Here is a 114,679-nt window from a genome sequence, read left to right as displayed (position 1 = left end):
CAGGTATAAATTATGCGGCATTACGGTAGCACCAATGATACCAATTGCCAGGTATAACGATTGATTATTAAGCTTGGTAGGTATAAACCCTTTGGCAATATCAAGCACATCGGGTTTTACAATAAACATCTGCGCCAAAAAGGCAAGCCCTACAATAAATATCAGCGATATTATAAAGCCTTCCAATTTGCGCATGCCTTTGTTAAGCAGGAATAATAACAGTAAGGTATCTAACAAGGTAATAGATACACCCCATATTAAAGGCAGGCCAAACAATAGGTTAAGGCCTATGGCCATGCCGATAATCTCGGCCAGATCGCAGGCTATAATGGCTATTTGGGCCAGTATATATAGGCAAAAGTTAACAAATGGCGGGTAGGTGTTTTTTGATGCCTGTGCCAAATCTAAGCCACGCACAATGCCTAACCTTACGGCAAGGTTTTGCAGTAACAGTGCTATCATGTTTGATAGCAACAGCACCCATATTAACCGGTAGCCAAACTGACTACCAGCGGCAAGGTCGGTTGCCCAGTTGCCGGGGTCCATATAACCTACACTTACTAAATAGGCCGGGCCTAAAAAAGACAATAGCTTACGCCAGCCGGTTTTATTCTCGGTTTCTACAGTATTATGTACATTCCCTAACGAATGGTTGTCGTGTGCGTGTATTTGTGCTTTCATAAGGCGATGAGTAGGTTGTTAGCCACGTCGCGGCTGATGTGTATGTCTTTTTTATCCATGTGTAGTACTACAGTATTATCGTATGCGATGATCTCTTTTATAATTATTTTTTTGCCGATGGTTAGGTTTTGCTTTTCCAGGTATTGTAAAAAAGCCGAGGAATGATCCCTAACCCCCGATATGATACCCCCGCTATGAACAGCTATTGCCGAAATTGGTTTAAGCTCCATGGTTTTAAAATTGCCATCACAATCGGGTATCGGGTCGCCATGCGGGTCGCGGGTGGGGTGGCCCATAAATTCATCAAGCCTGTTAATTAGCTCGGTTGATGAGATATGTTCCATTTCTTCGGCCATCTCATGTACTTCGTCCCATTTAAAGTTTAGCTTTTCTACCAAAAAATATTCCCAAAGTCGATGCTTGCGTATAATGCTAAGGGCTGCCTTTTCGCCGGCCGCGGTTAAACTTACACCCTGGTAACGTGTATAGTTTATTAGCTCCTTATCTGCCAGTTTACGCAGCATATCCGTTACCGACGATGCCTTGGTAGCTAATTCGGCCGCGATTTGGTTGGTGCTAACACTTTGGTTTTGAAGTGCCAGTTTGTATATAGCTTTTAAATAATTCTCTTCGGCTAAAGTGTTCATTTAAACAAATCTAATAATATTTTTAGACTTGTCTAAATTTTTTGAAAAAAAGAAATATGTTCGGTTAAAATTGTTTTTAAAAAAATTATATTTGGTGAGATATAGAATAGTATATATTTGCATGTACCATGGCTGCAGAATTAGATAAAATAGACCTACAGATACTCAAGATATTACAAGAAAACGGCAGGATAACCAACCTGCAGCTTTCTAATGAAATTGGCTTATCCCCGGCGCCTACTTTAGAGCGCGTGCGCAAATTGGAGAACGCTGAATACATAAAAAGTTACCATGCGCTGGTAGACGAGGAAAAACTTGGACTAGGCATCAAAACGTTTATTCAGATATCGCTTGATTTTCATCAGAAAAATACCATCCAAACTTTTTTAGACGAGATACAAACCATTAAAGAAGTTACCGAGTGCCACCACGTTACCGGCCAGTGCGACTTTTTGTTAAAGGTGTATGTACGCGACATAAAATCGTATGAGCAATTGATTATGGAAAAGATAAGCCGCATAACTGTGGTTAAAACCTTCCAGACGATGATGATCATGAGCACCAGCAAAAAAGAGCCAATAGTGCCTTTGGAATATTAAGTTTGAATGTGCAGATTTCAGATGTGCAAATATGCAAATGAAGCTCAGTCATCTGCATATCTGAAATTTACACATCTGAAATCACATCTAATCTATCTGCCAATCAATAGGCTGTTTACCCTGTTTTATTAAAAACTCGTTTGTTTTGGAGAATGGCCTTGATCCAAAAAAACCACCGTGGCTTACCGCCAGGGGCGAAGGGTGGGTTGATTTGATGATAAGGTGATTGTTGTTGGGATTGATCAGTATGGCTTTCGATTGCGCGTAGGCACCCCACAGGATAAAAACTAACCCTGTTTTTTCATCTGATAATGTTTTGATGGCAGCATCAGTGAATTTTTCCCAACCCTTTTTTTGATGCGAACCTGCTGTTGCGGCCCTAACCGTTAACGTGGCGTTTAACAATAGTACACCTTGTTGTGCCCATTTGGTTAGGTCACCGGTTTTGGGGATGGTAAATCCTGGGATGTCGGTTGATAGTTCCTTGTAGATGTTTCGTAACGATGGGGGCACAGCAACGCCCTTTTGCACCGAAAAAGATAAGCCATGTGCCTGATGCGGGCCGTGGTAAGGGTCTTGCCCCAATATCACCACTTTAACGTCATCAAACGAGGTTATGTTAAAGGCGTTGAAAATATCAGCATTTTTTGGGTAAATAGTATGGCCTGTTTCCTTCTCTGTTTTTAGGAAGGATTTAAGTTGATGCATGTAAGGTTTTTCAAATTCTGCGCTTAAATGATTTTTCCACGATGGTTCTAATTCTCCTGCCATAAATATTAAATACTGGTGTTTATTTAGCTTACAAATAACGATATTTGCACACTGTTTTTATAGTATTACAAATTATGTCGAATATAGTTAGGTTAATTATTGCTTGTGTTATAATGGGCGCCGGAGTTACACTTTGTGGATTCGGTTTTTGGGGATGGGGCATATTGGTGTTTTTGTTAGGCGGTATTGTACTGCTAACCTTCTTTTTTAACGAATATATGCTGCTTACCCAGTATTATCTGCGTAAAGAGAATTCTGACAAAGCCGAGCAATCATTATTAAAGATAACCGATTACGAAAAGCAACTATACAAAGGCCAGCATGGTTACTATAACCTTTTAATAGGGTTAATAGAATCGCGCAAGGCGCCTTTAAAGTCTGAAAAATACTTTAAGAAAGCCCTGCAATTAGGCATGGGTATGTCGCACAACATTGCATTGGCTAAATTAAGCCTTGCAGGTATATCAATGGCAAAACGTAACAAGCGTGAGGCTGAAATGTATTTAAAAGAAGCGGCTAAAGACGATAAAAACAAATTACTTGCCGAGCAAATAAAAATGATGAAGGCGCAAATGGCCCAAATGGATAAGCAACAAGTAGTGCGTGGCGGTTTCCGTCAAAAATTCTAAACAAGCAATAAACGCTTATTTTTCGTCGAGATTGCTATAATAATCGGGCTCGCTTGAGTGGTTTTGGCTCGGCTCTATGTGCCTGTCTACTATTTGCAGATCTATACCGTCTTCCAGGTCATCATGGTCCTGTGTTTTGCTTGCCGGTTTAACCGGCTCAGATACCTCAACAATTTTTAACAGGCTGCGAATGAATGATAGATCGAAATTGCGCCTGTTTAACTTTATAAGATATTCGTTTTCAGTTATTTCTAAAATTGAGTTAGTCATAGTACTTTAGTTTACGGAGTGTTCATTGTAAAATTAAACAAGTTATGCCTACCTAAAGTTTTGTGTGGAATATGATTTTGTTAAGAAATTGTAACTGAAACACAATTTTTACAAATTATTTAACGCATTACTACGATACTTACCCGCCCTACAAGGTTATTATTTATATTTACGTACCAATAATAATCTACCCTTCTTATATTATATGAAAGCTTTACTTTTTATTATTTCGGCATTTTTTATTGCACCGGCCGGCTATGCGCAACTAAGCACTTCTAAGTTATTTGCCGATCATATGGTATTGCAGCGTAACCAGGGCATCCCTGTATGGGGTAAGGCCAGAAAAGGGGCAAAGGTTACTATAACGCTTAATGGAAAAGCAATTACCACCAAGGCAAATGCACAAGGCGATTGGAAAGCAACGCTACCTGCTATGAAAGAAGGGGGGCCTTACAGCATGCAGATAGCTACGGGGAAAGAAACCATTACTTACACCGACGTAATGTTAGGTGAGGTGTGGCTATGCTCGGGCCAATCTAATATGGAGTTTCAACTTAAAAATGCTTATGGTTACAAAGCCGAGCAAAAGAACGCCGATAAGGTGGCCGTTCGCCAGTTTTATGTGCCCCGTAAAGTAACGCTTAGCCCACAAAAGGATATTTCATCAGGCGAATGGAAACTTGCAGATGCGACCACCGCGGGCGATTTTACAGCTGTGGGCTATTATTACGCTAAACAATTAGCCGAAAACCTGCATGTTACCGTGGGTATTATAAACAGCAGTTGGGGCGGCACGGAGGCCGAAGACTGGATAAGCCGTGATGCTATGGCTGCCTCACCTGAATTTAGCGCGATAGTACCTGCTTTACCACAAGATGAAGCTGCGTTGAACAAACGCGCCGATGGTCGCTTAAAAGCATACGCTTACCAACACATGCCTATTGCTAATTATACTGCCGAAGAACTGGCCAACAAAACCGCTGCTTTTTTTCGAAACTGGCAGCAAGGCAGCGTGCCCGGCTCATGGGAGTGGACGGGTAAACTTTACTCTTACAGGGGCGAAGGCTTTATGCAGCGTACTATAAGCCTTGATAGTACTTATCAATCAGCCAGATCGGTGCTTGCATTGGGCAATTCCAACGCTAATATGGCGGTATATGTAAACGGTAAGCTACTGGGTAAAAGCGAATCGCCGGATTTTTATAAGGCCAGTTTACCTGCCGGTACCTGGAAACCTGGCATGAATAGCCTGCTGATAGATTTTTTGGATCAAAAGAATACATCCTGGTTTGACCTGGGATTGAATGGCACTGTAAACGACCTGAATGTTAGGTTTGCTGATACCACTATCGCACTCAATGATAACAAATGGCACGTAATGCCCGACCTAAGCAAACCCTATCATTTTGATTTTTTACCCAATAATACGGCATCAGCCTTGTATAATGGCATGATAAACCCACTTGTGCCTTATGCCATTGCAGGGGTTATATGGTATCAAGGCGAGTCGAACGCAGACAGGGCCTATCAATATCGCACCGTTTTCCCGATGCTTATTACCGACTGGCGTAATAAGTGGAAACAGCAGTTGCCGTTTTTGTTTGTGCAGCTATCCTCGTTTGGTAAGGCGCAAAGCAGCAACACAGGCAGCAATTGGGCCGAATTGCGCGAAGCGCAGAACATGACCCTAAAACTGCCAAATACAGCCCTTGCTGTAACTACAGATATAGGCGACTCTACCAATATTCACCCTAAAAACAAAGCCGATGTAGGTTACAGGTTAGCAGGGGCCGCTTTTAATACGGTTTACCATGTGCCGGGTTTTTATGAAAGCCCGCTGTTTGCATCTGCCGATTTTACGGATAACTACGCCTTGGTAAACTTTACAAATGCCGAACAGGGCTTAATGGTTAAAGACAAGTATGGCTATATAAGAGGCTTTGAAGTAGCCGGTGCCGACCATAAATTCTATTACGCACAGGCGGTAATAACCGATAAAAGCAAGGTGAAAGTGTGGAGCAGCAATGTGCCGCACCCGGTGGCCGTGCGTTATGGCTGGATGGATGCGCCTGTAGAAGCTAATTTGTTTAATATACAAGGCCTGCCCGTTAGTGCTTTCCGATCAGATAGCTGGGGTAGCTTAACAGAAGGAAAAAATTTTGAATAAACATCATAAACCAGCTTATTATGAAAAAGAAAGAACTACTAAAAGGTTACTGTTTTTTACTGCTGTTTGTATTATTTACAAGTAATATTTGCCTTGGCGGGCAGGTTGTTACTATAAGCGGTACGGTAAGCGATGATAAAGGCCCATTACCGGGTGCTACGGTATTTTTAACCAACACCACCTTTATGACGGCTACCGACTTATCGGGTAATTTTAAATTTAGCAATGTGCCCGTTGGAAATTATTCCCTTATAGTTAAAATGATGGGATTTAGTCCATTTTTAAAATCGTTAATGGTTGGGGATAAGGATGTTAGTTTAAATATTGTATTGAAAACCAATACTCAGCAATTGAGTGAGGTAGTTATAAAACCTGATAAAGAATGGTTTAAAAACCTTGAAATATTTAAAACGCAGTTTTTGGGCCAAACGGCAAATGCTAAGCAATGCAGAATACTTAACGCCGAGATTTTGACACTCGATTATGATAAAGACCGGCACCTTTTAAAAGCAAATAGTAGTGAATTGTTAAAGATCGAGAACAAGGCCCTGGGTTATAAAATAACCTACTTATTAACTGATTTTGAGTACGATAGCAAAAAGAATACAGTTGTTTACAGCGGATACCCGTCATTTGAAATGATGAAGGGAACTGAGGAGGAAGAAGCGACGTGGAAAGAGAGGAGGGATAAGGCCTATAGTGGATCCATTCAGCATTTTATAACATCGTTATATAACAATACCTATAAGCAGCAGGGCTTTTTGGTTTTCGAATTAAACCAATGGACCAGAGGAGGTTACGCTTATCATAACACTAAAGATTCGCTGTACCGTAAAAAACGAATAGAGCCGGATACCCTTATAACCGCACTTAATACCAATTACAAAAAGCTTGACTTTAAGCGACCGCTGTTTGTTTTATACCAACGCAAACACGAAGAACCACAGTACCAGGCAGATGGCTACAGCCTTAGTCAGCTATTTGATGATAAACGCCTTGTTGACGGCCAAAGTTCTATTATAAACCTGTTGGCTTCATCGGTTACTATTGATAGTAAGGGGGCGTTTTACAAGCCGCAAGATTTGTTTTTTGAGGGATATATGGGCTGGCAAAAAGTAGCGGATCTTACACCTTTTGGTTTTGCCAATTAATTTGGTTTAAAAAAATGAAACGTTTTATATTACACCGTTACCTATAAACAATTTGCTTTTTTTGCAGGTGCCGCTGTAAATTATTCCACTTTTTTCGAAACCTCGTTAGCACTAATATAACATTTAATTCCAATAAAAAAAGGCCATAGATCGCTTTTAGCAATTTATGGCCTTTTTTGATATTGTAATTTTATGCTGGCGGGTGGTTACTCAAACCAGGCCATCACCACTTCTTTCGTTGGCATGGTAATGTCTAATTTTAGTTTTTTGCGCATTCCGCCCAAGTCGTTAAATACCTTGTTGGGGTTGCCGGCCTTTAACTCTTCAACCGTGTTAAAGCCCATCTTGTTTAATACTGGTACCCACTCGGCGGGGATACCTATGTTGATGAAGTCTTCGGCGGTTGCTACTCTGGCTTTTTTCTCGGGGCGCATCTGCGGGAAGAACAGTACTTCCTGTATAGTGCTTTGGTTGGTCATCAGCATCACCAAACGGTCTATACCAATGCCCAGGCCAGATGTTGGCGGCATACCGTATTCCAGAGCGCGTAAAAAGTCATCGTCCATAGCCATTGCCTCTTCATCGCCACGGCCTGCCAGTACCAATTGCTCCTCTAAACGCTCGCGTTGGTCTATGGGGTCGTTTAATTCCGAGTAGGCGTTGGCTATCTCCTTGCCATTCACAAACAGCTCGAAGCGCTCTACAAGCCCATCTTTGCTGCGGTGCTTTTTGGCAAGCGGTGTCATTTCAATAGGGTAGTCGGTAATATAAGTAGGCTGTATCAGGTTATGCTCAACCTTAGCGCTAAATATCTCGTCTATCAGTTTGCCTTTACCCATGCTGGCATCTACCTCAATGGCTAAGTCGGCGCATACCTTACGCAGGCCCGCTTCGTCCATTTCAGATACATTGATACCCGTATATTTCAATATAGAGTCGTACATAGATAATTTCTCGTACGGCCCGGCAAAGTTTATCTCGTTTTTACCTACTTGCACTACAGGTATGCCATGCACCGCTTTGGCAACGGTCTCTAAACATTCCTCAACCATCGCCATCATCCATATATAGTCTTTATAGGCCACATATATTTCCATAGCTGTAAACTCGGGGTTATGCGTGCGGTCCATGCCCTCGTTACGGAACATTTTGCCAAACTCATATACGCCGTCAAATCCGGCTACTATCAGTCGTTTAAGGTAAAGCTCGTTGGCTATGCGTAAAAACAGGGGCATATCCAGCGTATTGTGGTGCGTAGCAAATGGGCGTGCCGCAGCGCCGCCATGCACCGGCTGTAGTATTGGGGTTTCTACCTCCATCCAGCCTTGTTGGTTAAAGTAACCACGCATAGCGCTGATCACTTTTGAGCGGTTGATGAATATCTGCTTAAACTCCGGGTTAACCGTCAGATCCACATAGCGCTGGCGATAACGCATTTCGGGGTCAGTAAAGCCATCGTGTATGGTGCCATCGTCCTCGCGTTTAACAACTGGTAGCGGTTTTAAGGATTTAGACAGTACAATAAGTTCTTGCACGTGTACAGATATTTCGCCGGTTTGGGTTAAAAACACATAGCCTTTAACACCTACGTAGTCGCCAATATCCAGCAGTTTTTTAAATACGGTATTGTATAAGGTTTTATCTTCGCCGGGGCAAATATCATCGCGTTTAAGGTATATCTGCACGCGGCCGGTGCAATCCTGTATCTCAGCAAAGCTTGCGCTGCCCATAATACGGCGCGTCATGATGCGGCCCGCTATTACAACCTGTTTATATTTATCGGGGTTAGCTTCAAAATTAGCAGTAATATCCTGTGCCCAGGCGTTTACATCAAAAGCTTCAGCGGGGTATGGGTTAATGCCTAAGGCACGTAGTTGCTGTAACGATTCGCGGCGTATAAGTTCCTGTTCGGATAGCGCAATACTCATAGTGGTATAAGGTATTTATTAAGGCTGCAAAAATAGGTTTTTTTGCTTAGATATAAGAGCTTGTATAAGAGATTAGGACATAGAACGTTGTATATAGTGGTACACATTTATTATATTTGTTTATGGAAACAAAAGAATTAATACCTGATTCTTTAAATCAACAGCAATTGCTCATGTTGCGTTTGTTGAAGACGCCGTTACCTGAAGCCTCATTTACCCAAATAAGGCAGCTTGCAGTAAAACTATTGTCCGGTCAATTAGATATTGCTATTGAAGACTGGGAGGCTCAAAATAATCTTGCCGAGCAGGACTACGAGGAACTTAGCCAAATACACTTTAGAAGCCGGACTAAGTAGTTGTTATGAGGATCGTTTTAGATTCAAATATATTACTGGTATCGATAGGTAAAAAAAGCCCCTACAGGCCTATATGGAGTGCTTTTATAGAAGAAGCCTATGAAATGATAGTTTCCGAACAAGTGCTGTATGAGTATGAAGAAATATTGCAGCGACTTTCTGCCCCGGGCGTTGCCGACATAGTAATGAATATATTTACAGAGGCGCCTAACGTTATAACTCAACAAGTTTATTACAATTGGAACGCAATCAAAAAAGACCCAGACGACAACAAGTTTTTTGATATAGCAGTTGCAGCTAATGCCGATTATTTAGTTACCAACGATGCCCATTTTAATGTTTTAAAGCAATTGTCCTTCCCGCAAATTAATGTGATAACAGCAAATGAATTTTTAGTTTTGCTGGATAAGCAATAGCTTTAAAATACCTTTGCCACATGAATATTAAAGTAATTGCTTTTGACGCCGATGATACCCTTTGGGTAAACGAACCCTACTTTAGGCAAACAGAAGAGCAGTTTTGCCGCTTACTGGCGGATTATGCATCGCAGCACGAACTGGAGCGCGAGCTGTTGAAAATTGAGCTTGCCAACCTGCCTTTATATGGCTATGGCATAAAAGGTTTTATCTTATCGATGATAGAGGCGGCGTTAAAAATTAGCGGCGGAACCATCAGTATTGGCGTTATAGAGCAAATTACCAACCTGGGCAAGCAAATGCTTAACCAGCCTATTGAGCTGCTGGATGGGGTAGAGCATGTGCTGCAATCCTTGAAAGGCAAATACCGCCTGGTGGTAGCCACCAAAGGCGACCTGCTTGATCAGGAACGTAAACTTAAAAAATCGGGATTGAGCCATTACTTTCATCATATCGAAATAATGAGCGAGAAGGACGACGCCAATTACCAAAAACTCATCAGGCATTTAGATATACAGCCACCCGAACTGTTAATGGTAGGCAATTCGCTAAAAAGCGATGTGTTGCCGGTGCTTAATATTGGCGGCTACGCGGTACATGTGCCTTACCACATTACATGGGCGCACGAAACCATTGAGGATAGCATTGATAACGAACGTTTTAAAAGCGCAGAAGTAATAACTCAAATACTGGACTTTTTGTAGTATGAAAACTAAAATAGACCTAAGTAACTGGCCCCGCCGGGATCATTTTAACTTTTTTAACAGTTTTGAGGAACCCTTTTTTAGCGTTACCGTAAATGTAGATTGCACCAACGCTTATCATAAAGCAAAGCAGCAAGGGGTATCATTCTTTTTGTACTACCTGCATTGTTCGCTCACGGCCGCTAACCAAACCGAAGCCTTTAAATACCGCATCATTGATAACGAGGTATTTGTTTACGACGAGGTGCATGCCTCGGCCACTATTAATCGCCCTAATGGCACTTTTGGGTTCTCGTATATCAACTATCAACCTGCCTTTACCGAGTTTGCAGAAGGGGCCAAACAGGAGATAGAGCGTGTGCAGGCCACTACCGGGCTGGAGCCATCTAACCAGGGCGAAAACGTGATACACTACTCGGCTATGCCATGGATAAATTTTACGGCGCTTACCCATGCCCGCAGCTTTTCGTTTAAAGATAGTATCCCCAAAATATCATTTGGTATGGTAACCGAAGCGGGGGGTAAACGCAGCATGCCGGTTTCTATTACGGTGCACCACGGTTTAATGGATGGCCTGCATGTGGGCCAATATATTGATGCCTTTCAAAAATTGTTGAACGGGTAAACCACTAGCCTTTTTTGTCGTATTATTATTGGTAAATAAGCTATATTTATTCTTCTTCCCAATAAACCAATATGCTATTAAAAAAATGTGGCCTGCTGCTGGTGCTGGCGTTATCTTTTACATCCTGTAAAAAGGAACCATTTGTGCCTAATAGCGAAAATGCCTTACCAGGTTTGTGGACGCAACTTGGCGATTTCCCGGGCATGGGGCGTGTGCGCTCGTTTGGCTTTAGCATTGGCAGCAAAGGGTATATTTTGGGCGGTAACGTAGGTGATGGCTTTACCACCATATTAGTGAACGATTTTTGGGAGTATGACCCTACTACCGATAAGTGGACGCGAAAAGCCGATTACCCCGGGCAGGCGGGCGAATATATACGTGGGTTTACCATTAATGGTAAGGCTTATGTGGGTACCGGCTATGGCCAGCGGGTTGAAACGCCCGGCGATACTGAACCCCAAAACACCGATTTTTGGGAGTATAACCCTGCCACTAACAAATGGACACGCAAGGCTGATTTTATTGGTGTAGAGCGCGAGAATGTTATAGCCTTTTCCATAAATGGCGTAGGTTATATGGGCTTGGGTACCGACAATAACTACGATAAAAACTTTAAGGATTTTTATAAATATGATGCAACGGCCAACAGGTGGACCCGCGTTGCCGATTACCCCGGTACAGGTAGCTTTGGGGTAGCCGCTTTTGTAATTGGCAACAAAGGCTACGCGGGTATAGGGGGCAAAACACCAGATATTACCCCAAAAGATTTTTGGCAGTATGACGCTGCTGCAGATAAGTGGACTAAGGTAGCCGATTTTCCGGCAGATGGCAGGGCTTTTAGCGGGCAGTTTGCCATAGGTACTAATGGCTATGTAGGTTTTGGGTCTACCGTTACCGAAACAGCCGACGACTGGTATAAGTATGATAGTTTAAAAGATAGCTGGATAAAGATCACCAATTTCCCAGGTGTGCAGCGTTACGATATGATAACCTTTGCTATTGACGGTATTGGCTATATAGGCACCGGCAACCCCGGCCAGCTAAACGATTTTTGGAAGTATGTACCCAAGGAATCGTTTTTGAAATGATGGGTCGCATCTGATTTTTCAGGCCATTGTTGGTATTGTCATTACCACTGTTCGGAAGGCTTTTTAAATTCCCTCCTCGTGGAGGGGTGCGGTTGTAAATGAGCATAAAGGCAGGGAGGGGTTTATGAACAATGAGTCATAAATGAGTTGAACACCTGATTAATCCCTACCTCCTCCTTCCCCAAGGAGGGAATCGCGCATTCCCGGCACTATCTAATCTTCCCAACACCGATGGTATGATCACCACAAAATCGGTATCATCTTTTATTTGATGCTCAAGTGCAGCAGGGTAGATACGCTATTGATAATAACGTGTAGTGCCACTCCCCAAAAAAAACCGCTTTTAAACCGGGTATAAGTTAATGCCCAGCCCATTAACAGCTGTGGTATTACAAACAGCGGGTACATAAATATGATAGGCCATTGCAGGGGCACAAAATTAGTAATGTGTACCAGGCCAAACAGCAGTATCGAGGTAATAATAATGCGGGTATGCAGGGTGTTATTAATAAGCACTTGCTTTGGTAAACTGTTTATTAGTACCAAATACCCGGCTATCAATAACAATAAGCGTACGCCGGTACTTATCCAAATGTTTAGGGCCTTAAAGCCCGGCACCAAACTCACAAACAAGAATAAAGCCGTCGCAACAGCTATGGCAATGTGTTGCCTTTTTAAGGATAGCACCAGGCGAAAAACTGTCTCTTCTAACAGAGGGCCAAGCAGGCATATATAAAGGGCGGCTTTTAAATAACCATACTTGCGAAAAAAGCCATCCATCGAAGTTTTGTATTGCTGGTTAATGCTTTTGTAATGTAAAACATGGGTAACCACATAATCGCCCATGGAGGATAACGGCGCGCTCAATATCATCACCGCGAAAAGGATGCCGTATACCTGTAACAGCAATAACAGCTTTTTGATAAAGGCCTGGTTATTATCAAGCGCAGGGTAATGGCTAACCTCGAAAATTTCTTTCAGCATGTTTTTTATATCCGCACTTAATCCGCGTCTGCTTCTTGTAAATATAGCTCGTCTATATCTTCGGCGTATTTTTTCTCTATCACCTTGCGTTTGGCCTTAAGGGTGGGGGTTATCTCGCCCGCTTCCATGCTAAAAGGCAGGCGTTTTACCTTAAAGTTTTTAATCCGTTCAAATTTGGCCAACTCGTTTGATAGGCGCTTAACCTCCTGTCCAATCCAGTCTACAATTTCTTTATCTTCTATAAACAGTTCGGGTTTTTCAAAAAAGTCGTCGCTTAGCTTAAAGGTTTCCTGCAACAGTTCGCGGCCGGGTACCAATATGGCGGTAATGTATTCGCGTTTATCGCCAATTAAAAATACCTGCTCAATACGCGGGCTTTTAAGGTAGGTGTTCTCTACCGGGGTAGGGTACACGTTTTTACCGTAGGCGTTAACGATCATGTTTTTCAGCCGGTCGGTTATTTGCAGGTTACCCCTGTAAAAACGGCCAATATCGCCGGTATGGAACCAGCCATCGGGGTCTATCACCGCGGCGGTCTCTTCGGGCTTTTTCCAGTAACCCTTCATCACGCAATGCCCGCGAACGATGATCTCACCTTCTTCCGATTCGTAATTAGGGTTAAAGTTATCATGCGTTTGTTTGGTGTATATCTGTTTGGTATCTACGTTTTGTATACCTACCTCAATACCGGGTATAATGCGCCCTACAGTGCCATAAATAATGCGGTCATCCTCAGTTACCGACATTACCGGCGAGGTCTCTGTAAGCCCGAAACCCTCTAATAATTTAATGCCGATATCGCCAAAAAACTCACCGATGTTTTTAGGTAAAGCACCTCCGCCGGATAGCAGTACTTTTAGCCTGCCGCCTGTTTTTTCTTTAATCTTACTGAATACCAGTTTATCGGCCAGTTTAAGCTCGGCGCTTAATATAAGGCCGGTTTTTTTACCTGCCTCACTTAATAACCGTGCTTCGCGGCCGGTTTTAAGCGCCCATTTAAATATTTTAGTTTTAACACCACCTGCAGCCAGGCCGTTTTTCATGGCCTTATCGTGTATACGCTCCAGCAGGCGCGGTACACAGCACATTACCGTTGGTTTTACCTCGGCCATGTTTTTGGCCAACAGATCAAGGCTTTGCGCGAATGCTATGGCGCAGCCCTTGTTCATGCAGATATAATAGGTGGCTGTACGCTCAAACACATGCGATAAAGGCAAGAACGACAAAAACATATCCGAGCTTTCGATAATGGGTATCTGGTAAAGGCTTACTTTACAATTCTCGGTTAGGTTGTGGTGCGTAAGCATTACCCCCTTTGGCGTACCCGTAGTACCCGATGTATAAATAAGGCAGGATAGGTCGCTTGGTAGTATGGCTTCGCGTGCGGCGTTAATGGCCTGTGCATACTGGTTTATCAGCGTGCGGCCCTCGTCTATCACCTGTTTAAAGCTGCAAACGCCGGCGTTTAATTTTAGCTTTTCGGTAAACTTCTCAAAGTCATCAAAGGCCGGTATAATGCGTATTAGCGAAGGGCAGTCGTTGGCAATTTTCAGTACTTTACGAAACAGGAAAGGGTTGCCGGCAATAATGGTACGCGCTTCCGAATCGTTGATGATGTACTCCATCTCCGCCTCAGATAGGGTGGGGTAAATAGAAGTGTTAACCGCGCCAATTTGCTGCAGGGCCTGGTCGTAATATATATAATCGGGGCCGTTATCCATTATCAGGGCCAGGCGATCGCCTTTTTTAATACCGATGCTAAGGAACCAGGCCGATATAGCGTCAATTTTTTCTAAAGCTTCCCGGTATGATATTTCTACCCAGGTATCTTTTACCTTATGTATTAAAAAGGTGTGGGTATCAGGGTGTATGTTCGCGACAATATTGCGGATAAGTTCCGGGATAGTTGATTGCTCAGCTACAATGTTCATGAAGTTTATATTGGTTTTATACTATAACAAACTTATGTTTTTTAGCAGTCAAATCAAACATCTAAAAGGGGTTATTATTGTTTAGCTTTTGTTAGTGGGGAAGTAAGTACAGCCCTTATAGTTTAGGCCTAAGTAGGCCGATGTGTGCTTAAACGGCGTTTCAAAGCCCTCGGGGATGGCAGGGTCGGCACCTACGGCTATCATGTAAGCTGTTTTACCGCGCAATTGCCTGCCGGTATCTTTTTTTATGGTGATAAGATCCGTCAGCCGGTCAAAAAATACCTTCATAACGCCGCTCATGCTGTACCAGTACACTGGGGTGGCAAATACAATGTTTTGATAGGGTAGTGCCTTGCTTATAATGGCTTCAAATTCATCGTCGGCAGGGTAGTTGCCATCGTAATTGTAGTGGGCTATTTTGTGGTCGAGCAGATCGATAAGGTCGAAATCTGTTTGCTGCAAAGCCTTGCGGGTAATGGCTTCGGTAAGGCTGTTTTTGCGGTTGCTGCCTAAAATAACCAGCGATTTATTTTCCATAATAAATGCGAAAAGGTTGACTATCTAAATATAATCAACCTTTTTTACATTTTATGTTATTACAATATTATTATACCGAAAAACTTTCGCCGCAGCCGCAGGTGCGGGTAGCGTTGGGGTTATGAAAGTTAAAGCCTTTGCCGTTAAGCCCGTCGCTAAAATCAAGCTCGGTGCCGGCCAGGTATAAAAACGATTTCATATCGAGGGCGAAGCGTACGCCGCGATCTTCAAAAAACTGGTCGCCTTTTTTCTCCTCGTTATCAAAATCGAGGTTGTATGACAAACCCGAGCAGCCGCCGCCCTGTACAGATACACGCAGAAAATAAGAGGCATCCAGACCGCTATCCTGCATTAGTGCATCTATTTTAGCTTTTGCTTTATCAGTTACAGTTACCATTGTTCTTTAGATTCAAGATATTAGAATCAAGATTCAAGATAAAGATTTAAACTCCGTCCTGGCTCTTGCGTCTTGGTTCTTACTTCTATTTATTAGTGATGTGATTTTTCAAGCGCTATCGGCTCCATGCCGTTTTTAACGCGGAAATCGTTGATGGCTGCTTTTATAGCATCTTCTGCTAAAACCGAGCAGTGTATCTTCACCGGCGGAAGCGCAAGTTCTTCTACAATGTCCATATTATCTATTTTCATGGCATCGTCAACGCTTTTACCTTTTAACCACTCGGTAGCTAAAGATGAGGACGCGATTGCCGAACCGCAGCCAAATGTTTTAAATTTAGCATCGGTGATGATGTTGTTTTCATCAACCTGTATTTGCAGGCGCATAACGTCGCCGCACTCAGGCGCACCAACAAGGCCGGTACCAACCTTGTGGCTGCTTTTATCTAACGTGCCCACATTGCGGGGGTTAGTATAATGATCGATTACTTTATCTGAATAAGCCATAGCTTTTATAATTTTGAATTAGTGAGTTATTGAATTATTGATTTAACCCTTTATTGTTTAATCAAGCATCTGCAAAATTGCGCATCCGCTAATTTGTACATTTATTAGTGTTCTGCCCACTCAATCGAGTCAAGGTCTATGCCTTCTTTAAACATTTCCCAAAGTGGTGATAGTTCGCGCAGGTGAGTAACCGCTTTTTTGGTTACTTCAACAGCGTAATCAACTTCTTCTTCGGTAGTAAAGCGGCCCAAACCAAAACGGATAGACGAGTGCGCCAGGTCATCAGATAATCCTAAGCTTTTTAATACATAAGATGGCTCTAATGATGCCGATGTACAAGCCGAGCCCGATGATACTGCCAGATCTTTCATGGCCATCATCAAACCTTCGCCCTCAACATATTTAAACGAGATATTGGCTACATGCGGTAAGCGGTGTTCTACATTACCATTTACATAGCTTTCTTCTAATACGGTTAGTGCTTTTTCTAATTTATCGCGCAAGCCCGAAAGACGGATCGCTTCGCTTTCCATTTCCTGGCTGCAAATTTCACATGCTTTACCCAAGCCAACAATACCCGGTACGTTTAACGTGCCCGAACGCATACCGCGCTCGTGGCCGCCACCATCCATTTGTGCGGTTACCTTAACACGCGGGCCTTTACGGCGTACGTATAAAGCGCCAACACCCTTAGGGCCGTACATTTTATGTGCCGATAAAGCCAAAAGGTCTATACCGTCTTCAATTACATTAACAGGTATTTTACCAACAGCCTGTACCGCATCTGTCATAAACAAAGCGCCATGCTTGTGGGCAATAGCCGATATTTGTTTTATAGGTTGTATAACACCAATTTCGTTGTTACCGTACATGATAGATACCAGTATGGTTTGCGGTGTCATGGCGGTTTCTAAAACCTCTAAATCAACCAGGCCGTCTTCTTTAACAGGCAGGTAAGTAACCTTGCCGCCAAGTTTTTCAACGTGCTTGCAGGCATCTAAAACAGCCTTGTGCTCGGTAACGGTGGTAATGATATGGTTACCTTTATCTTTATACATTTCAAACACACCCTTAATAGCCAGGTTGTCAGATTCGGTAGCGCCCGATGTAAAGATGATCTCTTTTTCGGTAGCGCCTATCAGTTTGGCTACCTGCTCGCGTGCATAATCAACGCCTTCTTCGGCTACCCAGCCAAAAGGGTGGTTGCGGCTGGCCGCGTTACCAAACTTTTGGGTAAAGTAAGGCAGCATGGCTTCCAGCACCCTTGGGTCCATAGGAGTCGTAGCGTTATTATCTAAATAAATTGGGATGTTCATGTGTCAAAAATTAACAAAGCAAATATACGTAAACTTTTACTTTAATACCCTTTAGCCCCTATAAATTGCATTTTGATGCTAATAATTTACAATATTTGGACATGAATAAGATAGAGCATATAGGTATAGCGGTAAACAGTATCAGCATTACGGGCAATATCTACCAAAGGTTGCTAAATACCACGGTTTATAAAACCGAAGAGGTAGCATCCGAAGGGGTAATTACCGCCTTTTTACAAAGCGGCCCCAATAAAATTGAGTTACTGGAAAGCACCGACCCCGAAGGACCTATAGCCAAATTTATAGCTAAAAAAGGCGAAGGTATACACCACATAGCTTTTGATGTGACCGATATTGAAGCCGAAATGGCCCGCCTTAAAGCCGAAGGCTTTATTTTATTGAACGACAAACCAAAAATGGGCGCCGATAATAAACTGGTTTGCTTTGTGCACCCTAAGAGCGCAGGAGGGGTATTGGTGGAATTGTGCCAGGAGGTTAGCGTTAGCAGTAAATAGTTTGCAGTAAGCACCGAGAGCCCTTATCACAACTATTTTTTGTATCTTTCTGTTCAAAAATTCGTATACTATTTATAAATGAAAATTAAAAGCTACTTGATGCGTGGGATATTAGCTGTGCTGGTTTTAACATCGTTTGTGATGTGCGCCAAAAAAGCGACTGTGATTAAAGACCCTGACCCTGAAAAACCGCCAATTGATACCGGTATAACAGTTACATCATGCACCTATACCGTACAGCCATCCGAGTGGTTTGTTGATGGTGCCGCTATACCTGCCGGGTCGGTTATATGCATACCAGCCGGTAGCCGCGGGGCTTTATTGCTTAAAAATTTTAAGGGTACCGCTAATAAGCCTATCACTATTATTAATAAGGGAGGGCAGGTTACCTTTGATGTAGCCCCCACGGCATCGTATGCGTTTAAAACACAAAACAGCCAGTACTTTAAAATATTGGGCAATGGCGATGCGTCTGTTAAATATGGTTTTTTGGTAAGCGGCGGTAACATCAGCATGACCATGGACGACCTAAGCTCGGATTTTGAGATAGCCAACGTAGAGGTAAAAAACAGTGCCTTTGCAGGCATTATGGCCAAAACCGACCCAGGCTGCGATGTAGCCACTCAGCGCGGCCATTTTACCATGAAAAATGTGACCATACACGATAACTACGTGCACCAAACCGGCGGCGAAGGTTTTTATATAGGAAACTCTTTTTATAAAGACGGCGTTGCTGCAGCCTGCGGTACCGTTTTACCGCACAATGTGGTAAACCTGAAGCTATATAACAATACTACCGAACAAACCGGTGCCGAAGGCATACAGGTAGGCAGCGCCACCCAAAATTGCCAGGTTTACAACAATACGGTGAAGTCGCCGGGGGTGAGCCCTTTTGCAGCTGCCCAAAATAATGGTATTCAAATAGGCGAGGGTACCGGTGGCAAGTGCTACAATAACCTGGTTAAAGACGCGCCCGGCAACGGCATAATTGTATTAGGGCTGGGCGATAACCTGGTGTTTAACAATATCATCCTAAACTCGGGTGAGCATGGCATTTTTGCCGATTCGAGGTACACGCCGGGGCCAAACTTCCAGTTTATTAATAACACCATTATTAAAACTATCAGAGATGGGATAAGGTTAAATTCTGAAACTATCCCCATGAATACGGTGATCAACAATGCTATTATCGGCGCGGGGTCGGGTGCAGCCATTCATAAAAACAATAGCAACGTTAAGCTAACGGCTTCAAATAATTACGAGGGAAATGATGTTAATGCCCTTCAGTTTAAAAACTACAGCGGCGATGATTTTCATTTGCTGTCTGCCTCGCCATTGATCAATACAGGCGCAAATGTATCTGCTAAAGGTATTACGTTTGATTATTTTGGCACGGCACGGCCACAAGGTGGTGGGTTTGATGTAGGGGCGGTAGAGTATAAGTAGGCTGCGAAAAAAATGTCTATCCACCTTGTCGCGACAGTGAAGATAATAATTCTTCTTTCAATTCGTCTGCGTCAAAGCCTTTTAAGTCAAACCCCAAAGCAACTTCTTTTTCTTTATAAAAAAAAGAAATAATCTTATCTTGAGTATCTGTGACTTTGCCGGAAAAAAGCCATTTGGTCTTTACTTGCTCGGCTTCAATATCCATCATCTCGTTTACAAAGTAACTTTTACTCTGCTTAAATAGTCCCGTTGTAACTATTAGTTTACCATCGTCAATTTTAAACTCGGACTTACCGAAGAGTAGCGATAGTAGTTTGAAAGTAGATAATAACAAGAGCGTCAAATAACAGATATCTTCCGTAGGGGTTTTAAAATTGCCACTATAGATATCGTAAAAACAATCGTTTAATTTAATAAGAGAAATTAAAATAAGGCCTGAGGGGACGATAATTTCTTTGAAATCTATTCTATATCTAAAGGTAGAAACGTACCTTGAATGGAAATTTTTTGATCGCATTTGCCGCTATAGAGCTATTAATATTCAACTAATTTAAATATTAAAACTGAACTTGCGCCACTGTTAATTTTTATTTTGCGTTAAGGATAGGAGCGGATACCGGCCCAGCGCCTAAGGCCTGTGCGCGTATGAGCGGAGAGCCCGGCCGCAGGCAACGCCCAAAAAAATGTCATCCCGAGCGAGCGTAGCGACGAGAGATCTTCTGCGAGCTACATTAATCGCAAAGTATGGCCACTATCCATGCCGAAGAAGATTTCTCACACTCCCCATCTCACGAGCCCCGCCCACCCCGGTTCGAATAAACAATTTTTATAATTTCTATCCACCAAGTAAAACCTCTCCACAAGCTGTTAAAAACTTTTTACTTTTGCCTTTTTACTTTTAAATTATTTCGTTACATTTGCACCTCTTTTATAAGAAGTATACGATAATGAAAAAAGACCTGCATCCATCAAATTATAGATTAGTAGTATTTAAAGATATGTCTAACGACTATTCTTTCATCACTAAATCATGCATCGATAGCCGCGAAACCGTAAAATGGGAAGATGGCAACGAGTATCCATTGATCAAATTAGAAATTTCACACACTTCACACCCGTTCTACACAGGTAAAATGAAGTTAGTTGATACAGCCGGACGTATTGATAAGTTCCGTACCCGTTACAACAAATAATATTGTTTTTTCAATAAAATATTGATTAGTCCCCCGTATACCGGGGGACTTTTTTTATTTTTGGCCTATGGCAATTATCCTTTTTGACGATAACGCTCACAATACACTTCTGCCTTTAACGTACACCCGCCCGGTTGCCGACCTGCGCATAGGTATATTAACCATTGCCGAAAAGTGGGGAAAATATTTAAACAGCGATTTTTCTTTTCATACACAGCCCTACCTGCAAGGTAAGTTTCCGGTTAATATTCAAGCCGATAACTTATTCATCAATGGCTCGGTTTGCCCCGATGAGTATTTGCTTGAGACTATTGCAGGGCTGCAAACCGGCCAGGCGCTAATGTATAAGGATATAATGATCTTAGCGGTAAAGCTAAACGCTGCCGATGCCGCGGGTTTTACAGCCGCTACTATACCAGCTAATACGGTTACTTACAACAAAGTGCCGGTTATGGTGCGCTACCCCGAAGAGCTGTTCCGCAAAAATGATATTGAGCTGCGCCGCGATTTTAAATTGCTTACCAAAGGTCGTACAAGCGCGGTTTTAAGCAGCACCAATACCATTATAGGCGACGCTTTTTTTGCAGAAGAAGGCGCACAAGCCGAATGCTGCACGTTTAGCACTATAAACGGCCCCATATATTTAGCCGCTAATACCGAGGTATGGGAAGGTACTAATATACGTGGCCCGTTTGCCTTGTGCGAGCATTCGCAAATAAAAATGGGCACCAAAATATACGGTGCTACTACCATTGGGCCTTATTGCCGCATAGGCGGCGAGGTAAACAATGCCATTGTTTGGGGTTACTCTAACAAAGGGCACGAAGGTTACCTGGGTAATGCGGTAATAGGCGAGTGGTGTAACCTTGGTGCCGATACCAATAACTCTAACCTTAAAAATAATTACTCGGAAGTAAAACTGTGGGACTACCCATCGCAAAGCTACCGTAACACTACGCTGCAGTTTTGTGGCTTAATAATGGCCGACCATGCTAAAAGCGGCATTAACACCATGTTTAACACCGGCACAGTGGTAGGGGTAAATGCCAATGTTTTTGGCGGCGGTTACCCGCCAACCCATATCCCCGATTTTGTGTGGGGAGGGGCGGATGGTTTTGAAGAATACACATTTGACAAAATGATGGAAACCACGCAGCGTGTATTTGACCGCCGCGAACACCGCAGCTTTGATGACAACGAAAAAAGCATTATGGGCAAGGTGTATGAATTAACAAGGCCTTATAGGGAGAGGGTTGTGAGTGGTGGATAGTGAATGGAGAATAGTGAATAGTTAAGCTATCGGTGTAATCACATTCAAAAATCGGTGTAATCATACATTAAAATCGGTGTAATCGCACTAAAAATTGGTGTAATCATATTAAAATAGTAAAATCAATAAAATATAAAATGAGAAAGAAAATTGTAGCCGGAAACTGGAAAATGAACCTGGATTACCAGGAAGGTTTAACCTTGTTTTCTGAAGTGATCAACATGGTTAAAGACGAAGCGACTGGTAACCAGCAAGTGGTTGTATGCAGCCCTTTTATTCACCTGCATAGCCTTGCGGCTTTGGCTAATGGCTACAACAATATAGCTGTTGGCGCACAAAATGCCCACCAGGCCGAAAGTGGCGCCTACACCGGCGAAATATCTGCCAAGCAAATAAAATCTGTTGGTGCAACATACGTGATATTGGGCCACTCGGAGCGCCGCCAGTATTTTGGCGAAACCAACGAGTTGTTAGCTAAAAAAACGGATACTGTATTAGGCCACGGCTTAACCCCTATATTTTGCATTGGCGAAACTTTGCAGCAACGCGAGGCTAACGAGCACTTTGGTATCATAAAAAGCCAGTTAGAAGAGGGTGTTTTCCATTTAGATGCCGAAACCTTTGGTAAACTGGTAATAGCATACGAGCCTGTTTGGGCCATAGGTACAGGCGTTACGGCAACATCAGACCAGGCGCAGGAGATACATGCCTTTATCCGTACCGAATTAGCTGCCAAATACGGCCAGCAGGTAGCAGATGATACTACTATTTTATACGGCGGCAGCTGTAACGCCAAAAACGCGGCCGAGCTATTTGCCTGTGCCGATATTGATGGCGGCTTAATAGGCGGCGCATCCCTAAAATCGCGCGACTTTACAGATATTGTTAAAGCGTTTAATTAAGGTTAGTTAATAGAGACTGGTGGTTGGAGGTTAGGTTTTTAGCCTCTAACCACTTTGCATTAGCTAATCTCTGATCGTCAATCTCTATTCTCTACAAATGAACTACTACGAACTCCTTTTCACTACCATTATCACCGAAGATTACCAGCAGGACCTTTTGATAGGCGCTTTGGGCGAAATTGGTTTTGATACTTTTGAGGAAGTTGATCTGGGCTTTAAGGCCTATATACCGGTTGATGATTTTGACCAGGCCAAACTGGACGAAACATTAGAGGTCTACCGCGAAATGTTCACCTTTAGCTATGATATTACCCTTATCCCTCAAAAAAACTGGAACGAGGTATGGGAAAGTAACTTTGAACCCATCCAAATAGGCGACCAGGTGTTTGTACGCGCTACTTTTCATGAGCCTAAGCCTGAGTTTAAGTATGAGATAGTTATCGATCCTAAAATGGCATTTGGTACCGGCCATCACCAAACCACCGCCATGATGATGGCCTTAATGCTGGAAAATGACTTTGCCGGCAAAAAGGTACTGGATATGGGTTGTGGTACCGGCATATTGGCTATACTCGCTGCCAAGTTGGGCGCTAAAGATATTACCGCGATAGATTATGATATGGTATGCTACGAAAGCACTATCGAAAATTCGGCATTGAATAATATTACTAATATTAAGGCCCTTTGCGGCTCAAAGGAGGCCATACCTAACGAGCAGTATGATATTATACTGGCCAATATTAACCGTAACATCCTGATAGACCAAATGGCGCGGTATGCCGAAGCCTTAAAACCCGGCGGCGAGATATATTTTAGCGGCTTTTATGAATCACCAGACCTGGATATTATTACCGACGAGGCCCGAAAGTATAACCTTAAATACATTATCCATAAAAAGGATAAGGACTGGGTAGCTGCTAAGTTTGTATTGTAAGAATTACACAGATTTTTATTGGATTGCACAGTTATTGTAGGGATTACACAGATTTTGATAGATGATTTCACCGAATGGGAAGTCCAATCGGTGAAATCAAATTTAATCTGTGAAATCAGTTATTAATATCCTAAAGTAAACCGCGCTTTAATAAACTGGTTGTTTTCTAATTCATTGATTACGGCTACGGCAAGGTCGGCAACAGATATATCGTTTTTACCTTCATCATTAAACACCGGGCTTTCGGTACCTAAACGGAAGGTGCCTGTACGCTCGCCGGGATGCAGGTTAATGGCGGGGCTTAAAAAGGTCCAATCTAATTCTTCTTCTTTATGCAGTTGGGCAAGGTAATCGCGTGCTGCACTTGCACCTGCATAATACTCTTTAGGGAACTGCGGCGAATCTACCAATTGCTTGCCATCAATAAATAAACTACCCGCGCCGCCTATGGTTAAGTAGCGTTTAACACCTGCTTTTTTAACGGCAGCCTGTATATCGGCCGATCCTTTTAAAAAGTCGTTATACAGGTTAGGGTTGGCCCAGCCAGCGTTAAAAGAATTGATCACTGCATCGTGGCCGGCTATAATTGCTGCCAATGCATCTGCATCGTTTATATCTGCCGCTACTGCTATTACACCTGCTTGTTTGGCAACTTTATCGGTATTGCGGGCAATGGCCGTAACCTGGTACCCACGCGATACTGCTTCTTTCAATATTTCGGTACCTACAAAACCTGTTGCGCCTATTAATGCTACTTTCATATACTTGTTGTTTGTTTAATTGTAATTAAATATGTTACAGTTTGTTTTAAATTTTTTTTAATTGAATTTATTGGTAAAATCTGCCAGGGTGGTGTTCCCTAATTTTTGCATTACAGATTGGTCTACCTGTTTATTTATTTCGTCTAAATGCTGGTTTATTTGCTTGCCTACAGGGCATTTGGGGTTAGGTTCGTTTTTAGCGTTTCCTAAAATAGCAGTGCTTTTTACCGCGGTATAGATATTTGCCAGGGTTATTTGCATAGCAGGCTTTGACAGTGTATAACCACCGCTTTTGCCTGCCTTGCTATAAACCAGTTGGTGCTTTATTAAATTGCTCAGCTCTTTACGCACCAACACGGGGTTTACATTAATGCTGCCCGCCAAAAATTCCGACGATAGCTGCTCATCTGCACTGCAAAGCAATGTCATAATATGTAATGCTGTGGGGAATCTTCCGTTCATTTTTATATGTAATAAAAATTATTACAATACAAAAGTATTCAAATTATTTTCAAAAACAATAACTAAATTCATGTATTGTAAATATGAAGTACTGTTGACAATGCACCGCTCATTCCTGTTTAAATTTGCGGTGTATTAACCTTTATACCAATATGGTCAGGTTATTTAAACCCTTCCTGTATGAAAACATATCTTGTACCCGTTGATTTCTCGGACGCAGGTTTTAACGCCGCCGATTATGCCGCGCAATTGAGCCATCAAACCAATGTAGAAACCATTATTTTGATGAACGCTTATTTTACATCGGTGTACGAAACCATGCTGCCCGACCCTAACATGGTAATGCTTACCGAAGACCAGATAGAAGATAACGCGGCAGAGCGGATAAACCATTTAGAAAAGCTAAGAGATAAGCTGAAGGATAAGGTGCGCGAAGGGGTAGAGATACGGATAAGCTTAAGGCGATCCCATTTATTGCGTGCAGTAGTAGATACAGTAAACGAAGATAATGCAGACCTGGTGATATTAGGCACCATAGGCAATAGCACCTTGCGCGAGAACAACCAAGGCATAGGCAGCCACGTTATCCGGATATCAAAAGCCAGCCCGACACCGGTTATAGTAGTGCCGCCAAATTATAAGTACCAGCCAGTTGATGAAGCAGTAATAGCCTGCGATTTTAAAAAGGTGAAAGAAAATGTGCCTTTAGATGCCCTGCACAAACTATTAGGTAAACAAGCCATAAAACTATTAGTAGTAAATATTGATACCACAGGTAAACATGCCGGGTGGGACCCGGAACTGTTAGCCGAAAAAACCGCGCTGCATGGCATGCTTAAGCATTTTAAGCCAAGGTATTACTATGTAAATGACGCGAATATTATTAGCGGCATACTCGATTTTGCTACCTACCATAAGGCACAAATGGTCATTGCTTTGCCACATAACTATAGTTTTTTACAATCTATTTTACATAACAGTATTTCGCAGCAAATAGCCAAAAGCTCCACTGTGCCGGTATTACTTTTAAAATAAAATACATGCTATAGGTTATTTTAATTAACTATTGGCAAAACAGGGCTTTTTATGTTAATTTGCTGTGTTTATATGCCCCTGTTATAATACATGAGAGTACATTTTATAGCTATTGGCGGTAGTGCTATGCACAACCTGGCCATAGCTCTTCATAAAAAAGGATTTGATGTTACCGGGTCAGACGATGTATTGTTTGAACCATCTGTAAGCCGCCTGGCTAAGTATGGCATTTTGCCTGAGCAGGAGGGATGGTACCCCGAAAAGATAAATGCCGGGCTGGATGCCGTTATATTAGGTATGCATGCCCGTATTGATAACCCCGAGCTGCTTAAGGCACAGGAGTTAGGCATTAAAATATACTCGTACCCCGATTATATTTACGAACAATCAAAAGATAAAAAGCGTGTGGTAATAGGCGGCAGCCATGGTAAAACTACCATTACCAGTATGATACTGCATGTATTGCAGCATGCCGGTAAAAAGTTTGATTACCTGGTAGGCGCCCAATTAGAAGGCTTTGAAACCATGGTAGGGCTTAGCCATGATGCCCCGGTTATTATTATTGAGGGCGACGAATACCTTGCGTCGCCGATTGACAGGCGGCCAAAGTTTCATATTTACAAAGCCGATATTGGTGTTATAAGCGGCATCGCCTGGGATCATATCAACGTATTCCCCACATTTGATAATTACATAGATCAGTTTAAGATTTTTGGCCAAACCATACAACCGGGTGGTAAGCTAATTTACAGCGAAACCGACGACGTTTTAAATAAAATGGTATCGGGTGTAACCATTGATGGCCAAAAGCTGCCTTATGGCTTACCCCAATTTACGATACAAAACGGAGTAACCAGCATAATTGCCGACGGTAAAAGTTACGCCTTACAGGTTTTTGGCCAGCATAATTTGCTTAACATGGAAGCCGCGCGTTTGGTTTGCGAAGCTTTAGCTATAAGCAAGGCCGATTTTTATGAATATATTAGTACCTTTAAGGGAGCAGCACGCAGGCTGGAGCTGGTTGGAAAGAATGATAATGCGACAATTTTTAAAGATTTTGCGCATTCGCCATCTAAATTAACGGCTACTATACAGGCGGTTAAGGCGCAGTTTCCGCAGCGAAAGCTAATAGCTTGCATAGAATTGCATACTTTTAGCAGCTTGAATAAAGATTTTTTAAATGAATATGCCGGCACAATGGACGGCGCCGATAAAGCGATTGTATTTATTGACCGCAAAACATTTGAACAAAAAAAGATAACACCCTATGCAATTGAAGCAGTAAAAAGCGCGTTTGCAAAGGACGATCTGCTGTTTTTTAATGATCCGGACGCTTTATTACAGCATCTGGAAAGATTAGATATTAGTAATAGTAACTTATTAATGATGAGTTCGGGCAACTTTGGCGGTATTAACCTGATCGGATTAAAAGAAAAATTGTTATAATTTTATTGATTATTAGTTTGTTGTTTAAAAAAGTTGTAACTTTATTAACTATTGAGAAACCTTATCCTAATTAACACACATATATGAAGACACTCGGAAAAAAGATCCGGTTACTACGTCACCAAAAGGGCTGGAGCCAGGAGGAAGTAGCTAAAAGGTTAGACATTTCTATACCTGCTTTTTCTAAAATTGAAACGGGAATCACTGATATCAATTTGTCTCGATTAGAACAGATAGCCGTATTGTTTGAAATGTCGGTAGTGCAGCTACTAACCTTTAACGAAACTGAGCAAGATCAAAAAATTGCAAGTGAGTTAGAGAACGTTAACAAAAAGTTGATGGATCGCGAAACAGAAGTTATCGATCTGCAGAAAAAAGTTATCGAGCTTTTTGAAGAGCTAAGACACAAAAAAGTTATTACAGCATAATACTAAATAAGCCCGGAATTTTTTTCGGGCTTATTTAAATTTATACCTCATTGTAAGATGCCTTTTGCCAAATGTAGCGCCCACCGCTGCGTGTATGGCGAGCATTTTCTCATTAAAATCGCCCACCCACGATAATTCAAGCTCATCGTATTGTTTAAGTGGCAGTACATATTCCTTTAATTTTATAAACAGGCACGATTCTAGCCCGTGTTTTTGATACTTTTGTTTGGTACCCATAACAACAGCCCTCATACGCGATACCCCCCTCCAGCGGCGATAAACAAACGTTAGTTTACCCCATAAGTTAAGTTTGCCGTTTAATGGTTTTATCATTTGGTTGGCATCAGGTAATATTACTATAAAGGATGCCGGCTCGTTATCTACATAGGCAAACCATATCAGCTTTTCGTCCATTATGGCTTTCATTTTTTCGAAACTTTCTAAAATTGTAGCATGGGTTATGGGCACAAAATTTTCAAAATCTTGCCAGCCATCGTTATATATCTCAATAAAATCAGCCGCGAATTTTTCTATTTGCGCTGTTTTAAAATGCTCAAAGGTGTACCCAGGCTTGTTCATTACCCAGTTAGCAATTTTTGTAAACCGCTCCGAAAAGGGTTTGTGCACATCCAGGTGATTGGTTATTTGCTCGTATTGGGTCTCAAATCCATAGGCCTCAAAAAAATCATGATAGTAGGGTGGGTTATAATTCATGCCATAGGATGGCGGCGTAAAACCCTCTACCAATAAACCCCAAAAGTTATCGTTCTCGCCAAAGTTTATGGGGCCATCCATAGCCTGCATACCCAAGCCCTTTAACCAGGCCTGCGCGGTATCAAACAGTAAAAACGCGGCAACTTTATTATTAATGCACTCAAAAAAGCCAGAGCCGCCGGTAGGTTGCTCGTAGTTGTAGGCCTTGTTATCGTTTATAAAAGCGGCTATACGGCCTATTAGCTGTCCGCTATCGTCTGTTAATATCCACCGGGTAGCTTTACCATGCTGATGAAAATTGTTCTTAACAGGATCAAACACCGCTTCTATATCGGTATCTAAAGGGCATACCCAGTTAGCATCGCCCTTGTATAACAGGCGCGCTACATCCAAAAATGCTTTTTTATCTGCTTTGCTTTTAACTTCAGTAATGATCATCCAATAGTGCTGAAATTGCCGTTTATAAAAAAAGCATCCAGCCTGCCGACTGAATGCTTCGAATATATTTTTATAGTATGATTAATCGTCGTCTTCGTCATCATAAGGGTCGAAAGAATCGAACCCGGCCAGGTCATCATCCAATGGAATATCTTCATCAAAGTCATCATCGTCATCCGCTACATTCTTACCCGGCTTTGGGTCATCATCAAAGTCGTCATCTTCCTCGTCACTGGCTTTTTTGGTAGATGTATTTAAAGGTTTTTTGGGAGCTGCCATTTTAATAAATTTATTATTCGTTAAAACTTATAATCTGTTAACCTAATTGTTTTGTCTGTTAGCTTTTTTCGTACTGCTATAATCAGCATTATTTATCAGTAAAAATAATTAAAATCATTTTCAATAAAAATATCTTTTAAATTTATTCTGATTGCTCGCCAATGCTGCTGCTGTTGTCTGTAATTTCTTTAAGCTGTGGTAGTTCTGTTATATCATTAATGCCAAAATAGTCCATAAAAAGGCTGCTGGTGCCATAAAGTATAGGCTTACCCACCGTTTCCGACTTGCCTGTGATGGCAATTAGTTCCTTTTCTAATAGTTTTTGTATAGAGTAGTCGCAATTTACGCCGCGTATTTGCTCAACATCTGTTTTGGTTACAGGTTGTTTATAGGCAATTATAGCCAGGGTTTCTAACGCGGCCTGGCTTAACTTTTTCTTGGAGCGCTGTAGTTGCAGCAGGCTTATAACCTGGTGATAGTCTTTTTTTGTTAGAAACTGGTAAGCGTTATTAAGTTTTACTACCTCAATGGCAAAGCTATCGTCCTGGTACTTATTGCGGATGGTTTGTACATGCTTATCTATATCTTCGGCTGTATAGTCGTGTTCAAAAGCGGCCTGCAGGCAGTAAATAATTTCTTCTGTACGAATGCCCTGTTCAGATGCAAAAATAAGTGCCTCTATATATTGCTCAACATTGTTCATGTGTTGCAAATATATAATTTTTCTGCACCCGTACTTACAATGACGCTTGGTCTTATAGGTTGGGCCTAATAGTCTATCACCTGTTCTTCAATTTCGGCCGGTATATCGCGCCAATCGTATTTTTGGGTGCGTAGCTGTGGTTCAAAACCCGCTTCTTTAATAGAATCCTGTATACCCTTTGCGGTAAAGCGGTGTGGTGCACCTGCGGCAGATACTACGTTCTCTTCTATCATTATCGACCCAAAATCGTTAGCGCCGGCGTGCAGGCATAGCTGTGCAACCTGCTTGCCCACGGTTAACCATGATGCCTGTATGTTTTTAATATTTGGCAGCATAATACGGCTAAGGGCAATCATGCGGATGTATTCGTCGCCGGTAACATTATTGGTAATGCCGCGTACTTTGCGCAATAGTGTGCCATCGTCCTGGAAAGGCCATGGTATAAAGGCAACAAAGCCGTGGTGCCCTTCGGGTTTTTCTGATTGCACCTCGCGTATCCAAACCAGGTGCTCAAAGCGCTCTTCAATGGTTTCGATATGGCCAAACATCATAGTAGCTGATGTAGGCAGGTTTAGCTGATGTGCCGCACGCATTACATCTAACCACTCTTTACCGCCGCACTTACCCTTTGATATCAGGCGGCGCACACGGTCGTTTAATATTTCGGCACCGGCACCGGGCAATGAGTCGAGGCCGGATTCTTTCATCGCTCTAAGTACATCGTAATGGCTCATATTTTCCAGCTTTGCAACGTGGGCTATCTCTGGTGGGCCTAAAGAATGTAATTTTAGTTTTGGATACAGCTGTTTTAACTCGCGGAAAAGGTCGGTATAAAATTGAAGGCCCAGATCGGGGTGGTGGCCGCCCTGTAATAAAAGCTGGTCGCCGCCATATTTAAAGGTCTCTTCAATTTTTCGCTTATATGTTTCAATATCGGTAATGTAACTATCCTCGTGCCCCGGGCGACGGAAGAAGTTACAGAATTTACAGTTGGCTATGCAAACGTTGGTTGTGTTTACATTCCGGTCTATCTGCCAGGTTACTTTGCCATGCGGTACCTGTATTTTACGTAGCTCGTTAGCCACATACATCAGGTCGGCAGTTGAGGCATTGTTGTACAGGTAAACACCTTCTTCAATGCTCAAAAAATCAAAAGCTAAGGCACGCTGTAACAGATCGGCTGTATTCATACACAAATATACGTAGTTGCGGTTGAAAGCTGAAAGGCGAAAGGTAAAAGGTGTTGTTGGGTTGACAAAGATCCCTTATTGCCCAATATGCTAACTGCAAACCGCCTACTGCTAACGACCCACTACCATTCCCTTATCCAACTTTAAAACCTTATCTACGCTATCCGGTATCTCGTGCTGGTAATGGGTAACATAAATAAGCGTTACATTGCTAATACTGCATATAGCATCTACAACGCTTTTAAAATGCTGTTGCTGGTGGTCGTCAAGCCCCTGGCAGGGTTCGTCGAATATGAGTAAAGCCGGATTTTTTATCAATGCTCTTGCCAGTAAACATAATCGCTGGGCACTGGCGGGGATATTTTTTAACAAAAGGCGGGCATATTGGTCAATTTCCAGGGCTTTCATCCAGCTAAGGGCAAGGTCGGCTTTAGCCTTGCTGCTTGGCCTAAAAAGGCCCAGCGTATCATAAAACCCGCTTTCTATAACTTGCAGGCAACTATTATCAGTAGGGAAATACTGATAAAGCTCGGGCGATACAAAGCCGATTTTGCTTTTAATATCCCAAATGCTTTCGCCGGTACCGCGCTTTTTATCAAATAAAACAATATCATTAGCATAAGCCTGCGGGTTATCGCCGTTAATTAAACTCAGCAGGGTAGATTTTCCCGCCCCGTTTGGCCCCAGCAAAGCCCAGCGCTCACCAGGATTTACCTGCCAGTTTACTTCATTTAAAACAACCTTATCGCCATATTTAATATGGACGTTGGTCATGTTTACTATATGCCGGTAGGTGTGCTGTTGGCTGGTATTAAAAAGTTGTTTAAGGGCGGTAATATCTACAGTTGCTTTATTTTCAGTAGTAGGTGCAATGGCTTCAAACTCTTTTTTAGTTAATGTTTGGCTTATGGCGCCATCATCCAGTATAGCCACATGGCTTATTACTTCGGGTAGTTCGTGAGCTGAAGATGTGGCTATAATAATATGTATGCCTGAAGCCTTTACTTCGTTTAGTAATAGGTTAAAATAAGCACGGTTTTGAACATCGAGCCCGGTAAGCGGATTATCGAGCAGTAATAAAACCGGGTTTTTTAGCAAAGCTGCGGCTATCATCAGGCGCTTAGTCTCTCCGTTTGATAGTTTAATGATAGCCTTATCTGCTAAGCGCATTAAGTTAAGTGCGGTTATAACTTTGTCAAATGTCCAGTAGGGGGTGGTATGCTCATTGATCTTTACAACCTGTAAATATTCACTAACGGTAAGCGCGTCTTCCGAGTCGGACGAGTTATAACGCTGCTGATAATAAAGATCGGATGTGTTTGATAGATTTTTGAAGTGATGCCGGGCACCTGCAATGGCGATATACTGGTGAAAATTTTGAATGCTGTGGTGGTTAAAATTGTAGGTGATACTACCGCCGCTTACAGCCACATTACCGGCAATTACTTGTAGCAAAACAGTTTTACCCGAGCCGCTTTTACCTGTTATAGCCCAGTTTTGGCCATTATTTACGGCAAAAAATAAATTATCGAACAATAACTTATTTAAAAATTTAACGTTTACATGGTTTAAAGAAAGCAGCAGGTCAGGGTTTGTCATAACGCCGCACAAAATACATATCATTTTTATTTAGCAGGCTAAATAAGTTTTTTTATGATGGCAATAAAACCTTAATCGATAGCTTATTTTTTTAATTAAAAATAGTTATCAACATTATTTTTTTTTATTAAAACCTTATATAAATTGCACCATCCCCCATGAGTAAATTTCCATTTGAGCAGGTAAAGAAATTTAAACAATTATAAACTGTTACATTAAAAATTACCCCTAATGAAGCTCATCTTAATTTTAGAAGAACTTATACCACTAAGTTTGCTTCCGATGTTGATTGTATTAATTGCTGTACAATTTTTGCCAAACAGAAACATAGAAACCGAAGAATCTGATACTAATTTACTGCTCTAAAAAAGGGTATAATTATTGCATTTATTTTTTTATCGTAAATATTATAATCTAACCGATGAAAAAATTAAATTTATTAGTATTAGTAATGGCTGTTGTAGCCCTTAGCGGATGTTCTGTTATTGGTGGCATATTTAAAGCCGGGGCCGCTGTCGGCATCATTTCAGTAATTGTAGTAATACTACTTATTATATGGCTTATTTCTGCTTTCAGAGGGAGGCAATAATGGCAACATCCGTATAAAAAATTGAAGATCGTTTTAAACCAAACGATCTTTTTTTATTTGCTTTGTTTTTCCAGGCTTATATTAACTAATTTCCAACTGCTTTTATCGGCCCAGTCGCCACCGGTGTAGGCAAGTTTAACCTGCCAGGGAGTTTTAACAAACTTACCGCTGCTATCCTGCTGATTTACAGTAGACGAAATATTGTAGGAGTTGTTGGCAGTATCAATAATTGATCGAAAATTGTTTTTTGGAAACGCAGCCGACCCTGGTTGTCTCACCTTATCTTTTACAAATGCCTTTGCGATAGCAAAAGCCTCTTTTGCGTTTGGCTTGCGGTTTACATGTATCCTTCGGTTTTGAAGCACCCGCAGCATAATAACCGCAAAAGCTATGGCAAACAGTACCGAGAATATAGTAGCTATTCGTATACGCGGATGATGCCTCCAATGCAGGTTTTTCTTTTCATCTTCATTTAGGTTATTCCAGTCGGCGTATTTCATTGTATTAGTTTCAGCAATAAACAAACAGATGTGAAAATGTTTTTATAGCGATTTTTAAGCAAAAAAAAAGCCCCCGGTAAACCAGGGGCCTTTTTTAAAAAAAGTAAGATTACATTTTTTTAGCGGTGTCCATTTTAGCTGTATCCATTTTAGCTGTGTCCATTTTAGCAGCGGTATCCATCTTTGCAGATGTATCCATCTTTGCTGAATCAGCAGCAGCTGAATCAGTAGCTGAACCAGAACCAGAACCTTTACAAGCAGCAGCAGAAACTGCGATAGCTAATGCTAAAAAAGCAATTTTGAAAGAATTTTTCATTTGTGTTTTTTTTAAGTGATTTAATAGTTTTCAGGTATTAATACCAAAAACAAAAAAAGGTAACCCAATTTTTTTAAAAAAATTCAGGTTACCCTTTAAAATTAAAAAACTTAAAAAATTAACGATGTAATCTTTAAAATTAACCGGTTAGGTTAAATTATTTTTTAACTGTGTCTTTTTTAGTTGTGTCAACTACAGCAGTAGTATCTTTCTTAGCAGTATCAACTACAACAGTAGTATCTTTTTGAGTTGAATCTGCAGCAGCTGAATCAGCAGCAGCACCAGAACCAGAACCTTTACAAGCAGCAGCAGAAACCGCGATAGCTAAAGCTAAAAAAGCAACTTTGAATGAATTTTTCATGTTTTTGTGTTTTATTAATTTGTGATTGATTTATTTCTCTTTGTTGTTAATACGTATATCGTTAAAAGGTAACCCATGTGTTTTTAAAAAACTTTCTTGATGTTAAATTTTAACCTGTTTTTTGCTTGATCAGCTACACGATAATAGATATATAACCAATTGGCTACTAATATGATAAGTTTAATTGAGGTTTTTATATATTTTTAAATAAAATATTATCTTTTTTTTATTTAAAACGGCCTGTTTAAGTGTAATTCATAAAAAAAGCCCCGGTTACGGGGCTTTTTTTAACGCGGCGGTCTTTTAGTACTAGCCGTACCACCCGAGCCTGAATGGTCGGGTCCGCTATCTGCAGGCATTGCCGAGCCATTTGCGCCAGCTACCCCGGCTGTAGTGTCTAACTTTGACGAGTTTGGTGTTGCAGATTCGTCTTTCGCGCTATCAGGAGCCGCATTTGAACCGTGACCTGAGCACGCAGCAAACGACACGGTGATTGCCGCCCCTATAATTAATGTTTTAAATAAGTTTTTCATGGTTGAAATATTAAAGTATTAATAACACTATTAACAAAATCAATGCCGCTGTAATCTCTCAATTAATTGCACGATATTGCAGCCCTCATAATAGGCTGTTAACCTACATTTGGTAAGCATGCTTATTGGGGCAAAAAAATAATTTATATTATTGGGTTACAATTCGGTATAAAAAGTATTAAGTAGTGAATAATCAGTTAAACGTGGAAATACCGGCAGATAGTGAAGTGATCATTGGGATACTTAACAACTCTGACAGTGTTTTAAAGAAGTTATATCTGGCTTATTTCCCAATGGTATTGCAGTTGGTTATTAACAACAACGGCGACGAGGATGAAGCAAAAGATATTTATCAGGAAGCGATTATAGTTCTTTATAATAAGATAAAACGGGGCGATTTTGAGTTAAGCAGTAAACTTAAAACCTATATATACTCGGTTTGCAGGCGTTTGTGGCTAAAAAGGCTTAAGCAAATGAACCGCTACGGGGGCGATATAAAGGATTTTCAGGAGTTTTTACTTGTTGAGGATGAAGTAGAAGCACATCATGACAGGGATATACAGCTAAACAAAATGGCAGACGCGCTTAAATTATTAGGCGAACCCTGTAAAACTATTATGGAAGATTTTTATATGCACAGCAAATCTATGCAGGATATATGCGAGCGGTTTGGCTATACCAATGCTGATAACGCAAAGACGCAGAAATACAAATGTTTGCAAAGGCTGAAAAAACTATTTTTTCAGCAGTAAATTAGGAAGGGTATTTATATGAGAGACGAATTTTTAGAAACAATAGAGCGTTACCTGGATGGTGAAATGACCGCCGGTGAGCGCGAGCAATTTGAAGCATTGCGTAAAAAGGATGCTACTATTGATGCTAAAATAACCGAGCACAAACATTTTACAGGCCTGTTAAAGCAATACGGCGAACGCTTATCGCTTGAAACAAGGCTAAACGAGATACATGACGAAATTGATGTACACACATTAAAAGACAACCTGATGGTGCATCCATCATGGGTGGTACAATTGTGGCGTAATCATCACTCAAAAATATCGGTGGCGGCATCTATAGCTATATTTGCCACTTTACTTACGCTTTATTTTACCGGCGACCTGAGTAACCGCGACCCGCGCTACCAGCAGTTAAAGCAGGAAGTTGCCAATATCGGTAAAAAACAAGACGAACTTGGCAATAAAATTAAGTCAACTAAAACTACCGGCCCTGTAATTACTGCGAAATTTAGGGGGACAGGCTTTGCCCTTACCGGTAACGGCTATATTGTTACCAACTTGCATGTGGTTAATGGTGCAGATTCGGTGTACGTACAAAACAGCGATGGCGAATCATTCCACACCAAAGTAATTTACACCGAGCCGGAGTATGATGTAGCTATCCTGCAAATTAACGACCCTGAATTTAAAAACCTTGGCCCGGTACCATACAGTTTCAGGAAAACTAAAGGCGACCTTGGTGAAGATGTTTACACTTTAGGCTATCCCGGCGACGTGATCAAATTTGGCCCCGGCGCGCTTACTTCGTCAATTGGTTTCCATAACGATACTACCGAATACGAGGTGTCTGTACCGGTTAACCCGGGCAATAGCGGCGGCCCTTTGTTAGATGCTAAGGGTAATATTATTGGTATTATAAGCGGTAAACAAACCCAGGCATCAAGCGCGGCCTTTGCTGTAAAATCAAACTACCTGCTAAAAGCTATTGAAAATATCCCTACCGATTCTTTAACCAAAACGTTAAGCATCAATAGTAAAAACACCCTTGCCAACTTAAGCCGTACGCAGCAAATTAAAAAGCTTAGCAATTACGTGTTTATGGTAAAAGTATATAATCAGTAAAATCACAATTACTTTATAATGAAAAGAGACGCAAGTAATTGCGTCTCTTTTTTTGTTATAGGGTTTAACTATCTATCCACCTCGCCCAACACAAAGTCGATAGAGCCAATTATTGCTATTAGGTCGGCTATCATAACGCCTTTAGATATTTCGGGCAGTACAGACAGGTTATTAAAGCTTGGCCCCCGTGCTTTAGCACGAAAGGGTACTTCGGTACGGCCATCGGCTACAAAGTAAAAGCCTAGCTCGCCTTTGGCGCCTTCGCAGCGGGCATAGTAATCTTGCGCCTTGGGGGTTATTTTGCGCGGCAGTTTGGCACGCGGGTCAAAATCAGGGGTACGTTTTAACTCTTTTTGCAGGCGGTCAAGGCATTGCTCAACCATTCTTAACGATTGGTCAATCTCATCAACCCTAACCTTATAACGGTCCCAGCAATCGCCGGTGGTGCCCATAGCGCCTGTACCTATCGGTACATCAAATTCAAGTTCTGGGTAAACCGAATAGTTATCAATACGTCGCAAATCGTACTTTAAGCCCGAACCACGCAGCACCGGGCCGCTGCAGCCGCAGTTAATGGCTACATCTAATGGCAATACGCCTACATTAGCCGTACGATTGATAAATATCTGGTTATCGGTAAGCAATTGGTTAAGCTCAACCATTTTTGGTTTAAAGTATTCTACAAACTCGCGACAGCGTTCTTCAAAACCAACCGGCAAATCGTAAAACAAACCGCCCACCCATATATAATTATATAGCATGCGCGAGCCTGAGGCCCATTCCAACATACCCATTACATGTTCGCGATCTCTAAAACACCACAAAAAAGGGGTAAAGGCGCCTATATCAATACCGTAAGTGCCAATAGCTATCAGGTGCGATGCGATACGGTTAAGTTCGCAAACCAATACGCGTATATACTCTACACGTTTTGGGATATCCTTATCAATACCCAGCATTTTTTCGACGCCCATTACCCAGGCGTGGCTGTTGTTCATTGATGCCAGGTAGTCTAACCTATCGGTAAAGGGGATGGTTTGCTGATAAGTAAGCGATTCGGCATGTTTTTCAAAACAGCGATGAAGGTAACCAACATGGGGGATAACCTCTTTTACTATCTCGCCATCGGTTATCAACTCCAGCCGCAAAACACCATGCGTTGATGGGTGCTGCGGACCCATGTTCAGCACCATATCTTCCACAGATGCTTCGGCTATCTTTTTGTGATAACTTTGTAAGGCTTCGTTGTATTTAGAAGTTGTTTCCAATCTATTTTTCTTTCCGTCATTGCGAGGTACTAAGCAATGACGCTTCATGATTATATCTTAATCAATTTTTATTCCTTTATAATATTCTGCAGCCTGGTAATCTTTACGTAATGGGTATCCTTCCCAATCATCAGGCAATAAAATTCTGCGTAGATCGGGGTGGCCTTCAAAAAATATCCCTACCAGGTCATAAGCTTCGCGCTCGTGCCAATCAGCCGTGCGGTAAACACCCGAAACACTGGGGAACGAAGGTAAATTATCCTCATTGCGGTCATTCAGCCTGCTTACTTTTAATGTTAGCTGTAAATGGTAAGGTATAGATGCCAAGTGATAAACTACGCCGAAGCGGCCATCATCCACACCATAATCCATACCGGTTAGGCACGATAAAAAATCGAAATATGTTTTGGGGTTATTGCGTAGTTCCAGGCACACATCGGCTATCCTATCCGGAGCGATGAGTAGGGCAGGTTGCATGCCGGTGCGTTCTTCGCCCAGCACAACAGCCTCGCCAAATTTATCCGTAAGCAATAATTTAATATCGTCAAAACTCATGGCGCCAGGCGTACAATTTTCCAGTTTTTATTATCGGTTTTCTTATAAACTATCCTATCGTGCAGGCGGCTGCCGCGTCCCTGCCAAAATTCTATCATGCGTGGGCGCAACACATAGCCACCCCAAAAAGATGGTTTAGGAACATCCGTATCTGCATACTCTAACTCTAATGCAGCCATACGTTGTTCTAAGGCTTCGCGGCCGGGTATTTCCTGGCTTTGCGGCGATGCCATGGCACCTATCTGGCTAAGCTTAGGGCGCGAGTGGAAATACTTCTCCGAATAATCTTTATCCAATTTATCAATGGTGCCTTCAATACGTATCTGGCGTTCCATATCGCCCCAGTAAAAAATAAGGGCGCCTAATGGGTTCTTGCTTATCTCTTTACCTTTGCGGCTTAAATAGTTGGTGTAAAACTTAAAGCCATCGTCGCTAAAGCCCTTTAGCAGCACTATCCTGGCCGATGGCCTGCCATCGTGTGTTGCCGTTGCCAGGGTCATGGCGTTAGGCTCGTGCACCTTGTAATTAATGGCTTCGTTGAACCATTTATCAAACTGGCGTATAGGGTTGGCATCTACATCGGTTTCGCTAAGCGAGGCTGCGGTGTAGTCCTGTCGTAAATTTTCAATATCTTTCTGGTCCATCAACGCAAACTTACAAATTTATTATACCGTATATATTGTTACAAGCTTCATTTTAAGTGATAATGAACATATTTTTACATTTGGCGTTATTTAAGTAAATTACAACTGTATGTTAAGTCAAATTTCGGCTGCCGCGGGGCGCTTGCTTATATCAGAACCATTTATGCCCGATCCTAATTTTAAAAGGTCGGTAATACTGCTAACAGAGTATTCTGAGGCAGGTGCTATGGGTTTTATACTCAACCATCAAACCGAATATTTACTGGGTGATATTTTACCTGATGTATCTTATTCCGAAATTCCGGTTTACGAAGGGGGGCCGGTTGCACCCAATACCCTGCACTATATACACCGCTGCCCCGAAAAAATTGCCGACGGTATAGAAATTTGGGATGGCATTTACTGGGGCGGAAATTTTGAGCAGATAAAGGAACTGATAACCAACTACCAGTTGAAAGAGGATGAAATTAAATTTTTTACCGGCTACAGCGGCTGGACACCGGGCCAGTTAGACGACGAATTGCGCGAAGACGCCTGGATAGTAGCCAATAAGTTTGATATAGATACCGTATTTAGCAACAACGAGCACAATTTGTGGAAAGAGGCAGTGATAAACCTTGGCCAGCGGTATGCCCACATTGCCAACTTCCCCGAAAACCCGATGTTAAATTGATTTACGATTGTAGACTTACGATTTTAGATTTGCCCTGGGATTAAGACTCCATATCCTTAGCCGATTGCTCAACCACTTGTTTTAGCTTTTCTTTAAACGCGATCAAATTAGCTACTAATGCCTCATCAGCTGTTGACAGTATTTGAGCGGCTAAAATACCCGCGTTTTTTGCGGCATTTAGGGCAACGGTTGCTACAGGTATGCCGTTAGGCATTTGTAATATAGATAGGATAGAATCCCAGCCATCAATAGAATTGCTTGATTTAACAGGGACGCCAATAACGGGCAAATGCGTTAACGAGGCCACCATACCCGGTAAATGCGCTGCGCCACCGGCACCAGCAATAATTACCTTTATGCCACGGCCGGCAGCGGCACGGGCGTAAGTAAACATCCTGTCGGGAGTGCGGTGGGCCGATACAACGGTGATCTCGTAATCAACGCCCAGTTCTTTCAAAACATCCGCAGCATCCTGCATAATGTTTAAATCCGACTTGCTGCCCATTATAATGGCGATCTTTGGTTGGGGTTGGTTCATAGTTTTGTATTTTGTATCAAGTTTATTTTTTTTGACAAATCGCTAGCTAGCATTGCTTTGATAAAGTCATTCAAATTGTTTTCGTTAACGTTAAGAGTAAGTAATGGTATGCAAAAATCACCTAAATTATAGAACTTTGAAACAGCATTTTGCTTTGAATATTTGTTGTTAGTCTTTTTAGCAGTCTCTGTGAGTTTTATACAGATATATTTATGGGTTCCGGTGGTAAATCTCCAACCGACAGGCTGCTTTACAATATATGTATCTTTAATCTCCTGCCATTCAACAAATCCTCTGTTTGGCTTTTTTTCAAACAAACCGTAAGAGGATCGACTGAAAAGTCCTCTTTCATCGATTATAATTTCCGGTCGTTGATCTAGTAGCATAAATAAGCTGATGGGAATTGCTAAACCAAAAAAGCATACAGCTAACCAAGCCATAATCGGGTTGGTTCCACCATGTTCATAGAGTATTTCATATAAACCAAATGCGATAAATGGTGATGCCAAAAAGAGCAATTTAATAGCCTTCCAACGCGATTTATAAAGCTTAAGTTCAGCCATCACTTACGCTATCACCCTAAGCGTCTCCTGCACATATCTTGCCTTCTCAATCGCTTTTTCCCTGTCGTTATCTACAATGGTTACATGGCCCATTTTACGGAAGGGCTTGGTTAGGGCCTTGCCGTAAAGGTGTACATACACCCCATCACATTTTAATATTTTTTCTATCCCCTGGTAAATGGCGGGGCCCTCATAGCCGGCTTCGCCTAAAACGTTTACCATTATGGCATTGCTTCGGCAGGTAGTGTCGCCCAGTGGTTGGTTAAATATGGCCCTTAAATGCTGCTCAAATTGCGATACAACGTTACCCTCAATACTTTGGTGGCCGCTGTTATGCGGGCGCGGGGCAAGTTCGTTTACCAGTATCTTACCGCTTTTATCTAAAAATAGCTCTACGGCTAACAAGCCTACTATATTTAAAGTTTCTGCTATTTTTTTGGCTATGCTTTCAGCTTCCTGTTGTATCTCAAAGGGTAGGGTAGATGGCGATATTAAAAACTCAACCAAATTGGCTTCGGGGTTAAACTCCATCTCAACCAGCGGGAAGGTTTTTACCTCGCCGTTTTCGTTACGGGCTACTATTACACCAATCTCTTTTTCAAAATCTATCATCCGCTCAATCAGGCTGGGTTCGGTAAAGGCATTTTTTAAATAGCTTTCATCTAATACCTTGTACACACCTTTGCCATCATAGCCGTCGCGGCGAAGTTTTTGTATGTAGGGGAACGGTATATGGCTCTCTTTTAACTGCTGTGCGGATGATATCACCTGAAACTCGGCAGTAGGTATCTCATTCTCTTTAAAAAACTGTTTTTGCAGGCCTTTATCCTGTATCAGCCTTATTATGCGCGATTGCGGGTAAACCACCACACCTTCTTTTTCAAGCTGCTCCAGTGCATCCACATTTACCTTTTCTATTTCAATGGTAAGCAGGTCTACCTTTTTACCAAAGTTGTAAACAGTCTCGTAATCGCTTAAACTCCCCACAACAAATTCGTTGCAAAGGCGGCGGCAGGGCGCCTCGCGGTCGGGGTCAAGTACCTTAACGGTAACATTATAATTAATTGCCTGTTGTATAAGCATACGGCCCAACTGGCCGCCGCCTAAAATTCCTAATCGTAAATCGCCGTAAAATGCTTTCATTGTAGTGCTGCAAATTTAACCTAAATCTTTTAAAAAGCCCATTGCGAATTCCATCTTATAAAACGGGCAAAATATTTGCTGTAAACAATGCATTTAAATGTCAAAAAGCTCAGCTAATTAGCATTTAAGGGTGTAAAAAGAGGCTTAAAAACCCTACCTTTGCACCGTTTTTTACCTACCACAACTATTTATATGAAAACAAAGATAGCAGTTGCCAAAGGCGACGGTATAGGGCCCGAGATAATGGCCGCCGTCCTTCGCATATTTGAAGCCGCAAATGTACAGCTCGATTATGAGTATGTAGAAATGGGGAAATCTTACTTTGATGCAGGCCACTCCACCGGCATGACCGCGCAGGCAAAAGAAACCATCGAACGCCTTGGCCTATTATTTAAGGGCCCTATGGAAACCCCGAAAGGCAAGGGTGTAAAAAGTATAAATGTAACCGCACGTAAAGTTTGGAACACCTATGCTAACCAACGCGATTTTAGGTCGTTAAATGGGGTTGATACTGTTTTTTCAAAAGCAGGTATACCTATTAACTTAACCATCGTTCGCGAAAATATTGAAGATACTTACGGCGGCATCGAGCACTTGCTAACCAACGATGTTGCTGTTGGCCGCCGTATTATTACCCGGCCGGGCAGCGCGCAGGTAATACGCTACGCTTTTGAAATGGCACGCCGCAAGGGCTACACCAAGCTGGCTTGCGGGCATAAAGCCAACATCATGAAACTAACCGATGGTTTGTTTTTAGAGACTTTTAAAGAGATAGCCAAAGAATACCCGGATATCGAATCATCAGATATTATTGTAGATGATTTGTGCATGAAGCTGGTATCGAGGCCCGAAATGTTCCAGGCTATTGTATTAACCAACCTGCAGGGCGATATCGTATCTGACCTTTGTGCCGGTTTAGTAGGCGGCCTGGGCTTTGCACCATCGGCCAACATTGGCGATAACATATCCATATTTGAAGCCGTACATGGTACCGCGCCTGATATTGCAGGCCGTGGTATTGCTAACCCTACCGCTTTATTGCTATCGGGTATATTAATGCTGCGCTATTTAGGTTTTACTACTGCCGCTGCCAATATCGAGAACGCTTTACTTTACACCTTAGAGCAAGGCATACACACAGGCGATTTCGGCGATAAAGCTACAGCAGCCGCCAATACCGAAGGTTTTGCTGATGCGGTGATAGGCAACTTAGGCCGCATACCTGCTAAAGGCGCGGTTATTGGCCAGCCGGACATGGAAGTTAAAGCTAACCACGACCATCCGCTTAAAAATAAACTAACCGTTACCAGCACTACTACTACCGAAGAAATGGTAGGGGTGGATGTGTTTGTAGAATCGAGCAAACAGCCAAACGAATTGGCCGAACTTGCACAACGCAAACAAACCGATAACTTTCAGTTGGTGATGATATCAAACCGTGGTACGCAGGTGTGGCCAACCGGATCGATATTTACCGAATTGGTGAACGAATACCGCATTCGTTTTGAGAAAAAGGACGGCACTACCATTACCCAAAAAGAAATATTGCACATAGCTGCCGACCTGTCGGAGGATTTTAAAGTGTGCTCGGTTGAGTTCCTGATGAAGTTTGACGGCAAAATTGGTTATACCCTGGCGCAAGGGCAGTAATTAAGTCGAAAGTATAAAGTAAAAGCCTGTCGCCCGACAGGCTTTTTTTATTTGTGGTTATTGGTATATTTATACAACAATTATAACCGGCCGCTTTATGCGCAAAAAATCCTTATTGTTATTTGTTTGGTTATTACCCATAACTATTGCTATTGCGCAATCAGATACCTCAGCTATAAAAGCAAACACCCCCATATTTAAGGCACTGCTTAACCTGCCTGCAACGGAAAAAGCATATCTGCATTTTGATAAACCTTATTATGCAGCCAGCGATACCATATACTTTAAAGCCTATGTTACCATGGGCGAACGTCACCAACCGTCTACAATAAGCGGGGTGCTGCATGTCGATCTTATAAATCCGCTTAATAAAATAGATAAGTCGATAAAACTACAGCTGATCAATGGCGTAGCCTGGGGTGATTTTGATTTACCTGACACCGTATATATGGGTAACTACCGCATAAGGGCCTATACCCAGTGGATGCGTAATGATGCTGACCCGACCTTTTTTGAGCGAATTATACCCATAGGAGGAAACCGGACGATACCAAACAGCAATATGCAGCGGGCAGGACAAGCCGATATCACTTTCTTTCCCGAAGGTGGTAATTTAGTGGCTGGCGTTAACTCTTTTGTAGCTTTTAAGGCAATTGGCGGCAATGGTTTGGGGTTGGATGTAAAGGGTGTAATAACCGATGATGATAACAGGCAGGTGGCCAAATTTACATCGTCGCACTTAGGCATGGGCGGCTTTTATTTTACCCCCGCCGAACATAAAACCTACCGCGCTATTTTAACTTACGCCAATGGGCAGCATAGCCTGGTTGATATGCCTGCTATACAATCAAGCGGATTGGTGCTATCTGTAAACAACGATTCGATAGCGCAGGCAACGGTAAGCATAAAGGCCAACGCTGCTTATTTAGCCGCTAATCGCAATAAAGACTATACACTTGTAATATACTCCGGTGGCAAAGCTACATCAGTTAAATACAGTTTGGATAGCGCTGTTACAAACCTTTACATCATGAAAAGGCGCTTAAATACTGGTATAGCAACCATCACGCTGTTTTCGGCTGATAACGAGCCATTGGGCGAGCGGTTGATATTTGTGCAGAAATACGACCAGTTAAGTCTAAAAGTTAACAGCGATAAGTTAGTTTACAATCCGCAGGAAAAGATAGATATTAATTTAAACGCTACTACCCGCGCAGGGCTACCGGCAAAGGGCAGCTTTTCGGTATCGGTTATGGATGAAGATAAGATACCCGTAAACAAAAGCAGCGAGCATACTATTTTAACGGAGTTATTGCTCACAGCTGACTTGAAAGGCTACATTGAGCAACCTAATTATTATTTTACTAACGCTACAGAGCTTGTTAAACATGACCTGGACCTGGTGATGCTTACCCACGGTTACAGGAGATTTGAATGGAAACAAATCTTGAACAATGAACCCGCTGCAATAGCTTACCAGCCCGAAAAAGCTTTGCAAGTAAACGGAAACGCACGCAACTTATATGATAAACCACTTGATAAAGGCACTATATCCCTTATACCCCAAAAAGGCGGCATGTTAAGCGAGACAACAAACAACAAAGGCGACTTTAAATTTACCAACCTGATATTTACCGATACGGCTAAATTTATACTGCAAGCGGTTAGCAGTAAAGGCAAAAACGGTACCAAGCTAAGTTATAACAAAGATGAAGGCATGCCTGCTATTAACCCACTTATACTGCAGGATACCACGGCAAATGTTTTAGTACAAACCTATGCGCAAAATAACAACAAACAGCTAAGCGCACTTGGCCACTTAAAAGGGCGCGTGCTTAAAGAAGTAACTATAAAAAGCAGCAAAAGGTACACCCCAAAAGTAACCAGCAGATATGGTCCCGCCGATCAAACTATACCCGCGGAAGAGATAGGTGAAAACGGGCTGTTAATTTTTAAATTAATGCCTTTATTACGAGGAATGAGGCTTGTACCAACTCGTGAACCTAACCTGTATATTCCGGAATTAACTCAACCAGGTTTGCCTGGGGTAAAAGTCAAAATTATTGTCAATGATATAGAAATGGAGTTAGGGTTTAATATAAATTCAATCAACCCCGATCAGGTAGAGAGTGTTGATATTATAAGGAATCCACTTGCGCCTGCCATTATATTCACTATAAAATACGGAGTGAATCCACGTTACATCACCTCCACTGGTATTTTACCCATCACCGTAAGTGGCTTTTACAGGGCCCGGGAGTTTTACTCTCCCAAATATGAGCACCCACAGGATAATCCTGTGGATATACGCTCAACCATTTACTGGAAGCCTGACCTGCTTACTGATGATAAGGGCAATGCATCTTTTACTTATTATAACGCCGGTAAAGGTAATTATCGCGTGGTGGTAGAGGGGATGGACGATAAAGGCAATATTGGCAGGCAGGTATACCACTACACTGTTAAATAACACCCCATTAATCGCTATCTAAAACCCGTTTATGTGCCAGCGGCGCGCTATCAGGATTTATCTTTTTTACATACAGCTCATCCACCAATATAATAATGATGGCCAGCAATGGCACCGCTAATATAATGCCCAGCACACCCGATACGGTACCCATAATTACCTGGCTGATGATGGTTAGGGCCGGCGGTATATCTATCATCTTTTTTTGAATAAGTGGTGTTACAATATTGCTTACTATTGTTTGCGATAGCATGTAAAGCAAGGCGGTTATAATAGCTGTATTAGGCCCTATGGTTAAGGCCAGCAGGACGCCGGGTATCATTGCCACCAGCGAGCCAAAGTTGGGTATAAGCTTTAAAAGGCCTGTTAAAAGACCTAACACCAAGGCTACAGGTATGCCAATAATGCTTAGCCCGGTAGATATCATAAAGGTGATCAAAACCATCGATAGCATCATTCCCTTAAGCCAGCCTTTAAGCGACAGGCTGGTGCGGTCTATTACTTGTTTAGCCAGCGGCTTGTTTCGGTTGGGGAAAAGCTTTACTATTCCATCCTTATACAGCGAGGGGCTTGCCGTAAAAAATATTCCTAAAAATAATATCAGATAGATGTTGCCCAATACCCCAAAACTGGTGCTAAAAAATTTTTGAGCGGTAACCATCATTGTTTCGGTATTGTCGCCGGCAAAATAGTCTAATACTTTTTGGCCTATGGGCGTTTCGGCCAGTTTTGCTTTGGCGGTATTTATAGTGTTGGGCAGGCTTTCGCTTAACACCGCCACCTGGCTTTGTATTTTGGTGCCCATAAACCACAGCAGCATACCTAAAATTACAAAAGACCCGGCTACAGAAATAACCATGCATAGCCTGCGGCTCCATTTGGTGCGGCGTTCAATAATATCGCCTAAGCCATGAAAGTAAACCGCTATAAGCGAGCCGGCAAGTACCATCAATAGCACATTAAAAGCAACACGGGCAATTAGTATGGCAACTACCAACAGCGCCACAATGGCAACTGTATGCCATACTTTTTCTATAAAGGTGAGTTCTTTTTCGGTAGGGGTATCTTTTACGGGGTCTTTTTCGGCCATAGCAATCAGCTGTTACTGTATAACAGGACAGACGGCATAGCTAAAAGTTTTAAAAAAGTAATTGGTGTTTTTCCGCCAGTGCCAAGTTACCAGCCATTAATGCTAAACTTTAGTTTGACCGGCTTCGCGTTGATTATATTCTTTAATAGCTTTCTCCATGTCGAATTTTTCTTGTCTTGGAATAGGCTTGATAAACAAGTAGGAATATACATTGCCTATAACCATGATCATCATGCTGCTTAGCCATATCCAGTAACCGATTCGATAACCAGTGATATAAGAAGTGCCGCCCCCTTCGTTGACTGTCATTTCGGTACATTTTAGAAATAATAGTCCTATAAACAAAGCAATGCTACTTGCAGATAACGACAACCATGAGTCTTTGCGAATATAGATCCATGAAAATAAAAGTGCCGGATTAGCAACCCAAATAAATCCAGTGAACGAAGAAAAAAAGCCGAAGGCACCTGATATTAAACAAAGTAAGCCTTGACCAGTGTCCCCGTCTTCAGCCCGTGTATCAAAACAGGGCATTATTAGTGCAACTGCAAATATCGCAATGCTTATCGTCATGAAAATCAAAGGGGCTATTAATCTTTTGGTCGTCACAAGCACAGGTTTATTACTGGAAGGTTAAGCAAATGGATCAAAAGAAATATCAATAACAAATATTTACTGCTATTTACGCAAGGCCTGCACTTTATTAAAATAGGCCACCAACTTATCCATGCTGTTTATATTGTATTTTCCGGCTCGTATATGGTCAACCACCTCGGGTTCGTCTCCCATCACATCGGCCATTACTTCAATAAAATTCTCGTTGGTAAGGTGCTGCATGCTGGCGGTGCTGCTGCCGTAATAATAGCTCATTTTAGCTTTTTTACCACCATTGCCGCCACCGCCGAAAGATATACCCAAGCCACCGCCAAAGCCGGTACCGTAGCCACCGCCGGTGCTTAAGCCTACACCCGGCGATACGTGTATACCGCTGCCACCACCACTGCCTGCGCCACGGGTGGCATATATTTTTACATCCTGGTTAACCACCACGCGCACAAAGTCAAGGTCCTTTTTGGCCCAGGTTTCGTTACCGGGGGCGTGTGCTACTACAAAGCTGTCTTTACCAACCACAAAAGATTGCAGGTCGCTGGTGCTTAATGCATAGGGTTTTGCTTTTTCGTCTTCTTTAAACTCAATAAAGCCCTCGTTTTTAATAGGGCCACTACCGCCGGGATTGGGGTGTATAAAGCCGGTTGTTTTAACACCTTTAACATCGGTAAAATAGCCGGGTTGCCATTTTTGCGATTTTGCCGATACAAACGTCAGCATAAAAAATAAAATGATTAAAATTGGGCGCATAATTAAAATACAAATAACGCATTTTTTACTTATTTAATATATGATAACTGTTGACCTGCGCAGCGATACCGTAACCAAACCTACCCCCGGCATGCTGGAGGCCATGTGGAGTGCCAAAGTAGGCGATGATGTTTTTGGCGAAGACGAAACCGTTAACGCACTGGAACAAAAAACGGCTGATATATTCGGCATGGAGGCCGGGATATTCTGCCCATCAGGCACCATGACCAACCAGATAGCCATTAAATGCTTTACCCAGCCACTTGATGAACTGATTGCCGACCAAACCGCGCATGTATACCGTTACGAGGGTGGGGGAATTGCCTTTAATTCGGGCGTATCTACCCGCTTGCTTAATGGTTACCGGGGCATACTTACCCCCGAAATGATAGAGCCGGAAATAAACGCCGAAAATATACACTACCCCCATACCAGCTTAGTAGTGCTGGAAAATACGGTGAACAAAGGCGGCGGGGCTTGTTACACTATTAACCAAATAAAACCCATAGCCCAGCTATGCCACGATAAAGATCTGATATTACATTTAGATGGTGCCCGCATTTTTAACGCCCTTGCCCACACCGGCGATAGCGCCAAAGAGTATGGCAAATACTTTAATGGTATATCGGTTTGCCTGTCGAAAGGCTTGGGTGCACCCGTCGGCTCGGTTTTACTGGGCGATAAAGCCACCATTAAAAAGGCTCGCCGTTTACGCAAAGTATTTGGCGGCGGTATGCGCCAGGCAGGCTTTTTGGCTGCGGCAGGCATTTACGCGCTCGACCACCATGTTGAACGTTTGAAAGTAGACCATGCCCATGCCGCTATATTAGGCGAAGAATTAGGCAAATGCAACTGGGTAAGCAGTGTTATGCCTGTTGAAACCAATATTGTTTTATTTGACACCATTGAACCTACTGCCGCAGTATTACACAAATTAGCCGATAAAGGCATTAAAGCCAGCGATACCGGCCCCAACCGAATCCGTTTTGTAACGCATTTGGATGTACACTCCGATCAGGTGGAGTACGTTGTGGCAACGCTTAAAAGTCTTTAGTCCGAAGTATAAAGTCTAAAGTCCGGGGCTGCCACTATCCGACTTAAGACTTCGGGCTAAAGACTTTATACTTAGGATAAAACCTTTGAGTTAATTTAATGTTGTTCAAATCAAATGAACCGACTCCTAAAAAAACTCGAAAAAATTGGCCGCGACCCTAAGATAACTGCAAAAGCTGTAGGTCTGCGCTACGTATCAGATTCTACGCCCGGTTATACGCGTAAAAGATCGGGTAAAGGCTGGAGTTACTATGATACCGAAGGTAATTTAGTTAAGGATAAAGAACTTATTAAACGGTTTAACAGCTTAGTTATACCGCCAGCGTACACCAATGTGTGGATATCGCCGTATGATAACGGCCATTTACAATTTACCGGTACCGATGCTGCCGGGCGCAAGCAATACCGTTATCACCCTTACTGGAACCAAATTCGCAATCAATCAAAGTATCACCGCCTGCAAACCTTTGCGGCGCATTTGCCTGCTATACGCCAGCAGGTAGATAAAGACCTTGCCCGCCATAATTTAGATTACGAGAAAGTGGTGGCCCTTGTGGTTAGGCTAATGGAACTCACCAGCATACGGGTAGGTAACGAATCCTATAAAAAGCTGTATGGATCGTTTGGCTTAACAACTTTAATGGACAGGCACGTAAAAATTGACGGGACGACGCTAAAATTTGAGTTTAAAGGCAAAAAAGGCGTGATGCATAAAATAGCCCTGCAAAGTAAAAAACTGGCGCGGCTGGTTAAGCAGTGCCGCGATATACCGGGTAAAGAGCTTTTTCAGTATTACAACCAAAACGGGGAGCATTGCACTATAGGGTCAGGCGATATCAATACTTACTTAAAAAATATTACCGGCGAAGATTTTACTGCCAAAGATTTCCGCACCTGGGCAGGTAGTGTAAGTGCGCTGTATGCCTTTAAAGAAGCCGGTGAGTTTAATAATATTACCGAATGCCGCAGAAAAATTGTGAGCGTGTTAGATGAAGTAGCTATAAACCTGGGGAACACCCGCACTGTTTGTAAAAAATATTACGTGCACCCAACGGTAATAAAAAGCTACGAAGAGGGCACCATTTTTAAATACATTAACGAGCTAAACGAGGATAAGGATATTAAAGCTGCTGAGCTTAATATAGCCGAAAGGGCATTATTAAATTTATTAGAAAATGAGAAACTGGAAAAAGCAAGTTAATTGCTACAGCCCTTTAAAACAAGCTAAGGCCGACCGGGTGCCCCCGACCAACCTTGCCCTAACTTAGGTTAGATTGAAACTATTAACTGATCTGAAAAGCCTTACTTGCCTTTTTTAGTGTAAATGTAAACCACACCATATTTAGCCTTATCGCCGTATTTTTTGATGGTATCGCTGTTGGATTGTATATCCATGCGGTCGATATCAAAGGCTGATATTTTCTTTAATTCCTTTTCGGTTGCCTCTTTGCCATCGATAATGATCAACTTATCTGATATGCGGTTTACATTGCCATTTGAGTTTATAAAATGCACCTGGTTGTTAAGTTTATTTAAGGTAGCCGGGCGTTCAAATACTTCTACCTGTGCTAAGCCTGTGTTGTCAGTTATATTCTTATCGAGTTGTAGTCCAACACCATTTTTAAACCTAAGCCCACTATCGGTACGGAAAAGTTTAGGGTTTGCATAATTTGTCACTGTCACCGTGCCGTTATTGCGGGCTACGCCTGTGCCGCTTATACTGCTTGCGCTGCCGCCGCTGCCTTTGCCAAATATGGCTATATCGGTACCGTTGATGCTTTGCGGCACGCCATCTTTTATTACCCTTAGGTTGGTTAGCTGCCTGTTGGTGCCTAATTTTTTAAGCAATTTTTTGCCGGCCTCAGAGTCTTTGGTAGTTACAAATACAACTTTGTTATTGTTATCAAACCTAAGGTCTCTATCCGGGCCCAGTATACCATCAAGCGCATCGGCAGATACAATGTTAATGGCTTCGATATTTTGCGGGTTCACGTTTTTAAAGTCCGACGGTTTTGTTTTAACGCCATTCACCACAAAATTTGCCGAATCCATGCTGTTTATGTTCAGGTTATTATTGGTGGTAATAGTAACCGTACCGCGTGCTTTGTTAATATTAGCTTTCCTTACCGAATCTATCTCCACTTTCATATCTGCAACTATCTTTAACTTTTCGGGCTTATCGGGTACAGTATCGGGTTGTATGGTAATTGCAGTTTTAAAAGAGGTAGCAGCTGTTTTTATAGCGGCGGTTACAGGTTGCATGGCCCTGGTAATTTGCACGCTTACCGGTTTTACCATGCTGTTTAATTTAACGTTGATAGGTTTGGTTACACTGGCCTTGGTAAGCGTGAAAACCAATAGCAGCGCAACAACTGCAGGTACCACAAACACATAGCGTGTTAAGGTAAACCTCGAAGATCTTTTAGCGTTCATCATAATTATACGTTTTTTAATGGTTGATATATTAAAGTGATTAACTATGCCGGGCGTGTTGCTGTTAAAGCTCACATTAACCAGGCTGTATTGGTATGTTTTAGTATCAAAACCTTTGTTCAGTATTTTACGGTCGGTTATAAATTCAATGTTTTCGCGCACGGCCTTTTTCATCAGCCATATACCGGGGTTAAACCAGTAAAAAATGCTGCTCAGTTCGGCTAACAAGATATCAACAGTGTGCAAGCCATTCACGTGCACCTGTTCGTGCTGTAAAATAGCTTCAAGGTCGGTAGGGGTATGGTTGGCCGGGTTTACATAAATACTTCTCCAAAACGAAAAAGGAGCGGCTTCGCCATTAATTAACCTCACCTGGTGGTTATTTACAGTGCCGGGCTTTGAACCGCGGTATAGTTTATACAGCGAAAATAGCTGCACCAATAATCTTATACCCAATAAAGCGGCACCTGCCCAAAAAACCACACTCGCCCAATACCAATAGTTAGGATGTGCTAAGGGTTTTATAAGTGTTTGCGCGGGTGCTTGCCAATATATAGCCACCGTTTGCACAGGCTTGGCTATAGCCACATGCTTTTGGGCAAAACCGGTCAGGTCTATGTTAGGGTACAGGGTAGAAAATATAATTGCGGTTACCAAATAAACGCGGTTAAGCGTGTAAAAGGTAAGGTGGCGCAATACCAGGTAGTAGCCCGCACAAAATAGCAGCAGGGCAATGTTTACTTTAAATAAAAAAACAAATAAAGCTGGCATAATGGTAAGTATTAAGGTTTTTCTATCAGTTGTATGATCTCTTTCAACTCAACCGCGCTTATCTTTTTTTCGTTGGCAAAAAAGGTAACCAGGTCTTTATACGAGTTTTTAAAATAGTCGCTTACAAAACCGCTCATAAAGCGTTTTTTATATTCTTCCTCATTAATAGCAGGGGTGTAGCGGTACGAGTTGCCCATTTTTTCGCTACTTACAAAGCCTTTGCGCTCCAGGTTTTTAACGGTTGATGCAAGGGTAGTGTAGGGCGGCTTAGGCTCGTTAAGCTGATCAAGAAAATCTTTAATAAAACCGGTGCCGGCCTGCCATACGGCCTGCATAGCTTCTTCTTCTTGTTGGGATAGTTTTTCCATATCTTTCTACGAATATTTCGTAAATATACGATGTGTTCGTAATAAACCAAATTATTTAACATTTTTTTACAAAAAAATTTACCCTTGGTGATGTAAGCGGTTTGTTAATGTATGTTGCCATTAACTACAGTGAACACTAAGAAGGCGTAGAGTAAGGCAGAGGTGTTATTATCTAAAATTTAAATTTTATTAGATACTGCTTGGTTTATTTAAACAAAAAAATAAAAAGCTAATTGCCACAGGCACAAGGTTTTCGCTCAGGTTAATTTAGCCTTTGCATTTGCATGGGGTTAAAAATGTATTAGTTTTGATGTGAGCTAATAATGTGTTAAACCCAAGCTAAAATGCCTATCACTACTACAGTTATTACCGGTGCAACATCCGGTATCGGAAAAGAAACAGCATTGGCCCTTGCACAAAAGGGGCATGCTATTTACCTGCTGGTGCGCAATACCGCCAAAGGCGAAGAGCTTAAAGCGTATATTATTGAGCATACAAAAAATAAAAGCATTTACGTGGTAGAATGCGACCTTGCCGACCTAAAAAGCGTGCAAACAGCTGCCGAATTACTTAAGGGTAGTTTGCTGGCCATTAATGTACTTATTAATAATGCCGGTGGCATATTTACTAATTACGAAGAAAGTAAAGACGGCTTTGAAATGACCTTTGCCGTAAACCACTTAGGGCATTTTTTACTGGTGCAAAACCTGTTGCCGGTGTTAGAGCGCGGGCAGACACGTATAATCAACGTAAGTTCTGACGCGCATAAAATAGGCAAGCCCAACTTCAAAGATCTGAAATGGAAAAACAGGGCATATTCTGCCTTTACCGCTTATGGTACAGCCAAGCTGTTCAATATATTTTTCACCCGGTCGCTTGCTATAAAGTATGGCCCTAAGGGCGTTACCTCATTTGCACTGCACCCCGGCCTGGTGAATACAGGCTTTGGCGCTCAACTTGTGGGGATGGGCAAAATGTTGATGTGGCTGATGCGGCCATTTATGATATCGGCAGAAGAAGGGGCAAAAACCACTGTTTACCTGGCAACCGCAGGCCGTGTTGATGCCAAAAGCGGCAAGTATTTTAAAAATCGCGAGGTTAAGGGCACATCGGCAGCTGCTGCCAGCGAAGATGGGCGTAACAAACTTTGGGAGTTAAGCATGAGCTTAGTTGAGCCATTTTTAAGTTGATTTGTAATATTGTTGACACCTATTGGAGTTTTAGTTTTTTTAAATTAGCTTAGTTATCTTAAATAACCTTATGACCATTAATAAAAAATTATTTGCCGTAGCGGCCCTGTTAGGTGTAATAGGCATTATGGCCATGGCACCTGCCCAACCTAAAGATGATGACGAAGGATTTAAAAACCTTAAGGTTTTGCCTAAAAACATCTCGAAAGAACAATTGCATGATGTAATGGAAGAATGGGAGCATGCCTTAGGTGCACGCTGTAGTTTTTGCCATGTGCGTAACGAGGATACTAAAAAAATGGACTTTGTAAGCGATGCCAAACCCGAAAAGGAAATGGCGCGCCACATGTTCCAGATGATGAACAAGATCAATAAAAAATATTTTGGCGCCAAAAAAGGCCCCGACGGTATGCTGATGGAAAGCGGTGTTAATTGCAATAGCTGCCATCGCGGTACATCGCACCCCGAAGTGGTGAAGGCATCTGGTGGCCCGGGTGGCCCGCCGCCGGGAGCTAAACCAGGCGAAGGCCCGCCACCATCGCAAGGTGGTACGCCGCCAACACCTCCGCCATCGGGTGGCCGCGAATAAAAAAGACATCACTTAATGTATTTGCTGAGCATCAATTTTGTAAATTGGTGCTCAGCTTGTTTAAAACCAATTTATAACATGTTAAACAGAAGAAAATTCATCGTTAATACCACCAAAGCTACCGGTGGTTTGGCCTTGCTAAGCATGGTGCCATCATTTGTAAAGGGAGGGGTATTGTATCCGTACGAGCAATATACCGTGCAGCAAATAATAGATATTGTATTAAAAGAGGGTAAGTTAACGCCTATACCCGGCACGGTTGATACCCTAAAAAGTGGCAGTGCCGACCAAATAGTTACGGGTATTGTTACCACCATGTTTGCCACAACCGCGGTTATAGAGCAGGCGAACAAGTTGGGTGCCAACTTTATTATAGCGCACGAACCAACCTTTTATAACCATACCGATAATAAAGACGTGGTGAAAGATAACCCAGTTGTGCAACAAAAGGCCGACCTGCTGGCTAAATATAAAATAACCGTTTGGCGCTGCCACGATTATATACACTCTATAAACCCGGATGTAGTGGGCTATGGTGTGCTTAAAAAGGCTGGCTGGCTGCCATATTATAAGGGCGACACTAAGGTAGTTATTCCGCCTGTTAGCTTACAGCAAGTGGTGCAGCATTTAAAAACAACACTAAAAATAGCCCATGTGAGGGTAATAGGTAATTTGCAACAAAGCTGCTCAAATATAGCCCTAATACCTGGCGCGGCCGGTGTTAAGTGGCATATGACGGCGGTAATAAATGACAAGCCCGATGTTTTAATAATAGGCGAACTATCGGAATGGGAAACTGCCGAATTTATACGCGATGCCAACATGCAGGGCCGCAAGATAGCTTTAATAGTACTTGGCCATGCAGTAAGCGAGGAGCCGGGGATGGAGTACTTTGTAGATTGGTTAACCCCTAAACTCCCTGGTGTTAAAATAACCCACATTGCATCCGGTGATCCGTTTATGTGGATGTAGGTGTTTTTATTGAGTATGTCATCTCGAGCGAGCGTAGCGACGAGAGATCTTATACGAGCGACTAATGAGCAAGCTTAGTGCGATTATTATTTATGTGGAACTATAACTTCTATGTTTACATTACAACCAATGCGGAAAAAACTGTATTGTACATTGGCGTAACAAATGATTTGAATAGAAGATTATATGAACACATAGAAGGCCGCGGGAATAGTAGAACATTCACCGGCAAATATTACTGTCATTACCTGATCTATTACGAACATTTTTCGAATATTGAACATGCAATAGAGCGCGAAAAGGAGATTAAAAAATGGCGGCGTGAAAAAAAGGAAAATTTAATCGCCTCAACCAATCCGGAATGGAATTTTCTAAATAAAGAGATAGGGGATTGAACAATCGTGTACCGATGCATGGCGTATAAGATTTCTCCTCCTTCGTCGTTCGAAATGACATCCTTTTTTTAACTTGTTATATAGAGTGAGCGTAGCTACGAGAGATCTTATACAAGCGGCTAATGAGCAAGCTTAGCTGTAGTTCTCCTCCTTCTTCGTTCTAAAGTGACGCGCGGAAATTACAACCCTTGCGCTATTACAAAGCCGCTTGCCCAGGCCCATTGAAAATTATAGCCACCCAGCCAGCCGGTAACATCAACGCACTCCCCGCCAAAAAACAGGCCGGGCACTTTCTTAGCTTCCAGCGTTTTGGATGATAGCTCGTTAGTATCAACACCGCCGGTCATTACTTCGGCTTTGTCGTAGCCTTTGGTGCCTGCGGGTTTCACCTTAAACTCGTGCAGTAAGGCGCTGATGTCTTCCAGTTCGGTTTTGGTGAGCGATGCCAGGTTTTTATCCGCGGGGATGTAATCAACCAGTGCCTCGGCAAACTTACGGGTAAACAAGCCCGAAAGGTAGGCCAGCAGCATTTTTTTACCGTTCTGCTCACGTTCCTGTAATATCAATTCTATAATATCTTTACCGGGCAATAGGTCAATGTAAATATGTTCGCCGGGTTTCCAGTACGATGATATTTGCAATATGGCTGGTCCGCTTAGGCCCCAGTGGGTAAACAAAATATTCTCTTCAAAACTGGCGCGGTCGTTCCACACCCTGCAGAATATACTATTGCCCGATAGTTGCTCATACCAGGGCTGGTCTTTACCGGTAATGGTTAAAGGCACCAGGGCGGGCGAGGTTTCTGTAACCGCCATGCCAAAACTACGCGCAGTGCGCAGGCCAAAATCAGTAGCACCCATTTTAGCTATGGGCAGGCCACCTGCGGCAACAACAACTTTGGGTGCAGTTAAAAGCAGCTCCTTACCTTCCTTATCAACCCGCACATTAAAACCACCTTCAACCTTTTCAACACTTATAACTTCGCTATTGCACCAAATCGGCTGGCCCAAATCATCACATAAATTTGTAAAAATATTCACCACATCTTTAGCCTTGTCACTCAGCGGGAATAGCTGGCCCAGTGTTTTTTCTTTACCTTCAATGCCGTAGGTCTCAAAAAAAGTGATGGTATCATCTACGGTCCATTGCGCCAATGCCGAGCGGCTAAAGTGCTCGTTTTGAGATATGAATTGCTTGTGGGTAGTGTACAGGTTGGTATAATTGCACCTGCCGCCGCCACTAATTAATATTTTGGCACCGGGTTTGTCGTTTTTTTCTAAAACCAAAGTTTGTTTGCCTAAAAAACCGGCTTGTACCGCGCACATCAGTCCGCAGGCACCGCCGCCGATAATTATAGCATCAAAGTTTGATTGTTTTGTTAAATTTGCTGTCATGAATGATGTTGCGCAAATATCAGAATTTGGAAAGATACTTATCTTTTTAATTACAGGCATTGTTTTTATAGGCCTGCTGTTTGGCGTTAATAGAATTTTAGCTCCAAACAACCCTAATGCCGAAAAGCAAAGCACCTACGAGTGCGGCGAGGAACCTACCGGCAGCGCGTGGCTTCCCTTTAACTCCAGGTTTTATGTTATTGCATTGGTGTTTTTGTTGTTTGATGTAGAAATGGTATTTGTTTTCCCCTGGGCAACGGTATTTGGTAATAAAGATATAGCCCAGATAGATAAACGCTGGGGAATGGTATCGTTAACAGAAATGTTTGTGTTTTTGGGTATATTGATACTTGGCCTTGCCTACGTTTGGCGCAAAGGCGACCTGGAATGGATAAAGCCAAACGTTACCATACCGCAAACCGATACTTTTATCCCGCAAAATTTATACAATAAACTAAACGACGAGCAAAGCAATTACAAAGTGCGCGCGTTCAGCACAGAAGTTGCAGAAATGCCTGCCACCGCTACTGCAACTGCTACTAATAATGCCACTGCTACCGCCACTCCCATAAAGAAACCCATGTTTAAGCCATCCTTTAAAAAGCCTGCTAATGACGCCTGATCTGACAAACGAGAGTGGTGGCGTAGTAGTTACCAAAATGAACGACCTGCTTAACTGGGCAAGGCTGTCATCATTATGGCCGGTTAGTTTTGGTATTGCCTGCTGCGCGATAGAAATGATGGGTTCGATGGCATCTACTTACGACCTTGACCGTTTTGGTGTGTTCCCAAGGCCTTCGCCGCGCCAGGCCGATGTTATTATAATAGCCGGCACCGTTACCTTTAAAATGGCCGAACGCATTAAACGCCTGTACGAGCAAATGCCCGAGCCAAAGTATGTTATCTCGATGGGTAGCTGCTCTAATTGCGGCGGCCCTTACTGGCAGCATGGTTACCACGTAGTAAAAGGGGTAGACAGGGTAATCCCTGTTGATGTATACGTACAAGGCTGCCCCCCGCGCCCCGAAGCGCTTATAGGTGCTATATTAGAGTTGCAGAAAAAGATAGAGACGGAAAGTTTGGTGGGGTAGGGTTTGGGGGTTAGAGGGGGGTGCCATAAACACCCTGTCAGAGTCAAAAGAATAAGATGGCAGACATCATAAAGCATAGCGATCATATAATTGCGGAGTTAACCAAGTTCGATAGCGAAATAGCTTTATTAGGGCCACCCATTACCGATAACCGATTGGAGGATTTCGAGCGTCATATCAACCTGAAACTTCCACTTGATTTTAAGTACATGCTATCAGTTCATAATGGTATTTCGTTAGCAGGTGTCGAAATTTACGGTATTGATGAAGCTTTACAAGGCTCCTCCCTGGATGCTGTTTACAAGTTTGAGCATTTTGAAGTAGGGCATAAAATGCCCGCCCATTTTTTACCATTTTCGCCGGATGGCAGGGGGAATCATTATTGCCTTAACCTATCTAAAATAAAAGATGACCAATGCCCCGTGGTATTTTGGCAATGGGATTTTGAATACGAAAGCATTGATGATGTTGAAGAATGCAATATCAACTTTTTAAGCTGGGTAAAAGAAGTAATGATAGGCTGGACACTGGAAGATTATAACTACGACGGCACAGAAAAGAAATAAGCATTCGCAGATTACAAATCCGGACCATTGAGATAGTGATTCACTATCTGATCATTTTTAAAACAGGAGAAAATATTTGTTGTTTAAGTTAATAACAAACAATATAAATATGTTAACCCCAATAGCATTCGTTATCATTATAGCATTCGCGGCACTTGCCTTGTATCTTATCATTCGTAAAGACAAGGGCAAAGAAGAGAAGCGGTAACAGCATCAAATTCGTTGGTCCGGATTTGCAATGTTTTAGATTCCGACCAGAGAGATTACCGCAGCCGTCTGTCCGCGCGGACAGCAACGAATTAAAAAAAAAGCTTTTTTAATTGAAGAAATATTTTATATTAGTGGGTGAGGGGTAGCGAAAAAAAACGAAAATTCTCCGTTGTAAACAACAAAAAAACGTAAAAATTTACAGCTAAAAGTGTAAAGTTTTGTGGCTATACGCGCTGCAAAGCCATTTTTTGATGCTAAAACCATCCTTAACAAAACATCATCCCGTTTATTGTTATTTTAATGCGATTGCACTGCTAAAATAGCGTGCCCGTTTTTACCTTTCAACTAATCTGCTACATTTGTTATTATGCAAAAAATACTGGTAGCAAACCGCGGCGAAATAGCCTTACGTGTAATGCGCTCGGCCCGCGAAATGGGTATTAAAACGGTAGCCGTATACTCCGCCGCCGACCGCGATGCCCTGCATGTGCGCTATGCCGATGAGGCTGTGTTTATTGGCGAGGCGCCTTCAAATCAATCGTATCTGGTTGGCGATAAGATCATTGCCGCCTGTAAACAAACCGGTGCAGAAGGTATACACCCAGGCTACGGCTTCCTGAGCGAGAACGCCGCTTTTGCAAGGCAGGTACGCGAAGCAGGGCTGATATTGATAGGTCCGTCGCCTGAAGCCATGGAAATAATGGGTAACAAGCTATCGGCTAAGGCAGCTGCATTAAAGTATAATATACCCATGGTGCCCGGCACCGAAGAGGCTATAACAGATGTCAACGAGGCTAAGCAACGCGCCGTTGAGGTGGGTTTTCCGATACTGATAAAAGCCGCTGCGGGTGGTGGTGGTAAGGGTATGCGTATAGTTGATTCCCCCGCCGATTTTGAAGAACAAATGGATCTGGCCGTATCCGAAGCTACATCGGCATTTGGAGATGGCTCGGTATTTATAGAACGCTATGTATCATCCCCACGGCATATCGAGATACAGGTTTTAGGTGATACGCATGGCAACATAGTGCACCTTTATGAGCGGGATTGCTCGGTACAGCGCAGGCACCAAAAGGTAGTAGAGGAAGCACCATCATCTGTACTTACCCCCGAAATAAGGGAATTGATGGGTAAAAGTGCCGTAGACGTCGCCCGGTCTGTTAACTACACCGGCGCAGGCACGGTGGAGTTTATAATGGATGAGCAGCTAAACTTTTATTTTTTAGAGATGAACACCCGCCTGCAGGTAGAGCACCCGGTGACGGAGCTTATAACCGGGATAGATCTTGTAAAAGAGCAGATACAAATAGCGCGCGGCGAAACCATCAGCTTTAAACAGGAAGATCTAACGATACGTGGCCACGCCATGGAACTGCGGGTATATGCCGAAGACCCGGCCAATAACTTTTTACCAGACATTGGTACCCTGCAAACCTATATTACCCCTAAAGGGCCGGGTGTGCGCGTTGATGATGGCTTTGAGCAAGGCATGGAAATACCCATCTACTACGACCCCATGATAGCCAAGCTGATTACCTATGGTAAAGATAGGACAGAGGCCATAGAGCGCATGATACGCGCTATTGACGAGTATAAAATAACTGGCATTACTACAACCTTGGGCTTTGGCCGCTTTGTAATGGGGCACGAGGCATTTACCTCAGGTAACTTTGATACGCACTTTGTTAAAAAGTACTTTACACCTGAAGTGTTACAAAGAGGGAATGAAACCGAGGCGCTAATAGCCGCACTTGTAATGGAAAAATTGCTGTCTTCCACAAAAGTAGCAATGGCTGAAACAGGTGTTGCCCCAATATCAAACTGGGTTAAAAACAGGCGTTAAATAGTACTACATAAGGCCGGCTAACTCGTTGATGAAACCGGCCTGTGCAGCTATTATTTTAATTTTCGCGGTATCTATATCAAACCATTCGGCGCGGTCAATTTCAGGGAAGCTTACTTTTTTGCCCGATTTTGGCGGCCATTCTATTTCAAAAAGGTTACTTACAATAGTCTGTGAAGATATATCGCCCTCTACTGCCCAGGCATATACTGTTTTACCGCTTTTTTGTTTAATAGGGGCAAGAGGAAGAAAATTTCCATCAATAGCTTGTCCGGTTTCTTCCTCAAACTCGCGTCGGGCTGCCGCTAAAGCGTCTTCACTGTCATCAAATTCACCTTTGGGGATAGACCACGAGCCAAGGTCCTTATTTCTGAAAAACGGGCCACCGGGATGCACAAGTAAAACCTGCAAAAGGTTGTTTGTTTTACGATATAATAATATCCCTGCGCTTTGCTTTGGCATAGTAAATGATTTGTAAGCAAATTAGCAAAACACAAAGTATATTGGTTAGTTTTATACAATTACTAAATAAACCCCTTTATGGTTATGGTAGACACCCGGTGGAAAAAATTTAAGTTATGCGGCGATTATAATATTGATATGCGCAGCTTATATATGGCCTGGGCTACACCAGCCGGTCTGGAAAAATGGTTTTTACGCAAAGCTGATTTTTTTACTGTGCCCAAGCGTTTACGCGCGCCGGAAGAGCAAATAATGAAAGAAGACACTTATGCCTGGTACTGGCACGGCTATCATAATGATGTGATAGAAAAAGGTAGTGTGCTGGAAGCAAACGGGCGAGACCAGATTAAATTTACTTTTACCGGTAACACAACAGTTACCGTAAACTTGAGCACCCGCAATGGTTTAACCATTGTTGAATTGCTACAAGAGAACATTCCGCAGGAAAGCGACCCGGAGAAAAACTTGCTGGTTAAATGCCAAATCGGGTGGACATTTTATCTTGCCAACCTTAAATCGGTAATGGAAGGGGGCAAAGACCTTAGGAATAAAAGGGTGGATTTAAGCTCGTGTTTTAAGTAAAAACTAATTTTTTAAGTGAAACATAAATTTGCTAACCAATGGTTGTGTTTTTCTTTTAGTGAAAATTAATTTCTAATTTTTTTTAAAAATGTTAGGTAAATAGCTATAAATGAGTATTTTTGGTACCAAACTAATTAATCTTATTACACTCATGATTTCAAAATTCAGATCAGTAGTTATTTTATCACTTGTTGTAGCTACAGTAACTTTTTACTCTTCTTGTAAAAAAGATGCCACTTCTACTAATGGTGCAGATAAAACTAAAATAGGCGCGCAGTTAGCTGTATCGCTTTACCAATCGCTGAGTACTTCATTCAATAACAAAAACGGAGCAACAACCTCATCTATCGGTACAAAAAGAACTACCCTGGCCGATAATCTTTGCGGAACATTCAAAGAAGTTCCGGTTAATGAGATAAGCACCCAAGGCGATACTGTAAAAGACACTTACACCGGTTACTACAGGTTTGTTTACAATTGCGATAGCACCAGTAAAGTTAATGGCTACACACAGTCAGACAGTATTGTTAATGCTGGTTTTAACACCGCAAAAACTTACAATCGTTTAGTAAAAGAGTTTTTAACTGTAACCAAAATAGGTACCGACTTTACAAAGTTAAGCGTTAACGGTAGCCATTATTCATTGATCCAATCACAATCAAAAACTAATGCAGCTGAGTCATCATCACAAACAAACAACTTTACACTAACCAGCCTTGTGTTAGAAGCTGATGGTAATAAAATGACTATCAAATCGGGTGCCGCTACATTTAATTGTACAGGTACAAACGATGGTACCGCATTCAATTTTACGGGTACTATCACTTTCTTAACAGGTTACAAAGCTACTGTAACGTTTGATGGTAAAACTTATTTAGTTAACCTGCTTACAGGCGAAACTACTTTGCAAGCTTAATTACAAACATATTTGAAATATCAAAAAGCGATCTGGTTTACCAGATCGCTTTTTTTGTTTCTATACATAATGTGATATTTGCATAACAAGCTAAATTTTCAAAATATGTATGTTTGCCAACATGTTTACAGGCATAATAGAAACTTTAGGTAAAATAACCCATATGCGGCAGGAGCAGGGCAACCTGCACATCACTGTGGAGTCTGCGATAGCTAATGAGCTAAAGATAGACCAATCGGTAGCGCATAACGGTGTTTGTTTAACGGTTATAGCGTTAAATGATAATAGCCATACGGTTACCGCTATTGAAGAAACACTTAACAAAACAAGCCTTGGCCACCTTAAGGTTGGCGAACCTATAAACCTGGAGCGTTGCATGCAAATGAACGCACGTTTAGACGGGCACATAGTGCAGGGCCATGTTGACCAAACAGCTATATGCACAAAATTTACTGAACTTGACGGCAGCTGGGAATACACCTTTGAATATGATGCTGTAACCGGAAATGTTACGGTAGAAAAAGGATCGATATGTGTAAATGGTATTAGTTTAACGGTTGTTAACTCGGGTGTAAATTACTTTTCAGTAGCCATTATACCTTATACTTACGAGCATACCAACTTGAATAACGTTCGCGAGGGATCGGTGGTAAACCTGGAATTTGATATTATTGGCAAATACGTAGCCCGCCTTATGCAGCGTTAACGGCTGCGCAGTATTGCTATACGGCTTTTAGAATAATCTATAAACGGCTTTTGGCTAACAGACGGTTTGGTTGCCAGGTATAACTTGTAGTATTTTACAGCGGCTTTTTTATCATTTAAATTGGTATCGTAAACATTAGCCAGCGAATAGTAAACCATGGCACTCTCGTTAAACTGCAGACTTTTTTGATAGGCCAACACCGCCTTTTTATACTTAAACAGTTTTTCGTTACTATCGGCTATTTCGCCGTAATAGGCCCCAACATTTGGCGATACACCCTCGGTAATTGCTTTGTTTAAATTAAATATGCCCATAGGCTGATCTTTTAGCGCTTTGTAAGCCAATGCAGTATAATAATAGCTTGTTTCGTTACGGGCAATTTCATCCATATCGGCAAAGGCAGCAACACTGCATTCGTAATTTTTGGTATTGTAATAAGCTACCCCCAATTTAATTAATACCTGGCCCGACTGATTACCATTATCTATTAATTTAAGGCAGGTGTTAATAGTTTCGGGCCATTTTTTTTGCGCGTATTCCAGTTTCATAAGGCTGTTAAGTAACACAATGTTTTCAGGGTCGGCAGCTATAGCCAGGTTTAAAACTTTCTCCGCCGGAGTAGTTAGCTTCAAATTAACATATATATCGCTTAAGTCCGATGCTACATCTGGCTCGGCTGGGTTAAGCAGATTAGCCTTTTGCAGGTAATATATATTGTCGTCGATGTTGTTTTTATCATGGCTTATTTGCGCCAGTTGTTTGTATACTATAAAGTTACTGGTGTCGCTGGCAATTATCCTTTTATAATAAGTTTCGGCCTTAGTGATGTTGCCCCGACGGAGATTGATGCTACCCAGGCTATATAGTACACCCTTATTAGTCGAATCTGCATCGTATATGCGCTGGTAATAACCTTCGGCATCGGGAAGGCGGCCGGCCATTTGCGAAGTATACGCCAATTGTGATAATGCCTTTACATCGGTAACCGGTTCGGTATATATCTTCTTTAGATAATCTGATGCATCCGCGAAGCGCTGGTTTTGGTAGTAATCTAATAATACCGCGTTGTCAACTTTTTCTTGCGATAAACAAGTAATCGAATACCCTATAAATAGGAGTAAGATGATAGTAGATTTCATATAACTAAATTATTAGTTATAAATGATAATTCCAAATATTAAACAATTTGGCACTGAATTGGTTATAAAGCATATAAATAAGAAGATACTATGGATAAGATCAGAAAGTACGAATTGATGGCAAAGATTGTCCATGAATTAGAAGATTTAAAGAACAGTCAGCAAGCTATAATTCAAAAATTAGCTAAAATAGAAGTTGATAATATTGACCTTGGTGATAAACGCCTGGAGAAAGACTTGCCCGACATGCACCAGCGTGTTGCAGATAACCTGGATACGATAGCCAGCATACTGGAGGATTTTGCTAATCAAACAGATGAATACAGTAGCAAAAACAATATCTCGGCTTTAAAAGAGCAGGAAGAAATTAGCAAACTATAAGGAAAACTGAATCAAATAAAAAAGGCCCAATTTCAGGCCTTTTTTATTTACTGATACTGTATGTAAATAGGTGCAGGCTTCAAACTCAGCACCTCTTTTGGTGTAAGCATACGGTTAGGTGCATTTTTAATGTCGTTTTTATAAAATAGCTTAAAGCCTGTAAACTGTACGGGTTCGCCGGCGACAAAGTATTTGTAGGTGCCTTTTTTAAGATCGGGGCCGCCCCAGCCGTCCATATCCATTACAAATTGCACCTCTTTACGCAGTTTAATATCCTGGTAATTGGTTACCATGCGCTTAGTAAAACGGTGCACCACAAATACCTTTGGCGGCAGGTTGTATTTTTTAACCAGGTTAGCTAAGTATTCGCTTACAAAATTAATGTCTTTAGCGTCAAACGTACCAATGCGCTTGCCCGGCACACTGCCTTCTTTCATAGAAAATTCAGGGTCGATACCGAAATGTACGTTAGGCATTTTTAAATACTTTTCTAATTTGGGCAATTCGGTTTGTACATCGCTAAAGCCTACCTGTATATCTAAAAACACAAGGGCATCCATGGGTTTAGCCATTTCCAACACCTTATCTATCTGGCTAAATGGCATGCGCAAATTATATAAGCCATTTTTGCCGGGATCGCCCTGTGCGGTTACACATATATAATGCAGGGCCGGCTTTACCGGTGTAGCAGGGTCGGCAGCTTCCCAGTTCTTCACTTCGGCCTTTAGTTTTTCGCGCATTACCGATGGCTCGTACTGGCCTAATACACCCATGTTTTTAGAGTACATATTGCCATAGTAAGCAACTATACGATTAAAAGGAAGAATGGCGCCTGGGAGGGGATAGGGTGCCTTTTTTACGGGCCATTTACCTGTTTTATCACCATTGGCCAAACGCGTCATTAACGAGTCGTACCGGGCAGTGTCTAAGGTGGCTTTAAGGGTAGTGTCCTGTTGTACAGTTTGTGCAGATGCAGTTACAGATAGGCCGAAAATAATTAAAAACAGAATGGAGCGGAAGCTATTTTTCAAGTTGCGGAAATTTTAAGTTTAACACACCAATAACCCAAAACCTAATCAATAGTTTTACCCTTCATGGCGGTGCCTATGGCAATATCCATTACACGCTCGGCGAAGGGGCGGGTATAGTTGTTTAACGTATCAATTTTGGCATGTATAAGGTCTTTATCACCTGTACTTAAGGCGGCTTTTAAGGCTTCTAACTGTATATGCGTTTCGGTTATCTCATCAGCGTTTAATAACGAGCCGTTCTTTTCTAAAAAGCGTTCAACGGTATATATCATTTGTTCGGCCTCGGTTTTTGCTTCTATCAGCATACGGGCGTTCACATCATCTTTAGCGTGGGTAATGCTATCCATCAGCATTTGTTCTACCAGGTCGTCGTTAATGCCGTAGGCAGGTTTTACTTCCACTTCTTGTTTAACACCTGATCGTAGCTCAATGGCCTGTATTTTTAAAATACCGTCGGCATTTAATATAAAGTTGATATCTACCTTAGGGAAGCCTGCCGGCATGGCCGGGATGCCCTTTAGTTCAAATTCGGCCAGTTTACGGTTCTCGCTTATCAGGTCGCGTTCACCCTGGTAAACGGCTATCTTCATATTTACCTGCCCATCTTTAGAGGTGGTGTATTGCCGGCCGGCCTTAGTTGGTATTTTTGAATTGCGGGGGATAATAGTATCCATTAAACCACCCATCGTTTCGATACCTAAGGATAAAGGGGTAACATCAAGCAATAAAATATCGCTGCGGTTACCTGCCAGCACATCTGCCTGTATAGCGGCACCAAGCGCCACCACTTCATCAGGGTTAACACTATCGTGCACCGGGCGACCGAAAAACTCCGATACCATTTTTTTAACCAGCGCGGTACGTGTGCTGCCCCCAACCATTATCACTTCATCAATATCGGCAATGGTTAATTTAGCATCTTTTAAGGCGTTTTGGCAACTGGTAATGGTTTGCTGTACCTTGGGTAGTATAAGTTCTTCAAAGGTATTGCGGTCTATGGTGCACCATATATCACCTATCTTTTCGTTAAACAGGCTTTGGTGCGCAAATGCTTTTTTGGCTTCCTCTGCTTTTAGCCTAAGCTCCTGTGTCAGCTCGCGGTTATTGGCTAATTCTTCTTTGTTGATATTGTTTTTTTCTATCCAATAGTCGGCAATGGCACGGTCAAAATCATCACCTCCTAAAAAGGTATCGCCATTGGTAGATAACACTTCAAAAATACCGTTCTGTATTTGCAGTATAGATACATCAAAAGTACCGCCCCCTAAATCATAAACGGCAACGGTTTTAGTTTCTTCAGGATCTAAACCTATACCATAGGCCAAACTGGCCGCTGTGGGTTCGTTTACAATACGCAGTACATCCAGGCCGGCGAGCTTACCAGCATCGCGGGTTGCTTGTCTTTGCGAATCGTTAAAATAGGCAGGTACGGTTATTACCGCGCGGTTTACAGGAGTTTTTAAAGCGTGCTCGGCGCGTTCCTTTAATTCCTTTAATATAAGTCCAGATAATTCTATAGGGGTATAAAACTTATCGCCAACCTTTATTTTTACCAGGCTTTCGCTATCATCATCAATTATTTTGTAGGAAAAAAAGTTTTGATAATTCTTCACATCAGCGTAAGAACGGCCAAGTAAACGTTTTACCGAGAACACGGTGTTTTGTGGGTCGGTTATTAAACATTCTTTAGCTTCGTTACCTACCTTAATATCGCCTGCTGCACCAAAATGCACCACAGACGGCACTAAAACACCTTTGCCTGTATCGTTTATCACCTTAGGGTTTTTATCCGGATCGATAAACGCCACCAGCGAATTGGTAGTACCCAGATCTATGCCGACAATGATATCTTCTTTTTGTATAGAGCCTGTTGCCAGGTTGATAGAAACTTTAGCCATGGTATATTAATAACAAAGCGCAAATGTACTTAGTTTTGCGGCACGGAGTGTCATTTGGATTTACGATTTTGGATTTCAGATCAACGAGCGTTAAATGCAGCATTCAGTACCTCATTTGTTGCATAAAAGCATTTTTTAATGCTGTTATTTTTGGTGCATATTAATTACTTTCACCACCATGTTAAAACGCCTGTTGCTGCCGCTAATTTTACTAACTGCTACCATGGCAAGGGCACAGCAGTTTGGCGGCAATCCACCATCTATCAAGTGGCGGCAAGTAAACACACCCACAGCCAAAGTAATATTTTCACAGGGCATGGATTCGGTGGCTTTACGGGTTGCAGCAACCATCCAGCAAATGAGCACCTATATTAAACCTACCATTGGTTTTAAGCAAAAGCAGGTGAGCATTGTGCTGCAAAACCAAACCACTATATCAAACGCCTACGTCGGCCTGGCACCTTTTCGCAGCGAGTTTTATTTAACCCCCGATCAAAATAGTTTTGAGATAGGCAGCCTGCCCTGGCCTGAGCAGCTGGCCATACACGAGTTTAGGCATGTGCAGCAGTACAATAATTTTAATGTTGGGGTATCGCATGCGCTGCGTTTTGTTTTTGGCGAAGGCGGGCAGGCACTGGGTAATGCCTTAAGCGTACCCGACTGGTTTTTTGAAGGCGACGCTGTTTATAACGAAACTCTGGTAAGCAAGCAGGGCAGGGGGCGTTTACCATACTTTTTTAATGGCTACCGGGCTTTATGGGCCGCAGGCAGGGATTATAGCTGGATGAAGCTGCGTAATGGCTCTTACATTGATTATACACCCAACCACTACCCGCTTGGCTACATGCTGGTTGCCTATGGCCGCGAAAAATATGGCAGCGCATTTTGGAAGAACGTTACCCACGATGCAGCTGCCTTTAATACCGGCTTTTATCCGCTGCAGGGGGCAATAAAAAAGTATTCGGGTAGTAATTATACCCAATTCAGGAACGCGGCTCTGGGGCACTTTAAAGAGCAATTTAAGGCCGATGGAATAAAACGGGCGGATAAGAAACAGCACTTTATTGCAAATATGGAATATCCCGCATACGCGGATGATAATACCATTATTTACCTGAAAACGGCATATAACCATGTACCTGTTTTTATTGTAAAAAACGGCGATGCCGAAAAAACTATAGCTGTAAAAAGTATTTCCACCGATGACTATTTCGCCTATAACAACGGAAAGATAATGTATGCCGCTTACCGGCCTGATGCCCGCTGGCGATACCGTAACTATAACGAATTGGTGATACTGGACGTAAACACCGGGAAAGAGCACCGCATTACCCGCAAAACCAAATATTTTTCGCCTGTGTTCAGTAACAATGGTAAAACCATAGCTGCTGTACAGGTAGATCCGTCGGGTAAAAGCGAACTGCATTTGTTAGATACGGATGGCAGACTTTTGTCGATACTACCCAACCCCGATAAGCTGTTTTATACCTATCCGCAATTTTATGGCAATGACCTGGTGGCTGCTGTACGCAATACCGCAGGTAAAATGTCGATAGCTGTAATTAACAGCCAAACAGGCAGCGCTAAATATTTACTGCCCTTTAGCTTTGAGCCGCTCGGTTTCACTAAGATACAAGGCGATACCGTTTACTTTACTAAAACATCCGGCTTAAACGATAAGCTTTATGCTTTAGCCATTGGTAGTAACAAACTGTTTGCAGTAAATGTAGCTAACAACGGGTCTGTTGGGGCGTACCAGCCAGCTCTAAGCAATAACAAACTGGCCTGGGTTGGCTTTACGGCCTTTGGCTATCAATTAAACCAGGCTAACCGTGCCGATGTACCACTGACCGAGTTAAACCCCTCGCAAGTATCAGCACTATCAAATATCGGTATCAGTAACCTTGCGGTCGATTCATCTGCTAATATATTGGCTGCAATTAACCCGCAACCCTTACCTGTTACAAAATACGGCAAACTGCATGGCTTGTTCAATTTTCACAGCCTGTTCCCAAACCTGAACGACCCGGACTATTCATTAGAATTAGCCGGCGAAAATGTGCTTAATACCTTTCAATCGCGCATTGTGTTTGATTATAACCGCGATGAGGGGTACAAGCAAATAGGTTACGAAGCCATTTATGGCGGCCTATATCCTTACATTTTAGCAGGTGCTGATTATACCTTTGATAGGCGGGGCTTTTACAATGGTGGCAACGTTTATTACAACGAAACTGCCTTGCATGCAGGCTTACAGGTACCTTTGGATCTTACAGTGGGCGGGCACTCAACCTCGCTATCAGCAAGCAGTTTTTTATATTACAGCCGCAACTCTTTTCAGCAGGCTTACCGCAATGTATTGAACGATACACACTATACTTACCTAAGCAACACGCTTAGCTTTAATAACCAAATGCAGCAGGCCAAACAACACATTAATCCGCATTTTGCCCAAAGCATAAGTGTTAATTATAAAAGCGCTGTAGAAGGGCTTAAGGCTAACCAGTTGCTAACCACCGGCGCGTTTTATTTCCCGGGGTTGTGGGTTAACCATAGTTTGGTAATTAGCGGCGCCTACCAGCATAGCGGGCAAAATAACGGCATAGGCTTTTCCAATAACTTCCCTTTTTCAAAAGGCTACACCGCCCAAAATCTGGACAATATGAATAAGTTCGGGGCCAGCTATCATTTCCCGATAGCCTACCCGGATGCAGGTGTGGGTAATACGTTATATCTGATGCGTATACGAGGCAATGTTTTTTATGATAATACCCATGCAACAGCCTTTAACTTTTATAACGATGGGTCAACATTTAAAGGGAATTTCCGCTCGGTAGGGGCAGCGCTGTTTTTTGATGGTAAGCTGTTTAACCAGGGAGCTGTATCGCTTGGTTTTCGTTACAGCTACTTGTTAGATCGTGATGTGTTTGGCGGCAGCGGCAAAAACAGGTTTGAAATAGTGTTGCCCGTGAGCTTGTTTTAACAGTTACTATGAATTAGCAGCCTTCAATATCGCTTTAACTCTTTCAACTCCGGTAATATCCAGGCTATATTCATCGCCAAAGCGGTCGCTCATTAGTATATGGTCATTTTTGTAGGCCATTTTACCTTCTACCTTTATACGCGCAGATGAATGTACCTCTTTAACACCCGTAAAATGCACAAGGTCGGCCACGTTGTTTTCGCTAACACCGCTTCCGGGCATAATACTGATGCGGCCGCCGGCTTTTTCAACCAGGCGCGATATTATATTTGCACCTTCAATAGCCGTGCTTTTACCACCCGATGTAAGTATGCGCTCGCAGCCAATATCAATTATATCTTCTAATGCCTGGTATACGTCAACACACATATCAAACGCCCGGTGGAAAGTAACGCCAAGCCCCCATTGGCGGGCCATGCGCACCAACTCGTGGCAGCGGGCTTTATCAATAGTACCATCGGGGTTAAGCATACCAATTACCACACCATCGCAGCCGGCTTCTATACAGTTGCGTATATCAGCCTTCATTATTTCAAACTCCATATCAGAGTATAAGAAATCGCCACGGCGCGGCCTTATCAGTACGTATAATTTTATATGTAAATGTTTGCGGGCCAGTAGCAATTGGCCATAAGATGGGGTAGTGCCGCCTTCATTCAAATTCTCGCATAATTCTACCCGTATGGCACCGCCTTCCTGCGCGGCTATGGCCGATGTTACCGAGTTTGCACAAACCTCCAGCTGGATCATGTTGTTTACTAATAGTTATATACCATGGCGTTTTTTAACCATGATGTTTAATTAACAGGGTGTGTTTAAATTATTGAGTTAGTATATAACCCAACAGTTAAAGATAGTGCTTTTACTAACATCAAGCAATACAACCAAAAGTTGTTATTTTGTATCGGCGTTTTTATAAAAATATTTACCGGGTACCAGCAGGTCTTGCTTATTATTATCGCAAACGGCAAACGAAAACCCGTCCTGAATGGCGAAAGCGCCGTATTCGCCTTTTTTGTTGATAGCTAAAAAGCCAACTTGTATTTTCTTGGAGGTTTCGGGTTTCTTTTTGATAATGCGGTTCACAGCCTCTTTGCAGGCATCTTCAGGCGAGTAGCCCTGGCGCATTAATTCAACCACTAAAAAGCTGCCAACGTTACGTATCACTTCTTCGCCCACACCGGTTGATGTAGCGCCGCCCACTTCATTGTCTACATAAAGGCCTGCGCCTATTATTGGGCTGTCGCCTACGCGGCCACGCATTTTAAAGGCCATACCGCTGGTGGTGCATGCACCGCTTATATTGCCCTTGGCATCAATAGCCAGCATACCAATTGTATCGTGGTTGTATTTGCTTCCGGGGCGTTTTTGTTGGTTCTCTATATTTAGTACCGGCGAGTATTCTGCTTTTTTAAGCCACTCTTTCCATGCCTTGTACGATTCGGGGGTTAACAGCTTCTCCTTTTTAAAACCCTGCTCAATGGCAAACTGGGTAGCACCCGCGCCAACCAGCATTACATGCGGGGTTTTTTCCATTACCAAACGCGCTACCGAAATTGGGTGCGCGATATCTTCTATAGCCGCTACCGACCCGCAATTGCCAAACTCATCCATAATACAGGCATCTAACGATACGTGTCCATCGCGGTCCGGGTAGCCCGCGCGGCCTACTGTATGGTTGTTCATATCCGCTTCGGGTATGCGTACACCGGCCTCAACAGCATCTAAAGCCCGGCCGCCTGCAGCAAGTGTTTTCCAGGCTTCTTTGTTAGCGGCAACGCCAAAATCCCATGTAGATATTACAATAGGCACATTAGTGGCACTTATTGTTGCAATAGGTTTAGCAGGAACATATTTTGAAATTGCTGTTAATGAAGCGGTTACGGCGGATAACTTAATGAATTTGCGGCGGTTATACATATAGGCTAAGATAGTTTTTGGTATAATATTACAATTATTGTATCAGGTTTAATACAATTGTTATTCAAAATCGCGCTGGCAGTTAAAACAGTGCCATTGCTTGGGTGTAGTAAACGGTACAAATATGCTTGATAGCAAAGAGGTTAGCCAGTTAGATTTTTTTTCGACAGTTACCCCGTAACTTACATTTGTTGATGCGCAAAATGGACAAATAACCGCCGAAGCTGTTTCCTCATCTATCTCAAAATGGTCCTGTTCGTGCAGGTCATCTTCCTGTGCCAGTATTTCCAGGCAACGCTCCAGGTCGCGTTCAAAAATTTTAAGTTTTATACCTCCAACTGCCTGGTTATATAATGGATTGGCACCAATTGTATTTTCATCAGCAATAAAGCAGTTTATACCATTATCTTCCAGTTTGGTACGTATAATATGTGCCAGCATGGGGTCGTAATAGCTTTCAAACGTGATGATCTTATCCTCGGGTTGGTTTGCCATAGTGTAAATAAAAATTTATACGAAGGTACTTTGTTTTTAGTTATTTTGGGGCATGAACCGCATCGATCGTATATCTGCTATTTTAATTCAACTGCAATCGCGCAGGGTGGTTAAGGCCGGTGACATTGCCGATAGGTTTGGCATCAGCCTGCGAACGGTTTATCGCGATGTACGATCATTGGAAGAAGCCGGTATACCTATTATTGGTGAAGCAGGAGTGGGCTACTCTTTAGTGGAGGGTTACCGTTTGCCGCCGGTAATGTTTACCCGCGAAGAAGCTACCGCTTTTTTAACTGCCGAAAAGTTTGTAGAAAAAATGACGGATGCCTCTACCGCGGCACAGCATAAATCGGCCATGTATAAGGTTAGGGCGATATTAAAGACCGCCGAAAAGGACCTGCTGGAAAATATGGATAACAGCATTGAGGTGCTTAAAAGCCAAAGCCAGCGGCGCGCCAATAACAACGATCATATACAAGCCATTTTAAATGCTATTGCCGGCAAAAATGTGCTTGATATTGATTATACCGCAGGATACACCCAGCAACATACCAGGCGCGAAATAGAACCCGTTGGTGTTTTTTACCTGGATAGCTATTGGCACCTGATAGCCTTTTGCCGTATGCGTAACGATTACCGGGACTTCAGGCTTGACAGGATACAGTCGCTTTGCGAAACAGATAAGACCTTTGACGGCAAGCACCCCAGCCTGAAGGAATATATAGCCAAAACCGCTTACGACAACAAAATGCAAACTGTAGTTATTAAGGTTGATAACGGGATAAAGCGCTTTATTAACGAGCAGCGATACTACAATGGTTTTGTATCAGAAAAAATATACGCCAAACACACCGAAATGACCTTTTTAAGCATATCTATAGAAGGGTTTGCCCGCTGGTTTATGATGTTTGGCGACCAGGCCGAGATCATTAGCCCACAGGAGGCCAGGGATAGGGTGGCAGAGATTGCAGATGTAATTATAAACAGGAATAATAAACCCATTTCAACATTATGAGTTTGCCGAATACCTGTTTAAAACCTTATTGATAATCACTCCCCAATATGTCATTCGAACAAGCGATAGCGAGGAGAAATCCTGTTCATTATATAAAATTTGCCGCCTGTACATTCGAATAAGATTTCTCCTCGTTTCTCATTGGAAATGACAGATGCGAATTATTACTATCTTAGCACTACATGAATCATCAAACCGAATATCTGCCATTATTTTATATTGCCGGCTTAGCGGTGCGAACTATTAATGCCGATGGGCAAGCCGGTCGGGATATTGGCAGTTTGTGGCAGCGTTTTACCCGGGAAAACCTGGCCCAAAAGTTAGAAGACCGCCAGGGCAACGAATTGTATTGCGTTTACACTAATTACGAATCGGATCATAACGATTATTATACGGCCATATTGGGCTGCAAGGTGAGCTCGATAGAATATTTGCCCGAAGGTTTTACGGGTAAGGCCATACCTGCAAGTAAGTATGAAGTATTTGTACCCGAAGGTGATTTCCCCGCAAATATCGGCGCTACCTGGCAATATATCTGGCAATCGGATATAAACAGGCTATATACTGCCGATTTTGATGTTTACGACACAGAAGGTAAGGATTTTAATAAAATAGAATCAAAGGTTTACGTGGCTGTAAACGAAGAATAGTTAGCGGTTAAAGGTCATTCGTTGCCCGCTGATGTCGTTAACAAACGCACCATTCTCATACGCCAGGTTTCCTGATACTATTGTGCTCACCACCTTTGATTTAAAGGTTGAACCCTCAAACGGCGACCAGCCGCATTTGTATAAAATATTTTGTTTGTTTACCTGCCATGGTTTGTTCAGGTCAACCAAAACCATATCGGCCCAGTAGCCTTCGCGTATAAAGCCGCGTTTTTCTATAGCAAACAAAATAGCCACATTGTGGGCCATTTTCTCGGCAATTTGCTCCAGGGTTATTTTGCCGTGATGATACAGCTCCAGCATGGCTGTAAGCGCGTGCTGCACCAATGGCCCGCCCGATGGGGCATGCAGGTAAGTATTTGCTTTTTCTTCTATAGTATGCGGGGCATGGTCGGTAGCTATTACGTCGATACGGCCATCAAGTACGGCTGCCAAAATAGCGTCCCTGTCGGCCTCGGTTTTTACTGCCGGGTTCCATTTTATAAGGTTGCCCTTTTCTTCGTAATCAGCATCGGTAAACCATAAATGATGTATGCAGGCTTCGGCAGTTATACGCTTGTTAACCAACGGTATATCATTGCTAAAAAGGTGCGTTTCGCGCTCGGTTGATATATGCAGTATGTGCAGGCGGGTATTGTGTTTTTTAGCCAGTTCAACCGCCATTGACGATGACAGGTAGCAAGCTTCGGCACTGCGTATTTTGGGGTGCATCCTTACCGGTATATTATCGCCAAGTAATTGCTTGTAATGCTCCAGGTTGCTTTTTATGGTAGCCTCGTCTTCGCAATGAGTTGCTATCAGCATGGGCGATTGCGCAAAAAGTTTTTCGAGGGTGTCTGGGTTATCAACCAGCATATTACCGGTAGACGAACCCATAAATACCTTAACACCGCAAACCTGTTTGGCATCGGTGCGCAATACCTCAAAAAGGTTATCGTTTGATGCTCCCATAAAAAAGGAGTAGTTAGCCAAAGAATTTTGGGCGGCTATCTGGTACTTATCTTCAAGTAATACCTGTGTAAGCGCGTTGGGTACGGTATTGGGCATTTCCATAAACGAGGTGATACCACCTGCAACAGCGGCTCTTGATTCGGTATGGATGTTGCCCTTATGTGTAAGCCCCGGCTCCCGAAAGTGCACCTGGTCATCAATACAGCCGGGGAAAAGGAACAAGCCTTCGGCATTTATCTCCTTGTCGGCAGTCGCATTTATTTGCGCGTCAATCTTTTCAATAAAACCATCTTTTACTAATACATCGGCAACCTGCTGGCCGCCTTCGTTAACAATTGTAGCGTTTTTAATAAGGATTGATGACATATAGCAAATATAGTGATTATGTAGGAAAAGGGAATCAGGATGTAGGAAAAGGGAGCCAGGATGCAAGACAAAAAAACCTTGCTTCCTGACTCTTGAATTCTTAATTCTCTTAAAAATAGTAGTTTATACCAAAATTGATATTGTTATTAAGGCCTACATTAAAAAAGCTGCCTTTGGTTTGATAGCCATAGCTATAATTAATGTTGCCAAAACCCATATTAATACCCAGGCTTTCGGTTGGGAAAAATACCACATTTGGCCCGCCGCCAACAGACAAAAGTCCGGCGCTAAAGTCTTTTATATTATTGGATGTGCCGATGCCGAATTGGGGGTATATACCAAATTTATTGGTCAGCATCCAGTAATACCTGAACTCAATGGCCAGTCCAATATCCTCTGCCTTATAATCGGTGGTGCTGCTATAGCTTTCGATGCCCGGCGTGGTCGAGTAAAAATTAGACCGCTCGGTACCTGATACGCGTGTATAGCTTGGGCGTATGCCGATGCTCCAGCTATCGTTTAAAAAAAAGCCAAACTCTGGGCTGATGTTAAAGTTTACAACATTGCTGTTGTTGTATTGGGTATACCCGGTGCTGTAATAAGTAACCGAGTATTTGCCGGCCTGGTCGTAATTAAAATATAAGCTGCCACCCAGGTATTTTTGCCCGCTTGCCGGTTGCGAAAATGCAGTAGTGCTTATTAAAAGCAGTAATAATGATAAAAGTAGCGGTTGTTTCATGCCGGTTTGTTTGCAAGCCGAAGATAGGTTATAGCAGGCAAGTGATAAAGCACGAAGATAAGAAAAGATGAAAAAGGAGTAAAGCAGAGTGTATGCGAAGGCCGTTTTAGGTAAATTCAAACCAACATAATATGCCGACTTTATGACTACAGACCGCCTACTTAAAACAAAACCCTATCTTTGCAGCTATGGCTGTAACTTTTGAAGATTTTAAATTTAACCGGCAAATACTGAATGCCATTGCCGATGCCGGTTATACCGAAGCTACGCCGATACAACAAAAAGCTATACCACCCATAATGAACGGGCAGGATGTAATGGGTATAGCGCAAACAGGTACCGGCAAAACCGCTGCCTATGTGCTGCCGTTGTTAATGAAGCTTAAATACGCACAGGGCGACGACCCGCGCGCTTTAATTGTATCGCCAACACGCGAGCTGGCTATGCAGATAGAGGAAAATATAAAAACATTTGCCGCTAATACAGATTTGCGGGTAGTTGTTTTATATGGCGGCCTTGGCCCCAAAACCCAAATAGAGCAAATACAAAAGGGGGTGGATATTATTGTAACCACACCCGGCCGTTTTTTGGATATTTATATAGCAGGCCACATTGTTACCAAAAAGCTACAAACTTTGGTGTTAGACGAGGCAGATAAAATGATGGATATGGGCTTTATGCCCCAAATAAACCGCATTTTAGAAGTAGTGCCTGTAAAGCGCCAAAACCTGCTGTTCTCGGCTACCATGTCTGATGTGGTGCATAGCCTGGCGGGTAACTTTTTAGAGTTTCCGACAGTGATAGAGATAACACCGCAGGCTACTACAGCCGAAACGGTAGACCAGCAGCTGTATCATGTACCCAATGTTAAAACCAAAATAAACCTGCTTAAAACCTTGCTTGATAAAGAAGGTGATATTAAAAAGCTGATGGTGTTTTGTAAAACCCGTGTAGCTGCCGAAGATGTATACAAATTTTTGCTGCGCAAATACGGCGAAAAGGAAGTAAAGGTTTTACACGCCAACAAGGGGCAAAACACACGTATCAACTCTATCAACGCTTTTAAAAACAACGAAGTGAAGATATTGGTTGCCACGGATGTAGCTTCGCGCGGTATTGATGTGAGCGATGTAAGCCACGTTATTAACTTTGATGTGCCGGTGGTGATAGAAGATTATGTACACCGTGTGGGCCGTACGGGCCGCGCCTATAACTCGGGTGTGGCTATAACATTCGCGGTACCATCAGAAGAATATTATATAAATAAAATACAAAAGCTTATCAGGCAAACTATACCGGTGCACCCGCTGCCCGATAACCTTTTTGTTGAGGAAACCCCTTACGAAGAACGGCAAGACCAGGCACGCGAAATAGATATGCAAAAACGTAAGGAGGACCCCGAGTTTAAAGGGGCTTTCCACGAAAAGAAATCGCTGGCGCAGATCAAAAAATTTGAGGCTGCCAAGGCAAAAAAACAACCTAATCACCCTAACAACCAGAAACCTGTAAAACATGGCGGACAAAAACGATCTGGCAGAAAAAAGCGCTGATCAACCACGTAAATTCAGAGTTAGCCCATTAAACTTTGCCACAGCTTTTTTCCTGATACTGGCGGGTTATATATTTATATACGGCGCAAAAATCACCGGCACCCCCTACGAGCATTGGAGCGGTACCATTACCTGGATATTTGTGCTGTTTGGCATTGTTGTGTCATTACTGGATATAATTTTCCGTAATTTCTTTGCCGAAACCAAAAAACTATGGATTGTAGAGCTAAGCTTTATAACTTTGGTGGTTATCATATTTTTCCTTGTTAAATAATTTGTTTTTAAATGAAGACTGCTGAAATAAAGCTGACCGTACAACTCGACGATAATAATATCCCCGAAAGGATAATGTGGGAATCAACCGATTCAAAAAACCAGGAAGCCTTGCCTGTGCAGGCGTTTATGCTTTCGTTATGGGATCAAAGCTATAAAAACACCCTTAAGATAGACCTTTGGACAAAAGAAATGCCCGTTGACGAAATGAAGCGGTTTTTTTACGAAACCCTGCAAACCATGGGCGATACCTTTTTACGCGCCACCGGCGAAAAAAACATTGTAGAAGACCTGCGCGACTACTGTGCCCACTTTGCCGATAAAATGGAAATAAAACAATAATAAAACTATGCGCCTGCCTTTACTATTAGCTTTACTGGGCTTTATACTAATAATAGCGGCTACGTTTTGCCCTATGTTGCGCCCATTCGGTTTGTTTAACTGGGATGTTTACCATATGAACAGGCCTTATGGCATGGTAATACTTTTGGTAGCTGTAATAGGTATTTTAGGTACGGTGCTTAACCAGCCTAAAATATTGCGCCTGGCGGCTTATGCATCTGCGGTGTTAATAGTATTGCTGTACATAGCCGCTTTATTAAAGGTTAATACAACTTTTAGCTTTATTCCATTTAAATCGTTAACTGCTTTTTTGGCAAGGCAAATAAAATTCAAATGGGGCTGGTATGTGCTTTTTGCAGGTGCAGCTATGGCGGTATTGGGTGCTTTACTTTCAAGAACACCTAAAGCGGTAGTGGTAGCTAAATAGTTTACCACCTGTCTGTTTATTACGCAATTGTATTTACTGTACAGTTATTTTTGAACATATTTGTACAACTTAAAAACCATATCATACACCTATGATAAAACTTTCTTTCCGTAACCAGGTATTAGCGGGGTTTGCCGTATCAATAGTACTGGTGTTATTTGTAGGCGTATTGTCTTTTACAAGCATACAGCAACTGGAAGATGATACCAATTGGGTTGACCATACACAAAATGTTATTAAAGAAACCAACAACTTGCTGCAATTGCTGGTTGATGGCGAAACAGGCATGCGCGGTTATGGTGCTACCAATAACAAAGCCTTTTTAGACCCATACAATGAGGCTGTTCCAAGGATAAATGAAACTCTTTCTGACCTGACGCGATTGATAAAGGATAACCCTAAACAAGCTGAACGGTTAGATTCGCTTAAAATACTTGTGAATCGGCAGTTGCTGGTTTTGAAAACAAATATAGAAACGCGCGATGCAAAAGGCCTTGATTACATGGTAGCTAACCATATGTTTTTAAATGGTAAGGGCAATATGGATAGCATCCGCGATTTAAACAAGCGGGTAATTAAAACAGAAAGTGACTTGCTGGCGCAGCGTAAGGCTGCTTCAGATAAGGCTTCGCAACGGGCTATTATTGTTATTCTGTTAGGCTCAACCGCCTTTTTGCTGATTATAGTCGTAATGTTCTACTACATACAGGGCACATTTACACGTCAAAAAAAGGTAGAAGAAGAGATAAAAATAGCCAATATCGAACTGGAAAAGGTGTTGGAAGAGAACGAGGCTAAAAACTGGCTGCTTACGGGCACTATGGCCCTTAACGAAAAGATGCAAGGCCAGCAATCGGAAAGAGAGCTATCGGCAAATATTTTAACTGAAATTAGCAGTTATTCGTCAGCTGTAACGGGTACGCTTTATTTGTTTAACGAAACAGAAGAAGCCCTTGACCTTTATGCAACTTATGCGTTTAACGATCCATCGGCCTTAAAAAAGCAAATACGGATATCTGAGGGTTGGATAGGCCAGGCCGCTAAGGATGAGAGAGCTGCCGTAGTAAAAGGTAAATTAAACGATAAGCTACAGTTAAGTTCATCAATTTTAGAGGACGAATTGATAGAAACCTTTATTGTGCCTTTCTTTTTTGATAAAAAGTTAAAAGGGGTTATCGAATTAGGTTTCCGTAACGAGATAAAAGAAAGTGTAAAACAGTACATCTTGTTGGTTGCTAACGATATCGGCATTGCTATAAATACATCGCAGGCGCGTACCATTATGCACGACCTGTTTGAAGAAACCCAGCAACAGGCCGAAGAACTGGAAGCACAGCAGGAAGAAATGCGCGTAACCAACGAAGAACTGGTGAACAAAACAGAAATGTTGCAGGCATCGGAAGAAGAACTACGCGTGCAGCAGGAAGAACTGCGCACCATTAATGCCGAACTGGAAGAAAAGGCAAGCCTGCTGGAAGAGAAGAACCAGGCTATAGAAGAGGCCCGGCAGTCTATCAGCATAAAAGCTACCGAACTGGAAACAACCGGTAAATACAAATCGGAGTTTTTGGCAAACATGAGCCACGAATTACGCACCCCGTTAAATAGTATTTTGGTACTTGCCCGTATATTAAAAGATAACAAGCCGGCCAACCTGTCCGAAGATCAGATAAAATATGCCAGTGTAATATTTAACGCCGGTAACGATCTGTTAACGCTTATAAACGATATACTCGACCTATCGAAAATTGAATCGGGTAAGCTGGATATGCAGAACGAGCATGTACCGATAGCCGAGATATTAGGCGATATGCAATCGCTGTTTGCCGAATTTGCGATTAACAAACGCATCAACTATAAAACCAGCGCTACCGATGTGCCTGCAACTATATTTACCGATAAGGTACGGGTTGAACAGGTGATCAAAAACCTGTTATCTAACGCCTTTAAGTTTACGCCCGAAAATGGTTCTATCTCCATTTCGGTTGTGCCCGGTCCTGTTAAAGATACCGTTAGCTTTTGCATAAAAGACTCGGGTATAGGTATACCTGCCGATAAGCAAAGCCTTATCTTCCAGGCTTTCCAACAGGCAGATGGTTCAACAAGCCGTAAATATGGCGGTACTGGTTTAGGTCTTTCCATCAGCCGCGAATTGGCTGCTTTGCTTGGCGGTAACATTACCCTTAGCAGCGAACCTGGCGTGGGCAGCGAGTTTATTTTGACCTTGCCATTTGAAGGGAAGATAACCGAGCCTGAAGAGCATGTGCCTACCGTGGATAGCTTTGAGGCACCCGCATCAAACTTTTTAAGTACCGTTAAAAAGCCGGTTGACCCCGACCACGAGCCCACTGTGGTAATTGTGGAGGACGATAAAAACTTTGGCGCCATACTGCAAGATTACGCCCATGAACATGGCTACAAATCTGTTTTAGTTAACGAGGGCACAAACGCCGTAGAGATTATTAAAGAGCAGCAACCGGATGCTGTTATATTAGATATAATGCTACCGGGTAAAGATGGCTGGCAAATATTAAAAGAGTTAAAGCAAGATACAGCCACCCTGCACATCCCTGTACACCTGATGTCGGCGGGCGAAGCCGCTGCAAACCGTGTACGTAAAGAGGGGGCCATCAGCTTCCTTAAAAAACCGGTAAATACCGAAACGCTTGATAAACTATTTGGCGATATTATGGCCAATAGCGGTACACGTTTTAAGCAAATATTATTGGTTGAAGACCACAAGGCACAAAGCCAGGCATTAAAAGATCTGATGCAGGGCCAGGGTATTACAGTTGACCAGGCCTTCGACGGCGAATCGGCGTATAGGATGCTGCACGAAAATGAATACCAGTGCGTGATTTTGGACCTAAATTTGCCTGATATCTCGGGGCTCGACCTGTTAGATAAGGTGAAAGAAGTTGAACGCTTTGCGGCCCTTCCTGTAATTATTAATACTGCTATGGAATTAGATAAAACATCAGTTAACCGTTTAATGCAGTATGCTAACGCAATGGTAGTAAAAACCAGCAAATCATCAGACAGGTTGATAGACGAGGTGAACCTGTTTTTAAACAAAATTAGCGAAGGCGGGCAGCCAGGTGGCGCCGCCCCGATAAAAACGAGAACTATCAGCAAAAGTAAAGACACCCTAAAAGGGAAGAAAGTACTGGTTGTTGATGACGATATGCGGAACATCTTTGCCCTTAGCAGCGCCCTGGAAAGCTACGACCTTAATGTGGTAATAGCCAACGATGGGGAAGAGGCAATAGCCAAGCTGGAAGAGATAACAGATATAGATATTGTGCTGATGGATATTATGATGCCTAAGATGGATGGTTACGAAGCCACAAGGCATATACGCAAGCAAAACAAATGGGCCAAATTGCCTGTTATAGCGCTAACCGCAAAAGCAATGAAGGATGACCGGGAAAAGTGTATAGCAGCAGGAGCAAATGATTACATCACCAAACCCGTTGATATTGACAGGCTGATATCATTGATGCAGTTGTGGTTAGATAACTAATGAGTGCCGTAGCTAAAGATAACATAACAACCGCGCAGTTAATTGAATTAGTAGACCTGGTAAAAAAAGTACACGGGTTTGATTTTAGTGACTATACAAAAGCATCGTTAAAACGGCGTATAGACCGTATTTTGATGTTGAAAAAGTATACTTATTATGATTTAAAGCATACACTGGTAAACAGTACCGATTTTTTCCAGGAATTTTTGGAAGAAGTTACCGTTAACGTTACCGAAATGTTTCGCGACCCGGCTTACTACAAAGCTTTAGGCAACCAGGTAGTGCCTTATCTTTCCACTTATCAGCACGTAAAGGTTTGGTGCGCAGGCTGCTCATCCGGAGAAGAGGTTTACTCGTTAGCCATTTTGTTAAAAGAGCATAACCTCAGCAAAAAATCGTTTATATACGGTACAGATATCAACACCGAAGTTTTAAAGGAAGCCCGTAAGGGCATATACAGCCTGCGTAAAATAAAAAGCTACGCCGAAAATTATTTGTTTACCGGCCTCCCCGGTTCAATAACTGATCATTTTACTATTATGTACGATGCAGCAGCCGTACATAATGAACTGAAACAAAATACGTTATTTAGCGTACACAACCTGATATCTGATACCGGCTTTAACGAGTTTCAGATGATAAGCTGTCGTAACGTATTCATTTACTTTGAAACCGAGCTACAATATCGTATACTCGACCTGTTTTACAAAAGCCTTTGCCCGCTGGGTTATTTGTGCCTGGGCAGTAAAGAAACGATAAGATCAGACGAGTTTAGAAAAAAGTTTAAGGTGATCAACCAAAAAGAAAATATATACCAAAAAATTGGATCTTGATAAGCAACTGATCGGGCATTGGCAAAAATCTAAAGTATTGCTGTTAGGCGGTTCTGCAGGTTCGTTTAAACTCTTATTCAAGCTGGTTAAATTGCTGCCACACGATCTTAATAAAACAGTAATAATTGTTATCCATCGTAAGAAGAACTTTTTTAGTGAAATAGAAAAACTGTTTGCAGAAAACAGCCGTATGTTGTTACGTGAAATAAGCGACAAGGAGCCAATAGCTGATAACGCTATATACATTGCCCCGGCTAATTACCACACGCTGATAGAGAAAGAAGGCTTTTTTAGCCTTGATGTATCTGATGCGGTGTGGTACTCAAAGCCTTCGATAGATGTTACTTTCGAAAGCGCCGCAGATGTATATGGCAGCAATTGTACTGCTATATTGCTTTCGGGGGCTAACCAGGATGGCGCCGAGGGCTTGTTAAAATTACGCGATAGAGGCGCTTTAACAATAGCACAACACCCTAATGATGCAGAAATGGACGAAATGCCCCGTGCCGCTATAAATATTAACGCAGCAGCATATATTTTACACACTAATGAAATTTTTGACTTGATACAACGAAATACTACTTAATCTGACCCCACCCTTGATGACCCCTATCAACATCCTTATTGTCGACGACAGAGAGGAAAACATAATTGCACTTGAAGCATTGTTAAAACGCGATGATATACGCCTGTTAACAACAACTTCACCAAACGATGCCCTTAAAATTGCCTGGGATAACCCTATATCTATAGCATTGGTAGATGTTCAAATGCCCGAAATGGATGGCTTTGAATTGGTAGAGATGCTAAAATCGAATCCCCGCACCAAAGATATCCTTGTGATTTTTGTAACCGCTATATCCAAGGAAAGCAAGTATGCGGTTAAAGGCTTTGGAGCTGGCGCCGTAGATTACCTGTACAAACCATTGGACCCATATATCACATCGGCCAAGGTTGATGCCTTTATACAGCTTGCCCGCAACCGCGACGAGATTTTACAGAAGAACGAAGAACTGCAAAATTATGCGATGGTGGTAAAAAACAGCGCGGATATCATTTGCTCTGTCGATGCAACCAGCCTGCGTATTAAAACCATAAACCCTGCTATCGAAAAAATATTGGGCTATAAACAAAGCGAGGTATTAAATACCAGTATTGTTGATTTGGCAGTGAGTAGCGACCGTGATACCTTCCGTAAAAAATTAGGCGAGATCATTAAGGATAACTTGCACTTTGCCGTTTTTGAGTACCAACTGGATACCTTTGATAAAAGAACCATTTGGGCCGAATGCCGCGCCTCTTATCGCAATAAAACCATATTTTTAAACATAAGCGACAATACGCCGCAAAAAAGTTATCAGCAGCAGCTAATTAAATCAAAAGAAGCAGCCGAGCTTGGCAAAAAAGCCAAAGAGGCATTTTTAGCTAATATGAGCCATGAATTGCGCACCCCGGTTAACGGCATTATAGGCCTGAGTACCATGCTGCGGAAAACAGACATTAATGACCACCAGGCCGGTTTGCTGGATATGCTGGATACATCATCACGTTCGTTATTGGGGGTGATAAACGATGTGCTCGATATATCAAAAATAGAGGCCGGAAAGTTTAGTATTGTACGCTCACCGGGTAACGTACGCGAAATAGTAAAATCGGTTTATGGCTTGCTTAAGTTTAATGCCGACGAAAAGAATATCGAGTTTTTGCTTGATATAGATGATGAGGTGCCCGAAACTTTAATGATAGACTCGTTACGCCTTAACCAGATATTGATGAATTTGCTGAGTAACGCCATTAAATTTACACACCGTGGGTTTGTACAATTAAAGATAGCCTTATTGCAGCGCGATAAAAACAGCGTTAAACTAAAATTTAGTGTGATTGACAGCGGCATAGGCATACCCGAACACCGCTTGTCAAAAATATTTGAGTCGTTTGAGCAGGCCGAGGAAAACACTGCGACTAAATACGGTGGTACCGGGCTGGGCCTGGCCATTGTTAAAAAGCTGGTTGAATTAAAAGGCGGCGAAATGAGTGTTAGCAGCAAAGCAGGCAAGGGTAGCGAGTTTAGTTTTATAAACTGGTTTGAGATAAGCCAGGTGCAGGTTAACAAAACCATAGTGAAGGCAGAAAAAGGCCTTGCAGCGTTTGTTAATGTAAAAGTATTGGTTGCCGAAGACAATATGATAAACCAGTTTATGCTTACCAAAATGCTTAAAGACTGGAACGTAGCGTATGATATGGTTGACACCGGCAAAAAAACATTGGACAAGCTAATGGAGAACGATTACCAGTTGATACTGATGGATACCCACATGCCCGATATGAATGGTTACCAGGCAGCCCGTAGTATACGTATGGATTTTGAGGAACCTAAACGCAGTATCCCTATCATATCCCTATCAGCCGCGGCATTTGAGCAGGAGCACCAGGAAGCTATTTCGGCAGGTATGAATGATGTGTTGGCGAAGCCATTTGAGCCACACCAATTACACGAAAAAATAGAAAAACTTGTAGGCACTAATACCAAGCCTAAAAAGAAAGTTTAGTTTGGCCAACGCCTAATACGCGTGCCTCGTGCTCTAACAGCCATTGCTTGCGCCATAAGCCGCCTGCATAGCCCGTTAAAGTGCCGTTGCTGCCAATAACACGATGGCAGGGAACAATTACCCATAAATTGTTTTTACCATTAGCTGCTGCAATGGCGCGTATAGCCAGCGGGTTATTCATTTGTTGCGATTGCTGCCCGTAGGTAATGGTACTGCCGTAAGGTATTTTCAACAACTCCTCCCAAACCTGCTGCTGAAAACCGGACCCCGGCTGCTTAATAGGCAGATCGAAGGTTTTACGGGTGCCATCAAAATACTCGCCTAATTGCTTAACAGCCTCCTGTAGCAGCGGTGAGGTAAGGGGAGTAGCCTCATGCTCATCATCGCGTATAGATACCTTGCAGATATATTCATCGTCCGCAACAATATGCGCCCAGCCAACAGGTGTTTTATAATAGGCCTCGTGCATGGTTACTCTTTTTCTGATTTGATGAGCGAGTTCAAATATATCTTACTCATTTTACCGGTGATAAAGCTTTTTGGTAAAAAGTTCATCATTACATTACCCAGGCGGTTTAGTGCCCCCGGTACATAATTATATTTACGACTGATAAAGGCGTGTAAACCTTCTTTAGCGGCTTGTTTAACAGGCATCAACCAGCTTTTAAGGGCGGTAAATTTATCGTTAGCGGTCATTTCGGTAGCTATGCCGCCGGGCGCGTAAACGGTGATAGAAAATTTGGGGTTGGTGAGTTCGTAGTGCAGGGCGCTGCCAAAAGCGGTAATAAAAGCCTTGGTTGCCGAGTACGCTGCCTGGTAAGGCACCGGGAAGGTGCCCGCCATGCTTGATACCAGCATCAGGCCGCCTTCGGTTCCGGGTTGTTCAAAGTATTTTACCAGGCCGTTGGCAGTGCGCACAACGCCAATTACATTGGTTTGCAGCAGGCTTTCAAAAGTGGCCCAGGGCAATTGGGTGTGGCGGCCAAAATAGGTGATACCCGCGTTTAATATAGCGCCATACAGGTTGCCACCGGCAATGCTTTCGGCAACAAGGCGGTCGGCATCGGCAATTACAGATAGGTCGGCTACTATAACTTTCACTTGTATACCGGCACCGGCCTCCAGTTCGGTTTTTAGCTGTTCAAGCTTGTCGGCGCGGCGTGCAGTAATAATAAGGTTGGCCTGGTGCTCATAAGCCAGTTGCCGGGCCATTTCCTGCCCAAGGCCCGATGATGCGCCGGTAACTAATACCCACCTGTTTTTTAACTGCAATTGTTTCATGGCGCTAAGTTAATTTCAAATCATCAATTAAATCGAAAATTTAAATATTTGCTTTTTATTTTTAACTTTCTTTGCAGTATGAATTTAATGAGCCAAACCACCGAGCTTTTAAAAAAAGAGATCATCCTGGAATGGCGCTCAAAGTATGCCTTTAATGGTGTGCTGCTTTATATCGTATCTACCGTATTTGTTTGCTATATATCCTTTAACCTAAACCCTGGTTTTAAAGGCAGCGAAGGCTATCCCATAGTATGGAATATTTTGTTTTGGATAATAATGCTGTTTGCATCGGTTAATGCCATAGCCAAAAGCTTTTTGCAGGAGAGTAAAAGCCGCCTGCTTTATTATTATTCTATTGCCCATCCACAGGCCATCATCCTGTCAAAAACCATTTACAACGCCTTATTAATGGGCTTGTTGAGTATACTCGCGCTGCTGGTGTATTCGGTATTTTTTACCAATACGGTAAACGACCTGGTTTTTTACTTTGTGGTAGTGCTATTAGGCAGTACCAGCTTTTCTACCGTGTTCACCATGATATCGGCCATTGCGTCGAAGGCGGGGAATAACGGCACGTTAATGGCCATACTAAGCTTCCCGGTTATTATCCCGGTAATACTGCTGCTTATCAAAGTAAGCAAAGCCGCTATGGATGGCATCGACCGTAGCACAAGCTACGGCAGCATAGGCGTGTTGCTGGCTATAAATGTTATAGTAATAACTACATCGCTTATACTTTTCCCATATCTATGGCGCGATTAAATTGTTACGTGCATTTTCATGTGCTCTTCATAAATATTTGTTTTATTAGCGGCTTAATACCCTCAATAATTAATTAATGCGCCGCTGTTGGTTTATAGTAGTTTTATTATGCTTGCCTGCAATTGTGCTGGCACAAAACGGCGCTATAAGTGGCAAAATAGTTAGCAGCGCATCAAAGGCTGGTGTAGCTAAAGCCAGCGTTTTTTTAAGCAATGCCACCTTTGGCACCGCTACCGATGATGACGGCAACTTTACCCTGCGCAACGTTAAACCCGGCCAGTACGACCTGGTGGTAACCACACTGGGCTTTGAAGAGTATACCCAGCGCGTACTGGTAACCGATAAACCCATCACCGTAAACATAGAGCTTACACCCAAAGTGATGATGATGCGGGGCGTAACCATCATTAGCAATGCCGACTGGAAAAAGAATTACGAGCAGTTTAAAAAGGATTTTATTGGTACTAATGATAATGCCAAAGAGTGTAAGGTGATCAACCCGCGGGTGGTCGATCTGATCTATCATCGTAATACACAATCGCTGGAGGCTTCGGCAGATGAATTTTTGGTGGTAGAGAACCACGCCTTAGGCTATCGTACTAAGTTTTTACTGAATAGCTTTAACAGCAGCAATATTACCCATACGGTACAATACTCGGGTAAGGTGTTGTTTGAGGACCTGCCCGGCAGCGAATCGCAAAAAAAGAAATGGAAGCAAAAGCGAGAAGATACTTACTACGGCTCGCCGCAACAGTTTTACCGCTCGTTATACAAAAACACGCTTACGCAGGATGGTTTTATCATTTACGATTTTACCCGAAACCTAAACCCGCAGCGCTACCCCGAAGAAGTGATACAGCGAAAGCTAAAGCAATTTAGAATGGTGAACCGCGATTCGACGATGTACTGGATAGATCAATCGGGTGTGCCTAAATGGGCTAACGAAATTTTGAGGAAACCGCCGTTAACCGGATATGATATTATACGCCAAACCCCGCAGGAAGGCTTGTTTGCCATCACGTTTCCGCATTATTTATATGTGGTGTACACCAAAAAGCACGAAGAAACCGATTTTAGGGATGTATACCACCCGCTGGATATGGAAAACTTCGAGACAAGTGTTATTACCTTGTATAAACCCTTTTACGCCATATTTGATAAAAATGGAACCGTGGTGGCCCAAAGCCCGCTTTACGAAGGCACGTGGTCAAAATCCAAACTGGCTAACTTGCTGCCAGTAGATTACGAGCCGGGCGATTAGGGAGTTATTATTGGTAATTAAAGCCATCATTGCGAGGTACGAAGCAATCTCCTGATAGAAAGGTGGCTACGCATAGTTCTGAGATCGCTTCGTACCTCGCAATGAAGTTCGTGAGGGTATAAGTAGTTAACCATCTTAATTTTTCAAATTCATCCTTAAAACGCCGCAACAATTATAATTGATGCCATGTGGTGTTATAACATTAGTAATAATAGCGCCATATGCGCAAAGCAAGCTATCTAATTATTACATTTGCCGCATAATTTTTATATGAAATTCATTTATCAAACCTGGTGGAAAGTTATAGCGGTTTTGCTGATCCTCTCCACGTTTGTAACCGGCCTGTTGTTTCGGGTACCCGCCTTGCCGGTATTGCACGAAACTATACGCAACCTATACTTTCACGTGCCTATGTGGATGGGTATGCTGGCCGTGTTTTCCATATCGGTATATTTTAGCATTAAATACCTTAACACAGGTAAAGAGGAGTACGACCTTGCCGCTGTAGAATGTGTAAACACGGGTCTTGTATTTTATACCATGGGTTTAATTACCGGTATGATGTGGGCCAAATATACCTGGGGTGAATTTTGGAGCGGCGACCCTAAGCAAAATAGTGCCGCTATTGCCTTTTTGCTGTATTGCGCCTACCTTGTATTACGTAACTCGATAGATGAGGAGCAAAAGCGTGCTAAAATATCGTCTATCTATAACATTTTTGCCTTCCCAATAATGGTAGTGCTGATTTTTGTGCTACCACGCCTAACCGACTCGTTACACCCGGGTAGCGGCGGTAACCCTGCCTTTGGCAAGTACGATTTGGATAACGGCATGAAACTGGCCTTTTACCCCGCCATGCTGGGCTGGACATTTTTGGCCATTTGGATAGCTACCCTGCGTTACCGTATACGTTTAATCGAAAATAAAAGAAACAACATAAATTAATGAAAAAGTTAATTGTTTTATTGGCCTTTGTAATGAGTTTTGTTAGCGCCTTCGCGCAAACCCAATCGGTTGAAATGGCCGACAGCTTTCGTAGTTCTGGTAAAATTTATGTGGTAATAGCTACCATCGTTATCATATTTATTGGCCTGGCTATTTACCTGTTCAACATCGACCGCAGGTTAAAGAAACTCGAAAAATAAATCAAATCTGTGTTTAAACTGTTTAAACCTATATTTTAAAATTCTTTACATTTTAAACAGATAACAAATTCTAAATAATTGCATTATTGATAAAAAATATATCAAATTTGTGCACTTTTTTAAGAGATTAATTTTTTATCCAATTTAAATTATGAATATCAATAATCCGACTGCTGATCAAAATACTCACTTTTTTGGTGATGTATGTAAAAACTTTGATCATGCGGCGCAATTTACAAAGCATGATGCGGGTTTGTTAGACCAAATAAAATCATGTAACAGCGTTTACCGTTTTCGTTTCCCAATACGCAAAGGCAATGGTTTTGAAGTAATAGATGCATGGCGTGTAGAGCACTCGCATCACCAATCGCCAACAAAGGGCGGTATACGCTACAGCGAAATGGTGAACGAGGATGAGGTGATGGCGCTTGCCGCGTTAATGACCTATAAGTGTGCTATTGTAAACGTACCATTTGGCGGTGCAAAGGGCGGTATTAAAATAAACCCTAAAAACTATACCGTAGGCGAGCTGGAAAACATTACCCGCCGCTATACAGTGGAGCTGATAAAAAAGAACTTTATAGGCCCCAGCATTGATGTGCCTGCCCCTGATTATGGATCGGGCGAGCGCGAGATGAGCTGGATTGCCGATACCTATGCTACCATGAACCCAGGTCAACTGGATGCTTTGGGTGCTGTAACAGGCAAGCCAATTGCCTTACATGGTATAGCAGGCCGCCGCGAGGCTACAGGCCGTGGTGTGGCTATAGCCATACGCGAGTGTGTTGGCGTTGCCGAGGATATGCAGAAATTGGGTTTAACCACCGGTTTATCGGGCAAAAAAATAATTGTACAGGGCTTGGGTAATGTGGGTTATTACTCGGCTAAGTTCCTGTCGGAGTTTGGCGCGGTAATAGTTGGCCTTTGCGAGTTTGAAGGCGCTATTTACAACGAGGATGGATTGGATGTAGAAGCCGTGTTTCAGCACCGCAAAGCAACCGGGTCTATATTAGGCTATGCCGGCGCTAAAAAAGAGTTTAAAAATACTATGGATGGTCTTGAGCAGCCATGCGATATTTTGGTGCCTGCCGCTTTAGAGAACCAGATAACCATACAAAACATAGGCAGCATAAAGGCTAAAATCATAGCCGAAGGCGCTAACGGCCCTACATCACCCGAAGCTGAAGCCGCTTTCTACAAAAATGGCGGTATGATCATCCCGGATATGTATGCCAATGCCGGTGGTGTTACCGTATCGTATTTTGAGTGGTTAAAAAACCTGAGTCACGTTGCCTTTGGCCGCATGAACCGTAGGTTCGAAGAAAACTCTAACCTTAACCTGGTAAACATGGTAGAGGGTATTACCGGTACATCGTTATCGCCAATACAACGCTCAACCATCATCAAAGGCGCATCAGAGCTTGAGCTGGTAAATTCCGGTTTAGAGGATACCATGATACGATCATACCACGAGATAAGGGAGATATACAAAAACAACCCTAAGGTAGAAACCCTGCGTAATGCAGCTATGGTAGGCGCTATTAATAAAATAGCCGTATCGTACATGAACCTTGGCGTTTGGCCATGATCTGTGATTAGCGAACTGAGATTTGTGATTGGTCTCCATATCAATAATAAAAAAGGACGCGATGAGCGTCCTTTTTTGGTAAAGAAAAAGGTTAACATTAAATTTAAGAAAAAATATCTCCTGCATGCCTAAATTCTTATTTCCATTATTGTTAATCTTAATGTTTTCGTGTAAACAAAAAAATACGCATATAATCGCACCTCAAAAACGAATTACGGTAAAGAAAGCTTTGGATAACAAAAACAAAATGGTAAATGACTCTACATTTTGCCAGAGTTCCATTATAGATAATCAGCATTTTATAATTGGTTACACAAGCGGGTATAATGTTTTTGTTATTGGCCCGAAAGGCGACACGATTTATAAAGACTTAGATGGCGTTTCGGGTGTAAAATTCATCGACTTTAACGACGATGGCTTTAAAGATATTTTGATAGATTATTTTACAAATGTGCCGGACATAAATGATCTTTTACTTTACGATAAAAATAAAAGGACCTTTCGAAAGGTAATCGATTTTGATAGCTACCCAGCTTCTCAAAGTATAGTAAACTCAAAATATTATTATTCATACTCCCGCAGAGGATGTGCCGATATGAATTGGGAAAGCGACCTGTTCTACATAACCAATTTTAAAGTAGTCAAAATTGCGAAGTTGGAAGGGTATGAATGCGGAAATGGAGATATTAAAGATGGGATCTATATCTATAGAACTATAAAAGACAAAAAAGTTAAGTTTAAGCAGTTACCTATAGAAACAATAAGAAAATATAAAGATTACAAGTGGGGTTTTATCAAAGACTACTGGAGTCGCAATTATAAATTATTTAAATAAGCCACCATTAAAATGTTTACTTTTTCCATGATTAACTTAATGTCACTACGACAGCGCCTGCTGTAGACACTTTTCTATCGATCATTGCTTTGTCGCTACCGCTCCCCGAAATAACGTGGCGGGGAGCGCAAACCTACCACCAGACCGTCATTGCGATCCGTTGACTAACGGAGTAGCAATCGCCTTATGCTAAGCGTGTATGCAAAGTCCGGAGATTGCTTTGTCGCTATCGCTCCTCGCAATACGATTTAAAGATGTATTTCAACTTGTTATCAATAACAATTCTAAATAACATATATCCCTTGTAATAAACGTTATTAGCTTATCGTTTTGTATTTTTGTAATTCGTATTACCCAATAAATCTGATTAATGAAGAAAAGCTCGATATTAGGTATTATTGTTATTGCAGTAGCAATAGCGGTTATCATCAGTACATATTCAACCTCAAGCACTTATGGTTCTTTTAACGATGCCAAAAAAACAGGTAGCGAATTACACGTGGTTGGCCACTTAAACAAGCAAAAAGCACTGTTTTATGATGCTACAAAGGATGCTAACTACTTCTCTTTTTACATGAAAGACAATAAAGGCGAGGAGTGTAAGGTAATTGTTACCGGCACCAAACCGCAGGATTTTGAACGTTCGGAGCAAATTGTATTAACCGGGAAGATGAAGGGCAACGAGTTTCATGCATCTCATATTTTGTTAAAATGCCCGTCTAAATACACGGATGGCAAACTAAACGTTACAGAAGTAAGCGCTAGAAAAAGCGCGAGTATATAATAGATATTAATGGATATAGCTTACAAAGGCGAACACCTCTTACCGGGGCAGTTGGGCCAGTTTTTTATCGTTCTTGCCTTAGGTTCAGCACTATTCTCGTTCATTTGTTACTTTTTTGCAAGCCGCGAAACAGCCCTTAAAGGCGATAATTCGTGGTTGCACATGGGCCGCATAGGGTACTGGTTAAACACCGTATCAATATTAGGGATGGGTACTTGCCTGTTCTATCTTATTTACAATCACTATTTCGAGTACCATTACGCATGGTCGTACACCTCGCGTTCGTTACCTGTTTACTACATCGTATCGGGTTTTTGGAACGGGCAGGAAGGCGCGTTTTTGCTATGGATGTTTTGGCAGGCCGTATTGGGTAATATACTGATATGGAAGGCCAAATCGTGGGAAAAACCGGTTATGACCACCGTGGCACTATCGCAGGTTATACTGTGCAGCATGATTTTGGGCGTACAAATAGGTGCTGCCCACATAGGCAGCTCGCCGTTTTTACTGTTGCGTAACGCAATGGAAGCCCCCATATTTCAGCGTGCCGACTACCTTGACTTTATAAAGGATGGCCGCGGTATGAACCCATCGCTGCAAAACTACTGGATGATCATTCACCCGCCGGTTTTGTTTTTGGGTATATCCTCTCTGGTTATTCCGTTTGCTTATGCTGTAGCAGGTTTATGGCAAAGGCGTTACCAGGACTGGGTAAAACCAGCTATACCTTATGCTTTATTTGCTTGTATGGTATTGGGCACAGGGGTTATCATGGGTGCTTTTTGGGCATACGAGTCGCTAAACTTTGGCGGTTTTTGGGCCTGGGACCCGGTAGAGAATGCTTCTATTTTTGCATGGCTGGTGCTGGTAGCCGCTGTACACGTGCTTATTGTGTTTAAAAACACAGGCCATTCATACTTTACAGCTACGTTATTAACCTTACTTAGCTTTGTGTTGGTTTGGTATTCATCGTTCCTGGCGCGTAGTGGCGTATTGGGCGATTCATCAGTACACGCCTTTACCGATCTGGGTTTGTTTTGGCAGCTGGTAATAGGGGTAATGGTGTTTTTAGTGATAACCGTTTATCTGTTGGTATCCCGCTGGAAAGAGCTTCCCATCACTAAAAAGGATGAAGAAACCTACTCGCGCGAGTTTTGGATGTTTGTGGGCGCTGTGTTTATGGGCCTGTCATGTTTCCATTTGATAATTGTAACCTCTATACCGGTTTGGAACTTAATGTTCGGTACCAAATTTGCCCCACCTGTTGATCCTGTTAAGCATTATAACGTAATACAGGCATCGTTTGCAGTAGTGGTTACGTTACTTACAGGTTTTACACAATTTTTAAAGTACAAAAAAACCGATGTAACCAGGTTTTTTATCACCACTATAATTTACCTGGTATTTGCCGCTTTAATAACCGCTTTAATAGCATTTGGCACAGGTGTTTATAAATTACACTTTGTGTTTATACTGGTGATGCTTTGCTCGGTATACTCGGTAGTTGCCAATGCTAAAGTTTTGGCCGATGCCATGAAGGGTAAGTTTAAACTGGCCGGTTCGGCCATAGCGCATATAGGTTTTGGCCTGATGCTGGTTGGCGCATTAATATCGGCAGGTACAAAAAGGGTAATATCTGAAAACCTTACCGGCGAGCAGTACAGCGAGGATTTTGCCAAAACAGAGAACCCTAAAGAAAATATACTGCTGTACAAGAACGAGCCGCTTAAAATGGGCGACTACAGCGTTACCTTCACCGGTGATACCATAGAGGGGCTTAACCATTACTTTAACATAAACTATACACGGTTAGATGCAAAGGGCAACAAAACCGAAGAGTTTAACTTAAGGCCAAATGTAATAGTTGCAGGTGATGCAGGCTTATCATCATCGCCCGATACCAAGCACTATTTGTTGCATGACCTGTATACGCATGTAACCATGACCAATATTATCAGTAACGACCCTAAAGCAGCTGAAGAGCAACAACACGGCGCAAATACTGATGATAGTGATTATGATGCCCCTGTAGCGCACCAAATTGCTATTGGCGACACCATACCTTACCGCGATGGTATTATTGTTTTAAAACGGTTAAATAAGAACGCAAAGATCCAGGATATCCCGCTTACGCAGAACGATATAGCTATAGGCGCGCAAATTGAGGTGATAACGCATGGTAAAACCTATAAGGCCGAGCCTGTTTACTTAATTAAGGGTAAAAGCGTGTACGACTTTGGTAAAAAGGTTGAAGATGCCGGCTTAAAGCTAAGCTTTACCAAGATTATACCGGGTAAAACACCAGGCGAAGGAAAGGTAGAGATAACCGTTTATACCCAGCCCGAAAGCAAGAAAAAGTTTATTGTAATGAAAGCCATCGAGTTTCCTTACATCAACTTTTTATGGGCAGGCACCATCATCATGGTTATTGGTTTCTTCATATCTATTTTACGCAGAAATAAGGAATTGAAGACGGTTTAGTGCCCTAAATAAGTCGTTAAATAAAAAAAGCGGTTATCTCTAATAATACGAGATAACCGCTTTTTTATTAATTGATACTTAGCAGGAGAGGTGCTGAAATAAATTCAGCATGACAGGTTTTTAATAATGAGCCCGTCATGCCGAACTTGTTTCGGCACCTCACAGGACATGTAATAGATGCCGGCTACTTAGCAGGTGGGATGCTGAAATAAATTCAGCATGACAGTTGCTAAATCAATCCGTCATGCCGAACTTGTTTCGGCACCTCACAGGACGGTAACGAATATGAATGCCGCCTACTGAGCGTGTGAGGATGCTGAAATAAATTCAGCATGACAGTTGTTAAATCAATCCGTCATGCCGAACTTGTTTCGGCACCTCACAGGACGGTAACGAATATGAATGCCCCCTACTTAGCAGGAGGGATGCTGAAATAAATTCAGCATGACAGTTGTTAAATCAATCCGTCATGCCGAACTTGTTTCGGCACCTCACAGGACGGTAACGAATATGAATGCCCCCTACTTAGCAGGAGGGATGCTGAAATAAATTCAGCATGACAGTTGTTAAATCAATCCGTCATGCCGAACTTGTTTCGGCACCTCACAGGACGGTAACGAATATGAATGCTGCCTACTTAGCAGGTGAGGTGCTGAAATAAATTCAGCATGACAGTTGCTAAATCAATCCGTCATGCCGAACTTGTTTCGGCACCTCATAGGACGGTAACGAATATGAATGCCGGCTACTTAGCAGGTGGGATGCTGAAATAAATTCAGCATGACATGTAGGATATTACAACGCTACTTTCTTTTCTCCACTGTCAACACCTTTAATAAATTTTATTAGTCCTGCCATGTAGGTTTGTTGGTCGTCCCACATGCTCATGTGGCTGCCATTGGCGCAATAAAGATAACTGCCGTTTTGAACTTTGCCGGCTATCATTTTCATGTGCTTGGGGTCCATAGTATCATACTCGCCGCCTATGCTTAGCATGGGTACGCTTAATTTAGGCAGGTCGGGCACGCGGTTCCATTTTTCCAGCTTACCCGATATGCCAAACTCGCTTGGGCCTTGCATGGTTACATATAACGATTGGTTCATTTTAGCAAAAGAGCGGTTTATTGGCTCGGGCCATTTGTCTATCGGGAAACGGCAGATGTGTTTAGCATAAAAATTTGGCATCAGCAATTGCATGTATTCCGGGTTAGCAAAATCGCCTTTAGCCTCAATAGCGCGTATGCGTGCCAATATTTTAGGGTCGAATTGCTTAGCTAACACCTCATCGGCATATTTGCCATAATCGGGGCAGCTCATCATCATGTTTGATATAATAAGGCCTTTTATATGGTCCTGGTATTTAAAGGCATATTCGGCTGCTAAAATACCACCCCACGAGTGGCCCAGTAAGTAAAAGTTGTCCTTATCCAGCTTAAGTGCCTGGCGAACCTGTTCTACTTCTTCTACATAACGGGGCAGACTCCACATTGATGTATCTTTAGGGTTATCAGAGTTACCGCAACCTAATTGGTCGTAATAGATGATCTCGATACCTTCGGCGGGTAAAAAGCTTTCCATACACTCAAAGTATTCGTGCGTGGCACCGGGTCCACCATTTAGCAGCAATAACTTCATTTTGGGGTTGTTGCCTATTTTTTTGGTCCACACGTTAAACTTGCCTTTCGGGGTGTTTATTTGCACCATCGTGATACCACCATTTTTCACTCCGGAGGTAGTATCTTTTAAGTAAGTACCAATAGGTGTTTCACTTAACGAAGCGGAGGCCGGTGCAGGCGACTTGCAGGCGTTTAAAGCCGCGATTGCGCAGATAGATAGACCAAGTAATAATTTTTTCATGCTATGGGTTTGATAGCGTAATATAACGATTATTAATGTTGTTTTTCGTCGATATTATCCTTTAATAATTTCAACTCGGCTATGATAATAAAGCTTACGATGACCAAAAAGCCCCAGGAGCTTATCTTTTGATAATCGACCATAGCCCATGTTTTATGCTGATAGGCGTATTTCCAGGCGCCAAGCTTGGTAGCCACGTTTTCGGCCAGCCAAATAAAAAAGCCGATGAGCAAGAACGATAGTATAACCGGCATACGATAGGTTGTCCGTTGAATATGAAATTCGACAGTTGACTTGCGGAAAAAGAAAATGATAACCAAACCAATAAGGTAGCGCACATCCCAAATAAAATGGTTGGTAAAAAAGTTAAGGTATATCAAAGCGCCGCATATGCGTGCCGCCCAATGCCCCGGCCAGTTAACCAGGTTAAGGTTAAACCGTCGCCAGGCCTGGCACATGTAGCTGGCCACACTGGCATACATAAAGCCGCTGTATAAGGGCACACCTGCAAATTTTGTGTAGGCAAACTCAGGGTAGGCCCACGAGCCTATGTGTACCTTAAAAAGCTCCATCATTAAACCTAATAGGTGGAAGATGCAGATAACCAATACTTCGTCTTTAGTCTCTAATCCACCGTAAAACATGGCTACCTGTATAAACAGGCAGGCAAGCAACATAAAATCGTATCGGGGTATTATCCCAGTAAACAAATGCGACAGGGCCAGCATGCTAAACACCAATACAGGGAATATGCACGACAAGGCTTGCTGAACGGTGAAAATAAAAAAATGACGGAAAAAGGTTTTCAGGGGTCTTCTGGTTTATGACAGATTCAAATATAACAGCTTTTTGTTAAGCTGCGACAGCAGGGTAAACGCATTGAAAAATATTTTTCATTTCACCCCTTTCCGTCCGGCCGGACGGGTGCGGACTTAAAAAAGACTTTTTTAATTGAATTTTTTTTAGTATATTATGGGCTGAGGGGTAACGAAAAAAAACGAAAATATCCCGCATGGTCAACAAAATAAATGAAAAGATTATAGCCAAAAGTGTAAAGGAATAGGCCCATACGCCCTGCAAAGCCAATTTTTATAGTAAAATCATATTCAACAAATACCCTGCTCCCAAAAAAACATATTTTGATGCCTTTGCCCCGCCGCAACAACGCAGTAACCTCATCAAAATAATGGTTAAATTGTATATTGCATTTTAATTATAACCTATGCCGCTTCTGCTGTGGTACTACAAATCATTATGCTAAAAAAATACATTTTAATATGGGCGATAGCGGCCTTTGTGGTATCGCTTATTGTATCGTCATACATCGGTTTGCCAAAGCATATTGCGCCTGCAGGCCCATCTTTAAAGCTAACGCCGATAGACAGGTTCGTGTTTAAATCGTTTGTAGACTGTAATATGTCGGAAGTTTGGGTAGGCGATAAGTTTATGATCTTCCCCGGCAAGTACGGCGAAGACCCGGTTTGGGGGCCATCCAATAACCTTAAATATGCCACAGGCAATACTGTAGATGAGGCCTTTAGCACCGCCGAAAAGGACTTTATTGAGCCAAAATTGCCACCCAATGTGCCACCAGGTAAACCGGGCCTGCATGGGGCCATATGGTTCGAATCGGTTTATCAGGATGCTAAAGACCACAGCGGTAAAACCCTGTATGCACTGTATCATAACGAGAATTACCCCAAGACCTTACCCTACGACCCTAAAACAGGCAAAGGCTATAAAAACGAGAAATGGCCCGAAGGCTTGCGCGGCGATTCGACCGCATCGGCAGTTTGCCGTATAGGTATAATGAAGTCTGTTGATGGTGGTAAAAGCTGGGTAAACCGCGGTATATTTATTGAAGACGAACAGCCGCGGATGATACTAAAACCTAACAATACGGCTATCAACTTTGCAGGTGGTACCGGCGACCCATCGGCGGTTGCCAATGGCAAGTATCTATACTTATTTTATGGCGAGTACGGATATCCCGGTAAGTATAATGAGGCTACTTATAACCCCACAAACGAGTGGAAAGGCCAGTGCATTAGCATAGCGCGTATCTTAATAAGCGATCTGGATCATCCGGAAGGTAAGGCTAAAAGATGGGATGGAAAAGGTTTTAATATACCATACAATGGCGTGGGTAAGCCTGTCGCATCTATACAAATACCTGTAGCCGAAGGTGGTGGGCCAACATCGTCGCCAACGGCTAAATACTACTGGGGGCCATCGGTTAGCTGGAATGTTTATTTAAACTGCTGGGTAATGCTAATGGCCAAAGCCGAAGGCCCTTCATGGAAAGGCAGTAGTATATACGTATCCTTCAACAAAAATAAAGATCTGGGGATTGGTAATAACTCGCAACAATGGAGTAAGCCGAAGTTTTTGGTAGATAAACCGGGACACACATTATGGTACCCATCATTACAACCCATTAATGCTGAGGCGAATCCCAAAAATAAGTATTCGTCGGTTAAGCTGGGCCAACATGCAAGGCTGTTTTATAAAGATAACGACAATGCCAAAAACGACTATGTATCCGAGTACTTAGTGGATTTTGTGAAGTAAGAATCAGCTATTATCTTCTATCTTGTCTCTTGGTTCTTGTCTCTTAAGCTGTTTCTTAATGGTGTTGCTAACATCTGCTTAACTTTTCCACAATCCCTGTAATGCGCAGGCAATAAATTAAATTAGCCGATTATTAATTACAGCAACGCCTTGGCCAAAACCGAAACCAAAGAGACTCCATTAATGCAGCAGTATAATGCTATTAAAACAAAGTATCCGGGTGCTTTGCTGCTGTTTCGTGTAGGCGATTTTTATGAAACCTTTGGCGCGGATGCTATAAAAGCTGCCGGTATTTTAGGCATAACACTAACCCGTCGTGCCAATGGTGCCGCCACACATATCGAACTGGCCGGCTTTCCGCATCATTCGTTGGATACTTATTTACCAAAATTGGTTCGTGCCGGGCAGCGGGTAGCCATATGCGACCAACTGGAAGACCCTAAAACCACTAAAACCATTGTAAAACGTGGCGTAACAGAATTGGTTACGCCCGGTGTGGCCACCAGCGATAACATATTACAGCAAAAAAGTAATAATTACCTGGCATCGCTTTACTTTGAAAAGAATAGCATAGGCATTGCATTAATAGATATATCTACCGGGGAATTTTTAACCGCACAAGGCAATACAGGCTATATAGACAAGCTTTTGCAAGGTTATGCACCAAGCGAGGTAATATTCCCGAAAAGCCGCCAGGGCGACTTTAAAGACACCTACGGCGACCGCTTTTATACTTATACGCTTGATGAATGGCCCTACAGCGGCGACTATGCTACCGAAACTTTGTTAAAGCACTTCGGGGTAAAATCGTTAAAGGGCTTTGGTATAGATAAACTAAATTTAGGCATAGTAGCCGCTGGCGTTGCGCTGCATTACCTTAACGAGACCGAACACCGTAATTTGCAGCATATATCTGCCATAAGCAGGATAGAAGAAGACAGGTACTTATGGCTTGATAGGTTTAGTATCCGTAACCTGGAGTTGGTAGGGTCGGCTAACGAGAATGCGCTGACTCTGGTTGATGTATTGGATCATACTTGTTCGCCAATGGGGGCACGTATGCTGCGCCGGTGGATTGTGATGCCCTTAAAGGAGATCAAGCCTATTAAAGACAGGTTAGGCGTGGTTGAATACTTGATAGCTAATGAAGAACTACGTGAGACCTTGCAAAGCCAGATACGCCAGATAGGTGATCTGGAGAGGCTGATATCGAAAATTGGTTTGCAAAAGGCCAATCCGCGCGAAGTTTGTCAGCTTAAAAAAGCATTAATTGCTATTGATGCTATTAAAAAGCTAACCGAAGCATCAGACAGCGAACCGCTTAAAGCAATAGGCGAACAGTTAAATCCATGTACATCTATCAGCGAAAAAATTGCTCGCGAATTGCACCCCGAGCCACCTGTAATGATGGTAAAGGGATCAGTAATGAACGAGGGTATAAACGAAGAGCTGGACAGGTTACGCAAAATAGCATTTGGTGGTAAAGGGTACTTGTTAGAGATTCAAAAACGCGAGGCTGAAGCAACCGGTATACCATCGCTTAAGGTATCGTTTAACAATGTATTTGGTTATTATTTAGAGGTGACACACAGCCACCGCGATAAGGTGCCTACGGAATGGATACGCAAGCAAACACTGGTAAACGCCGAGCGTTATATCACCCCCGAACTAAAAGAATACGAGGAGCAGATATTAGGCGCGGAGGAAAAGATATTAGTACTGGAAACCAAATTATACAACGACCTGCTTTACGCGCTTGCCGAATATATTAAACCTATACAACTAAACGCTACACTAATAGCCCGCCTGGATGTATTGCTGAACTTTGCAGATATATCTATCAAAAACTATTATGTAAAACCTGATGTGAACGACAGTCGTACGCTGGACATAAAGGGAGGCCGCCACCCGGTGATAGAAAAAAACCTGCCGCTTGGCGAAGAATACATTACTAATGATGTTTTCCTTGATTCAGATTCGCAGCAGATAATTATTATAACAGGGCCAAACATGGCTGGTAAATCGGCTTTGTTAAGGCAAACCGGCCTTATTGTACTTATGGCCCAGATGGGTTGTTTTGTACCTGCTAAGGCAGCTTCGATTGGTTTGGTTGATAAGATATTTACCAGGGTAGGCGCATCGGATAACCTATCGTCGGGCGAATCGACCTTTATGGTGGAGATGAACGAGACGGCCAGTATACTAAACAACCTAAGTGACAGAAGTTTAATATTACTGGATGAAATAGGGCGCGGTACATCTACCTACGATGGTATATCAATAGCCTGGGCCATTGCCGAATACCTGCATAACCACCCTGCAGCCAAAGCCAAAACACTATTTGCAACACATTACCATGAGTTAAATGAGTTAAGTAATTCATTTAATCGCATAAAAAACTATAATGTATCTGTAAAAGAAGTAGGTCAGCAGATCATCTTTTTACGCAAGCTTGTACCTGGCGGCAGCGAGCACAGCTTTGGTATACATGTAGCTAAATTAGCCGGTATGCCGCAAAAGGTGCTTAACCGTGCCAACGAGATACTAAAGAAGTTGGAAAATGAACGTACGGGTGGCGAACATATAAAAGAGAGCATCCGAAAGGTGCAAAAGCAGGCTGTACAAATGCAAATGTTTTCAATAGACGACCCTGTTTTGGTGAAGATACGTGATACGCTGAACAACCTTGATGTAAATACCCTGACACCAGTTGAGGCCTTAATGAAGCTGGACGAGATACAGCGGGTGATAAAAGGGTAGCTTATTTAGGATTTCGATTTTAGAATTTTAAATTAGAGTAGCCTAGTGCTTGCCAATGTTAATATGTTTAAAACATCTTTTATAACACTTTATCATCACCCTATATCTTTATAGCATGATAAACCGCTACCTACGGCTTTGCCTTATCTTATTAGTCATTTTTCTTTCGGCCTGCCATTCTAAAAAGTATACGGTGCGTGGCCCGAATGGTCAGGCAGTAGCTATAAAGCGCCCCTATGAAATAGAGAAACCAAAAAGAGAAATTGCCGAAAAATACGCCGAGATAATGGGCGTGAAGCGTAGTGATATTAAAAACGGAAAGCTTTATAGTTTTATCGACGATTGGTACGGCACACCCTACCGCTTTGGCGGCCTTAATAAGGATGGGGTAGATTGCTCGGGCCTGGTAGTGGCGCTGCAATCAGAAGTGTTTAATACTACGTTACCCCGTACCTGTGCAATGCAGGTAAGTGTGATAAAGCGGAAATATGAAGAAGACCTGAAAGAGGGTGACCTGGTATTCTTTGACTTTGACGGGAAAGAATTTAGCCATGTGGGGGTATACCTGCAAAACGGCTACATAGTACATGCCAGCACGCGTAAGGGCGTTATTATAGTGCGCCTGCACGATAATGGCATCTATCAATATTTTTCGCGTGGCGGCAGCATAATGGATACCACATCCGCCCAAAGCAACTAAACTATTATGATTCGAGTTTAGGTGGTACCGGTTTTTTCTTTATTGCTTTAAATAACTTTGCCAAAAGCGGCCCATTATCTTTCTTTGGATACCATTTTTTTGATAATCGGCCGATGGTTACACCGTATATAACTACCGGTATGATCATGTAATTGTTGGGGACGCCAAAATAACTAAAGATTACAGTGCAGCCGATAACAATGGGTAGCAAAACCATGTTTAATTGCTGTATCTTCCATTTAAAGTCAGTTTCCATTTGGGCCGATCTAAGGCATAGTGTTTCTTTATGTTTTAACAGATATCGGCATAATAATGCTTGTGTTAAAAAACTGGAATAAACAACAATGGTATACACTGTCCATCCCCATGCATACTCGGGTAATTTTTGACTGATGTTGCCCGATATTAACGAAATAGCGAAAGGAAAAAGGGATACGCAAAATAAAAACACCAGATTTAGTTTAACAAGGTTGCTGTCGTAATCCTTCAGAAATTTGAAAATACGCAGATGGGTAGCCCAAAAGCGGGCAACCAAACCAAAAGATATTACATAAGCTAAAAATTTTAAAAGCACTTCTTTAAATGCTTCCCTAACCTGGTCTTCGGCAGCATGACGCATACCCTCCGGGAGCTTAATTTCCAATACCATTATGGTAAGTATAATGGCAAAAACGGCATCAGTGAACAGCACTACCCGTTCTAACTGAAACTCTTTCTTAAATTCTTCCTCTTCTTTTATATCCATAGTTGATATATTATATAATTTTGCAATATGTCAAAACAAGAAAACGATTACTCGTTCTGGACAAAGTACAAGAAATTCGCCGGTACCGAGATAATGCTGTATGTGATAATGATAGTAGGTATTATATTAGGTATCATAATTTTTAGCTGATCACTTTTTTATAAGCGTAACCGTGTAGTTATCAGCATCCTTTACCTTGTCGTAAAAATCAACAAAATCGTGGTATAGGTCTTTATTATATGTGCCATCTATTACCTGTATATGGCGCTTAAATATCAATTTACTACCGTTTAAAATCATGCTGGCTTTAAACGTGCCAAATGGTTTCTCTATAGAAACATCAAGTGGCATCATATCGGTAGCATAACCCTCGGGGATAGTATAAGCTATCTCGTCATCATCAGTATAACCGGAGTTTATATACAATGGTGTGTTTCGGTTACGAATATCCCTAACCGCACCTGATCTGTTTAGCGGGTTTATAGAGAAGTAAAATTTGTTATTATCTATATTTGCAAATCCGCTTGCGTTTAATTTAATATGCTCGGTTGTTTTAGGGTGCAGGCTTTTATCCTGGCTAAGTTCATATTTTTCAATATCAAGATTATTGATGGCAGTATAGGTTTTTTGTAAAGCTTTTACCTGTTCTGTAAACGGTTCGTTAACCATTTCTTCCTGGTTATTGTACTGCTCTCCCTCAAAAGTGGTGGTAATATCACCATTCAGCAAACCACTTTTGTCAATAACAAATGCAGCCTTACGCAATTGCAAATTGGTTTGCGCCGCATATTTTGGTGTATGCATTAGTTTGCCGCCTTGCGGTGTACAGGCTAATATTGTACGGTCGGAGGTAAAATCGCCTAAAAAGCCAAAAGGTATTTTTTGACTGGTGCATTCCAAGAAAGTAGTGTCGTTTTTTAAAGGGAGGCATAAAATTATATGATTACCCTGGCTCATTGTAGCAAAATCGTTCATCAGGCTTACTTTGCGCTCACCCGCTTGTACAACGCAATACCACGAGTCGATATCAACTGCTTTTAATAACGCCTGGGTGTAGTTAACCAACGCTTTACAATCGCCATAACTTAAACGGTCAACATCCGCAGCTAAAAACGGCTGATAACCACCTATGCCTACTTGCACACTTATATAGCGGGTTTTATTTTGCATATATTCATATACTTTTTGCGCCTTTAATTTAGTATCGGCAATGCCGGCGGTTAGTTGCTTCATGTGCTGAATGGTTTCAACAGGTAGTTCCTTTCGTTTTACTAAAAGCTTATCATAGTTCCATTGCCCTAATTGTTTCCAGTTGGTAAAGGTTCCGCTAATGCCCTCGTACTTAAAGCTTTCGGGAGCTATTTTTATCGAGCTGAAAAGTTGATCATTATTAGGGCTATAGGGCTCATACCGTATAGCTTTCAAATTATTTAATTGCCATGTATATGTTTTTAAGCCATTTGCCGCAGCAATTACGCTTTTAACGGGGATATTGATTTCTTTGAACCGTACTTTAAAGTCGGGTTTGCAGGTAAATGTAAACTTGCTTTTTTCTACTGCAAGGTTATAGTTATCAACAGGCTGCCAATCGTCAAAGTTTAGTGTTTGCTTGGTTTTTATCTCGTATTCATACTCTATAGTATATGGATAGGCGCCTATAGAGGGGATAAAATGTTTAACCCGCGTATCTTCAAATAACGAAAAGCTGTTAATAGCCGATTGATCCTGAAAGTCGCGCTCAGAAAATTTACCAACTGGTTTGCCAAACTCATTGTAGGTTTGGCCTTTAACAGATTTTATGATCCGGCTTTTATCATGCCATAAAACAATGCGTGCTATATCATCGCCATTTTTATTAAGTACGGTTATAGCGGTTTTAACATGGTATATGGTGTTATCATCATCATTTACAATAATATCAACCTCGTTATTACGCACAACCGCACTGGCATAGGGTAATAGCTCTTTCGGAATAAGGCTTACATCATAGTTTTGTTGTGCATTTGCAAAGTTATGCAGCAGTAATGTAAATAGGGTTATATATATAAGTTTCATTATTTTTTCCTGATCACTATTTCACTCTTTTCGGCTGCTATCGCTTTGTTATAAAACTCCTTTAGATAGGGGTATTCTTCGGGCATATAAACGGCATTGTTTAACTGCATAACTTTTGAATAATAAAAAACATCTCCCTCTTTTTTAAAGTCATTAAGGTATTGCCCACCTCTGTTAGGCAAGTTAATAGCCACCGTTTGTGGAGCGTTAGTAACTGAATAATTAGCGGGTAAATGCATTGTAAGTATATAACGGGTTTCTGATGGAACGCCCATTATAACAGGAAAGGTGCGTGTAGCTAATTTAAAAGGATTATTAATAAGTCTGTTTAAAATAATTGGATTAAATGCCATGTTGTTATTTAACTTGTCGTACAAATCAATTTCAACCTCGTATTTTTCGGCAAGTGGTTTATCTAAACTATCCAGATTAATAATTTCTGACTTTAGGATATGTGTTTTGATTAATTTTTCATCAAAATCTTCTATGTATTCATCAGTAGTATTAAATTTTTTTATAGCCTTTCTTTTTTCTAAGCCTTCATAGCCATAAGAATAGGTGGTGATTGTACCCTTTAATTTACCCGTGCTTTCCATTGTTAAATCAAGGGTAGTAGTAACGGATTTTTTGTATTTAGGTGTAATATCTATCCATTCTGATGGTTTATCAAGGCTCATTACTCGGCCTTGGTCGTTAAAACAATTTAGAGGTAACATACCAAAAGGCAATAAAGGGTCGGTGGCATCCAACAAGTATGTATCGCTACCAATTGTTGCTTTTGCAATTACATAGTCAAAATCTTCAGTAACTGGGTACACACGGTTTATTATGCCGTTGCCAAGTGTAGATAATAATACGGCTTCGGTGTTTATACCAGCATAATTTAATGCGTTTACTAATGCTAAATTAATATCACCTACGTTTCCGCTATGCTTATCAAAAGCCTTTCGTATGCTTTCCGAATTTATAGACCTAACGTTATCATAACGCATACTTTTTTGAATATAACTGTATACCGCTTTAGCTTTGTCTAAATCGTTGGTCTTGCCTGCAATAAGTGGAGCAATTGAGGCTTTGAAAATGTCTTTTTTTCTTAATTGGGCTCCAAAGTAATCAGATCTTTTAAAGGAATAGTCTACATCTTTCCATTCTTTAGTATACTTAGATTTTGCCCCGGTAAAAGGGTTAGTCCAGTCAGATAGTTGAAAATATATGCCTGATAAATAGGTTTTAGGTGAACCCATATAATCTTCCTCGGTAAAAGCAGGTATGTTACTCATTCCAAATACTATCAATGAGCAATCGGCTTTTGCAGATCCATTTATATAACATTCCTTTTCTACTTCGGTTGTATTTTTTGTTAATTGCAGTTCGCCTCTTATACTTGCGTTATAGTTCCAAAAAGCTGGTATATGAACTTCATACTCTGAATATTTAGAAGGAATATCCGACTGGAAATACCAATTAGGTAATCTCTCCCAATAAGGCGTTGTTAATTTGTAACGATACTCAATAATACAACCTTTACGCATATTAGGCATAGTAAATTTAGCAGTGCTCCAATAATTGTTATTTTTAACAAAAAATACGTTGTGCGGATCTAATTCGGCTGTTTTTACATTGCCATTATCATCTAAGTAAGTTGTTATGCCTTTTATTTCGGTTACAGTTTCGCTTGAATTTCCTTCCTCATGAAATGGAATTTCAACAGTGCCTTTATTAAAGGCTTTTTCATCTAATATCTTAATTTTTATATGAGCTTCAAACGTAATACGGGTGTATCCATCGCTCATTATATTAAATTGGCTTAAACCATGATCATTAATAACAAAGGCATGTGCAGATGTATCCGGGGCGTATTTTTTTAAATTTATTTCTTCCTGGCTCCATGTGCCATATGGGAAATCCTGAGCAAATAAACTGGTTGTACTAAAGGTTAATACCAAAAACAGGAGTATGGCTTTATTCATAAAATCAATAGTGTAATAAGGTTGGCATGAAGTTAAAAAAATATACCGGTATTTTAAATAGCAATCACTGTTGATAATTTTAAGAGTTTTGCCACCTTTGCATCATTGTTGCTCATCTGTAGAAAATGAAATTAAACTTAAAACGCCCGCTTGCTTTTTTTGACCTTGAAACTACCGGTACCAATATTGGGGCCGATAGGATAGTAGAAATATCTATCATAAAGCTAAACCCTGATGGTACCGAGGAGGTTAAAACATGGAAGGTACAGCCAGGAATACCTATCCCGTTGGAATCATCGTTAGTGCATGGTATTTACGATGAGCACGTTAAAGATGAGAAGCGTTTTCATGAGCTTGGTAAAGAAATAGCCGAATTTTTAGATGTGAGCGATTTAGCCGGTTATAACTCTAACAAGTTTGATATACCCATGCTTATGGAGGAGTTTTTACGTGCTGGTATTGATTTTAACCTGGATGAGCGCCATTTTGTAGATGTACAAAACATATTTCACCAAATGGAGCAGCGCACACTGAAGGCTGCCTACCAGTTTTATTGTGATAAGCAAATTATAAACGCCCACTCGGCCGAGGCTGATACCCGCGCTACAATGGAGGTGCTTTTGGCACAAATAGAGCGTTATGAAAATATAGAGTGGGAAGATAAAAAAGGCAACAAAAGTATCCCGGTTGTGGGTGACGTTGAAGCACTGCACAAATTTACAAACCTAAGCCGCCCCGTTGATTTTGCCGGACGAATGGTTTACAACGAGCAGGGCGAAGAATTGATAAACTTTGGTAAGCACAAAGGTAAAAGGGTAGAGGATGTATTAAACGTTGAACCCAGCTACTACTCGTGGATGATGCAGGGCGATTTCCCGCTATATACCAAGCGTAAACTGGAAGAGATATACAAACGCTGGAATGCTAAAAAAGTGGCTGAGAGGCAGCAATCAAGGCCTGTAGCGCAGCAACAAGGCGCCGGCCAGGCACCAGCCGCAAAGCCTGAAAATGCAAAACCGTCGTTTCAAAACAACAGCCCTAAGAGCAGCCCGCAAATAAACAATCAGTACAAAAAGAAAGAAGAACCCGCAAAGCCGGTTGACGACGATATGCTACAGCAACTGGCCATGAAGTTTAAGAAACAGTAGGTTAGGTTAGCTACTCGGTGTTGCGAAGAAACTCGATGTTCCTTTTTAATCCATCGAGTTTTGTACGTTTTACAGCTGAATTTTTAAAAACCTTATTGAATACATCAGTAGTAATATCTTCCCAATCCTGCTTTTTTAGGCCATGAAGGTCGGGGTGTGGTTGAAAGGCCGGTTGATTGTGCAGTACCGAGAACCTATTCCACGGGCAAACATCCTGGCAAATGTCGCAGCCAAACATCCAGTTGTCCATTTTACCTTTAAACTCCTGCGGTATCTCGTTTTTTAGCTCAATGGTGAGGTAGGATATGCACCGGCTGCCATCTACTATGTAAGGGCCAACAATGGCGTCGGTGGGGCAGGCATCAATGCAGCGTGTGCAATCGCCGCAATGGTCGGCGGTGGGTTCTAAATCGTACTGTAGCTCGATATCTACTATCAATTCGGCTAAAAAAAAGAACGATCCTGCCTTTTTACTTATCAGGTTGGTGTTTTTTCCTACCCAGCCCAGGCCGGCTTTTTTTGCCCATGCCTTATCAAGTACCGGGGCCGAATCTACAAATGCTCGGCCACCAACCTCGCCAATTTTTTGGTTTATAATGGCTAATAGTTGCTTTAGTTTATCCTTAATAACAAAATGGTAATCAGTACCATATGCATATTTGGATAGCTTTGGTGCAAATGGATCAAGCTGTGTTTGGTTGGTGTAATAGTTAAGGCCCAATGATATTACCGACTTTGCCCCGTCTACCAACAAACGCGGATCAAGGCGCTTGTCAAAGTGGTTTTCCATGTACTGCATCTCGCCGTGCATACCTTTGTTTAACCATGCTTCAAGGCGGGGGGCTTCTTCTTCTAAAAACCCGGCTTTGGCTATGCCGCAAAACAAAAAGCCCAGGTTTTTGGCCTCGGTTTTTATGAGTTGAGAATATGCCGACAGGTTTTGCTGCATGTGTTTATACTTTGTTCGTCCCGCTGTAAAGTATTCCAGTTTTTTTCACTTCAAGCGTAATTTTTTCCACTTTTTTGCACTTGTGCTGCTTACTAATATAATATTATTTTCGATATAAACAAGATGTATGTTGCAAAAACGAGCTTTAAAGCCAAATTGATGTGGCCATGACAAAGATAATTATTCACTACTGTTTTTTGTGACGGCATTGCCCATACCATTAAAAAATGGTATGGCTTTTGGTACTGTTATGTAAAACTAAATTATGCTACAATTCATAAACAACCTGGAGCCACATGTGGTGGGGATACATGCGATTGGCGAGGTGACGAAGGAAGATATGGAAACCGTTTTAATGCCCCGTATTGATGAACTGATAAAGCGCCAGGGCGAGATTAACTACCTGTTGGTATTAGAAACCGACGTTAAAAACTTTACAGTAGGTGCGTGGTGGAGCGACCTTAAGGTAGGATTGAAAAACTTTACCAAATGGAACAAAATAGCGGTAGTTACCGACCAAAAAAGCGTAGAGTGGTTTTCAGATGCCTTTAGGGTATTTATACCAGGTAAATCAAAAGGATTTACGCTTGATAAACTGGAAGAGGCCGTTAAATGGGTAACCGAAAAAGATGAAGAGACCATAAATAAATAAAAATAACACCTATGGAAAATAAACCCGAAGGATTTGACCGTGCCAATGGCCAAGGTCAGAATCATGACACAGAAGGCAATATTGCCAACGTAAATAACGACACGCTTAAGCAGGATGTAAACGACAAGGATCTGGCTGAGAAAGTACCCACAGTTGTGCCCGAAAGTGAAACACCTGAAGAGGATACCTCAACTGGCGAAAACTCCTCCAACAAAGGGCAGGGGCCTGCCGGAGAAAATTTATAGTAAGCAAAAGCCTTCCCTTAAAACCGGGAAGGCTTCTTAGTTACCGTTGTGGTAAAATAGCGGGTTGGCGTAGGTGGCTTCGCTGAGTATTAAAGTGCCGTCGGTTTTAAATATGCCGGCTTTGCGCAAATCAAACCTTACGCCGTTAGCTTTATCCTTTAAGCCTATTACATCGTACTCCACTATCACCGTCGAATCTTTAACTATCATATTATCTACCAGGTATTTGGCATCCGGTGATACATAAAACTCTAAATGGAATATCTGATCGGCGCCTGACGGGCCTGTGGTAACTCCCTTCCACTCGGCAGTTGATATGCGTGCCTTGGGTGCATATTGTGCCGATAATGATTTTAGCTCGTGCTCGTTCATCAATTTAAAATGCTCGGTAATGAGTGCCTGCGACCGTGTGGCAATATCAGTTGTGGTGGTATCTGCTTTTTTACTTTGGCAAGCCGCGCAAAACAAAACAATAAACAGAATGATAGGGGCAGGGTATCTAAAAATCATGGTTAAATATAAAAAGATAATTAAATAAAATGGCCCTCTTTCGTAATTCAAAGGAGGGCCATTTTATTTATGCTTTGTTGTTTTTTAGAAGCTGTTCCTAACCGAGTTGCCAAAGGTTTTGGTGCTCCAGTAGCCGCTGTCTAAAATGCGCCTAACCGTCATTAACGGATAATCGGGGTCGCGTTTATCAGCCAATTGGAAAGCTATCCTGAACCCTTTATTTTGTATCTCGGGCAGTACAGGCTTTTTCCATATGCCAAAGGGGTATGCAAAGTAGTTTATTTTTTTGCCGGTAATTTCTTCCAGCTTTTTGGTTGGTTTATCTATTTGGGTAACCCAATCGTCAACAGGCCTGTTAGTTATTTTACCATTTTTACCTATTATCTTTAAGTTAGAGTTGTGCGAATATTTATCTACGCGATGGTGGTCCCAGGTATGGCTGCCAATCACGTTGCCATCGTCAGATAGCTTTTTTACCATGTCGGCCGTCATGTAATGCGGGCGGCCAATAGATACGGTCATTACAAAATAAACCGCCTTAAAGCCGTATTTTTTCAATTCAGGCGCAGCAATGGTAAACTGGTCAAGGTCGGTATCATCAAACGTTAGCATGATGGGTTTTTTTGG

Annotated in this window: 117 protein-coding genes (2 of these 117 cut by a window edge); 63 read left to right on the top strand and 54 right to left on the bottom strand. The window is 42.2% G+C overall.

From position 1 onward, the window contains the following. Window positions 1-681, bottom strand: partial view of an iron/manganese transporter gene (locus FFF34_007380; protein ID TSD67211.1) — the start only. The gene continues 1,218 nt to the left of window position 1, outside the view; the window shows 681 of its 1,899 coding nt (coding positions 1-681); its start codon is at window positions 679-681; the stop codon falls past the left edge of the window. Next, window positions 678-1,328, bottom strand: a complete 651-nt coding sequence (locus tag FFF34_007375; GenBank protein ID TSD67210.1) for a metal-dependent transcriptional regulator — start codon at window positions 1,326-1,328, stop codon at window positions 678-680. The genes FFF34_007380 and FFF34_007375 overlap by 4 nt, the downstream gene beginning before the upstream one ends. A gap of 128 nt (window positions 1,329-1,456) precedes the next feature. On the opposite strand from FFF34_007375, the gene FFF34_007370 reads away from it, so the two are divergent. Continuing rightward, window positions 1,457-1,927 (top strand): Lrp/AsnC family transcriptional regulator, encoded by a 471-nt coding sequence (locus FFF34_007370; GenBank protein ID TSD67209.1) that lies wholly within the window; start codon window positions 1,457-1,459, stop codon window positions 1,925-1,927. Between the two features lie 87 nt (window positions 1,928-2,014). Here the strand turns inward: FFF34_007370 and FFF34_007365 are convergent, their stop codons facing one another. Next, on the bottom strand, window positions 2,015-2,698 hold the full coding sequence (locus FFF34_007365) for a uracil-DNA glycosylase (GenBank protein TSD67208.1): 684 nt from the start codon (window positions 2,696-2,698) through the stop codon (window positions 2,015-2,017). Window positions 2,699-2,772: 74 nt separating this feature from the next. Here FFF34_007365 and FFF34_007360 point away from each other — a divergent pair, with 74 nt between their 5' ends. Next, window positions 2,773-3,327, top strand: coding sequence for a DUF2892 domain-containing protein (locus tag FFF34_007360; GenBank protein ID TSD67207.1), 555 nt, complete (start codon window positions 2,773-2,775; stop codon window positions 3,325-3,327). A 15-nt stretch (window positions 3,328-3,342) separates the two neighbouring features. Here the strand turns inward: FFF34_007360 and FFF34_007355 are convergent, their stop codons facing one another. Further along, window positions 3,343-3,597 (bottom strand): hypothetical protein, encoded by a 255-nt coding sequence (locus FFF34_007355; protein TSD67206.1) that lies wholly within the window; start codon window positions 3,595-3,597, stop codon window positions 3,343-3,345. A 205-nt stretch (window positions 3,598-3,802) separates the two neighbouring features. Between FFF34_007355 and FFF34_007350 the strand changes: the two genes are divergently transcribed. Continuing rightward, window positions 3,803-5,764 (top strand): sialate O-acetylesterase, encoded by a 1,962-nt coding sequence (locus FFF34_007350; protein ID TSD67205.1) that lies wholly within the window; start codon window positions 3,803-3,805, stop codon window positions 5,762-5,764. Window positions 5,765-5,784: 20 nt separating this feature from the next. Next, window positions 5,785-6,915 (top strand): carboxypeptidase-like regulatory domain-containing protein, encoded by a 1,131-nt coding sequence (locus FFF34_007345; GenBank protein TSD67204.1) that lies wholly within the window; start codon window positions 5,785-5,787, stop codon window positions 6,913-6,915. A 206-nt stretch (window positions 6,916-7,121) separates the two neighbouring features. Here FFF34_007345 and lysS read toward each other — a convergent pair whose 3' ends face one another. Beyond that, on the bottom strand, window positions 7,122-8,843 hold the full coding sequence (gene lysS, locus FFF34_007340) for a lysine--tRNA ligase (GenBank protein ID TSD67203.1): 1,722 nt from the start codon (window positions 8,841-8,843) through the stop codon (window positions 7,122-7,124). A gap of 122 nt (window positions 8,844-8,965) precedes the next feature. Here lysS and FFF34_007335 point away from each other — a divergent pair, with 122 nt between their 5' ends. From FFF34_007335 to FFF34_007315, 5 genes are all read left to right on the top strand, one after another. Continuing rightward, window positions 8,966-9,199: a hypothetical protein gene (locus tag FFF34_007335; GenBank protein ID TSD67202.1), complete on the top strand. Its 234-nt coding sequence runs from the start codon at window positions 8,966-8,968 to the stop codon at window positions 9,197-9,199. A gap of 5 nt (window positions 9,200-9,204) precedes the next feature. Continuing rightward, the gene (locus FFF34_007330; protein ID TSD67201.1) at window positions 9,205-9,615 is read left to right on the top strand and encodes a putative toxin-antitoxin system toxin component, PIN family; all 411 of its coding nucleotides are present in this window, start codon (window positions 9,205-9,207) and stop codon (window positions 9,613-9,615) included. A 20-nt stretch (window positions 9,616-9,635) separates the two neighbouring features. After that, window positions 9,636-10,319: an HAD family hydrolase gene (locus FFF34_007325; protein ID TSD67200.1), complete on the top strand. Its 684-nt coding sequence runs from the start codon at window positions 9,636-9,638 to the stop codon at window positions 10,317-10,319. Window position 10,320: 1 nt separating this feature from the next. Further along, window positions 10,321-10,944, top strand: a complete 624-nt coding sequence (locus tag FFF34_007320; GenBank protein ID TSD67199.1) for a chloramphenicol acetyltransferase — start codon at window positions 10,321-10,323, stop codon at window positions 10,942-10,944. A 71-nt stretch (window positions 10,945-11,015) separates the two neighbouring features. Further along, window positions 11,016-12,032: a galactose oxidase gene (locus FFF34_007315; GenBank protein TSD67198.1), complete on the top strand. Its 1,017-nt coding sequence runs from the start codon at window positions 11,016-11,018 to the stop codon at window positions 12,030-12,032. Window positions 12,033-12,296: 264 nt separating this feature from the next. On the opposite strand, the gene FFF34_007310 is transcribed toward FFF34_007315, so the two are convergent. The 6 genes from FFF34_007310 to FFF34_007285 all read right to left on the bottom strand — a co-directional run bounded on the left by FFF34_007310 (window position 12,297) and on the right by FFF34_007285 (window position 17,703). Next, window positions 12,297-13,016, bottom strand: coding sequence for a CPBP family intramembrane metalloprotease (locus FFF34_007310; protein TSD67197.1), 720 nt, complete (start codon window positions 13,014-13,016; stop codon window positions 12,297-12,299). A gap of 17 nt (window positions 13,017-13,033) precedes the next feature. Then, window positions 13,034-14,947, bottom strand: a complete 1,914-nt coding sequence (locus FFF34_007305) for a long-chain fatty acid--CoA ligase (GenBank protein TSD67196.1) — start codon at window positions 14,945-14,947, stop codon at window positions 13,034-13,036. Window positions 14,948-15,028: 81 nt separating this feature from the next. Further along, window positions 15,029-15,484 (bottom strand): NAD(P)H-dependent oxidoreductase, encoded by a 456-nt coding sequence (locus tag FFF34_007300; protein ID TSD67195.1) that lies wholly within the window; start codon window positions 15,482-15,484, stop codon window positions 15,029-15,031. 70 nt (window positions 15,485-15,554) lie between these two features. Further along, window positions 15,555-15,881, bottom strand: a complete 327-nt coding sequence (locus FFF34_007295) for an iron-sulfur cluster assembly accessory protein (protein TSD67194.1) — start codon at window positions 15,879-15,881, stop codon at window positions 15,555-15,557. Window positions 15,882-15,973: 92 nt separating this feature from the next. Then, a complete protein-coding gene (gene iscU, locus FFF34_007290; GenBank protein ID TSD67193.1) occupies window positions 15,974-16,387 on the bottom strand; it encodes a Fe-S cluster assembly scaffold IscU in 414 nt (137 codons plus the stop codon). 104 nt (window positions 16,388-16,491) lie between these two features. After that, the gene (locus FFF34_007285; GenBank protein TSD67192.1) at window positions 16,492-17,703 is read right to left on the bottom strand and encodes an IscS subfamily cysteine desulfurase; all 1,212 of its coding nucleotides are present in this window, start codon (window positions 17,701-17,703) and stop codon (window positions 16,492-16,494) included. A 101-nt stretch (window positions 17,704-17,804) separates the two neighbouring features. Here FFF34_007285 and mce point away from each other — a divergent pair, with 101 nt between their 5' ends. Continuing rightward, the gene (gene mce / locus FFF34_007280) at window positions 17,805-18,218 is read left to right on the top strand and encodes a methylmalonyl-CoA epimerase (GenBank protein ID TSD67191.1); all 414 of its coding nucleotides are present in this window, start codon (window positions 17,805-17,807) and stop codon (window positions 18,216-18,218) included. A 78-nt stretch (window positions 18,219-18,296) separates the two neighbouring features. Next, window positions 18,297-19,664, top strand: a complete 1,368-nt coding sequence (locus tag FFF34_007275; GenBank protein TSD67190.1) for a right-handed parallel beta-helix repeat-containing protein — start codon at window positions 18,297-18,299, stop codon at window positions 19,662-19,664. 16 nt (window positions 19,665-19,680) lie between these two features. Here FFF34_007275 and FFF34_007270 read toward each other — a convergent pair whose 3' ends face one another. Continuing rightward, the gene (locus FFF34_007270; protein TSD67189.1) at window positions 19,681-20,181 is read right to left on the bottom strand and encodes a hypothetical protein; all 501 of its coding nucleotides are present in this window, start codon (window positions 20,179-20,181) and stop codon (window positions 19,681-19,683) included. A gap of 430 nt (window positions 20,182-20,611) precedes the next feature. On the opposite strand from FFF34_007270, the gene FFF34_007265 reads away from it, so the two are divergent. From FFF34_007265 to FFF34_007250, 4 genes are all read left to right on the top strand, one after another. Continuing rightward, window positions 20,612-20,857, top strand: coding sequence for a type B 50S ribosomal protein L31 (locus FFF34_007265; protein TSD67188.1), 246 nt, complete (start codon window positions 20,612-20,614; stop codon window positions 20,855-20,857). A 67-nt stretch (window positions 20,858-20,924) separates the two neighbouring features. Next, window positions 20,925-22,127, top strand: a complete 1,203-nt coding sequence (locus FFF34_007260; protein TSD67187.1) for a glucose-1-phosphate thymidylyltransferase — start codon at window positions 20,925-20,927, stop codon at window positions 22,125-22,127. A gap of 137 nt (window positions 22,128-22,264) precedes the next feature. After that, window positions 22,265-23,029 (top strand): triose-phosphate isomerase, encoded by a 765-nt coding sequence (locus tag FFF34_007255; GenBank protein ID TSD67186.1) that lies wholly within the window; start codon window positions 22,265-22,267, stop codon window positions 23,027-23,029. A gap of 97 nt (window positions 23,030-23,126) precedes the next feature. Beyond that, a complete protein-coding gene (locus FFF34_007250; protein ID TSD67185.1) occupies window positions 23,127-23,963 on the top strand; it encodes a 50S ribosomal protein L11 methyltransferase in 837 nt (278 codons plus the stop codon). A 122-nt stretch (window positions 23,964-24,085) separates the two neighbouring features. Here FFF34_007250 and FFF34_007245 read toward each other — a convergent pair whose 3' ends face one another. Further along, complete coding sequence (locus FFF34_007245) at window positions 24,086-24,724, bottom strand: NAD(P)-dependent oxidoreductase (protein TSD67184.1); 639 nt, start codon at window positions 24,722-24,724, stop codon at window positions 24,086-24,088. A 57-nt stretch (window positions 24,725-24,781) separates the two neighbouring features. Continuing rightward, complete coding sequence (locus tag FFF34_007240; protein TSD67183.1) at window positions 24,782-25,186, bottom strand: Rrf2 family transcriptional regulator; 405 nt, start codon at window positions 25,184-25,186, stop codon at window positions 24,782-24,784. A gap of 180 nt (window positions 25,187-25,366) precedes the next feature. Here FFF34_007240 and FFF34_007235 point away from each other — a divergent pair, with 180 nt between their 5' ends. The 3 genes from FFF34_007235 to FFF34_007225 all read left to right on the top strand — a co-directional run bounded on the left by FFF34_007235 (window position 25,367) and on the right by FFF34_007225 (window position 28,095). Beyond that, on the top strand, window positions 25,367-26,221 hold the full coding sequence (locus FFF34_007235) for a universal stress protein (protein ID TSD67182.1): 855 nt from the start codon (window positions 25,367-25,369) through the stop codon (window positions 26,219-26,221). 90 nt (window positions 26,222-26,311) lie between these two features. Next, window positions 26,312-27,667, top strand: coding sequence for a peptidoglycan synthetase (locus FFF34_007230; GenBank protein ID TSD67181.1), 1,356 nt, complete (start codon window positions 26,312-26,314; stop codon window positions 27,665-27,667). An 83-nt stretch (window positions 27,668-27,750) separates the two neighbouring features. Next, the gene (locus FFF34_007225; GenBank protein TSD67180.1) at window positions 27,751-28,095 is read left to right on the top strand and encodes a helix-turn-helix transcriptional regulator; all 345 of its coding nucleotides are present in this window, start codon (window positions 27,751-27,753) and stop codon (window positions 28,093-28,095) included. Between the two features lie 30 nt (window positions 28,096-28,125). On the opposite strand, the gene FFF34_007220 is transcribed toward FFF34_007225, so the two are convergent. The 5 genes from FFF34_007220 to FFF34_007200 form a co-directional block, all read right to left on the bottom strand. Beyond that, on the bottom strand, window positions 28,126-29,247 hold the full coding sequence (locus FFF34_007220) for a GNAT family N-acetyltransferase (protein TSD67179.1): 1,122 nt from the start codon (window positions 29,245-29,247) through the stop codon (window positions 28,126-28,128). A gap of 81 nt (window positions 29,248-29,328) precedes the next feature. After that, on the bottom strand, window positions 29,329-29,526 hold the full coding sequence (locus tag FFF34_007215; GenBank protein ID TSD67178.1) for a hypothetical protein: 198 nt from the start codon (window positions 29,524-29,526) through the stop codon (window positions 29,329-29,331). Between the two features lie 142 nt (window positions 29,527-29,668). Beyond that, entirely contained in the window at window positions 29,669-30,229 is a 561-nt protein-coding gene (gene scpB, locus FFF34_007210; protein TSD67177.1) for an SMC-Scp complex subunit ScpB, read from the bottom strand. Between the two features lie 65 nt (window positions 30,230-30,294). Next, the gene (gene mqnC, locus FFF34_007205; GenBank protein ID TSD67176.1) at window positions 30,295-31,419 is read right to left on the bottom strand and encodes a dehypoxanthine futalosine cyclase; all 1,125 of its coding nucleotides are present in this window, start codon (window positions 31,417-31,419) and stop codon (window positions 30,295-30,297) included. Window positions 31,420-31,530: 111 nt separating this feature from the next. Beyond that, on the bottom strand, window positions 31,531-33,018 hold the full coding sequence (locus FFF34_007200) for an ATP-binding cassette domain-containing protein (GenBank protein TSD67175.1): 1,488 nt from the start codon (window positions 33,016-33,018) through the stop codon (window positions 31,531-31,533). A gap of 421 nt (window positions 33,019-33,439) precedes the next feature. Here FFF34_007200 and FFF34_007195 point away from each other — a divergent pair, with 421 nt between their 5' ends. After that, on the top strand, window positions 33,440-33,607 hold the full coding sequence (locus FFF34_007195) for a phosphatidate cytidylyltransferase (protein TSD67174.1): 168 nt from the start codon (window positions 33,440-33,442) through the stop codon (window positions 33,605-33,607). A gap of 53 nt (window positions 33,608-33,660) precedes the next feature. Here FFF34_007195 and FFF34_007190 read toward each other — a convergent pair whose 3' ends face one another. From FFF34_007190 to FFF34_007175, 4 genes are all read right to left on the bottom strand, one after another. Then, entirely contained in the window at window positions 33,661-34,107 is a 447-nt protein-coding gene (locus FFF34_007190; protein ID TSD67173.1) for a hypothetical protein, read from the bottom strand. Window positions 34,108-34,216: 109 nt separating this feature from the next. Next, window positions 34,217-34,423 carry a hypothetical protein gene (locus FFF34_007185; protein TSD67172.1) on the bottom strand — a complete coding sequence of 69 codons (207 nt, stop codon included), beginning with the start codon at window positions 34,421-34,423 and terminating at the stop codon, window positions 34,217-34,219. Between the two features lie 157 nt (window positions 34,424-34,580). Further along, the gene (locus tag FFF34_007180; GenBank protein TSD67171.1) at window positions 34,581-34,784 is read right to left on the bottom strand and encodes a hypothetical protein; all 204 of its coding nucleotides are present in this window, start codon (window positions 34,782-34,784) and stop codon (window positions 34,581-34,583) included. A 287-nt stretch (window positions 34,785-35,071) separates the two neighbouring features. Beyond that, the gene (locus FFF34_007175) at window positions 35,072-35,317 is read right to left on the bottom strand and encodes a hypothetical protein (GenBank protein ID TSD67170.1); all 246 of its coding nucleotides are present in this window, start codon (window positions 35,315-35,317) and stop codon (window positions 35,072-35,074) included. Between the two features lie 185 nt (window positions 35,318-35,502). Between FFF34_007175 and FFF34_007170 the strand changes: the two genes are divergently transcribed. Together FFF34_007170 and FFF34_007165 are read left to right on the top strand one after the other, a co-directional pair. After that, entirely contained in the window at window positions 35,503-36,069 is a 567-nt protein-coding gene (locus FFF34_007170) for a sigma-70 family RNA polymerase sigma factor (protein TSD67169.1), read from the top strand. An 18-nt stretch (window positions 36,070-36,087) separates the two neighbouring features. Next, window positions 36,088-37,176: a trypsin-like peptidase domain-containing protein gene (locus FFF34_007165; protein ID TSD67168.1), complete on the top strand. Its 1,089-nt coding sequence runs from the start codon at window positions 36,088-36,090 to the stop codon at window positions 37,174-37,176. Between the two features lie 68 nt (window positions 37,177-37,244). Here the strand turns inward: FFF34_007165 and FFF34_007160 are convergent, their stop codons facing one another. From FFF34_007160 to pdxH, 3 genes are read right to left on the bottom strand one after another with little or no spacing between them, the layout of a single operon-like run. Then, window positions 37,245-38,492: an NADH-quinone oxidoreductase subunit D gene (locus FFF34_007160; GenBank protein ID TSD67167.1), complete on the bottom strand. Its 1,248-nt coding sequence runs from the start codon at window positions 38,490-38,492 to the stop codon at window positions 37,245-37,247. A 9-nt stretch (window positions 38,493-38,501) separates the two neighbouring features. Then, window positions 38,502-38,999, bottom strand: a complete 498-nt coding sequence (locus FFF34_007155; GenBank protein TSD67166.1) for an NADH-quinone oxidoreductase subunit C — start codon at window positions 38,997-38,999, stop codon at window positions 38,502-38,504. Then, window positions 38,996-39,643, bottom strand: coding sequence for a pyridoxamine 5'-phosphate oxidase (gene pdxH / locus FFF34_007150; GenBank protein ID TSD67165.1), 648 nt, complete (start codon window positions 39,641-39,643; stop codon window positions 38,996-38,998). Before pdxH ends, FFF34_007155 begins: the two co-directional genes overlap by 4 nt. A 109-nt stretch (window positions 39,644-39,752) precedes the next feature. On the opposite strand from pdxH, the gene FFF34_007145 reads away from it, so the two are divergent. Beyond that, window positions 39,753-40,316, top strand: coding sequence for a YqgE/AlgH family protein (locus tag FFF34_007145; protein ID TSD67164.1), 564 nt, complete (start codon window positions 39,753-39,755; stop codon window positions 40,314-40,316). Window positions 40,317-40,356: 40 nt separating this feature from the next. Here the strand turns inward: FFF34_007145 and purE are convergent, their stop codons facing one another. From purE to FFF34_007130, 3 genes are read right to left on the bottom strand one after another with little or no spacing between them, the layout of a single operon-like run. Next, a complete protein-coding gene (gene purE, locus FFF34_007140) occupies window positions 40,357-40,854 on the bottom strand; it encodes a 5-(carboxyamino)imidazole ribonucleotide mutase (GenBank protein TSD67163.1) in 498 nt (165 codons plus the stop codon). Beyond that, on the bottom strand, window positions 40,851-41,417 hold the full coding sequence (locus FFF34_007135) for a hypothetical protein (protein TSD67162.1): 567 nt from the start codon (window positions 41,415-41,417) through the stop codon (window positions 40,851-40,853). The genes purE and FFF34_007135 overlap by 4 nt, the downstream gene beginning before the upstream one ends. 3 nt (window positions 41,418-41,420) lie before the next feature. Beyond that, on the bottom strand, window positions 41,421-42,560 hold the full coding sequence (locus tag FFF34_007130; protein ID TSD67161.1) for a 5-(carboxyamino)imidazole ribonucleotide synthase: 1,140 nt from the start codon (window positions 42,558-42,560) through the stop codon (window positions 41,421-41,423). A gap of 192 nt (window positions 42,561-42,752) precedes the next feature. Between FFF34_007130 and FFF34_007125 the strand changes: the two genes are divergently transcribed. Both FFF34_007125 and FFF34_007120 read left to right on the top strand, forming a co-directional pair. Further along, window positions 42,753-44,210 (top strand): NADP-dependent isocitrate dehydrogenase, encoded by a 1,458-nt coding sequence (locus tag FFF34_007125; GenBank protein ID TSD67160.1) that lies wholly within the window; start codon window positions 42,753-42,755, stop codon window positions 44,208-44,210. Window positions 44,211-44,307: 97 nt separating this feature from the next. Continuing rightward, window positions 44,308-46,680 carry a hypothetical protein gene (locus FFF34_007120; protein TSD67159.1) on the top strand — a complete coding sequence of 791 codons (2,373 nt, stop codon included), beginning with the start codon at window positions 44,308-44,310 and terminating at the stop codon, window positions 46,678-46,680. A gap of 7 nt (window positions 46,681-46,687) precedes the next feature. Here the strand turns inward: FFF34_007120 and FFF34_007115 are convergent, their stop codons facing one another. From FFF34_007115 to FFF34_007105, 3 genes are all read right to left on the bottom strand, one after another. Further along, on the bottom strand, window positions 46,688-47,770 hold the full coding sequence (locus FFF34_007115) for an AI-2E family transporter (GenBank protein TSD67158.1): 1,083 nt from the start codon (window positions 47,768-47,770) through the stop codon (window positions 46,688-46,690). Between the two features lie 102 nt (window positions 47,771-47,872). Further along, window positions 47,873-48,343, bottom strand: coding sequence for a hypothetical protein (locus FFF34_007110; protein ID TSD67157.1), 471 nt, complete (start codon window positions 48,341-48,343; stop codon window positions 47,873-47,875). A 105-nt stretch (window positions 48,344-48,448) separates the two neighbouring features. Beyond that, a complete protein-coding gene (locus FFF34_007105; GenBank protein TSD67156.1) occupies window positions 48,449-49,129 on the bottom strand; it encodes a hypothetical protein in 681 nt (226 codons plus the stop codon). A 40-nt stretch (window positions 49,130-49,169) separates the two neighbouring features. On the opposite strand from FFF34_007105, the gene FFF34_007100 reads away from it, so the two are divergent. Both FFF34_007100 and FFF34_007095 read left to right on the top strand, forming a co-directional pair. Further along, a complete protein-coding gene (locus FFF34_007100; GenBank protein ID TSD67155.1) occupies window positions 49,170-50,183 on the top strand; it encodes an aminotransferase class I/II-fold pyridoxal phosphate-dependent enzyme in 1,014 nt (337 codons plus the stop codon). A gap of 114 nt (window positions 50,184-50,297) precedes the next feature. After that, window positions 50,298-51,383 carry a DNA topoisomerase IB gene (locus FFF34_007095; protein TSD67154.1) on the top strand — a complete coding sequence of 362 codons (1,086 nt, stop codon included), beginning with the start codon at window positions 50,298-50,300 and terminating at the stop codon, window positions 51,381-51,383. Between the two features lie 101 nt (window positions 51,384-51,484). Here FFF34_007095 and FFF34_007090 read toward each other — a convergent pair whose 3' ends face one another. Together FFF34_007090 and FFF34_007085 are read right to left on the bottom strand one after the other, a co-directional pair. After that, on the bottom strand, window positions 51,485-53,386 hold the full coding sequence (locus FFF34_007090) for a M56 family metallopeptidase (GenBank protein ID TSD67153.1): 1,902 nt from the start codon (window positions 53,384-53,386) through the stop codon (window positions 51,485-51,487). A gap of 11 nt (window positions 53,387-53,397) precedes the next feature. Further along, complete coding sequence (locus FFF34_007085) at window positions 53,398-53,754, bottom strand: BlaI/MecI/CopY family transcriptional regulator (protein ID TSD67152.1); 357 nt, start codon at window positions 53,752-53,754, stop codon at window positions 53,398-53,400. A gap of 344 nt (window positions 53,755-54,098) precedes the next feature. On the opposite strand from FFF34_007085, the gene FFF34_007080 reads away from it, so the two are divergent. The 4 genes from FFF34_007080 (at window position 54,099) to FFF34_007065 (ending at window position 56,900) form a co-directional block, all read left to right on the top strand. Then, the gene (locus tag FFF34_007080) at window positions 54,099-54,944 is read left to right on the top strand and encodes an SDR family oxidoreductase (protein ID TSD67151.1); all 846 of its coding nucleotides are present in this window, start codon (window positions 54,099-54,101) and stop codon (window positions 54,942-54,944) included. A gap of 70 nt (window positions 54,945-55,014) precedes the next feature. Further along, a complete protein-coding gene (locus FFF34_007075; protein ID TSD67150.1) occupies window positions 55,015-55,533 on the top strand; it encodes a c-type cytochrome in 519 nt (172 codons plus the stop codon). 78 nt (window positions 55,534-55,611) lie between these two features. Continuing rightward, window positions 55,612-56,505, top strand: coding sequence for a hypothetical protein (locus tag FFF34_007070; protein TSD67149.1), 894 nt, complete (start codon window positions 55,612-55,614; stop codon window positions 56,503-56,505). 92 nt (window positions 56,506-56,597) lie between these two features. After that, window positions 56,598-56,900, top strand: coding sequence for a GIY-YIG nuclease family protein (locus FFF34_007065; GenBank protein ID TSD67148.1), 303 nt, complete (start codon window positions 56,598-56,600; stop codon window positions 56,898-56,900). Between the two features lie 179 nt (window positions 56,901-57,079). Here FFF34_007065 and FFF34_007060 read toward each other — a convergent pair whose 3' ends face one another. Further along, on the bottom strand, window positions 57,080-58,294 hold the full coding sequence (locus tag FFF34_007060; protein ID TSD67147.1) for an NAD(P)/FAD-dependent oxidoreductase: 1,215 nt from the start codon (window positions 58,292-58,294) through the stop codon (window positions 57,080-57,082). On the opposite strand from FFF34_007060, the gene FFF34_007055 reads away from it, so the two are divergent. The 4 genes from FFF34_007055 to accC all read left to right on the top strand — a co-directional run bounded on the left by FFF34_007055 (window position 58,293) and on the right by accC (window position 62,004). Further along, window positions 58,293-58,916, top strand: a complete 624-nt coding sequence (locus FFF34_007055; protein TSD67146.1) for an NADH-quinone oxidoreductase subunit A — start codon at window positions 58,293-58,295, stop codon at window positions 58,914-58,916. The genes FFF34_007060 and FFF34_007055 overlap by 2 nt on opposite strands. Beyond that, window positions 58,906-59,385, top strand: coding sequence for an NADH-quinone oxidoreductase subunit B (locus FFF34_007050; protein TSD67145.1), 480 nt, complete (start codon window positions 58,906-58,908; stop codon window positions 59,383-59,385). Before FFF34_007055 ends, FFF34_007050 begins: the two co-directional genes overlap by 11 nt. A gap of 56 nt (window positions 59,386-59,441) precedes the next feature. Beyond that, a complete protein-coding gene (locus FFF34_007045; GenBank protein TSD67144.1) occupies window positions 59,442-59,951 on the top strand; it encodes an SMI1/KNR4 family protein in 510 nt (169 codons plus the stop codon). 577 nt (window positions 59,952-60,528) lie between these two features. Beyond that, entirely contained in the window at window positions 60,529-62,004 is a 1,476-nt protein-coding gene (accC, locus tag FFF34_007040) for an acetyl-CoA carboxylase biotin carboxylase subunit (GenBank protein ID TSD67143.1), read from the top strand. Window positions 62,005-62,010: 6 nt separating this feature from the next. Here the strand turns inward: accC and FFF34_007035 are convergent, their stop codons facing one another. Beyond that, complete coding sequence (locus FFF34_007035; GenBank protein ID TSD67142.1) at window positions 62,011-62,466, bottom strand: NUDIX domain-containing protein; 456 nt, start codon at window positions 62,464-62,466, stop codon at window positions 62,011-62,013. A 78-nt stretch (window positions 62,467-62,544) separates the two neighbouring features. Here FFF34_007035 and FFF34_007030 point away from each other — a divergent pair, with 78 nt between their 5' ends. From FFF34_007030 to FFF34_007020, 3 genes are all read left to right on the top strand, one after another. Further along, window positions 62,545-63,048 carry an SRPBCC domain-containing protein gene (locus tag FFF34_007030; GenBank protein TSD67141.1) on the top strand — a complete coding sequence of 168 codons (504 nt, stop codon included), beginning with the start codon at window positions 62,545-62,547 and terminating at the stop codon, window positions 63,046-63,048. A gap of 151 nt (window positions 63,049-63,199) precedes the next feature. Beyond that, complete coding sequence (locus FFF34_007025) at window positions 63,200-63,964, top strand: hypothetical protein (protein ID TSD67140.1); 765 nt, start codon at window positions 63,200-63,202, stop codon at window positions 63,962-63,964. 121 nt (window positions 63,965-64,085) lie between these two features. Continuing rightward, on the top strand, window positions 64,086-64,670 hold the full coding sequence (locus FFF34_007020) for a riboflavin synthase (protein TSD67139.1): 585 nt from the start codon (window positions 64,086-64,088) through the stop codon (window positions 64,668-64,670). Here the strand turns inward: FFF34_007020 and FFF34_007015 are convergent. Beyond that, window positions 64,667-65,809: a tetratricopeptide repeat protein gene (locus tag FFF34_007015; protein ID TSD67138.1), complete on the bottom strand. Its 1,143-nt coding sequence runs from the start codon at window positions 65,807-65,809 to the stop codon at window positions 64,667-64,669. The two genes, FFF34_007020 and FFF34_007015, sit on opposite strands and share 4 nt — an antisense overlap. Before the next feature lie 90 nt (window positions 65,810-65,899). Here FFF34_007015 and FFF34_007010 point away from each other — a divergent pair, with 90 nt between their 5' ends. Continuing rightward, window positions 65,900-66,190 carry a hypothetical protein gene (locus FFF34_007010; GenBank protein ID TSD67137.1) on the top strand — a complete coding sequence of 97 codons (291 nt, stop codon included), beginning with the start codon at window positions 65,900-65,902 and terminating at the stop codon, window positions 66,188-66,190. Window positions 66,191-66,237: 47 nt separating this feature from the next. Here the strand turns inward: FFF34_007010 and FFF34_007005 are convergent, their stop codons facing one another. Then, window positions 66,238-67,221 carry a hypothetical protein gene (locus FFF34_007005; protein ID TSD67136.1) on the bottom strand — a complete coding sequence of 328 codons (984 nt, stop codon included), beginning with the start codon at window positions 67,219-67,221 and terminating at the stop codon, window positions 66,238-66,240. 41 nt (window positions 67,222-67,262) lie between these two features. After that, a complete protein-coding gene (hscA, locus tag FFF34_007000; protein TSD67135.1) occupies window positions 67,263-69,119 on the bottom strand; it encodes a Fe-S protein assembly chaperone HscA in 1,857 nt (618 codons plus the stop codon). A 178-nt stretch (window positions 69,120-69,297) separates the two neighbouring features. On the opposite strand from hscA, the gene FFF34_006995 reads away from it, so the two are divergent. Further along, window positions 69,298-72,102, top strand: coding sequence for a hypothetical protein (locus tag FFF34_006995; GenBank protein TSD67134.1), 2,805 nt, complete (start codon window positions 69,298-69,300; stop codon window positions 72,100-72,102). Between the two features lie 6 nt (window positions 72,103-72,108). Here FFF34_006995 and FFF34_006990 read toward each other — a convergent pair whose 3' ends face one another. From FFF34_006990 to FFF34_006980, 3 genes are all read right to left on the bottom strand, one after another. Continuing rightward, complete coding sequence (locus FFF34_006990) at window positions 72,109-72,852, bottom strand: copper homeostasis protein CutC (protein TSD67133.1); 744 nt, start codon at window positions 72,850-72,852, stop codon at window positions 72,109-72,111. Window positions 72,853-72,996: 144 nt separating this feature from the next. Next, window positions 72,997-74,022, bottom strand: a complete 1,026-nt coding sequence (locus FFF34_006985) for a N(4)-(beta-N-acetylglucosaminyl)-L-asparaginase (GenBank protein TSD67132.1) — start codon at window positions 74,020-74,022, stop codon at window positions 72,997-72,999. Window positions 74,023-74,082: 60 nt separating this feature from the next. Continuing rightward, window positions 74,083-74,517 (bottom strand): DUF2007 domain-containing protein, encoded by a 435-nt coding sequence (locus FFF34_006980; GenBank protein ID TSD67131.1) that lies wholly within the window; start codon window positions 74,515-74,517, stop codon window positions 74,083-74,085. A gap of 52 nt (window positions 74,518-74,569) precedes the next feature. Here FFF34_006980 and FFF34_006975 point away from each other — a divergent pair, with 52 nt between their 5' ends. Both FFF34_006975 and FFF34_006970 read left to right on the top strand, forming a co-directional pair. Beyond that, the gene (locus FFF34_006975; protein ID TSD67130.1) at window positions 74,570-75,532 is read left to right on the top strand and encodes a YafY family transcriptional regulator; all 963 of its coding nucleotides are present in this window, start codon (window positions 74,570-74,572) and stop codon (window positions 75,530-75,532) included. A 182-nt stretch (window positions 75,533-75,714) separates the two neighbouring features. Further along, window positions 75,715-76,182 (top strand): AraC family transcriptional regulator, encoded by a 468-nt coding sequence (locus tag FFF34_006970; GenBank protein ID TSD67129.1) that lies wholly within the window; start codon window positions 75,715-75,717, stop codon window positions 76,180-76,182. On the opposite strand, the gene FFF34_006965 is transcribed toward FFF34_006970, so the two are convergent. Together FFF34_006965 and FFF34_006960 are read right to left on the bottom strand one after the other, a co-directional pair. Then, window positions 76,183-77,517 (bottom strand): dihydroorotase, encoded by a 1,335-nt coding sequence (locus FFF34_006965; protein TSD67128.1) that lies wholly within the window; start codon window positions 77,515-77,517, stop codon window positions 76,183-76,185. Window positions 77,518-77,626: 109 nt separating this feature from the next. Beyond that, a complete protein-coding gene (locus tag FFF34_006960; GenBank protein TSD67127.1) occupies window positions 77,627-78,256 on the bottom strand; it encodes a hypothetical protein in 630 nt (209 codons plus the stop codon). Between the two features lie 188 nt (window positions 78,257-78,444). On the opposite strand from FFF34_006960, the gene FFF34_006955 reads away from it, so the two are divergent. The 8 genes from FFF34_006955 to FFF34_006920 all read left to right on the top strand — a co-directional run bounded on the left by FFF34_006955 (window position 78,445) and on the right by FFF34_006920 (window position 87,753). Further along, the gene (locus FFF34_006955) at window positions 78,445-79,806 is read left to right on the top strand and encodes a DEAD/DEAH box helicase (GenBank protein TSD67126.1); all 1,362 of its coding nucleotides are present in this window, start codon (window positions 78,445-78,447) and stop codon (window positions 79,804-79,806) included. Beyond that, on the top strand, window positions 79,769-80,080 hold the full coding sequence (locus tag FFF34_006950) for a hypothetical protein (GenBank protein TSD67125.1): 312 nt from the start codon (window positions 79,769-79,771) through the stop codon (window positions 80,078-80,080). The genes FFF34_006955 and FFF34_006950 overlap by 38 nt, the downstream gene beginning before the upstream one ends. An 11-nt stretch (window positions 80,081-80,091) precedes the next feature. Further along, complete coding sequence (gene gldC, locus FFF34_006945; GenBank protein TSD67124.1) at window positions 80,092-80,421, top strand: gliding motility protein GldC; 330 nt, start codon at window positions 80,092-80,094, stop codon at window positions 80,419-80,421. Window positions 80,422-80,428: 7 nt separating this feature from the next. Beyond that, window positions 80,429-80,848, top strand: coding sequence for a hypothetical protein (locus FFF34_006940; GenBank protein TSD67123.1), 420 nt, complete (start codon window positions 80,429-80,431; stop codon window positions 80,846-80,848). A gap of 91 nt (window positions 80,849-80,939) precedes the next feature. Then, window positions 80,940-84,371, top strand: coding sequence for a response regulator (locus FFF34_006935; GenBank protein TSD67122.1), 3,432 nt, complete (start codon window positions 80,940-80,942; stop codon window positions 84,369-84,371). Then, window positions 84,371-85,204, top strand: a complete 834-nt coding sequence (locus FFF34_006930; protein TSD67121.1) for a protein-glutamate O-methyltransferase CheR — start codon at window positions 84,371-84,373, stop codon at window positions 85,202-85,204. Before FFF34_006935 ends, FFF34_006930 begins: the two co-directional genes overlap by 1 nt. Then, complete coding sequence (locus FFF34_006925; protein TSD67120.1) at window positions 85,179-85,790, top strand: chemotaxis protein CheB; 612 nt, start codon at window positions 85,179-85,181, stop codon at window positions 85,788-85,790. The genes FFF34_006930 and FFF34_006925 overlap by 26 nt, the downstream gene beginning before the upstream one ends. Before the next feature lie 16 nt (window positions 85,791-85,806). Beyond that, window positions 85,807-87,753: a response regulator gene (locus FFF34_006920; protein TSD67119.1), complete on the top strand. Its 1,947-nt coding sequence runs from the start codon at window positions 85,807-85,809 to the stop codon at window positions 87,751-87,753. Here the strand turns inward: FFF34_006920 and FFF34_006915 are convergent. Both FFF34_006915 and FFF34_006910 read right to left on the bottom strand, forming a co-directional pair. Beyond that, window positions 87,737-88,222 carry a methylated-DNA--[protein]-cysteine S-methyltransferase gene (locus FFF34_006915; GenBank protein TSD67118.1) on the bottom strand — a complete coding sequence of 162 codons (486 nt, stop codon included), beginning with the start codon at window positions 88,220-88,222 and terminating at the stop codon, window positions 87,737-87,739. The two genes, FFF34_006920 and FFF34_006915, sit on opposite strands and share 17 nt — an antisense overlap. A 2-nt stretch (window positions 88,223-88,224) precedes the next feature. After that, window positions 88,225-89,034: an SDR family NAD(P)-dependent oxidoreductase gene (locus tag FFF34_006910; protein TSD67117.1), complete on the bottom strand. Its 810-nt coding sequence runs from the start codon at window positions 89,032-89,034 to the stop codon at window positions 88,225-88,227. Between the two features lie 78 nt (window positions 89,035-89,112). On the opposite strand from FFF34_006910, the gene FFF34_006905 reads away from it, so the two are divergent. The 8 genes from FFF34_006905 (at window position 89,113) to FFF34_006870 (ending at window position 97,890) form a co-directional block, all read left to right on the top strand. After that, window positions 89,113-89,796 (top strand): ABC transporter permease, encoded by a 684-nt coding sequence (locus FFF34_006905; GenBank protein ID TSD67116.1) that lies wholly within the window; start codon window positions 89,113-89,115, stop codon window positions 89,794-89,796. A gap of 76 nt (window positions 89,797-89,872) precedes the next feature. Beyond that, entirely contained in the window at window positions 89,873-91,057 is a 1,185-nt protein-coding gene (locus FFF34_006900) for a carboxypeptidase-like regulatory domain-containing protein (protein ID TSD67115.1), read from the top strand. Window positions 91,058-91,336: 279 nt separating this feature from the next. Next, window positions 91,337-92,002: an ABC transporter permease gene (locus FFF34_006895; GenBank protein TSD67983.1), complete on the top strand. Its 666-nt coding sequence runs from the start codon at window positions 91,337-91,339 to the stop codon at window positions 92,000-92,002. Beyond that, the gene (locus tag FFF34_006890) at window positions 92,002-92,202 is read left to right on the top strand and encodes a CcmD family protein (protein ID TSD67114.1); all 201 of its coding nucleotides are present in this window, start codon (window positions 92,002-92,004) and stop codon (window positions 92,200-92,202) included. Before FFF34_006895 ends, FFF34_006890 begins: the two co-directional genes overlap by 1 nt. A 151-nt stretch (window positions 92,203-92,353) precedes the next feature. Next, a complete protein-coding gene (locus FFF34_006885; GenBank protein TSD67113.1) occupies window positions 92,354-93,790 on the top strand; it encodes a Glu/Leu/Phe/Val dehydrogenase in 1,437 nt (478 codons plus the stop codon). Between the two features lie 124 nt (window positions 93,791-93,914). Then, complete coding sequence (locus FFF34_006880) at window positions 93,915-94,625, top strand: hypothetical protein (protein ID TSD67112.1); 711 nt, start codon at window positions 93,915-93,917, stop codon at window positions 94,623-94,625. A 370-nt stretch (window positions 94,626-94,995) separates the two neighbouring features. Then, on the top strand, window positions 94,996-95,409 hold the full coding sequence (locus tag FFF34_006875) for a cytochrome c maturation protein CcmE (protein TSD67111.1): 414 nt from the start codon (window positions 94,996-94,998) through the stop codon (window positions 95,407-95,409). 9 nt (window positions 95,410-95,418) lie between these two features. Beyond that, window positions 95,419-97,890, top strand: a complete 2,472-nt coding sequence (locus tag FFF34_006870; protein ID TSD67110.1) for a cytochrome C biogenesis protein — start codon at window positions 95,419-95,421, stop codon at window positions 97,888-97,890. 795 nt (window positions 97,891-98,685) lie between these two features. Here FFF34_006870 and FFF34_006865 read toward each other — a convergent pair. Both FFF34_006865 and FFF34_006860 read right to left on the bottom strand, forming a co-directional pair. Then, window positions 98,686-99,747, bottom strand: coding sequence for an alpha/beta fold hydrolase (locus FFF34_006865; protein ID TSD67109.1), 1,062 nt, complete (start codon window positions 99,745-99,747; stop codon window positions 98,686-98,688). Between the two features lie 32 nt (window positions 99,748-99,779). Then, entirely contained in the window at window positions 99,780-100,556 is a 777-nt protein-coding gene (locus FFF34_006860) for a DUF817 family protein (GenBank protein TSD67108.1), read from the bottom strand. A gap of 445 nt (window positions 100,557-101,001) precedes the next feature. On the opposite strand from FFF34_006860, the gene FFF34_006855 reads away from it, so the two are divergent. From FFF34_006855 to FFF34_006845, 3 genes are all read left to right on the top strand, one after another. Further along, on the top strand, window positions 101,002-102,318 hold the full coding sequence (locus FFF34_006855) for a hypothetical protein (protein ID TSD67107.1): 1,317 nt from the start codon (window positions 101,002-101,004) through the stop codon (window positions 102,316-102,318). A 150-nt stretch (window positions 102,319-102,468) separates the two neighbouring features. After that, window positions 102,469-105,078 (top strand): DNA mismatch repair protein MutS, encoded by a 2,610-nt coding sequence (gene mutS / locus FFF34_006850; GenBank protein TSD67106.1) that lies wholly within the window; start codon window positions 102,469-102,471, stop codon window positions 105,076-105,078. Between the two features lie 115 nt (window positions 105,079-105,193). After that, complete coding sequence (locus FFF34_006845; GenBank protein TSD67105.1) at window positions 105,194-105,778, top strand: glycoside hydrolase; 585 nt, start codon at window positions 105,194-105,196, stop codon at window positions 105,776-105,778. A 4-nt stretch (window positions 105,779-105,782) separates the two neighbouring features. On the opposite strand, the gene FFF34_006840 is transcribed toward FFF34_006845, so the two are convergent. The 3 genes from FFF34_006840 to FFF34_006830 all read right to left on the bottom strand — a co-directional run bounded on the left by FFF34_006840 (window position 105,783) and on the right by FFF34_006830 (window position 110,548). Further along, window positions 105,783-106,523 (bottom strand): DUF1211 domain-containing protein, encoded by a 741-nt coding sequence (locus FFF34_006840; GenBank protein ID TSD67104.1) that lies wholly within the window; start codon window positions 106,521-106,523, stop codon window positions 105,783-105,785. A 150-nt stretch (window positions 106,524-106,673) separates the two neighbouring features. Then, window positions 106,674-108,578, bottom strand: coding sequence for a DUF3857 domain-containing protein (locus tag FFF34_006835; GenBank protein ID TSD67103.1), 1,905 nt, complete (start codon window positions 108,576-108,578; stop codon window positions 106,674-106,676). Further along, on the bottom strand, window positions 108,578-110,548 hold the full coding sequence (locus FFF34_006830) for a DUF3857 domain-containing protein (protein TSD67102.1): 1,971 nt from the start codon (window positions 110,546-110,548) through the stop codon (window positions 108,578-108,580). The genes FFF34_006835 and FFF34_006830 overlap by 1 nt, the downstream gene beginning before the upstream one ends. A 125-nt stretch (window positions 110,549-110,673) precedes the next feature. Between FFF34_006830 and FFF34_006825 the strand changes: the two genes are divergently transcribed. Beyond that, on the top strand, window positions 110,674-111,696 hold the full coding sequence (locus FFF34_006825; protein TSD67101.1) for a 3'-5' exonuclease: 1,023 nt from the start codon (window positions 110,674-110,676) through the stop codon (window positions 111,694-111,696). Window positions 111,697-111,706: 10 nt separating this feature from the next. Here FFF34_006825 and queG read toward each other — a convergent pair whose 3' ends face one another. Next, complete coding sequence (queG, locus tag FFF34_006820) at window positions 111,707-112,645, bottom strand: tRNA epoxyqueuosine(34) reductase QueG (protein TSD67100.1); 939 nt, start codon at window positions 112,643-112,645, stop codon at window positions 111,707-111,709. Window positions 112,646-112,910: 265 nt separating this feature from the next. Between queG and FFF34_006815 the strand changes: the two genes are divergently transcribed. Continuing rightward, window positions 112,911-113,297 (top strand): STAS/SEC14 domain-containing protein, encoded by a 387-nt coding sequence (locus FFF34_006815; GenBank protein ID TSD67099.1) that lies wholly within the window; start codon window positions 112,911-112,913, stop codon window positions 113,295-113,297. Between the two features lie 11 nt (window positions 113,298-113,308). Beyond that, window positions 113,309-113,542, top strand: a complete 234-nt coding sequence (locus FFF34_006810; protein TSD67098.1) for a hypothetical protein — start codon at window positions 113,309-113,311, stop codon at window positions 113,540-113,542. 36 nt (window positions 113,543-113,578) lie between these two features. On the opposite strand, the gene FFF34_006805 is transcribed toward FFF34_006810, so the two are convergent. Continuing rightward, on the bottom strand, window positions 113,579-114,052 hold the full coding sequence (locus tag FFF34_006805; protein TSD67097.1) for a hypothetical protein: 474 nt from the start codon (window positions 114,050-114,052) through the stop codon (window positions 113,579-113,581). Window positions 114,053-114,136: 84 nt separating this feature from the next. Continuing rightward, a protein-coding gene (locus tag FFF34_006800) for a polysaccharide deacetylase family protein (GenBank protein ID TSD67096.1) crosses the window boundary here: on the bottom strand, window positions 114,137-114,679 show its 3' portion. It continues 360 nt past the right edge of the window; only the last 543 of its 903 coding nucleotides appear in the window; the start codon falls outside the window, past its right edge; the stop codon is at window positions 114,137-114,139.

This window comes from Inquilinus sp. KBS0705 (assembly GCA_005938025.2).
GTDB lineage: Bacteria > Bacteroidota > Bacteroidia > Sphingobacteriales > Sphingobacteriaceae > Mucilaginibacter.
The sequence above is the reverse complement of the archived record's forward strand: the minus strand, read 5'-3'. Positions and strand labels throughout refer to the sequence as shown.

Excerpts from the sequence above, each read along its gene's own strand:
- FFF34_007265 (TSD67188.1), top strand. The coding sequence starts at position 20,612 with ATGAAAAAAGACCTGCATCCATCAAATTATAGATTAGTAGTATTTAAA.
- mqnC (TSD67176.1), bottom strand. The coding sequence starts at position 31,419 with ATGAATACAGCCGATCTGTTACAGCGTGCCTTAGCTTTTGATTTTTTG.
- FFF34_006900 (TSD67115.1), top strand. The coding sequence starts at position 89,873 with ATGCGCCGCTGTTGGTTTATAGTAGTTTTATTATGCTTGCCTGCAATT.
- FFF34_006810 (TSD67098.1), top strand. The coding sequence starts at position 113,309 with ATGGAAAATAAACCCGAAGGATTTGACCGTGCCAATGGCCAAGGTCAG.
- FFF34_006955 (TSD67126.1), top strand. The coding sequence starts at position 78,445 with ATGGCTGTAACTTTTGAAGATTTTAAATTTAACCGGCAAATACTGAAT.
- FFF34_007355 (TSD67206.1), bottom strand. The coding sequence starts at position 3,597 with ATGACTAACTCAATTTTAGAAATAACTGAAAACGAATATCTTATAAAG.
- FFF34_006985 (TSD67132.1), bottom strand. The coding sequence starts at position 74,022 with ATGTATAACCGCCGCAAATTCATTAAGTTATCCGCCGTAACCGCTTCA.
- FFF34_007365 (TSD67208.1), bottom strand. The coding sequence starts at position 2,698 with ATGGCAGGAGAATTAGAACCATCGTGGAAAAATCATTTAAGCGCAGAA.
- FFF34_007330 (TSD67201.1), top strand. The coding sequence starts at position 9,205 with ATGAGGATCGTTTTAGATTCAAATATATTACTGGTATCGATAGGTAAA.
- FFF34_007080 (TSD67151.1), top strand. The coding sequence starts at position 54,099 with ATGCCTATCACTACTACAGTTATTACCGGTGCAACATCCGGTATCGGA.
- FFF34_007260 (TSD67187.1), top strand. The coding sequence starts at position 20,925 with ATGGCAATTATCCTTTTTGACGATAACGCTCACAATACACTTCTGCCT.
- FFF34_007110 (TSD67157.1), bottom strand. The coding sequence starts at position 48,343 with ATGACGATAAGCATTGCGATATTTGCAGTTGCACTAATAATGCCCTGT.
- FFF34_006865 (TSD67109.1), bottom strand. The coding sequence starts at position 99,747 with ATGAAAAAATTATTACTTGGTCTATCTATCTGCGCAATCGCGGCTTTA.
- FFF34_006915 (TSD67118.1), bottom strand. The coding sequence starts at position 88,222 with ATGCACGAGGCCTATTATAAAACACCTGTTGGCTGGGCGCATATTGTT.
- FFF34_006885 (TSD67113.1), top strand. The coding sequence starts at position 92,354 with ATGAATATCAATAATCCGACTGCTGATCAAAATACTCACTTTTTTGGT.
- FFF34_007195 (TSD67174.1), top strand. The coding sequence starts at position 33,440 with ATGAAAAAATTAAATTTATTAGTATTAGTAATGGCTGTTGTAGCCCTT.
- FFF34_007145 (TSD67164.1), top strand. The coding sequence starts at position 39,753 with ATGTTAAGTCAAATTTCGGCTGCCGCGGGGCGCTTGCTTATATCAGAA.
- FFF34_007045 (TSD67144.1), top strand. The coding sequence starts at position 59,442 with ATGGCAGACATCATAAAGCATAGCGATCATATAATTGCGGAGTTAACC.
- FFF34_007315 (TSD67198.1), top strand. The coding sequence starts at position 11,016 with ATGCTATTAAAAAAATGTGGCCTGCTGCTGGTGCTGGCGTTATCTTTT.
- FFF34_006875 (TSD67111.1), top strand. The coding sequence starts at position 94,996 with ATGAAGAAAAGCTCGATATTAGGTATTATTGTTATTGCAGTAGCAATA.
- mce (TSD67191.1), top strand. The coding sequence starts at position 17,805 with ATGAATAAGATAGAGCATATAGGTATAGCGGTAAACAGTATCAGCATT.
- FFF34_007360 (TSD67207.1), top strand. The coding sequence starts at position 2,773 with ATGTCGAATATAGTTAGGTTAATTATTGCTTGTGTTATAATGGGCGCC.
- FFF34_007065 (TSD67148.1), top strand. The coding sequence starts at position 56,598 with ATGTGGAACTATAACTTCTATGTTTACATTACAACCAATGCGGAAAAA.
- FFF34_007155 (TSD67166.1), bottom strand. The coding sequence starts at position 38,999 with ATGAGTTTTGACGATATTAAATTATTGCTTACGGATAAATTTGGCGAG.
- FFF34_007090 (TSD67153.1), bottom strand. The coding sequence starts at position 53,386 with ATGCCAGCTTTATTTGTTTTTTTATTTAAAGTAAACATTGCCCTGCTG.
- FFF34_006935 (TSD67122.1), top strand. The coding sequence starts at position 80,940 with ATGATAAAACTTTCTTTCCGTAACCAGGTATTAGCGGGGTTTGCCGTA.
- FFF34_007310 (TSD67197.1), bottom strand. The coding sequence starts at position 13,016 with ATGCTGAAAGAAATTTTCGAGGTTAGCCATTACCCTGCGCTTGATAAT.
- FFF34_007010 (TSD67137.1), top strand. The coding sequence starts at position 65,900 with ATGGATAAGATCAGAAAGTACGAATTGATGGCAAAGATTGTCCATGAA.
- FFF34_007120 (TSD67159.1), top strand. The coding sequence starts at position 44,308 with ATGCGCAAAAAATCCTTATTGTTATTTGTTTGGTTATTACCCATAACT.
- FFF34_006855 (TSD67107.1), top strand. The coding sequence starts at position 101,002 with ATGCTAAAAAAATACATTTTAATATGGGCGATAGCGGCCTTTGTGGTA.
- FFF34_006845 (TSD67105.1), top strand. The coding sequence starts at position 105,194 with ATGATAAACCGCTACCTACGGCTTTGCCTTATCTTATTAGTCATTTTT.
- FFF34_006830 (TSD67102.1), bottom strand. The coding sequence starts at position 110,548 with ATGAATAAAGCCATACTCCTGTTTTTGGTATTAACCTTTAGTACAACC.
- FFF34_006975 (TSD67130.1), top strand. The coding sequence starts at position 74,570 with ATGAACCGCATCGATCGTATATCTGCTATTTTAATTCAACTGCAATCG.
- FFF34_007235 (TSD67182.1), top strand. The coding sequence starts at position 25,367 with ATGAAAACATATCTTGTACCCGTTGATTTCTCGGACGCAGGTTTTAAC.
- FFF34_007055 (TSD67146.1), top strand. The coding sequence starts at position 58,293 with ATGAATGATGTTGCGCAAATATCAGAATTTGGAAAGATACTTATCTTT.
- FFF34_006930 (TSD67121.1), top strand. The coding sequence starts at position 84,371 with ATGAGTGCCGTAGCTAAAGATAACATAACAACCGCGCAGTTAATTGAA.
- FFF34_007200 (TSD67175.1), bottom strand. The coding sequence starts at position 33,018 with ATGACAAACCCTGACCTGCTGCTTTCTTTAAACCATGTAAACGTTAAA.
- FFF34_007300 (TSD67195.1), bottom strand. The coding sequence starts at position 15,484 with ATGGAAAATAAATCGCTGGTTATTTTAGGCAGCAACCGCAAAAACAGC.
- FFF34_006840 (TSD67104.1), bottom strand. The coding sequence starts at position 106,523 with ATGGATATAAAAGAAGAGGAAGAATTTAAGAAAGAGTTTCAGTTAGAA.
- FFF34_006950 (TSD67125.1), top strand. The coding sequence starts at position 79,769 with ATGGCGGACAAAAACGATCTGGCAGAAAAAAGCGCTGATCAACCACGT.
- FFF34_006990 (TSD67133.1), bottom strand. The coding sequence starts at position 72,852 with ATGATCCAGCTGGAGGTTTGTGCAAACTCGGTAACATCGGCCATAGCC.
- FFF34_007295 (TSD67194.1), bottom strand. The coding sequence starts at position 15,881 with ATGGTAACTGTAACTGATAAAGCAAAAGCTAAAATAGATGCACTAATG.
- FFF34_006940 (TSD67123.1), top strand. The coding sequence starts at position 80,429 with ATGCGCCTGCCTTTACTATTAGCTTTACTGGGCTTTATACTAATAATA.
- FFF34_007070 (TSD67149.1), top strand. The coding sequence starts at position 55,612 with ATGTTAAACAGAAGAAAATTCATCGTTAATACCACCAAAGCTACCGGT.
- FFF34_006960 (TSD67127.1), bottom strand. The coding sequence starts at position 78,256 with ATGAAACAACCGCTACTTTTATCATTATTACTGCTTTTAATAAGCACT.
- gldC (TSD67124.1), top strand. The coding sequence starts at position 80,092 with ATGAAGACTGCTGAAATAAAGCTGACCGTACAACTCGACGATAATAAT.
- FFF34_007085 (TSD67152.1), bottom strand. The coding sequence starts at position 53,754 with ATGGAAAAACTATCCCAACAAGAAGAAGAAGCTATGCAGGCCGTATGG.
- FFF34_007230 (TSD67181.1), top strand. The coding sequence starts at position 26,312 with ATGAGAGTACATTTTATAGCTATTGGCGGTAGTGCTATGCACAACCTG.
- FFF34_007100 (TSD67155.1), top strand. The coding sequence starts at position 49,170 with ATGATAACTGTTGACCTGCGCAGCGATACCGTAACCAAACCTACCCCC.
- FFF34_006870 (TSD67110.1), top strand. The coding sequence starts at position 95,419 with ATGGATATAGCTTACAAAGGCGAACACCTCTTACCGGGGCAGTTGGGC.
- FFF34_007015 (TSD67138.1), bottom strand. The coding sequence starts at position 65,809 with ATGAAATCTACTATCATCTTACTCCTATTTATAGGGTATTCGATTACT.
- FFF34_007175 (TSD67170.1), bottom strand. The coding sequence starts at position 35,317 with ATGAAAAACTTATTTAAAACATTAATTATAGGGGCGGCAATCACCGTG.
- FFF34_006905 (TSD67116.1), top strand. The coding sequence starts at position 89,113 with ATGAATTTAATGAGCCAAACCACCGAGCTTTTAAAAAAAGAGATCATC.
- hscA (TSD67135.1), bottom strand. The coding sequence starts at position 69,119 with ATGGCTAAAGTTTCTATCAACCTGGCAACAGGCTCTATACAAAAAGAA.
- FFF34_007030 (TSD67141.1), top strand. The coding sequence starts at position 62,545 with ATGGTTATGGTAGACACCCGGTGGAAAAAATTTAAGTTATGCGGCGAT.
- FFF34_007135 (TSD67162.1), bottom strand. The coding sequence starts at position 41,417 with ATGGCTGAACTTAAGCTTTATAAATCGCGTTGGAAGGCTATTAAATTG.
- FFF34_007350 (TSD67205.1), top strand. The coding sequence starts at position 3,803 with ATGAAAGCTTTACTTTTTATTATTTCGGCATTTTTTATTGCACCGGCC.
- FFF34_007115 (TSD67158.1), bottom strand. The coding sequence starts at position 47,770 with ATGGCCGAAAAAGACCCCGTAAAAGATACCCCTACCGAAAAAGAACTC.
- FFF34_007050 (TSD67145.1), top strand. The coding sequence starts at position 58,906 with ATGACGCCTGATCTGACAAACGAGAGTGGTGGCGTAGTAGTTACCAAA.
- FFF34_007345 (TSD67204.1), top strand. The coding sequence starts at position 5,785 with ATGAAAAAGAAAGAACTACTAAAAGGTTACTGTTTTTTACTGCTGTTT.
- FFF34_007215 (TSD67178.1), bottom strand. The coding sequence starts at position 29,526 with ATGGCAGCTCCCAAAAAACCTTTAAATACATCTACCAAAAAAGCCAGT.
- FFF34_007225 (TSD67180.1), top strand. The coding sequence starts at position 27,751 with ATGAAGACACTCGGAAAAAAGATCCGGTTACTACGTCACCAAAAGGGC.
- FFF34_007060 (TSD67147.1), bottom strand. The coding sequence starts at position 58,294 with ATGACAGCAAATTTAACAAAACAATCAAACTTTGATGCTATAATTATC.
- accC (TSD67143.1), top strand. The coding sequence starts at position 60,529 with ATGCAAAAAATACTGGTAGCAAACCGCGGCGAAATAGCCTTACGTGTA.
- FFF34_007160 (TSD67167.1), bottom strand. The coding sequence starts at position 38,492 with ATGAAGCGTCATTGCTTAGTACCTCGCAATGACGGAAAGAAAAATAGA.
- FFF34_007245 (TSD67184.1), bottom strand. The coding sequence starts at position 24,724 with ATGAAAGTAGCATTAATAGGCGCAACAGGTTTTGTAGGTACCGAAATA.
- FFF34_007305 (TSD67196.1), bottom strand. The coding sequence starts at position 14,947 with ATGAACATTGTAGCTGAGCAATCAACTATCCCGGAACTTATCCGCAAT.
- FFF34_007255 (TSD67186.1), top strand. The coding sequence starts at position 22,265 with ATGAGAAAGAAAATTGTAGCCGGAAACTGGAAAATGAACCTGGATTAC.
- FFF34_007285 (TSD67192.1), bottom strand. The coding sequence starts at position 17,703 with ATGAACATCCCAATTTATTTAGATAATAACGCTACGACTCCTATGGAC.
- FFF34_007325 (TSD67200.1), top strand. The coding sequence starts at position 9,636 with ATGAATATTAAAGTAATTGCTTTTGACGCCGATGATACCCTTTGGGTA.
- FFF34_007370 (TSD67209.1), top strand. The coding sequence starts at position 1,457 with ATGGCTGCAGAATTAGATAAAATAGACCTACAGATACTCAAGATATTA.
- FFF34_006835 (TSD67103.1), bottom strand. The coding sequence starts at position 108,578 with ATGAAACTTATATATATAACCCTATTTACATTACTGCTGCATAACTTT.
- FFF34_006910 (TSD67117.1), bottom strand. The coding sequence starts at position 89,034 with ATGAAACAATTGCAGTTAAAAAACAGGTGGGTATTAGTTACCGGCGCA.
- FFF34_007180 (TSD67171.1), bottom strand. The coding sequence starts at position 34,784 with ATGAAAAATTCATTCAAAGTTGCTTTTTTAGCTTTAGCTATCGCGGTT.
- iscU (TSD67193.1), bottom strand. The coding sequence starts at position 16,387 with ATGGCTTATTCAGATAAAGTAATCGATCATTATACTAACCCCCGCAAT.
- purE (TSD67163.1), bottom strand. The coding sequence starts at position 40,854 with ATGAACCAACCCCAACCAAAGATCGCCATTATAATGGGCAGCAAGTCG.
- scpB (TSD67177.1), bottom strand. The coding sequence starts at position 30,229 with ATGAACAATGTTGAGCAATATATAGAGGCACTTATTTTTGCATCTGAA.
- FFF34_007270 (TSD67189.1), bottom strand. The coding sequence starts at position 20,181 with ATGCGATCAAAAAATTTCCATTCAAGGTACGTTTCTACCTTTAGATAT.
- FFF34_006965 (TSD67128.1), bottom strand. The coding sequence starts at position 77,517 with ATGTCATCAATCCTTATTAAAAACGCTACAATTGTTAACGAAGGCGGC.
- FFF34_007105 (TSD67156.1), bottom strand. The coding sequence starts at position 49,129 with ATGCGCCCAATTTTAATCATTTTATTTTTTATGCTGACGTTTGTATCG.
- FFF34_007375 (TSD67210.1), bottom strand. The coding sequence starts at position 1,328 with ATGAACACTTTAGCCGAAGAGAATTATTTAAAAGCTATATACAAACTG.
- FFF34_007190 (TSD67173.1), bottom strand. The coding sequence starts at position 34,107 with ATGAAATACGCCGACTGGAATAACCTAAATGAAGATGAAAAGAAAAAC.
- pdxH (TSD67165.1), bottom strand. The coding sequence starts at position 39,643 with ATGGACCAGAAAGATATTGAAAATTTACGACAGGACTACACCGCAGCC.
- FFF34_007275 (TSD67190.1), top strand. The coding sequence starts at position 18,297 with ATGAAAATTAAAAGCTACTTGATGCGTGGGATATTAGCTGTGCTGGTT.
- FFF34_007165 (TSD67168.1), top strand. The coding sequence starts at position 36,088 with ATGAGAGACGAATTTTTAGAAACAATAGAGCGTTACCTGGATGGTGAA.
- FFF34_006815 (TSD67099.1), top strand. The coding sequence starts at position 112,911 with ATGCTACAATTCATAAACAACCTGGAGCCACATGTGGTGGGGATACAT.
- FFF34_007320 (TSD67199.1), top strand. The coding sequence starts at position 10,321 with ATGAAAACTAAAATAGACCTAAGTAACTGGCCCCGCCGGGATCATTTT.
- FFF34_006890 (TSD67114.1), top strand. The coding sequence starts at position 92,002 with ATGAAAAAGTTAATTGTTTTATTGGCCTTTGTAATGAGTTTTGTTAGC.
- FFF34_006980 (TSD67131.1), bottom strand. The coding sequence starts at position 74,517 with ATGGCAAACCAACCCGAGGATAAGATCATCACGTTTGAAAGCTATTAC.
- FFF34_006995 (TSD67134.1), top strand. The coding sequence starts at position 69,298 with ATGTTAAAACGCCTGTTGCTGCCGCTAATTTTACTAACTGCTACCATG.
- FFF34_007035 (TSD67142.1), bottom strand. The coding sequence starts at position 62,466 with ATGCCAAAGCAAAGCGCAGGGATATTATTATATCGTAAAACAAACAAC.
- FFF34_006920 (TSD67119.1), top strand. The coding sequence starts at position 85,807 with ATGACCCCTATCAACATCCTTATTGTCGACGACAGAGAGGAAAACATA.
- FFF34_007185 (TSD67172.1), bottom strand. The coding sequence starts at position 34,423 with ATGAAAAATTCTTTCAAAATTGCTTTTTTAGCATTAGCTATCGCAGTT.
- FFF34_007125 (TSD67160.1), top strand. The coding sequence starts at position 42,753 with ATGAAAACAAAGATAGCAGTTGCCAAAGGCGACGGTATAGGGCCCGAG.
- FFF34_007250 (TSD67185.1), top strand. The coding sequence starts at position 23,127 with ATGAACTACTACGAACTCCTTTTCACTACCATTATCACCGAAGATTAC.
- FFF34_006970 (TSD67129.1), top strand. The coding sequence starts at position 75,715 with ATGAATCATCAAACCGAATATCTGCCATTATTTTATATTGCCGGCTTA.
- FFF34_006880 (TSD67112.1), top strand. The coding sequence starts at position 93,915 with ATGCCTAAATTCTTATTTCCATTATTGTTAATCTTAATGTTTTCGTGT.
- FFF34_007025 (TSD67140.1), top strand. The coding sequence starts at position 63,200 with ATGATTTCAAAATTCAGATCAGTAGTTATTTTATCACTTGTTGTAGCT.
- queG (TSD67100.1), bottom strand. The coding sequence starts at position 112,645 with ATGCAGCAAAACCTGTCGGCATATTCTCAACTCATAAAAACCGAGGCC.
- FFF34_007335 (TSD67202.1), top strand. The coding sequence starts at position 8,966 with ATGGAAACAAAAGAATTAATACCTGATTCTTTAAATCAACAGCAATTG.
- FFF34_007220 (TSD67179.1), bottom strand. The coding sequence starts at position 29,247 with ATGATCATTACTGAAGTTAAAAGCAAAGCAGATAAAAAAGCATTTTTG.
- FFF34_007020 (TSD67139.1), top strand. The coding sequence starts at position 64,086 with ATGTTTACAGGCATAATAGAAACTTTAGGTAAAATAACCCATATGCGG.
- FFF34_007095 (TSD67154.1), top strand. The coding sequence starts at position 50,298 with ATGAACCGACTCCTAAAAAAACTCGAAAAAATTGGCCGCGACCCTAAG.
- lysS (TSD67203.1), bottom strand. The coding sequence starts at position 8,843 with ATGAGTATTGCGCTATCCGAACAGGAACTTATACGCCGCGAATCGTTA.
- FFF34_007240 (TSD67183.1), bottom strand. The coding sequence starts at position 25,186 with ATGAACGGAAGATTCCCCACAGCATTACATATTATGACATTGCTTTGC.
- FFF34_006805 (TSD67097.1), bottom strand. The coding sequence starts at position 114,052 with ATGATTTTTAGATACCCTGCCCCTATCATTCTGTTTATTGTTTTGTTT.
- FFF34_007130 (TSD67161.1), bottom strand. The coding sequence starts at position 42,560 with ATGAAAGCATTTTACGGCGATTTACGATTAGGAATTTTAGGCGGCGGC.
- FFF34_007075 (TSD67150.1), top strand. The coding sequence starts at position 55,015 with ATGACCATTAATAAAAAATTATTTGCCGTAGCGGCCCTGTTAGGTGTA.
- FFF34_006825 (TSD67101.1), top strand. The coding sequence starts at position 110,674 with ATGAAATTAAACTTAAAACGCCCGCTTGCTTTTTTTGACCTTGAAACT.